The following is an 88,864-nucleotide window of genomic DNA, read 5'->3' as shown; positions in this document are numbered from 1 at the left end:
AGTGCCAAGGCGCGGGAAAGTCGCATAAAAAATCCGATGCTCAAAACAAGCATCGGATTTTCGTTTCAGCGCGCAGAAGGTCAAGCTGTAGCGCTTAACTGACTGGCATTATTCCGTGGGATGCCCTTTTCATTTTCCCCGGAGTGCATCCGGGCAACGGCGCTTGATTCCCCTGACTCAACCGCGCTGTGCGTTCTTGATCGAGATCTGAGTATTGAGCGTCCAGAAGTCATAGAGCACGCCGACCAGGAACAAACCGCCGGTGAACAGGTAGATGATCCCGGTGATCCACTTGCCCTGATACATGCGGTGCACGCCGAACACGCCGAGGAAGGTCAGCAGAATCCACGCCACGTTGTAATCGGTTTCACCTGCGGTAAAGCGCAGATCGGCCTCGCGATCCATCGCCGGAATCAGAAACAGGTCGATGATCCAGCCGATGAACAGCAGGCCGAGGGTGAAGAACCAGATGGTGCCGGTGACCGGCTTGCCATAGTAGAAGCGGTGGGAACCGAGAAAGCCGAAAATCCACAGCAGGTAGCCGATCAGCTTGCTGTGCGTATCCTGTCGTTGCATGGCGAACTCCTTGTGCGAGATACAGCTATGACGCTGCGCGCCGAGTGAAGGTTTCATTTGCAATGAGGCAGCACAACACAACGAATGGCTTGATAGCTGTACGACGCCCATATACTGTATAAAAAAACAGTACAGATATGGCCTGCCATGCAACTGATCGAAAAGCTCACCATCCTCGCCGACGCCGCCAAGTATGACGCCTCCTGCGCCAGCAGCGGCGCACCAAAACGCAGCTCCAAGGGCAAGGACGGCATCGGTTCGACCAATGGCATGGGCATCTGCCACAGCTATACACCGGACGGGCGCTGCGTGGCGCTGCTGAAGATCCTGCTGACCAACTTCTGCCTGTACGACTGCCAATACTGCATCAACCGTCGTTCCAGTGACGTACCTCGCGCGCGCTTTACCCCCGAGGAAGTGGTGACGCTGACCCTGGACTTCTACAAGCGCAACTGCATCAGCGGCCTGTTCCTCAGCTCCGGAATCATCCGCTCGGCCGACTACACCATGGAGCAGCTGATCCGCGTCGCCAAGCTGCTGCGTCAGGAGCACCAGTTCCGCGGCTACATTCACCTCAAGACCATTCCCGATGCCGCACCGGAGTTGATCGCCGAAGCCGGCCTGTACGCTGACCGCCTCAGCGTCAATATCGAGCTGCCCACCGAAACCAGCCTGGTGCGCCTGGCACCGGAAAAGAACGTCGGCAGCATCCACCAGGCCATGCACAAGATTCATCTCGGCGAGCGTGAGGCCAAGGAAGAACGCCGCGCGCCGCGCTTTGCCCCAGCCGGGCAGAGCACGCAGATGATCGTCGGTGCCGACGCCACCGATGACAGCACCATCCTGCACAACGCCCAGAGCCTGTATCACGACTACCGCCTGCGCCGCGTCTACTACTCGGCGTTCAGCCCGATTCCTCAGAGCCCGAAAACCGTGCCCTTCGAGGCGCCGCCACTGCTGCGCGAGCATCGCCTGTACCAGGCGGACTTCCTCATGCGCGGCTACGGTTTCAGCGCCACGGAGCTGCTCGCCGGTCCCGGCAACCTGGCGCTGGACATCGACCCCAAGCTGGCCTGGGCCCTGGCCAACCGCGAGCAGTTTCCCGTCGATCTCAACCGCGCCGACGAATCACTGATCGCCCGCGTGCCCGGGATCGGTGTGCTCAGCGCACGACGCCTGGGCGCGCTGCGGCGCGAACGGCGTATCCGCTACGAGGACCTGACCCGTCTGCGCTGCGTACTGGAAAAGGCCAAGCCGTTTATCGTCACTCAGGACTACCGGCCACCGCGCGCCGAACACGAATCCGTGGTGCTGCGTCAGCAACTGCGCGACACCCCGGCACAGATGGCCTTGTGGTGATGCATAGCCTGCGCTTCGACGGCAGCTTCGCCACCTGGCGCCAGGCCGCACGCCGCGCCTTGTTGCAAGGCCTGGCCCCGCACCAGTTGCAATGGCTGGACGAGGAGGCGCCGCCCAGCCTGTTCGACCAACCCGCCGAACGCGCGCCGGAGCCTAGCGGCCGCTTGCGCGTCTCCCCCGAACTGCTCGATCTGCTGGAAAGCGCTGCCCAGTACCGCGGCGATGAACGCTGGAGCCTGCTCTACCGTGTGCTGTGGCGTTTCGTGCAGGGCGAACGCAGCGCTGTGCTGGCCGGCGACCCCGATGGCAGCGAGCTGCATCGCCGGCTCAAGGCGGTGCGCCGCGAAGCCCATCATCTGCATGCCTTCGTACGTTTCCAGCCATGCAAAATCCCTGACGCGCCAGACTTCGTCGCCTGGTTCGAACCCGCGCATGACATTCTCGCCTCGGCCAGCGGGCACTTCGCCGAACGCCTGGGCAAGCACAGCTGGTTGATCGCCACGCCGCGCGACGGCGTGTACTGGGATGGCCAGCACCTGCAGCACGAACGCCGCTGCCCGGCGCAGTGGCAGGCCTGGGCACAACAGCCCGAGGATGACGGCCAGGCCCTGTGGCGCGCCTATTACGGCAGCACCTTCAACCCGGCACGCCTAAACCGCACGGTGATGCAGCAGCATCTGCCACTGAGGTTCTGGAAGCACCTGCCGGAAGGCCCACTGATTCCGCAACTGATGAGCGAAGCACGCGCCGGTGCGCAACGCGATGGCCAGGCGTTGGTGCTGGCCGGCAAGAAGGGCAAACGCATCCCCCAGATAAGCGAAGGGGACGCATCACGTCCCCCGTCTGGCAGCATCAGCGGAAGCGACGCCCCGGATCTTCCTCGCTGACCTCCAGCGCCAGGCCCTGGGCCATGCTGGTCAGGTGATCGCCATCGGTTTCCGAACCGAGCTTGATCATCAGGCGCAGGTCGTTGGCCGAGTCGGCGTAGAGCAGCGCATCTTCGTAGGTGATCTCGCCCTGAGTGTAGAGGTTGTACAGCGCCTGGTCGAAGGTCTGCATGCCCTGCTCGGTGGAGCGCTTCATCAGGCCCTTGAGCTCGTGCACTTCACCCTTGCGGATCAGGTCAGCGGCCAGCGGGGTGTTGATCAGCACCTCGATCACCGCGCGGCGACCTTTACCATCTGGGGTTGGAATCAGCTGCTGAGCGACAATGGCCTTGAGGTTGAGCGACAGGTCCATCCACACCTGGTTCTGCCGGTCGGCCGGGAAGAAGTTGATGATGCGGTCCAGCGCCTGGTTGGCGTTGTTGGCGTGCAGGGTGGCCAGACACAGGTGACCGGTTTCGGCGAAAGCCACGGCATGATCCATGGTCTCGCGGGTCCGCACCTCGCCGATGAGGATCACGTCCGGCGCCTGACGCAGCGTGTTCTTCAGGGCCACTTCAAACGACTCGGTGTCGATGCCCACTTCACGCTGAGTGACGATGCAGCTCTGGTGCTGGTGGATGTACTCGATCGGGTCTTCGATGGAGATGATATGACCACTGCTGTTCCTGTTGCGGTAGCCGATCATTGCCGCCAGCGAAGTGGACTTACCGGTACCGGTGGCACCGACGAACAGCACCAGGCCGCGCTTGGTCAGCGCCAGCTTCTTGAGAATTTCCGGCAGCTTGAGCTCGTCGATGGTCGGGATGGTGGTCTCGATGCGGCGCAGCACCATGCCCACCAGGTTGCGCTGGTAGAAAGCACTGGCACGGAAACGGCCGATGCCACGGGCGCTGATGGCGAAGTTGCATTCGTGCTTTTCGGCAAACTCGCGACGCTGTGCCTCGTTCATCACCCCCAGCACGGTTTCGCGGGTCATTTCCGGCGACATGGCGGTCTTGGTCACCGGCATAATCTTGCCATTGACCTTCATCGACGGCGGCACGCCAGCGGTGATGAACAGGTCGGAACCACCTTTTTCGACCATCAGGCGCAGTAATTTTTCGAATTCCATCGTCGTTCTCGCCGCTTCGTGTGCAATGCCCTTCGGCAGCCATCTGCCGAATCATGGGAGCGAGCTGTGCCCGCGAAAAGGGTGAAGCGAAAGCTTCGCGAGCAACGCTCGCTCCCACACCAGTTCCTAGAAGTTTTCCGGGCTCTTGGCCTTCTCGCGCGCACTGTCGCGGCTGACCAGGCCCTTGGATACCAGGGTCTTGAGGCACGCATCGAGGGTCTGCATGCCCAGCGCACCGCCGGTCTGGATCGCCGAATACATCTGCGCGACCTTGTCCTCGCGGATCAGGTTACGAATGGCAGGCGTACCGATCATGATTTCGTGCGCCGCCACACGACCGCCGCCGATTTTCTTCAGCAGGGTCTGCGAGATCACCGCCTGCAGCGACTCGGAGAGCATCGAACGCACCATCGACTTCTCTTCGGCCGGGAACACGTCGACCACGCGGTCGATGGTCTTGGCAGCGGAGGTGGTGTGCAGGGTGCCGAAAACCAGGTGACCGGTTTCCGCGGCGGTCAGCGCCAGGCGGATGGTTTCCAGGTCGCGCATCTCACCCACCAGGATGATGTCCGGGTCTTCACGCAGCGCCGAACGCAGCGCTTCGGAGAAGCCGTGAGTGTCGCGGTGCACCTCACGCTGGTTGACCAGGCACTTCTTCGACTCGTGAACGAATTCGATGGGGTCTTCGATGGTGAGGATATGGTGGTACTTGTTGCTGTTAAGGTAGTCGAGCATCGCCGCGAGGGTGGTCGACTTGCCCGAACCGGTGGGGCCGGTGACCAGCACCAGGCCGCGCGGCACGTCGGTGATCTTGCGGAAGACCTCGCCCATGCCCAGGTCTTCCATGGTCAGCACCTTGGACGGAATGGTACGGAACACAGCACCGGCGCCACGGTTCTGGTTGAAGGCGTTGACCCGGAAACGCGCCACACCCGGCACTTCGAAGGAGAAGTCGGTCTCGAGGAACTCTTCGAAGTCCTTGCGCTGCTTGTCATTCATGATGTCGTAGATCAGCGCGTGTACCTGCTTGTGATCCAGCGGCGGCAGGTTGATACGGCGCACATCGCCGTCGACGCGGATCATCGGCGGCAGTCCCGCCGAGAGGTGCAAATCCGACGCGCCTTGCTTGGCGCTGAAGGCGAGCAGCTCAGTGATATCCATGGGACTCCCCAATTACAAGCAAGCAGGTAGAATGCCGCGAACGCTTAACGAGCGGGCTTTGATAGAGCGCAGGTAATGTCCACGATAGCAGAGAATATTGCAAAGGTCGGTGCGCGTATCCGTGAGGCGGCGCAAGCCTCGCAGCGTAATTTCGCGGATATCGGCCTGCTCGCGGTGAGCAAGACCAAACCGGCAGACGCCATTCGTGAAGCCCACGCAGTCGGCGTGCGCGATTTCGGCGAAAACTACCTGCAAGAGGCTCTGGAGAAACAGGTCGAACTGGGTGATTTGCCCTTGATCTGGCACTTCATCGGCCCCATTCAGTCAAACAAGACCCGGCCCATCGCCGAGCATTTCGACTGGGTGCACTCCGTGGATCGTCTGAAAATTGCCCAACGCCTGTCGGATCAGCGCCCCGCCCACCTGCCACCGCTGAATATCTGCCTGCAGGTCAACGTCAGCGGCGAGGACAGCAAGTCCGGCTGCCGCCCCGATGAGCTAACGGCGCTGGCCCAGGCCGTCGTTGCCCTGCCAAACCTCAGGCTGCGCGGGCTGATGGCGATTCCCGAACCGACCGACGATGTCGCCGCACAACACGCCGCCTTCGCCCGCCTGCGCCAACTGCGTGATGAGCTGGCGCTGAACCTCGATACCTTGTCCATGGGCATGAGCCATGACCTGGAAGCCGCCATCGCCGAAGGCGCCACCTGGGTGCGCATCGGCACCGCCCTGTTCGGTGCCCGCGACTACGGCCAGCCCACTCACTGAATGAAGGATTTTCTGCAATGAGCAACCCGACCATCGCCTTCGTCGGCGCCGGCAACATGGCCGCCAGCCTGATTGGTGGTATGCGTGCGCAGGGCGTGGCAGCCAGCGCCATCCGCGCCAGCGAGCCTGGCAGCGAACAACGTACTCGTCTGCAGCAGGAACACGGCATCGCCACCTTCGCCGACAATGGCGAGGCCATCAAGGGTGCCGATCTGGTCGTACTGGCGGTCAAACCACAGATCATGAAAACGGTATGCCAGGATCTGGCGCCACACCTGGCTCCCAACCAGGTGATCATCTCCATCGCCGCCGGCATCAGTTGCGCCAGCCTGGAGAACTGGCTTGGCCAGCGCCCGGTAGTGCGCTGCATGCCCAATACCCCGGCGTTGCTGCGCCAGGGCGTATCCGGGCTGTTCGCCAATGCGCGCGTCAGCGCCGCGCAGAAGGCCCAGGCCGAAGAGGTGCTGAGCGCCGTGGGACTGGCCCTGTGGCTGGATGAAGAAGCCCAGCTCGACGCCGTTACCGCCGTGTCCGGCAGTGGCCCGGCCTATTTCTTCCTGCTGATCGAAGCGATGACGGCGGCCGGCGAGCAGCTCGGCCTGCCCCGCGAAACCGCCACACGCCTGAGCATCCACACCGCACTCGGCGCGGCGCGCATGGCCAGCGAGAGTGATGTCGACGCCGCCGAATTGCGTCGCCGTGTGACCTCGCCGAACGGAACCACCGAAGCGGCGATCAAAACCTTCCAGGCCGGCGGCTTCGAAGCGCTGGTACAACAGGCACTGAATGCCGCCGCCAATCGCTCGGCCGAGCTGGCCGAACAACTGGGTCAATAAAGGAAGCACACATGTCCGGACTCATCGAAGCCCTGATCTACATCATTCAGACCCTCGGCAGCCTGTATCTGCTGATCGTCCTGCTGCGTTTCATCCTGCAACTGGTACGTGCGGACTTCTACAACCCGCTGAGCCAGTTCATCGTCAAGGCCACGCAACCGCTGGTAACTCCACTGCGCCGGATCATTCCGGGCTTCGCCGGGCTGGACCTGGCTTCGCTGGTGCTGGCTATCCTGGTACAGCTGCTGCTGATGATCGTCACCCTGACCCTGATGGGCTACAACGTCGGCGGTTTCATTGCGCAGCTGCTGGTGTGGTCGGTAATCGGCGTGACCTCGCTGTTTCTCAAGGTGTTCTTCTTCGCCCTGATCATCAGCGTGATCCTTTCCTGGGTCGCCCCGGGCAGCTACAACCCCGGCGCGCAACTGGTCAACCAGATCTGCGAACCGCTGCTGGCGCCGTTCCGCAAGCTGCTGCCGAACCTGGGCGGCCTGGATATCTCGCCGATCTTCGCCTTCATCACCATCAATCTGATCGACCGCTTCGTGATCGGCGCTCTGGCAGCTTCCACCGGCCTGCCGCCGATGCTAAGCCCCTTCCTCTAAGGATGAGTTTCTTCCGCTGGGACGGCGAGGACCTGATCCTTGACTGCCACCTGCAGCCCAAGGCGAGCAAGGACGAGTTCGCCGGGCTGCATGGTGAGCGGCTGAAGATCCGCCTCACCGCCCCACCGGTCGACGGCAAGGCCAACGCCCATCTGCAGGCCTTCCTGGCCAAGGCCTTCGGCGTAGCCAAGAGCCAGGTGAGCCTGGAAAGCGGCGAACTCAATCGACAGAAACGCCTGCGCATTCGCGCCCCGCAGAGCCTGCCGCCGATTCCCGGCCTGCAGCGCCCCTGACGACCACTCAGCCGCCATTGCCGACCATAAGGCGGGACTGCTCAAGCAGCCAATTGACGGCGGCCCTGTACGCCGCATAATGCAAACTGTTCTCGCGAAACGCCGTGCGTCCTGGCGGCAAACCCAACCGAACCGTTACGCAGCCCCCGCAAGTGGATGATCTTGCCGAGAGGAGAGTCAGGATGAGCATGGAACGTCTCAGCCAGCAGGTTGACGCCTACGTCGCCTGGAAACGCGAACTGATGCGCGAGATCACGCGTTATCGCAGCTGGCTGGAGCACAACCGGCTCAACTCCGAGGCGGTTCAGGCCAAGCTCGAACGCGCGCTGAAGATCCTGCGTACCGACCATATCACCCTGGCTTTCGTCGGCGAGTTCTCGCGCGGCAAGACCGAGCTGATCAACAGCCTGTTCTTCTCCGAATACGGCCAGCGCATGCTACCTTCGCATGCCGGGCGCACCACCATGTGCCCCACCGAGCTGTTCTTCGATCCGCGCTCGGAGCGCCCCTACATTCGTCTGCTGCCGATCGAGACCCGCACGGCCTCGGCCAGTGTCGCGCAGTTCAAACGCATCCCCCGACACTGGGTGAACATTCCGCTGGATACCAGCGACCCGGCCAACATGGCGCTGGCTTTCAGCCAGGTGGCCAAGACCAAAGCCATGCCGGTGGAACAGGCGATCCAGCTCGGCTTCCACCCAGACATGCTCGAAGGCACCGGCAAACGCGGCCAAGTGCTGGTGCCTGCCTGGCGCCATGCGATGGTCAACTTCGATCATCCGCTGCTGCGCCAGGGCTTGCGTATTCTCGACACCCCCGGCCTAAACGCCTTGGGCAGTGAACCCGAGCTGACCCTGTCGATGCTGCCCAATGCCCAGGCGATCATCTTCCTGCTGTCCGCCGATACCGGCGTCACCGCCAGCGATATGCACATCTGGCAACAGCACATTCGTCAGCTCGACGAAGACACCCGAACCAGCCTGTTTGCCGTACTGAACAAGATCGACGTGCTATGGGACGACCTGGCAGGCGAGACTTTCGTGCAGAACGCCATCGGCCAGATCCAGAGCGCTACCGCCAAACAGCTGGGCATCGCCAAGCAGGACGTACTGCCGCTATCGGCCAAGCAGGCGCTGCTAGCCAAGGTGCGCAAGGACGAGGCGCTGCTGGCCCGCAGCCAGATGGCCAATCTGGAGACCCTGCTGTGCGAGCGTATCGTCGCGCAGAAGGAGCGCCTGATCGAAGATAGCGTGGTACGCCAGGTACTGGAGCTGCTCAACAACAGTCAACACGTGCTCAGCCTGCGCCTGGAGAAAGTCAGCGAACAGCTGGCCCTGCTCGGCAATCATCAGCAGGACAACGGCCAACTGCTGTTCGAACTCACCGCCAAGACCAAGGAAGACCACAGCCTGCACCACAAGCGCCTGCTCGGTCTGAAGACCAATCAGCGCCTGCTGCAACGCCAGGGCCAGTTGCTGCGCCATGCGGCACGCGCCGAGCGTCTGGAGCAACACCTGAACGAGGTGCGTCGCAACCTCACCGGCAGCTGGACCACCCTCGGCATCAACCAGGCCATCCTGCATTTCTTCCGCGCCGTCGAGCAGGACCTGCACAACCTGGAGCACGAAGCGGAGATGGCCAACAAGATGGTCGCCGCCATCTATCGCCGACACAACGAAGAAAGCCCGCTGGGCGGCGTCGATGCGCCGCAGTTCAAGATCCAGCGCTACCTGCGCGAGCTGAAAAAGCTGCAGGACAAGGGCGATCAGTTCCGCCTGCACGTGAAAACGTTGCTCACCGAACAACGCAGCCTGACCCGACGCTTCTTCGCCACTCTGGCTCAAGAAGTGATTGGCCTGCACCAGCGCCTGCGCCTGGACGCCGAACAGTGGGCCGCCGATGCACTGATGCCGCTGATGCAGCACACCCTGGAACACAAGCAGATGCTGGAAAGCCATATGCTGCGCCTCAAGGCGCTGGCCCAGGAAACCCAGCAAACGCGCAAGCGCAGCCTGCAACTTGCGCGCTACCAGGAAGAGCTGGAGCAACAGCTGGCCCAGGCCAGCGACATGCTCCGCGTGCTGCGCCGCCCGGCACCGGTGCAGCGCCAGGGCAAGGTGGTCAGCCTGCCGGTGGCGGCACGGCAACAAAGCCTGTAGCACAAGCGAACGCCCTGCTCGCTTGCCGCTACCGGCGGTGCTCTTTAGACTGGCGCCCTCCTCCGATTCATTAGCAGCGCCTCCATGCCCACTGCCTTTCCCGAAGATTCCGTCGGCCTGGTCAGCCCCCAGGTGTTCCGTTTCAGCGAGCCATTGGCGCTCGCCTGTGGGCGTAGCCTGGCCGAGTACGAACTGGTCGTCGAAGCCTATGGCGAGCTGAACGCCGCGCGCAGCAATGCCGTGCTGATCTGCCACGCCCTGTCCGGCCACCATCACGCCGCCGGCTACCACAGCCCGGATGATCGCAAACCCGGCTGGTGGGACAGCTGCATCGGCCCCGGCAAGCCGATCGACACCAACAAGTTCTTCGTCGTCAGCCTCAACAACCTCGGCGGCTGCAACGGCTCCACCGGCCCGAGCAGCACCAACCCGGCCACTGGCAAGCCCTACGGCGCCGATTTCCCGGTGATGACGGTCGAAGACTGGGTGCACAGCCAGGCGCGCCTGGCCGATGTGCTCGGCATCGAGCAATGGGCGGCGGTGATCGGCGGCAGCCTCGGCGGCATGCAGGCCATACAGTGGACCATCAGCTACCCAGAGCGCGTGCGTCACTGCCTGGCCATCGCCTCGGCGCCCAAACTGTCGGCGCAGAACATCGCCTTCAACGAAGTGGCGCGCCAGGCGATTCTCACCGACCCGGAATTCCATGGCGGACACTTCCAGGAACAGGGTGTGATCCCCAAGCGCGGCCTCATGCTTGCGCGCATGGTCGGGCACATCACCTACCTGTCCGATGACGCCATGGGCGAGAAATTCGGCCGTGGCCTGAAGAGTGAAAAGCTCAACTACGACTTCCACAGCGTCGAGTTCCAGGTGGAAAGCTACCTGCGCTACCAGGGTGAGGAATTCTCCGGCCGCTTCGACGCCAATACCTATCTGCTGATGACCAAGGCCCTGGATTACTTCGACCCGGCCGCCGCCAACGACGGTGACCTGGCCAAGACCCTGGCGGTGGCCAAGGCGGACTTCTGCCTGATGTCCTTCACCACCGACTGGCGCTTCTCCCCTGCCCGCTCGCGGGAGATCGTCGACGCGCTGACGGCGGCGAAGAAGAACGTCTGCTATCTGGAGATCGACGCACCACAGGGCCACGACGCCTTCCTCATGCCGATCCCGCGTTACCTGCAGGCGTTCGGCAGCTACATGAAGCGAATCGAGGTATGAGCATGCGAGCGGATCTGGACATCATCCAGGAATGGATCGCCCCGGGCAGCCGTGTGCTCGATCTGGGCTGCGGCGACGGCGAACTGCTCGCCTGGCTGCGTGATAATAAGCAGGTTTCCGGCTACGGCCTGGAAATCGACCCGGACAAGATCGCCCTGTGCATCGAGCGCGGCGTCAACGTCATCGAGCAGAACCTCGACCTGGGCCTGGGCAACTTCGCCAGCAACAGCTTCGACGTAGTGGTCATGACCCAGTCGCTGCAGGCGCTGCACTACCCGGACAAGGTGCTGGCCGAGATGCTGCGCGTCGGCAAGACCTGCATCATCACCTTCCCCAACTTCGGCCACTGGCGCTGCCGCTGGTATCTGACGACAAAAGGTCGCATGCCGGTGTCGGACTTCCTGCCCTATACCTGGTACAACACCCCGAACATCCACTTCTGCACCTTCGAGGACTTCGAGCGTCTCTGTCACGCCCAGGGTGCCCGCGTGGAAGAACGCCTGGCGGTGGACCGTGACCATCGCCACGGCATCGCCAGCCGCATCTGGCCCAACCTGCTGGGCGAGATCGGCATCTACCGCATCAGCGGCGCGGACCTCTCCGCCCACCGCGTCGCGGTCTGAACGAGGAGAACATCATGCGCCGCATCATTCCCTTCCTGATCGCCCTATGCCTGGCCCTGCCGGCCGCCGCCGAGCGCAAACAGAGCTTCGGCGATCTCGACGTGCACTACAGCGTGTTCAACTCCAGCTTCATCCAGCCGGATATCGCCAGCGCCGCCGGCCTGGTACGCAGCAAGACCCAAGGTGTGATCAACATTGCCGTGCTCAAAGCCGGCAAGCCCAGCACCGCCGTGGTCGGGGGCGAGGTGAAGGACCTGCTGGGCAAGAGCACTGCGCTAACGTTCCGCCAGGTCACCGAAGGCGAGGCCATCTATTACCTGGCGCAGTTCCCATTCAAGACCCGCGAAATGCTCAGCTTCACCCTGAACGTGCGCCAGGGTGATGAGGCACATCGCATCACCTTCAACCAGGAAATGTTCCCGGATGACTAAGCCAGTGAGTGGTTTAAAGGAGCTGGTCCTGGCCAGCCATAACGCCGGCAAGCTCAAGGAGCTGCAGGCCATGCTCGGCGACGCCGTGCGCGTGCGTTCGATCGGCGAATTCAGCCAGGTCGAGCCGGAAGAAACCGGTCTGTCGTTCGTCGAGAATGCCATCCTCAAGGCGCGCAACGCCGCGCGCATCTCCGGCTTGCCGGCACTGGCCGACGACTCCGGCCTGGCGGTGGACTTCCTCGGCGGCGCCCCCGGCATCTACTCGGCACGCTATGCCGATGGTCAGGGCGATGCGGCGAACAACGCCAAGCTGCTCAATGCTCTGAAAGACGTTCCGGACGCCCAGCGCGGCGCGCAGTTCGTCTGCGCCCTGGCGCTGGTTCGACATGCCGACGATCCGCTGCCGATCCTCTGCGAAGGCCTGTGGCACGGCAGCATCCTGCACGAAGCCCGCGGCGAACATGGCTTCGGCTACGACCCGCTGTTCTGGGTGCCGGAAACCCAGTGCTCCAGCGCCGAACTACCGGCCGAGCAGAAGAATCGCATCAGCCACCGCGCCCGCGCCATGGCCCTGCTCAAGCAGCGCCTGGGGCTGGCATGAGCGATTCCGCTGGCGGGAGTTTCCTGCTCCCGCCCCTGGCGCTCTACATCCACATCCCGTGGTGCGTGCGCAAATGCCCCTACTGCGACTTCAACTCCCACGCCGCCGGGCCGACGCTGCCTGAAGAAGAGTACGTCGACGCGCTGCTGGCCGACCTCGATATCGACCTGCAGCACGTCCATGGCCGGCAACTGACCTCGATCTTCTTCGGCGGCGGCACGCCCAGCCTGTTCTCCGACCGCGCCCTGGGCCGTTTGCTGGAAGGCGTAGAGCAACGTGTCGGCTTTGCGCCGGATATCGAAATCACCCTGGAGGCCAACCCTGGCACCTTCGAGCAAGCCAAGTTCAAGGGCTACAGGGCGCTGGGTATCAATCGCCTGTCTATCGGCGTGCAGAGTTTTCAGGAAGCCAAGCTCAAGGCACTGGGGCGCATCCACGATGGCGGCGAAGCCATCCGCGCTGCCGACATGGCCCGCGCCGCCGGCTTCGACAACTTCAACCTCGATCTGATGCACGGCCTGCCCGAGCAGAGCATCGAGGACGCCCTGTTCGACCTGCGCACCGCCATCAGCCAGGGCCCGACGCACCTGTCCTGGTACCAGCTGACCATGGAGCCGAACACGGTGTTCTGGAGCCAGCCGCCAACGCTTCCCGAGGACGATCTGCTGTGGGATATCCAGGAAGCCGGCCAGGCCCTGCTCGCGGCCGAAGGCTACGCGCAGTACGAAGTGTCCGCCTACGCCAAGCCTGGTAAGCAGGCACGACATAACCTCAACTACTGGACTTTTGGTGATTTCCTCGGCATCGGCGCTGGCGCCCACGCCAAGCTGAGCACACCTGCAGGGCGTATCCAGCGCACCTGGAAAACTCGCCTACCGAAGGACTACCTCGACCCAGCCAAGGCATTCCAGGCCGGCGAACGCCTGCTGGAAGCTGACGAGTTGCCCTTCGAGTTTCTGATGAACGTGCTGCGCCTGACCGAAGGTGCACCGGCCGAACTGTTCAGCCAGCGCACTGGCCTGCCTTTGCAGCAGCTCGAACAGGCGCGCCGCGAAGCCGAACGCCAGGGGCTGCTGCAGGCCGATCCAGCCCGCCTGGCAGCTACCACCAAGGGGCAACTGTTCCTCAACGATCTGCTGCAGCAGTTCCTGGCGTAGTTCACCCACAGAGCGGCATGAATCCGGTAGGCTAGCGCGCCTGATTCGCGCGGCCATTGCTCACGTCGCGCTGCACTGAAGGAGCCCGCATGGATCTGCTACTGGACCTGATCGTCACCCTTTCGCGCTGGAGCCGCAGCCACCTCAGCGATATTTCCCTGGCCATCATGGCCACTTTGCTGGTGCTGTTCGGCCCAGCCATCAACGCCTGGGTTCAACGCACCATCGGTAACCTCAATTTCGTCCTGCGCACCCTGCTGTTCGTGGTGTTCTGTGCGGTCGGCTACGGCCTGGCCATCGTCTTCCTCACGCCCTGGCTGGCCAAGGGCCTGGCGCACTTCAACAACTACACGCTGGCGCCAGTGCTGATTCTGATCTTCGCGGTCATCGGCATACTCGCCGACCGCAATTAGCCAGCCTGAAATGAGAAAGCCACCTCAAGGGTGGCTTTCTCGAACAACACGACTGACTCAATTACCTTCGCGGCGCAGCGCCTGCGGGGTGAAGTCACGCGGGCTCAACCTGGCGTTGAAGTCGTACATCTTCTCGTTGTTATCCAAACCGTCGGCGAAGTAGCGGCCGCCCTTGAGGTCGTAGATGGTCTCCAGGGTCGAGCCGAACATCGGCACGTCGTAGTAGCTGATCGGGTGAGCTTCCTGCAGGCCGATCAGGTTGCCATTACGGTCATACAGATCGACCGCGAGGATCTGCCAGCTGTCCTCGTCGAGATAGAAACGACGCTTGCCATACGGATGGCTGAAGCCGGTGCGCAGGTCCGCCTCCACCACCCAGACGCGGTGCAACTCGTAACGCAGCAATTCCGGATTGATGTGCTTGGCCTGCAGGATGTCGGCGTAGGGAATGCCCTTCTGGTGCACGGCATAGCTGTTGTAGGGCACCAGCATCTCGCGCTTGCCTAGCAGCTGCCATTCGTAGCGATCCGGTGCGCCATTGTAGGAGTCAACCTGGTCGGCAGTGGCCATGCCATTGGTGTCGGGTTGCAGGGTGTCGTAGGCAAGCATCGGCAGGCGGCGCACACGGCGCTCACCACGATTGAAGCGCCAGGCCTTGCGAATCGCCAGCACCTGGTCGAGGGTCTCCTGCACCACCAGCGCCGAGCCGGCCAGCTTGGCCGGCGCTACCACCTTGTACTTGTAATAGAACAGGGTGTTGTCCAGATCCTGCGGGGCAACGCCTTCGCGGCCATAGAGGAAGTAGATGTCGCGCTCGAGCTTGAGCAGGTTGTAGCTACCGTTGGCGAGCACCGCCGCCTGGTTGGTGGCCATGCTGATCTGGTCGCCGCGGTAACGCATGACGTGGTTCCAGATGGCCTCCTGGCCGGTCTGCGGCAGAGGGAACGGCACGCCGGCAGCTGCGCCCTGCACACCATTGCCACCGGAAATCAGCTCGGCATTCTGTGCATTGAAACGCGTGGCGTCATAGATACGCTGCGGCGCAGCAGCGCTGCGGCGGGTCGGGAAGACCCGCAGGTAGAAGCTGGGGTTTTCCTGCAGCAGGGTCTTGAGGCCGATCGGCAGTTGCGGTTCGTACTGCGCCAGGTTCTGGCTGTCGACGCGATACAGCAGTTTGTCGCCTGCGTATGGGTCCGGGTGGTGCATGCCGGGCTGGTAGCCGGCTGGCGGAGTCGCCAGGCCGCCCGTCCAGGCGGGAATGGTGCCGGCAGCATTACCTGCCCGCTCGCCACCCAGTGGTGTCAGGTCCTGACCCAGACGCGCGGCCTGGCTGGCATCGACCTTGGCCTGGGCCTGAAACGCCAGGGCAGTCAGCAGAAGAATGGAAACCGATCTCAACACAATGCTCTCCTCGCGGCGCCATGCAAGCGGTGCCGCTAATGTCTGCGCGCCTTGCAGGCGCACTTATCGTTGTTGTGTTCTGAGAGCCTGCTCACGGTCTCGCGAGCTAGAGCGATACAAGGCAAAAACAAGCGAGGAAGCGGAGTGTACTTTTGTACATGAGCATTCCGAGCTTGTTTTTAACGCAGTAGCGCCGACGCGCAGCAGATCGTGAGCAGGTTCTGAGGTGAGGCGCCGTCCTGGCCGTCGCTTTATCCCGATCTAATCGTGCATCCTGCCGGTTCTATATACGGGCGATCCCTACGGACAGGATCGCTCGGCAATCACTCCTGACGCTGAAACTTCAGATCCCATACACCGTGGCCAAGACGCTCGCCACGACGTTCGAACTTGGTCACCGGGCGCTCTTCGGGGCGCGGCACGTAAGTGCCATCGGCCGCCAGGTTGCGGTAGCCAGGCGCCGCGTTCATCACTTCAAGCATGTGCTCAGCATAGTTCTCCCAGTCGGTGGCCATGTGCAACACGCCGCCGACCTTCAGTTTGCTGCGCACCAGCTCGGCGAAAGCCGGCTGGACGATACGGCGCTTGTGGTGACGTGACTTGTGCCAGGGGTCGGGGAAGAACAGCAGCACGCGATCGAGGCTGGCGTCGGCCACGCAGTCACGCAGCACCTCCAGCGCATCACAGCTGTAGACCCGCAGGTTGCTGAGGTTTTGCGTCATCGCACCGTTGAGCAGCGCACCCACGCCAGGCTTGTGTACCTCGACACCGATGAAATCCTGTTCAGGCGCAGCAGCAGCCATCTCCAGGGTGGAGTGGCCCATGCCGAAGCCGATCTCGAAGGTGCGCGGCGCACTGCGACCAAACACCTGGTCGAAGTCGCGCAGACCGTCTTCCAGCTCAAGGCCGAACAGCGGCCAGCCCTTGTCGATGCCACGCTGCTGACCTTCGGTCATGCGCCCGGCACGCATCACGAAGCTCTTGATGGTACGGCGCTGGCGACCGTCTTCGGTCAGTTCGGGCTGTTGGGTATCGGTCATGCTGGACTCTTGTAGATTGCGTTACGACTGGCGCGCCGGCGGACCGGCACGCAGCCAATCGTCATCCTTAGTTGATCAGGCCAGTCAGCGGCGACGACGCACTGGCATAGAGTTTCTTCGGCATACGGCCGGCCAGGTAGGCCAGGCGACCGGCCTCGACGGCATGCTGCATGGCGCGCGCCATCAGCACCGGGTTCTGCGCTTCGGCGATGGCGCTGTTCATCAGCACCGCCTCGCAGCCCAGCTCCATGGCGATGGTGGCGTCGGAGGCAGTGCCCACGCCGGCGTCGACCAGCACCGGCACCTTCGATTCCTCGAGGATGATGCGCAGGTTGTACGGGTTGCAGATGCCCAGGCCGGAGCCGATCAAGCCGGCCAGCGGCATCACCGCGATGCAGCCGATCTCGGCCAATTGACGAGCGATGATCGGATCGTCGCTGGTGTACACCATCACATCGAAGCCATCCTTGACCAGCACTTCGGCGGCCTTGATGGTCTCGATGACGTTGGGGAACAGGGTTTTCTGGTCGGCCAGCACTTCCAGCTTGACCAGATTGTGACCATCGAGCAGCTCGCGGGCCAGGCGGCAGGTGCGCACGGCCTCGACAGCGTCATAGCAGCCGGCGGTATTGGGCAGGATGGTGTACTTGTCCGGGCTGATCACGTCGAGCAGGTTCGGCTCACCGGGATTCTGGCCGATGTTGGTGCGGCGCACCGCCACGGTGACGATCTCGGCGCCGGAAGCGGCGATGGCATCGCGGGTCTCGTCCATATCCTTGTACTTGCCGGTACCGACCAGCAGGCGCGACTGGAACGTACGACCGGCCAGGGTGAAGGGCTTGTCGCTGCGAACTTGGCTCATGGAATACTCCTCGAGGGGTCAACCGCCGCCGATGGCGTGCACCACTTCCACCTGGTCGCCTTCGGCGAGCTGGGTGCTGTCGTGCTGGCTGCGTGGAACGATGTCCTGATTGAGCTCGACCGCCACACGGCGTCCGGTCAGATCGAGGCGAACCAACAGGTCGGCGACGCTCTGGTTATCCGGCAGTTCGAAGGGTTCACCATTCAACTGGATACGCATGACGACTCGGTCACAACTGGAAAGAGGGCCGGCATTCTAGCCCGTTAACTGGCCACGACCAAGGCTAAAAGGCGCCATTCGTCCTCATTTCTGACGCCAGGGTCAGGTCAGCTTCCAGGCGCTCAGGCCCAGGCACAGCCAGCCAACGAGGAAGGCGACGCCACCGAAAGGCGTGATGATACCGAGCTTGCCGACGCCGCTGAGGGTCAGCAGATACAGACTGCCGGAGAACAGCAGGATACCCAGCGCGAAGGCGCCGCCAGCCAGGGTCACCAACCGTCCGGGCGCATGCATCGCCAGCAGGCCGACGCCGAACAGGGCCAGCGCGTGAATCAGCTGGTAATGCGTTCCGGTCTGAAACACCGCCAGATATTCGGGAGTCAGCCTGTGCTTCAGGCCATGGGCCGCGAACGCGCCCAGAGCGACACCGGTGAAACCGGTGAATGCGGACAACAGTAGCCAGAGACGGGCCATGGAAACTCCTGAATAAATCGACCTGTGCGCAGTTTAGCCATTGGGCCTGAAGACGAAATGGTTGTTATTGTCACACCTGCGCCCAACTCTGTGGTTCCGCAGCAACTGACTCGGCACTTTTTGTTGCCCGCCATCCCTGGCGTCAACCCTTCGGGCCGTCGCAAAGCGACGTCAAAAATCGCTCCCGGCGATTTTTTGTTTTAATAGCGCAACATCCGATCATTGCGAGACCCCATGCTCCGAGCCCTGACCCGCCGCCTGCTGAAACTGCTGCTCTGGCTGATCCTGGCCAGCGTACTGCTGGTGCTTGCTCTGCGCTGGGTGCCGCCGCCCGGTACGGCGCTGATGATCGAGCGCAAGATCGAATCCTGGGGCAGCGAACAGCCCATCGAACTGAAGCGCCAGTGGCGCCCCTGGAAAGAACTCCCGGATCACCTGAAGATGGCGGTGATCGCCGCTGAAGACCAGAAATTCGCCGAACACTGGGGGTTCGATGTCGGCGCGATTCAGGCGGCGCTGGCACATAACCAGAGCGGCGGCTCACTAAGAGGCGCCAGCACCCTCAGCCAGCAGGTGGCGAAGAACCTGTTTCTCTGGTCCGGGCGCAGTTGGCTGCGCAAAGGGCTGGAAGCCTGGTTCACCGCGCTGCTCGAAGTGCTCTGGTCGAAAGAACGCATCCTTGAGGTGTACCTCAATAGCGTCGAGTGGGGCGATGGCACCTTTGGCGCTGAAGCCGCGGCACAACACCATTTCGGTGTCGGCGCGCCTTATCTCAATCGCCAGCAGGCCAGCCAGCTGGCAGCGGTACTACCCAACCCGCTGCGCTGGAGTGCAGGCCGACCGGACGCCTACGTCAATCGCCGCGCCGCCTGGATTCGTCAGCAGATGACGCAGCTGGGTGGCAGCCACTACCTCAACCAGCTCAAGGCAGCGCGCCCCGACTGGTGGCCACGCTGGCTGTAGGCGAGGCTAGCTAGCGAGTCGCGCGAAAAGCCTGGCGCGGCACCGCATGCAGCAGCGCGACCTCATCGCCGCGCAGGTGCACGGTCAAACCCCATTGCGGATAGACCCAAGCCTGACCGTCGGCCAATCCCAAGGCCAGACGCGGCTGCCCGAGACTGGCGGCCAGGCGCTCGCTGGCCAGGGCTTGCGGGGCATTCAGATTGAGGCTGGCGATGGAAAAACCGGCCATCTGATCGACCAGTGATTGACCAAGGACCTGCTCGCTATCACCGGCCTTGAGGCCTTGCGCCGTCATCAGACTGTCGCGCTGCTCCGCGCTCAACTTCAGCTCGGCTTCGAGCGACCACTCAGCCTCCTCCCCTTCGAGTGGCGCACGATAGACAAGCCGTGCGCCGTCGAGGCGCGGCTCCAGCCATAGCTCGCCCGGCGCTGACGCCTGCACATCACGCAGCGTCAACTCCTCTTCGGCCAGCGGCTGCAACAGCACATCACGCCACTGCTGCAGATTGGCCACCGGCTCAACCTCGGTACTGCGCATCAGCCAGGCACCCCAGGCGAAGAACAGCGCGGCGACGAGCGCGAATATCAGCCAGTGCTGCGCTTTCAGTGGGGCTTTGTTCAAGGCAATTGCTCCAGACAGAAAAAAGCCGCACCAGGGTGCGGCTTTTCGGGGTAACGGCAGACTCAGGCGGCGATACAGCCTTTGAGCTTGTTCATCGCGTTCTTTTCAAGCTGACGAATACGCTCGGCCGACACGTTGTACTTGGCAGCCAGGTCGTGCAGCGTCGCCTTTTCCTCGGCCAGCCAGCGCTGGTAGAGGATGTCGCGGCTGCGCTCGTCCAGGCTTTCCAGCGCTTCGTGCAGGTTGCTGCTGGAACTGTCGCTCCAATCGGCATCCTCAAGCTGACGAGCCGGGTCGTAGCGATGGTCTTCCAGATAATGCGCGGGCGACTGGAAGGCGCTGTCGTCGTCGGCATCGGCTGCCGGGTCGAAGGCCATGTCCTGACCGGTCAGGCGACTTTCCATCTCGCGCACTTCGTGCGGCTCGACGCCCAGGCTGGCGGCCACGGCGGTCACTTCATCGTTGTTCAGCCAAGCCAGACGCTTCTTCTGGCTGCGCAGGTTGAAGAACAGTTTGCGCTGGGCCTTGGTGGTGGCCACTTTGACGATGCGCCAGTTCTTCAGAATGAACTCGTGGATTTCCGCGCGAATCCAGTGCACAGCGAAAGACACCAGGCGCACGCCCATTTCCGGGTTGAAGCGCTTGACCGCCTTCATCAGGCCGACGTTGCCTTCCTGGATCAGGTCGGCCTGGGCCAGACCATAACCGGAGTAGCTGCGGGCGATATGCACCACGAAACGCAGGTGGGCCAACACCATCTGGCGGGCGGCCTCGAGATCCTGCTGGTAAAAGAGATTTTCGGCCAGTTCACGCTCCTGCTCGGGTGTCAGCAGCGGGATGCTGTTGACGGCATGCACGTATGCTTCCAGGTTGGCGCCTGGAACCAGAGCATGAACAGGTTGCAAGGAAGTGGACATTCGAATCCTCCGATTCACAAAACTCATGCAGTGTAGCACTGCGCTATCTGATGCGGGGCCTGTGGATAAGTTCCCTGATAGATAGTCAATATCAACCAAAACAATGACTTGTCAGCTTGCGTTCAGCCTCGCCGAACAGCGCCCTAACGGGGTGCAAGTTCGTTCAGATGACGCGCCACCGCCAGCCAGGCACCAATATAGCCCAACAGCACGGCGCCGAGCAGCAGCGAAAGACCGTCGGAAGAAGGTACGCCACCCAGCGCGAAATCGCTACCGTAAAGGCCGGCCAAACGTACTACAGCATCGTTCAGCCAATCCAGCCCGAACGCCAGCAGCAGCCAGGCGAAGATACCTGCACCGAAGCCGTACAACGCGCCCATATAAAGGAAGGGACGTCGCACGTAGCCATCGGTTCCACCTACCAGCTTGATCACCTCGATTTCGGCGCGGCGGTTCTCGATGTGCAGGCGGATGGTATTACCGATCACCAGCAGCAGCGCCAGGATCAGCAGCAGACTGAGGCCGAAGACGAAGCGATCACCCAGCTTGAGGATCGCGGTCAGGCGCTCGACCCAGACCAGATCGAGCTGCGCCTGCTCCACCTTGGGCAGCTCCGCCAGGCGCTGGCGCAGGGCTTCGAGCTTGGCCTTGTCGACTTCCTTGGGCGTGACCAGGACCACGCCCGGCAGCGGGTTCTCCGGCAGCTCCTTCAGCGCCTGACCCAGACCCGACAACTGCTGGAACTCTTCCAGCGCCTGCTCGCGGCTGATCCACTCGGCATCGGAGACATCATCCATCGCTGCGATCTGCTCGCGCAACGCCTGGCCGTCGCGCTCACCGGCGGACATATCGAGGAACAGGGAAATCTGCGCCGCCCGCTGCCAGGAGCCACCAAGCTTCTCGACGTTGTCCAGCAGCAGCGACAGTCCCATGGGCAGGCTCAGCGCCACGGCCATCACCAGGCAGGTGAAGAAACTGCCAATGGGCTGGCGCGCCAGGCGGCGCAGGCTGTCGACCAGGCTGGCGCGGTGGCTTTCCAGCCAGGCATTGAGCAGAGTGCGAAAATCCGGCTCATCCGCCGGACCATCGACCACCTTGTTGCGCGGCGCCGCGCCGACACGTTCGGCCGGTTGCGGCGTGGGCATCTTCGATGCGCTCATCAGGCAGCCTCCCCATCACCGATCAGGCGACCGCGTTGCAGGGTGAGCATGCGCTGGCGCATACGCGCGATCAGCGCCAGGTCGTGGCTGGCGATCAGCACCGTGGTACCCAACTGGTTGATGTCTTCGAACACCCCCATGATCTCGGCGGCCAGGCGCGGGTCGAGGTTACCGGTGGGCTCGTCTGCCAGCAGCAGAGCGGGACGGTGAACGATGGCACGGGCGATACCGACGCGCTGTTGCTGACCGGTGGACAGATCGCCAGGCGACTGCGCCGCCTTGTCGCTGAGGCTGACGCGCTCCAGCGCCGCGCCGACGCGTTTGCCGATTTCCGGTTTGGACAGGCCGAGAATCTGCAGCGGCAGGGCGACGTTGTCGTAGACAGTGCGGTCGAACAGCAGTTGGTGATTCTGGAACACCACGCCGATCTGCCGACGCAGGAAAGGAATCTGCGCGTTGGTGATGGTGGAAAGATCCTGCCCGGCCAGCAGCAGCTTGCCGCTGGTGGGCCGTTCCATCGCCAGCAGCAGGCGCAGCAGCGTGCTCTTGCCGGCACCGGAGTGACCGGTGACGAAGAGAAATTCGCCGGGGCGAACGCGAAAACTCAGCTCGTGCAGCCCGACATGGCCATTAGGATAACGCTTGGCGACCTGCTCGAATCGGATCATGCCCGCTCGCGCTCCTCGAAGAGTGCCTGAACGAAAGCCTGCGCCTGGAAGGGCCGCAGGTCATCGATGCCTTCGCCCACGCCGATGTAGCGAATCGGCAGGCCGAACTGCTTGGCCAGGGCGAAGATGACGCCGCCCTTGGCGGTGCCGTCGAGTTTGGTCAGCGCCAGGCCGGTGAGGTTCACGGTCTGATTGAATTGCTTGGCCTGATTGATGGCGTTCTGGCCGGTGCCGGCGTCGAGCACCAGCAGCACTTCGTGCGGTGCGGTGTCGTCCAGCTTGCCGATCACCCGACGCACCTTCTTCAGCTCTTCCATCAGGTTGTCTTTGGTGTGCAGGCGCCCGGCGGTGTCAGCGATCAGCACGTCGATGCCGCGCGACTTGGCCGCCTGCACCGCATCGAAGATCACCGAAGCCGAGTCGGCGCCGGTGTGCTGGGCGATCACCGCGATGTTGTTGCGCTCACCCCAGACCTGCAACTGCTCCACCGCAGCGGCACGGAAGGTATCGCCGGCAGCGAGCATGACCTTCTTGCCTTCGAGTTGCAGCTTCTTGGCCAGCTTGCCGATGGTGGTGGTCTTGCCCACGCCGTTCACGCCCACGACGAGAATCACGTAAGGCTGTTTGGCAGTGTCGATGACCAGCGACTGCTCGACCGGCTTGAGCAAGGTCACCAGCTCTTCCTGCAGCGCCTTGTACAGCGCACCGCTGTCTGCCAGCTCCTTGCGTGCCACTCGCTTGGTCAAGTTGCCGATGATCGCGGTGGTCGCCTCGACGCCGACGTCGGCGGTCAGCAGGCGGGTTTCCAGATCATCGAGCAGGTCATCGTCGATGACCTTCTTGCCGAGGAACAGGCTGGCCATGCCCTCACCAAGGCTGGCGCTGGTCTTGGACAGGCCTTGCTTGAGGCGGGCGAAGAAACTCGGCTTTTCCTGAGTGACTGGCACAGCGACGGGAGCGGGCGCAACAACCTCGGGCAAGGCTTCGGCAACCGGCTCAGGCACGGGCGGCGGCTCAACGATAACAGGCGGGGCGACCGAGGGTTCGGCAACCAGCGGCTCAGCCTGTGGCACTGGAGCAGGCTCGGCCTCAGCCACTTCGGGCTCGAGTGCCGGCAAGGCTTCGGGCGCGCTCTCAGATGTCGACGGCTCGGCAGGTGGTTGAGCAGACTCGGGCTGCTCGACGGGCGCGGGCTGAGTCGGCTCAGCTGCGTTCTCAGCGGGCTTCTTGCGCCACCAACTGAACAGGGATTTCTTTTCTTCGGTCACAGGCGGAGTCTGCGCGCCAGCCTCGGCCGGCGACTTCTTGTCGTCATTGGAACCAAACATGGGTCGCTTGCATCTCAGGGGAGCGGACGCTAACAGGCTGCAAAGCCTTGCCGCGCCGCCCCGGAAAAGGATGGGGTATCCTAGCACCTCTTCGCCCGTCGGCGGTACGACCGCCCAGGCTATCCGACAGGTCTGACTTTCGATGAATGCCATTGCCCGCCGTTCCCTCGGCCTGCTGTTTGGCGCACTCTGCGTGCCACTCGCGGCCTTCGCTTCTCCCGCTCAACCCACCCACGAATTCAAACTGGACAATGGCCTCAAGGTCATCGTCCGCGAAGATCACCGCGCGCCGGTGGTGGTCAGCCAGCTTTGGTACAAGGTCGGCTCCAGCTACGAGACGCCCGGTTCCACCGGCCTGTCGCACGCACTGGAACACATGATGTTCAAGGGCAGCGGCAAGCTCGGCCCCGGCGAAGCCTCGCGCATCCTGCGGGAGCTGGGCGCCGAGGAAAACGCCTTTACCAGCGACGACTACACCGCCTATTACCAGGTGCTGGCCAGCGACCGCCTGGGCGTGGCGCTGGAGCTGGAAGCCGACCGCCTGGCCAGCCTGAAGCTCCCAGCCGACGAGTTCGCCAAGGAAATCGAAGTCATCAAGGAAGAGCGCCGCCTGCGCACCGACGACCGCCCGTCTTCGCTGGCCTACGAGCGCTTCAAGGCCATGGCTTACCCGGCCAGCGGTTACAGCATCCCCACCATCGGCTGGATGGCCGACCTCGACCGCATGCATATCGATGACCTGCGTGCCTGGCACCAGAAGTGGTACGCACCAAACAACGCTACCCTGGTGGTGGTCGGTGACGTCAGCGTGGATGAGGTCAAGAGCCAGGTGCAGCGCTACTTCGGCGACATCCCGCGCGGTGACGTGCCGACCGCCAAACTGCCGCTGGAGCTGGCCGCGCCGGGCGAACGCCGCACCACGCTGTACCTCAAGACGCAGTTGCCGAGCCTGATCATGGGCTTCAACGTGCCGGGCCTGGCCACCGCGGAAACGCCGCGCCAGGTCTATGCCCTGCGCCTGGCCGCCGCCCTGCTCGACGGCGGCTACAGCGCACGCCTGTCCACCCGCCTGGAACGCGGCGAAGAACTCGTTTCCGGCGCCAGCGCCTGGTACAACGCCTTCACCCGCGGCGACAGCCTGTTCGTTCTCTCGGCCACGCCCAACGTGCAGAAAGGCAAGACCCTGGAGCAGGCCGAAGCCGGCCTCTGGCGCGAGCTGGAAGAACTTAAAAAAGCCCCGCCGTCCACTGCCGAACTGGCCCGCGTACGCGCCCAGGTGATCGCCGGCCTGGTGTTCGAGCGCGACTCGATCACCAGCCAGGCCACCAGCATCGGTCAACTGGAAACCGTCGGCCTGTCCTGGCAACTGATCGACCAGGAGCTGGCCGAGCTGGAGGCCGTCACCCCGGCCGACATCCAGCAGGCCGCCCGCACCTTCTTCGTGCGTGACCGCCTCAGCGTCGCCCACGTACTGCCCGAAGAGTCCCGCAATGAGGAGTCCCACCCATGAAGCCTGAGCACCGCCGCCTGGGCCTGCTCGGCCTGATCCTGTCCAGCACCCTGATGCTGAGCGCCTGCGCCAACCTCTTTGACAAGGCCCCCACGGGCGATGCCGCCAAACTGCAATCCCTGGCGGCACTGGACGGCAAGGCGCCAACGCGCCGCACGCTGGATATCCAGACCTGGAGCACCGCGCAAGGCGCCAAGGTGCTGTTCGTCGAAGCCCGCGAACTGCCAATGTTCGACCTGCGCCTGACCTTCGCCGCCGGCAGCAGCCAGGACGACGGCGTACCCGGCCTGGCCACCCTGACCAATGCCATGCTCAACGAAGGTGTGCCGGGTAAGGACGTCGGCGCCATCGCCGCCGGTTTCGAGAGCCTCGGTGCCGAGTTCGGCAACGGCGCCTACCGCGACATGGCCGTAGCCAGCCTGCGCAGCCTGAGCGCACGCGAACAACGCGAACCGGCACTGGCGCTGTTCGCCGAGGTGCTGGGCAAACCCACCTTCCCCGCCGATTCGCTGGCGCGGATCAAGAACCAGCTGCTGGCCGGCTTCGAGTTCCAGAAACAGAACCCGGGCAAACTGGCCAGCCTCGAATTGTTCGAGCGCCTGTACGGCCAGCACCCCTACGCTCACCCGAGCGAAGGCACGGCGCAGTCGATCCCGGCCATCACCCGCCAGCAGTTGCAGGCGTTCCATGCCCGCGCCTACACGCCTGGCAATGCGGTGATCGCGCTGGTGGGTGATCTGTCGCGCAGCGAAGCCGAGGCCATCGCCAATCAGGTCTCCGCCGCCCTGCCGCCCGGCCCGGCGCTGCCCCAGATCGCCCAGCCGCAAACACCCAAGCCGGGCGCCAGCCATATCGAGTACCCGTCCAACCAGACCCACCTGATGATCGCCCAGCTCGGCATTGATCGTCGCGACCCGGACTATGCTGCGCTGTACCTGGGCAATCAGATCTTCGGCGGCGGCGGTTTCGGCACGCGCCTGATGAGCGAGGTGCGTGAGAAGCGTGGCCTGACCTACGGCGTCTACTCCGGATTCAGCGCCATGCAGGCGCGTGGCCCGTTCATGATCAACCTGCAGACCCGAGCTGACTTGAGCGAAGGCACCCTGGCGCTGGTCAAGCAACTGCTCGCCGACTACCTGCGTGACGGCCCCACCCAACAGGAGCTGGATAATGCCAAGCGTCAGCTGGCCGGCAGCTTCCCGCTGTCCACCGCGAGCAACGCTGCCATCGTCGGCCAACTGGCCTCGATGGGTTTCTACGACCTGCCACTGAGTTATCTGGACGACTTCATGCGTGACGTGCAGAGCCTCACCACCGAGCAGGTCAAGGCGGCGATGGCCAAACACCTCGACCCCGAGGCACTGGTGGTGGTCACCGCCGGCCCGACGGTGCCGCAGAAGGAACTGCCACCGCCCACTGAGCGCCCGGCCGAGCTACCCAGCACGGTGCCGCACTGATGCGCAGTCGCACACCGCAGAAACCCGAAGCGGGCAAGGCTCACGGCGGCCAGGGTCAGTTGCGCATCATCGGTGGCGAGTGGCGTTCGCGGCGCTTCGCCTTCCCCGACGGGCCGGGCCTGCGCCCGACCCCGGACCGGGTGCGCGAGACGCTGTTCAACTGGCTGGCGCCCTATGTCGAGGGTGCTCATGTGCTCGACCCCTTCGCCGGCAGCGGCGCACTGCTGCTCGAAGCGCTGTCGCGTGGTGCTGCCAGCGGTCTGGCCTGCGACCTCAACCCGGCCTCGGTGAGCGCCTTGCGCGGCCACCTGGCGACGCTGCAATGCAGCACGGGCGAGATTCATCTGGGCGATGCCCTGCAACTGTTGGCGCGTCCGGCGCCGCGTCGCTTCGATATCGCCCTGCTCGACCCGCCCTTCCACAAGAGCCTGCTGCAGGACGCCTGCACACTGCTGGAGACGCAGGGTTGGCTGGCCGATGACGCCTGGATCTACACCGAAAGCGAAACCGCGCCTTCGAGCCTGGGTCTGCCCGGCAACTGGCGTCTGCACCGCGAGAAGCACACCGGCCAGGTGCATTACGCGCTGTGGCAAAGAAGTTCGTCGCAGGTGCCAACGTAGCCCGGATGCAATCCGGGAGCGCTGCCCCTGGATTTCATCCAGGCTACGTTTTGGATAGACCATACCCATGACACCATTCCAACCCGCCTGGTGGCTCCCCGGCCCGCATCTGCAAACGCTGTGGAACCCCTTCTGCCGCAAGCCGCCGCAACTGGAACGGCAGCGTGAGCGGCTGTGGCTGGACGATGGTGATTTTCTCGACCTCGACTGGCACGGCCCGCATGACGCCCATGCGCCGCTGGTGCTGGTGCTGCATGGCCTGACCGGCAGCTCCAACTCGCTCTACGTGCTGGGGCTGCAACAGGCGCTGGCCGCGCGCGGCTGGGCCAGCGTGGCGCTGAACTGGCGCGGCTGCTCCGGCGAGCCCAACCTGTTGCCGCGTGGCTATCACTCCGGCGCCAGCGAGGATCTGGCATCGGTTGTGGCCCACCTGCGCGCGCAACGGCCGATGGCGCCGCTGTACGCAGTCGGCTATTCCCTGGGCGGCAACGTGCTGCTCAAGTATCTGGGGGAGAGTGGCGAGCAGAGCCAACTGCAAGGCGCAGTGGCGGTCTCGGTGCCGTTTCGTCTGGATCAATGCGCCGACCGCATCGGCCTGGGCTTCTCGCGGGTGTACCAGGCGCATTTCATGCGTGAGATGGTCGCCTACGTCAGCAACAAGCAGCGCCTGTTCGCCGAGAGTGGCCAGGGCGAACGCCTGTCGGTGCTGGAGCGCCTCGGGCCGCTGGATGGCATGCGCACCTTCTGGGACTTCGACGGGCGCATCACCGCACCGCTACACGGCTTCGCCGATGCCCACGATTACTACCGGCGCGCCTCCAGCCGCTTCTACCTGGGCGACATTCGCACGCGCACGCTGATCATCCAGGCCGAGGACGATCCCTTCATCTTCCGCCACAGCCTACCCGACGCCAGCGAACTGGCCCCCGGCACCGAGTTCGAGCTGCATGCCAAGGGCGGGCATGTCGGCTTCGTCGAGGGTACTCCGCGCCGGCCAGGTTATTACCTTGAACGGCGTATTCCGCAGTGGTTGGCAAGCCTCGGATAATCGCGGCTAAAGCCGCTCAAGGACTGCAAGAACCGTAGCCCAGATGAAATCCGAGAAGACGCGACAAAGGCCTTTCCGGATTGCAACCGGGCACGGCAGTCGCAGCGGATTGCGGGAGGCGCTTCAGCGGCGAGAAGTTCGCGGCTAAAGCCCCTCCAACGAATGCCGTGCGTGTGAGGCAATCACCCCAGCACCTGCTCAAGCGGCACATGCAGGCGCTCATACAGCGCCTCGACCGCCGCGCGCGCGGAAGGCGTGAGGTAACCGTCCTCCAGCGCCAGCACCTGATAGATGCCGCGGCGCAGCATGTCCTGGCTGAGGTTGTCCGGGCTGGCGCCAGCGGTACAGAGAAAGCGCACCCAGGAGGTCATGATGATCCAGGCGTTGAGCGTCAGCGCCTCGATCTGTGCCGGAGTCATCGACAGGATGCCGGCCTCGACGAAGCCCTGATAAACCGACTGCGCGCCCACCAGGCAACGGCGGGCGAAGGTGCGGTAACGCCCGGCCAGCTCAACGTCGGATTCCAGCAGATGCTCCAGGTCACGATGCAGGAAGCGGTAGTGCCACATCGCTGCCAGCAGCGCCTCCAGATAGAAGGTCTTGTCCGCCACCGTCAGCGCTCGCCCTTCGGGTGGCCGCAGGAAGCTGTCGACCTGCGCTTCGTACTGGGCGAACAGCTCGGCGATGATCATCTGCTTGTTGCGGAAGTGGTAATAGAGGTTACCCGGCGAAATGCCCAGGTGCGCGGCGATATGGTTGGTAGTGACGTTGCGCTCGCCCTGGGCGTTGAACAGCTCCAGGCTGGCTTGAACGATGCGCTCGCGGGTCTTGGGTGGCGCCATAACGCAGCTCGATCTCGACTTCAAAAGTGGCAAAGGTACAGGCGAAACAGCCGCCGCGTTAGCCCCCGATCAAGCCACATGCACGCTGACCGGGATACGTCTCGCCCGGACAGGCGACACCTCGCTTGACACATTAGAGTAATTGCTCTAAAAATCCAGCTTAGCCTAATCGCGGCTTATAGCCGCCTCCAGCAGGCTGTTTAAAAACGTCGGCGACGACTGCATGGATGCAGGAGTTAGAGCGAAGCAGGAAGCCCGAGCCGAGGCAGTCAGCGCAAGGCAAAAACAGGCGAAAAACGGTCGGAGTCGCGCTCGACTTTACAAGTTGTAAATGAGCATTTTGATCGGACTCGCGCACGAGCCTGTTTTTAACGCAGCGATGACAACGCAGATAGTTTTTCAACAGCCTGCCCGCTGGAACGTCGAGGAGAAACCCATGGTCGCCGACATCGCCTACCTGCAGCAGAGCCAACAGCAGATCAACCAGCTAGACGCCACCTTCGCTCTGCAGCGCGCGGCTTTCGCCGCCAACCCGATGCCCTCGGCCGAACAACGCATCCAGTGGCTGAAATCCCTCAGCGAGCTGCTGACCGAGCAGCAGGATGCGCTGATCGCGGCGATCTCTGCCGACTTCAGCAATCGCTCGGCCGACGAGACCCTACTCGCCGAGCTGATGCCCAGCCTGCATGGCATCCATTACGCGTCCAAACGCATCAGAAAGTGGATGAAGCCTTCGCGGCGCAGCGTCGGCCTGCAGTTCATGCCCGCCTCGGCCAAGGTCATCTACCAGCCGCTGGGCGTCGTCGGCATCATCGTGCCGTGGAACTACCCGCTGTTTCTCGCCATCGGCCCGCTGACCGGGGCGCTGGCCGCCGGCAACCGGGTGATGATCAAGATGAGCGAGTCCACCCCGGTCACCTCGCAGTTGGTCAAGGATCTGCTGGCGCGCATTTTCCCCGAGGATCTGGTCAGCGTCGCCCTGGGTGAAGCGGAAGTCGGCATAGCCTTCTCCAAACTGCCGTTCGACCACCTGCTGTTCACCGGCGCCACCAGCATCGGCAAGCACGTGATGCGCGCTGCCGCCGAAAACCTGACTCCAGTGACCCTCGAACTGGGCGGCAAGTCACCCGCCATCGTCAGCGCCGACGTACCACTGGCCGACGCTGCCGAGCGCATCGCCTTCGGCAAGACCCTCAATGCCGGGCAGACCTGCGTGGCGCCTGACTATGTGCTGGTGCCGCGCGATCGCGTCGACGGTTTCGTCGCCGCCTACCGCGAGGTGGTGCAGCGCTTCTACCCGCAGCTCAAGGACAACCCCGACTACACCGCGATCATCAACGAGCGCCAGCTGGCCCGCCTGACCGGCTACCTGCAGGACGCCCAGGCCAAGGGCGCGCGCGTTATCCCGCTCTACCCCGAGGCCCAGGGCCGGCGCCTGCCGCAGAGCCTGGTGCTGGACGTCAACGACGACATGAAGCTGATGCAGGACGAGATCTTTGGCCCGCTGCTGCCGGTGGTGCCCTACGACCGTATTGAAGATGCCTTCGCCTACGTCAACGCGCGGCCACGTCCGCTGGCGCTGTACTACTTCGGCTACGACAGGCGCGAGCAGCAGCGCGTGCTGCACGAGACCCATTCCGGCGGCGTGTGCCTGAACGACACCCTGCTGCACGTGGCCCAGGACGACATGCCGTTCGGCGGCATCGGCCCCTCCGGCATGGGCCATTACCACGGTCACGAAGGCTTCCTGACCTTCAGCAAGGCCAAGGGCGTGTTCATCAAGCAGCGCTTCAACGCCGCGCGGCTGATCTACCCGCCCTATGGCAAGGCGATCCAGAAGCTGGTCTACAAGCTGTTCGTACGCTGAACAACGCGGGCAGCGCCCGTTTTACGCCTGGTGACAACAACAATGAACGACACCCCCCTGAACACGCCGCAGCTTTCGCGGCGCAATCTGCTCAAGGTCGGCCTGCTGGGCACGGCGCTGCTCGGCACTGCCGGGCTGACCGCTACCTTAAGCGGCTGCTCGGCCAGCACGCCGGCCAGCGGCTACCTGATCCTGCGCAGCAGCGACCTGCCATTTCTGCGCGCGCTGATCCCGGTGATGCTCGACGGCGCCGTCAGCGCCGAGCAGATGCCGCAGGCCATCGACGGCACACTCAAGAGCCTCGACACCAGCCTGGCGCACCTGTCGCCGGCGATGCTGAAACTGACCGTGCAACTGTTCGATGTGCTGGCCCTGCCCATCAGCCGTGGCCCGCTGACCGGGGTATGGGGCAGTTGGGACAACGCCAGCGCCGACGACGTGCGCAACTTCCTCACGCGCTGGCAGAACAGCAGCCTGAGCTTGCTGCGCATGGGCCACGCCTCGCTGCTGCAGCTGGTGATGATGGCCTGGTACAGCCGCCAGGAGGCCTGGGCCCATTGCGGCTATCCCGGGCCGCCCACCGTATAGCGGCTAGCTTCAGCCCACCAACAGCGACCGGCCTTGGTGGGCTGAAGCCCACCCTACAGCTGCTCCCACAGGATGTGAGCCGCTTGTGTAGGAGCGGATTTATCCGCGATCCAGGCGAGCACCAAACTCGTGACTACAGACGGCCCTGCTACAAGAAGAGAAAGTCAAATGCCCGTACCTGATTTGTTCAAACAAGGCCTGGCCAGGGGTTGGAAGACCCACGACGGTTCACGCCTGGAAAATGACCTGACGCTGGAGGCCGACGTCGCCATCGTCGGCAGCGGCGCCGGTGGCGGCACCACAGCGGAAATCCTCAGCGCTGCCGGCTACAAGGTGCTGCTGATCGAGGAAGGCCCGCTGAAGACCAGCGACGACTTCAAGATGCAGGAAGCCGAGGCCTACCCAACCCTCTACCAGGAGGGTATCGGTCGCATGAGCAAGGACGGCGCCATCACCATCCTCCAGGGCCGCGCGGTCGGTGGCACCACCCTGATCAACTGGACCAGCAGCTTCCGCACGCCGCCACAGACCCTGGCGCATTGGGCCGAGGTCCACGGCGTGAAGGGCCATGACGTCGAGTCCATGGCACCCTGGTTCGAGCAGATGGAACAGCGCCTGGGCGTGGCGCCCTGGGCGGTACCACCGAATGCCAACAACGAGGTGATCCGCACTGGCTGCGACAAGCTCGGCTATCACTGGGCAGTGATCCCGCGCAACGTGCGTGGCTGCTGGAACCTCGGCTACTGCGGTATGGGCTGCCCGACCAACGCCAAGCAGTCGATGCTGGTCACCACCATCCCCGCGACCCTGGATGCCGGCGGCGAGCTGCTCTACCTGGCCCGCGCCGACAAGCTGGTGATCGAGGGCGACAAGGTGGTCGGTATCGACTGCCTGGGCATGGACGAGCGCTGCGTAGCGCCCACCGGCAAGCGCATCCGGGTCAAGGCGCGGCATTACGTGCTGGCCGGCGGCGGCATCAACACCCCCGGCATCCTGCTGCGCTCCGAGGTGCCCGACCCGCACAAACGCGTCGGCCGGCGCACCTACCTGCACCTGGTGAACTTCTCCGCGGCGCAGTTCGAGCAGGTGATCAATCCCTTCTACGGCGCGCCGCAGTCGCTCTACTCCGATCATTTCCAATGGGACGACGGCACCAGCGGGCGGCTCTCCTACAAGCTGGAAGTACCTCCGCTGCAACCGGCGCTGACCGCCACCCTGCTCGGAGAGTTCGGCCGCGAGAACGCCCTGCGCATGGAACAGTTGCCGCATACCAACGTGATGCTCGCCCTGCTGCGCGACGGCTTCCATCCGGACAGCGCCGAAGGCCGTGTGGAACTGCGCGGCGACGGCAGCCCGGTGCTCGACTACCAGATGACCGACTACACCTGGGACGGCGTACGCCGCGCCTTCCTGACCATGGCCGAAATCCAGTTCGCGGCCGGGGCCAAGGCGGTGATGCCGATGCATGCCGATGCCGGCTACGTGAGAACGTGGAAGGAGGCCAAAGAACTGATCGAACAGCTCGATCTCGCGCTATACCGCACCCGCCTCGGCAGCGCCCACGTCATGGGCGGTTGCGCAATGGGCGAAGACCCGCAGCAAGCAGTGGTCGACAGCCTGGGCCGCCACCATCAGCTCGATAACCTGTCGATCCACGACGGTTCGCTGTTCCCCACCAGTATCGGCGCCAACCCGCAGCTGTCGATCTACGGGCTGACCTCGAAACTGGCCACCTTGCTGGCCGAACGGCTGAGGGCCTGAGATAAGCAAACTGATCACCTTTTTCCTGCTGGTAGCCGGGGTCATCCACCTGCTGCCAGTGGTCGGCGTGCTCGGCGGTGAGCGCCTCAATGCGCTGTATGGCATCGCTCTGGATGAGCCCAACCTGCAGATCCTCATGCGCCATCGAGCAGTGCTGTTCAGCCTGCTCGGCGCCCTACTGATAGCAGCGGCGTTCGTTCCGGCGCTACGCAGCGCGGCCCTGACCGGCGGACTGATCAGCGTGCTCGCATTCCTCCTGCTGGCGTGGAGCGCGCCCGTCTACAACGAGGCTTTGCGCCGCGTGGTGATCGCCGACTGGATCGCCCTCGCCTGCCTGATACCGGCACTGCTGCTGCACCTACGCAGCCACTGAGCTTTCGTCACGCTTGGCCGCAAGGGAAACGCTGCGCTACCATCCGCGACTCTTGCCGCCTCGAACAGGACGAAGCGATGAATCGAGTGTTGTACCCGGGTACCTTCGACCCCATCACCAAAGGCCATGGCGATCTGGTCGAGCGCGCCTCGCGGCTGTTCGATCACGTCATCATCGCTGTCGCCGCCAGCCCCAAGAAGAACCCGCTGTTCCCGCTGGAACAACGTGTCGAGCTGGCCCGTGAGGTGACCAAGCATCTGCCGAATGTCGAAGTGGTGGGTTTTTCCTCGCTGCTGGCGCACTTCGTCAAGGAACAGAACGCCAATGTCTTCTTGCGCGGCCTGCGTGCGGTGTCGGACTTCGAGTACGAATTCCAGCTGGCCAACATGAACCGCCAACTGGCGCCGGACGTCGAGAGCCTGTTCCTCACCCCGTCGGAGAAGTACTCCTTCATCTCCTCGACCCTGGTGCGCGAGATCGCCGCCCTGGGTGGTGACATCACCAAGTTCGTTCACCCCGCCGTGGCCGACGCGCTGAACGAGCGCTTCCGCAAGCATTAAAAGCAGGGCGGGAGAGGGTAAAAGCGGCGCCACGATTCATTACCCCTCCCCCGCCCCTCTCCCGTAAACGGGAGAGGGGAGCAAAGCGCTTAACTGACCAGGCTAATAGCACAAGGCTCGCCAATCCGGCACAATTCGCAGCATCGTTGCCCGTAAAGTGTCGAAGCCAGCGCCTCGACAGGAGTTGCCCCATGTCCCTGATCATCACCGACGATTGCATCAACTGCGACGTCTGCGAACCCGAGTGCCCCAACGGTGCCATTTCCCAGGGTGAGGAGATCTACGTGATCGACCCCAACCTATGCACCGAATGCGTCGGCCACTATGACGAGCCGCAATGCCAGCAGGTGTGCCCGGTGGACTGCATCCCGCTCGACGAGAACAACGTCGAGAGCAAGGATGAACTGATGCAGAAATACCGCATCATCACCGGCAAGGCCTGATCCACCCCGGGAGGCTCCAGGCCTCCCGCTTCCTCCGCGCCGTTCTGCCCTCCTCTGAGCAAGGCTGTTAAGCTTCCAGCCTCCCTCAGCCGCCCCTGGTAGATCGCATGTTGCGCAAACTCCTGCTATCGACCCTGCTGCTCGGCGCCAGCCTTCTCGCCCAGGCCGCTCCGCAGCAACCCGCCATTGCCACCGCTCACCCAGCGGCGACCGCTGCAGCGCAGCAGATGCTCGATGCCGGCGGCAACGCCTTCGATGCCGCCGTGGCAGCCAGCGCCGCACTCGCCGTGGTCGAACCCTATGGCTCAGGGCTTGGTGGCGGCGGTTTCTTCCTGCTACGTACTGCCGGCGAAACGCCTGGCTACGACTTCCTCGATGCCCGCGAACGCGCGCCCCTGGAGGCCAAGCCGGACCTCTATGTCCGCGATGGCAAGGTACAGCGTGAGCTGTCGCTCAACGGTGCGCTGGCCGCTGCCATTCCGGGGCTACCGGCGGCGTTGGTCGAACTGGCCGAAAAGCACGGCCGCCTGCCGCTGAAAACCAGTCTGGCTCCGGCAATCCGTCTAGCCAGTGAAGGCTTCGCGGTCGACCGTGTCTACCGCGAGCGCGCAACCTGGCGCCTGGCCGTGCTGCGTGACGATGCCGAAAGTGCCAAGCTATTTCTCGACCAGGGCGAAATTCCCGCCGAGGGCCATCTGCTGCGTCAGGCGGATCTGGCTGCCACTCTGCAAGCGCTGGCCGAACATGGCCGGGAGGGCTTCTATACCGGCCCGATAGCCGAGCGCCTGGTCAGAGGCGTGCGCCATGCCGGCGGCATCTGGTCCGAGGATGACCTGCGTGAGTACCGTATTGCCCGCCGAGCGCCACTGCGCTTCCCCCTGGAAGATGGCCGCGAGCTGATCAGCGCACCGCCACCCTCGGCTGGCGGCATAGCCCTGGCGCAAAGCTTGGCGATACTCGAACAACTGCCCTGGCGCGACGCCGAGCCCGTACAGCGCGTGCATTACGTGGTCGAGGCGCTGCGCCGCGCTTATCGTGACCGCGGCCTGCTGGGCGACCCCGACTTCATCAAGAATCCCGTAGAGCAGTTGCTGTCGCCAGGGCATCTGGCCGTGCTCGCCGGCAGCATCAACCCCGAGCAGGCGACCCCCAGCTCGAGTCTGCCGCCTGCCGGCACCTGGCACGAAGGCGACCACACCACTCACTTTGCCGTACTCGATGCCGAGGGCAATGCTGTCGCTGCAACGCTGTCGATCAACCTGCCGTTCGGCGCCGCCTTCACCGTGCCCGGCACTGGCGTGCTGCTCAACGACGAGATGGACGACTTCGCCGCAGACGTCCAGGGCGCCAACGCCTATGGCCTGGCCGGCAGCCAGGCCAATACCATCGCGGGCGGCAAACGCCCGCTGTCATCCATGAGCCCGAGCTTCATCGAAAGCAGCGACGAATTCACCGCCTTCGGCACCCCCGGCGGTAGCCGTATTCCAAGCATGGTGCTGCTGTCGATGCTCGAATACCTGGACGAGAAGCCCATCGAGCGCTGGCCCGCGGTGGCGCGCTACCACCACCAGTTCATGCCCGATGTGATCGAGCATGAGCCGGATACCTTCAGCGATGAACAAGTCGCCGAGCTGCAGCAGCGCGGCTACGAACTCAAACGCCTGGATCGGCAGTACGGCAACCAGCAGGTGCTGTTCTGGGACAAGGTCAGCGGCGAGGTACAGGCGGCGAGCGATCCACGCGGGATAGGCTCCTCTGTTCCAGAAACAACGAGCGAAGGAGCAGAATGAATGATCGAATCAGGAGAACCTGATCAGACTCTCCTGTTCGTCACCGAACTTGCGCAGCTCCCGGAACAAGGCCTGCTCGCTGCCCAGCATCAGCACGTTGCGCAGGCTCTGGAAGATGCGACTGACGTAGCCCAGGTCATTCATCAGCGAGCTGGTCTGCAGGCCGTCGAGATGGCCGTAGCGTACCTCAGCGAACAGCCGTTGGCGGAACTGCGCATCAAAGCTCGCCGCCTGCTCATCCAACCACCGCAGGCGTGACTGCCACATTTCGTCAGGCATGTCCGAGCGTGCCAGCTCGCGCACCTCGTGCAGAGTCGTCAACAGATGACGACGCAACTCCACATAGGCATCGCGCGCCGCCGACGGTGGCGCATCGAGGTAATGGCCAAGGTTCTTCTGCAGGTGCTTGGCATCCTTGACCGCATCTACCAGTTGCAGCGCCGCCAGCTGGCAGCTGACCCAGAACTGCTGGTGCGCTTCATCCATGGGCAAGTCCATGCGCCCCATGAAGCTCAACAGATCGCCATACACACCCTTGATGTGAAACTGATACAGGTGCTCGGCATCGAGGCCACCCGGTGCGGGCTTGGCCTGCAACACCCGCTCATCCCCTTTGGCCTGCGCCAGTTGATCGACCGGCAGATACAGGGCATGGCAGATCACCTCCAGGCTCAAGCGGCCAAGATGCCCCAGCTCCTGCACCACCGCGCCGGATGCTGCATCGACCGAATCCAGAGCGCGCTCGTTCAGATAGCGGGCGCGGGTACGCTCGGGCTCGGTCACCTGCTCGGACGCCAGTTCGGTAATCAATACCTGCGGCTCGACTCTGTCCGGCAGCCAACGAATCAAGTACTGAGCCAGGCGCCTCTGAAGTGGCCAGAACAGCGCCACGCCCATGGCATTGAACAGGGTGTGGAACATCGCCAGCTGAATCAGGCTGTTCTCGCCAAGGCCCAATGGCTCGGCCAAGACATGCACCAGCCAGGTCAGCGGACCGAGCAGACAGAAGGCGATAACGCCGGTGGTGATGTTGAACAGCACATGGGCCAGCGCCAGGCGCTGGCCGTTGCGGTTACCGCCGAGCGAGCCGACGAAAGCGGTGGTCACGCTGCTGCCGATATTCGAGCCAATGGCGATGGCCAGGCTCTGACCGAGCTCCAGCTGGCCGCTGGCCAGCGCGGCAAGAGTCAGCATCAGCGTGGCGTGGCTCGATTGCAGCACCACGGTAATAGCCATGCCGATGGCGGTGAACAGCAGCGCCCCACGCAGCCCGCCTTCCTGCAGGCCGGTCATGTCCAGACCATCGCCAAAACTGGCGAAACCTTCCTTGATCTGGTCGATGCCGAGAAAGATGAAAGCGATACCCAGCACGATACGTCCGGCAGCCTTGCTCTTGGGCCCGAAGAAACCGGCCAGCACACCGAACACCAGCAGCGGCAGGGCCAGCGGACTCAGGCTGAGATTCTGCCCGGCGAGTGCCAACAACCAAATGCCGCTGGTGGCGCCGAGATTGGCACCGAACAGAATGGCGATACCGCCGGCCAGCTGGATCAGGCCGGTACTGATAAAGGCGATGGTCAGCAGCGATACCAGGGTGCTGGACTGCAGCAACAGGGTGCCGCCGACGCCGAACAACAGGCTCTTGAAGGGCGTGGACGTACTGCGCCCGAGTATCTGCTCCAGCTTGCTGCCTGCCAGCTGACGCAGACCGTCTTCCAGGCACTGCATGCCAAACAGGAAGATCGCCAGCCCGGCGCAGAGTTGCAACCAGCCCTGGCTGAACCAGAACGAGGCGATCAGCCCCGACACCACCAGCAACAGCATCACCCAGCGCAGGGACTTCATTACCACCGCTTCTTCCTTTTCTCGGCGTTCAAACGTAAACAGCCCCTGGCTCGTTACCGAGCCAGGGGCTGCCAGAACTGCATTTTAATTATTGGCGCTGGTTGTAACCATCCCCAGTACAACCCAGGCAGCGTACGAACGCTGCTTTCCCTGGCTCGACAACCAGAGCCTTGCCAGCCGCACCAATACCCCCGCCCATTGCGGAGAAAGGCAAGGAAACCACAAATAGTCCAGCGCCAAGGACTGTTGCACCGATCAACAGAGGACGAGCAATCACCAAATCAGCTGCCATGGAAAAAGCACCAGGTGCTTCAACTGTATATAGCGGGTCACCACTGACGTTTTGTTGTGCCTGCGCCGGCAATGCCAACAAGCCCATAAGCAGCGACATGGCGGCTGCGGTCATGCGGAACGGGTTCATAGTGCAGTCCTTCAAATTATTCGGGAAAGTGCCATTAACTATAACAGCGCATTGGTAATTGTCAGCGTGACGGACGTCAATCGCCGTGAAAGGCGTATTCCGGCTTTTTCGGTACATAAGGACGAAAGAACACCAGCATCGTGGCCAGATCGGCCTTCTCGTCACCTGTTGGCTGAAAAGTCGGGCCGATCACCACGCGACGGTTCTGGTAGTCCAGCGCCCCGAGCACGATGGGCACGCCTGCGCCCAGAGCTATATGGTAGAAGCCCATCTTCCAGCGCTCGACCTTCTTGCGTGTGCCCTCGGGCGAGAGCACCAGAATGAACTCGTCATGCTCACGAAAGGCCTGAATGGCCTGTTCGACGGTATTCAACTGACGATCCCGACGAATCGCGATACCGCCCCAACTGCGCATCAAGCCACCGAAAGGCCAGCGGAAGATGCTGTGCTTGCCGAACCAGCGGGCGTTGAGGCGCAGCACGAATTTCAGCGCGATGAAGATCACAAAGTCCCAATTGGATGTGTGGTGGGCGCCGATGGCGACGAACTTGTCGAGCTTGGGCAACTCGCCCTCGATACGCCAGCCCATCAGTTTCAGCACGCTGCGCCCCAGCCATTCGGCGGCCGGATTGGGCGGCAAGTAGTTACCGGACATCGATCAACCTCGGTATTTCTTGTTCTTGTATCGGTGTAGGGCGGGTGCAACCCGCCATTGGCATTGCGGCGGGTTGCACCCGCCCTACGGTTTGATCAGGCGCGGGCTCGCTCAGCGTTGGCACTTGGGACAGTACACACTCGCGCGCTGGCCCAGCTTGACCTCACGCAGCGTGCTGCCACAGACCTTGCAGAACTCGCCGCCGCGACCATAGGCGAACAATTCCTGCTGGAAGTATCCGGGCTGACCATCGCCACCGACGAAGTCGCGCAGCGTGGTACCACCACGCTCGATGGCATGGGCGAGGATGCGTTTGATCTCCTCGGCCAGGCGCAGGTAACGCGCACGCGAGACTGAGCCAGCCTCGCGGCGTGGATCGATGCCGGCAGCGAACAGCGCTTCGGTGGCGTAGATGTTGCCCACGCCCACCACCACGGCGTTATCCATGATGAACGGTTTGACCGCCATGCTGCGCCCACGCGACATCTGGAACAGACGCTCACCGTCGAACAACCCGCCCAACGGCTCCGGCCCGAGTTTGCTGAGCAATACGTGAGTCAGCGGGTCCTCACTCCACAGCAGTGCACCGAAACGCCGCGGATCGGTGTAACGCAGCGCCAGGCCCGATTCCAGTTCGATGTCCACATGCTCATGCTTGGCCGCAGCCAGGCCACATTCGACCAGGCGCAGACTGCCGGACATGCCCAAGTGACTGATCAGACTGCCGACTTCGGCCTTGATCAGCAGGTACTTGGCACGCCGCTCGACGCACTCGATTCGCTGGCGGGACAAACGCACGTCCAGGTCTTCGGGGATCGGCCAACGCAGGCGGCGCTCACGCACGATCACGCGGCTGACGCGTTGGCCCTCCAGATATGGGGCGATACCGCGGCGGGTAGTTTCGACTTCGGGTAATTCAGGCATGGCTATACGGCAGCAAAACGGCGGTGCGCCACCTTAGCAGGAGCGACCCGCAAAGCGGTAGAGCGCCGCCGCGCGAACGCTGGCACAGCGCGAGGACTCAGAGCACGGCTAGATCGCGGATGCTCTCTCGCAGGTTTTCGAAGTCGTACTCCGAGAGCCCCACATACTCCAGGATCGGCTGCGAAATGTACTGCCACTCCATGTCGACGGCCTGCCCCCCCAGCACACGATGGCTTTCGCAGATATGCTCGGCCATCTTCAGGATGCCCAGCAGCGTCTTGAGCTGCGCTTCGCGTCCGGAGTCATCGCTGAAGATCGACAGGGCGTTGTGGTGGTTGGCGATGACCTCGCACAGGTGCCCCGGCAACCGCCAGGAACGCGCGGTGAAGTAACCCACTACCGCGTGGTTGGTGGTCAGCAGACGGTTCTCGGTATCGACCACACGACGCTCGTCGCTGGCACTGGCGTAGGCTTCCTCCAGCACCTGCATGTAATTGGGGAAGCGCTTGAGCATCAGCGGAATGCCGCAGTCGTGGAACAGCCCCAGGCTGTAGGCCTCGTCAGGCGAGTGATAACCGAGGCGCTTGGCCAGGGTCAGGCAGGTCATTGCCACATCCTGGGCGCTGTCCCAGAAACGGTTCAGCACCAGGATCGCCTCGTCGGTCAGCTCACCTTTGATCGACTGCGCGTTGATCAAGTTGATCACGGTGTTGCAACCCAGCAGGTTGACCGCCTGCTGGATCGACGCGATGCGATTGGCCAGGCCGAAATGCGGGGAGTTGACGATTTTCAGCAACGCGCCGGACAACCCCGGGTCCTGGCTGATCAGCTTGGCGATGCTACGCAGATCCGGACTGGGCATGATCTGCTCCATCTGCAGGTCGACCATGATCTGCGGTTGCGGCGGTACGCTGATCCCCTGCAGGACTTGCTGGATCTGTTCGGCGGTGAGTTCGTAGGTCATGGAAAGGGGATCGTGCAGGATGAGAAGTAGAGCACAGTCTAGCCAAAGCACCGACCTGCTCGCAGCCGACTTTTGTAAACGCCGGCCCGGCGCGCAAACCGCTATAATCCCGCTCTTTTCCCCGCGGAGCCCGAACTCATGTCTTCCCTGCCCAGTCTGCGCCTGAAAGCCAACGCCGACCGACGCCTGCGCGCCGGCCACCTGTGGGTATACAGCAACGAGATCGATGTCGCTGCCACCCCGCTGCATGGTTTCGCTGCGGGCGACCAGGCCGTCCTGGAAGCGGCCGGCGGCAAGCCGCTGGGCATCGTCGCCATGAGTCCGAACAACCTGATCTGCGCCCGCCTGTTGTCGCGCGACGTCAAGCACGTGCTGGACAAGTCCCTGCTGGTGCATCGCCTCAACGTCGCCCTGAGCCTGCGCGAGCGCCTGTTCGACCAGCCCTGCTACCGCCTGGTGTACGGCGACTCCGACCTGCTGCCGGGGCTGGTGGTCGACCGTTTCTTCGACATCCTCGTGGTCCAACTGGCTTCCGCCACCATGGAGGCGCACAAGGATGACGTGCTCGCCGCGCTGATCCAGGTGTGCAAGCCCAGCGGCATCCTGTTCAAGAACGACTCCGCCGCGCGTGACGCCGAAGGCCTCGAGCGCTACGTCGACACCGCCTTCGGCGTGGTGCCGGAGTGGGTAGCGCTGGAAGAGAACGGCGTTAAGTTCGAAGCCCCGGTGATCGAAGGACAGAAGACCGGCTGGTTCTACGATCACCGCATGAACCGCGCGCGTCTGGCGCCCTACGTCAAAGGCAAGCGCGTGCTCGACCTGTTCAGCTACATCGGCGGCTGGGGCGTGCAGGCCGCGGCGTTCGGCGCCAGCGAAGTGTTCTGCGTGGACGCCTCGGCCTTCGCCCTCGACGGCGTGGAACGTAATGCCACGCTCAACGGTTTCGCCGAGAAGGTCACCTGCGTCGAAGGTGATGTGTTCGCCGCGCTACGCGAACTGAAATCCGCAGAAGAGCGCTTCGATGTGGTGATCGCCGACCCGCCCGCGTTCATCAAGCGCAAGAAGGACATCAAGAACGGCGAAGCGGCCTATCGTCGTCTTAACGAAACCGCCATGCGCCTACTGAGCAAGGACGGCATCCTGGTCAGCGCCAGCTGCTCCATGCACCTGGAGGAAGACAACCTGCAGAACATCCTGCTGACCAGCGCTCGCCACCTGGACCGCAACATCCAGTTGCTCGAGCGCGGCGCCCAGGGCCCGGATCACCCGGTACACCCGGCCATCAATGAGACCCGCTACATCAAGAGCCTGACCGTTCGCCTGCTGCCCAACAGTTGAGCAGCCTGCACCTGCCGAGTGCGTTTCGGCAGGTGCCCCCTCTCTTCCCGCGCTGTTACCTCCTCCCACACCCCGCCTCGCATCTCGCCCAGCATGGACTAGGCTTGAGCATGCATAGCAGAGCGCTATCAGGCAGTCAGCCGTAATCTGGCTTGCTTATTGCTTTTGCCTATCGCCATAACGATCGCCTCCCACGAAGGGGGTGAATCGACTCAGAAGTTGGAGCCTTGGCCACGAGCTGACTCCACATTGCGGATAGCGGGGAGGACTATGACTGCGCAGGCTGGGAACGACGCGTTCCTGCGATTCACCAACGTCAAGAAGACCTACGATCACAAGACCCTGGTGGTCAAGGACTTCAACCTCAATGTGGCCAAGGGCGAGTTCATCACCCTGCTCGGCCCCTCCGGTTCCGGCAAGACCACCTGCCTGATGATGCTAGCCGGCTTCGAGGACGTGACCAGCGGCGAGATCCTGATCAACGGCCGCAACGTCACCAGCATCGCCCCCTATGATCGCAACATCGGCATGGTCTTCCAGCAGTACGCGCTGTTCCCGCACATGACCATCCGCGAGAACCTGGCCTACCCGCTGAAGATCCGCAAACTACCCAAGGACGAGATTCGCGCCAAGGTCGAGGAGTACCTCGCCTTGGTCGAACTGCAGGCCTTTGGCGGTCGCTACCCCGGCCAGCTCTCCGGTGGCCAGCGCCAGCGCGTGGCCCTGGCCCGCGCGCTGATCTTCGCCCCGGACATCGTGCTGATGGACGAGCCCCTCGGCGCGCTGGACAAGAAGCTGCGCGAGCAGATGCAGTTCGAGATCAAGCGCCTGCACGAGCAACTCGGTTTCACTGTGATCTATGTGACCCACGACCAGACCGAAGCGCTGACCATGAGTGACCGCATCGCCGTGTTCAACAACGGCGTGGTGCAGCAATGCGCGCCGCCCCACGTACTTTACGAGCGCCCGGCCAACATGTTCGTCGCCGACTTCATCGGTGAAAGCAACAAGCTGCCCGGCGTGATCGAGAGCGTTGGCGAAGAGCGCGTCGAAGTGCGCCTGCAGGATGGCGGCCTGGTCAGCACCCTGAAGGCCACCTGCACGGAAATCGGTCAACCCACCACCGTCTCGGTGCGCCCGGAAAAACTCAACTTCACCGACCGCCTTGGCGCCGCCGGCAATCAGGTCAAGGCCCGCTTCGTCACCCGCCACTACGTCGGTGAATACATCCGCTACCACTTCGAAACCGCCAGCGGCAGCGAGCTGGTGGTGAAGAACCTGAACGACAGTTCAGCCCCGCAACTCAGCACTCAGGAAGAGGTCGCCCTGGCCTGGCTGCCGGAAGACAGCCAGGCCCTGGATCGATCGGAAGTCCCCACCCACAACTAGTAGAAGCAAATGGAGCACAGCAATGGCTAGATCACTGACTACCAGCGTTTCCACCTTCGCCCTGGTGGCGGCACTGGGACTGGCAACGGGCAGCGCCACCGCCCAGGACAGCCTTACCGTGGTTTCCTGGGGCGGTTCATACGGCGCCGCGCAGAAGAAACACGTCATCGACCCGTACCAGGCGGAATCCGGCGTCAAGGTACTGTTCGAGGACTACTCGGGTGGCGTTGCCGAGATCAAGGCTCAGGTCGAATCCGGCAACATCCAGTGGGACGTGGTTGACTTCGAAGTGATCGACCTCGAGCGCGCCTGCTCCGAAGGCTTGCTGGAAACCCTCGACCACAGCGTGTTGCCGGCCGGCATCGACGGCACCGCAGCAGCACAGGACTTCATTCCCGAAGCACTGGCAAGTGAGTGCGCGGTGGGCAACATCGTCTGGTCGGTGGTGTTCGCCTTCAACGACAACACCATCGGCGGCACCAAGGCCACCAGCATTGGCGACTTCTTCGACACCACCAAGATCCCTGGCAAGCGCGCCATGCGCAAACGCCCGCAGGTGAACATGGAGTGGGCGCTGATGGCCGATGGCGTTGCGCCTGAGGAAGTCTACGAAGTACTGGCCACGCCGGAAGGCCAACAACGCGCCTTCGACAAGCTGGCCAGCATCAAGAAAGACATCGTCTGGTTCGACTCTTGGTCGCAAGCGCCGCAACTGCTCAACGACGGTGGCGCGGTACTGGTGCAATCGGCCAACGGCCGCTTCTACGACGCCATCGTGCAGGAGAAGAAACCCTTCGAAATCGTCTGGGACGGCCACGTCTACGACCTCGACGCCTGGGCCATCGTCAAAGGCTCGAAGAAGAAAGACCTGGCTATGGAATTCATCAAGTACGCCACTGGCTCCAAGCCGCTGGCCGGCATGCCGGACGTCGCCTACGGCCCGACCCGCAAGTCGTCCATGCCACTGGCTGACCAGAACGCTGCGCCGCACCTGCCGACCGCCCACCTGGACAAAGGCATCCAGGCCGGCTCCGAGTTCTGGGCTGACTATGGCGAGTCGCTGGGCGAGAAGTTCAACGAGTGGCTGTTGAAGTAAAGGCCATCAGCTCCCCTCTCCCACAAGTGGGAGAGGGAGCTACTGATCGACACTTGCTGTGCGCCCTGTTTTACGGAGTAACACCTTGTCATCCCTGACCACCAGCGAAGCCGGCCAAGCCGCCAGCGCCCGTCGCAAGAAACGCCTCGCCGCCTTTCTCTTCGTGGTGCCGCTGCTGCTGTTCATCATCGTCACCTTCGTCGCCCCCATCGGTACCATGCTGTGGCGCAGCGTGTATCACCCGACCGTGGCCGAACTGATTCCGCAGACCCTGGCCGAGCTCGAACGCTGGGACGATCACAAGCAACTGCCGGACGAGAAGACCCTGCAGGTATTCGTCAGCGAACTGCACGCGCTCAACGAGCAACGCCTGTCAGGCAAGCTGTCCGAGGAGTTCAACCGCGCCTATACGGGCATGTCCAGCGTGGTCAAATCCACTGCACGGCGCATTGGCCGGATGGATGCCGAAGCGCTTTCCTCCGAGGGCGTCGAAGCCCTGCTCGCCAGCCATCGCAACTGGAGCAAACCCGAGCTGTGGTACGCCATCGAGCGTTCCGGCAAGGTCTACACCTACGACTACTACCTGACGGCTCTGGATCTGGAACTGCACCCCGACGATGGCATTCAGGTGCGCCAGGACACGCAGATCTACCTGCAGCTGTATACCAAGACCCTGAACATGGCGCTGGTCATCACCCTGCTCTGCGCCCTGCTCGGCTACCCGCTGGCCTACTACCTCGCCGGCCTGCCGTCGAACCGCGCCAACCTGCTGCTGGTGCTGGTGCTGCTGCCGTTCTGGACCTCGCTGCTGGTGCGCACCACTTCATGGATCGCGCTGCTGCAGACCAACGGCGTGATCAACTCCTTCCTCATGGGCATCGGCCTGATCAGTCAGCCCTTCGAGATGCTCTACACCTCGTTCGCCACCGTGGTGGCGATGACCCACATCTTGTTGCCGTTCATGATCCTGCCGCTGTACAGCGTGATGCGCGGCATCGACCCCAGCTATATGCGCGCCGCGCTCAGCCTGGGCGAAAAACCGATCCCTGCGTTCGCCCGCATCTACTTCCCGATGACCTTGCCAGGGCTCAGCGCCGGGGCGTTGCTGGTGTTCATCATCTCGGTCGGCTACTACATCACGCCGGCATTGGTCGGTGGCACCGACGGGCAGATGATCAGCAACATCATCGCCTTCCACATGCAGCGCTCGAACAACTGGGAGCTGGCCGCCGCGCTGGGCTCGCTGCTGCTCGGGCTGATCCTGCTGCTGTACTGGGTGTACGACCGTTTCGTCGGCGCCAGCAACATAAAGTTGGGATGATGAGACGATGAAGATCCCCGCCTACTACGGTTTCTGGCACCACCTCGGACACTGGCTACTCAAGGCCAGCTCCTGGCTGGTGTTGCTGTTTCTGATCCTGCCGATCCTGGTGATCGTGCCGCTGTCGTTCAACGCCGAGCCGTTCTTCAGCTTCACCGAAGGCATGCTCACCCTCGATCCCGAGGCCTATTCGCTGCGCTGGTACCGGGAGATATTCAACGATCCGAAATGGATACTGGCGATCAAGAACAGCTTTTTCATCGGCATCCTCTCGACCATCCTCGCCACCATTCTGGGCACCTGCGCCGCTATAGGCCTGGCCCGCGATGAGATGCCGTTTCGCCGCTTCATCACCGCCCTGCTGCTGTCGCCGATGATCGTGCCGCTAATCATCACCGCCGCCGGGATGTTCTTCTTCTACTCCAACCTGGGCCTGGCTGGCGGCTATCTGGGTGTGATCCTGGCGCATGCGGCGCTGGGCACGCCCTTCGTCATCATCACCGTCACCGCCACCCTCACCGGCTTCGACTACAGCCTGGCACGCGCAGCGCTGAACCTCGGCGCCACGCCGATTCGCGTGTTCTTCGACGTGATCATGCCGCTGATTCGCCCCGGCGTGATTTCCGGCGCACTGTTCGCCTTCATCACCTCGTTCGATGAAGTGGTGGTGATCCTGTTCATGGCCGGGCCACAGCAACGCACCATTCCGCGGCAGATGTTTTCGGGCCTGCGCGAGCAGATCAACCCGAGCATCCTGGCCATCGCCACCCTGCTGATTCTGGTGTCCATCGCCCTGCTGGTTACCATCGAACTGTTGCGCCGCCGCGCGGAGCGCATGCGCGGGATCGAAATACCGCACTGAGACGCCGCCACGACTGCGAGCGACCGGCAGCCTTTCCCCGCCCGCCTCGGCGGGCGTAGAATCAGCGCATTCCTCGCCAGAAATCCTCCGGCGGGCCTGTGAGCCCCGGCCGTACGAACGGTGATCCCGTTTCGTCATGCAGCCTCCTGACACCGCGGCGATCTGCCGCTCGACGACGCTCACCGCACACACAACCGAATTAGTCGCAGGAATACCGTCATGCCCGATTACCGCTCGAAGACCTCCACCCACGGCCGCAACATGGCCGGCGCCCGCGCCCTGTGGCGCGCCACAGGGATGAAGGACGAAGACTTCAAGAAACCGATCATCGCCATCGCCAACTCCTTCACCCAGTTCGTGCCCGGCCACGTGCACCTGAAGGACCTGGGTCAGCTGGTCGCCCGCGAGATCGAGAAAGCCGGCGGCGTGGCCAAGGAATTCAACACCATCGCCGTCGACGACGGCATCGCCATGGGCCACGACGGCATGCTCTATTCGCTGCCGAGCCGCGAGATCATCGCCGACTCCGTTGAGTACATGGTCAATGCCCACTGCGCCGACGCCATCGTCTGCATCAGCAACTGCGACAAGATCACCCCCGGCATGCTGATGGCCGCCCTGCGCCTGAACATCCCGGTAGTGTTCGTTTCCGGCGGGCCGATGGAAGCGGGTAAAACCAAGCTGGCCAGCCATGGCCTGGATCTGGTCGATGCCATGGTCATCGCCGCCGACTCCAGCGCCTCCGACGAAAAGGTCGCCGAGTACGAGCGCAGCGCCTGCCCGACCTGCGGCAGCTGCTCCGGCATGTTCACCGCCAACTCGATGAACTGCCTGACCGAAGCACTGGGCCTGTCCCTGCCGGGCAACGGTTCGACCCTGGCCACCCACAGCGACCGCGAGCAGCTGTTCCTGCGCGCCGGCCGCCTGGCTGTCGAACTCTGCCAGCGCTATTACGGCGAGAACGACGAGTCGGTGCTGCCGCGCAACATCGCCAACTTCAAGGCGTTCGAGAACGCCATGATGCTCGACATCGCCATGGGCGGTTCGACCAACACCATCCTGCACCTGCTGGCCGCCGCCCAGGAAGGTGAAGTCGCCTTCGACCTGCGCGACATCGACCGCCTGTCGCGCAAGGTGCCGCAGCTGTGCAAAGTCGCACCGAACATCCAGAAGTACCACATGGAAGACGTGCACCGCGCTGGCGGCATCTTCTCCATCCTCGGCGAACTGGCCCGTGGCGGCCTGCTGCACACCGATGTAGCCACCGTCCATAGCCCGAACATGGCTGAGGCCATCGCCCAGTGGGACATCACCCAGACCAACGACGAAGCGGTTCACCACTTCTTCAAGGCAGGTCCAGCCGGTATCCCCACCCAGACCGCGTTCAGCCAGAGCACCCGCTGGGACAGCCTGGATGATGACCGCGAGAATGGTTGTATTCGCAGCGTCGAGCACGCTTATTCCCAAGAGGGTGGACTTGCGGTGCTGTACGGCAACATCGCCCTCGATGGCTGTGTGGTGAAAACCGCTGGCGTGGACGAATCCATCCACGTCTTCGAAGGCTCCGCCAAGGTCTTTGAAAGTCAGGACAGCGCGGTGCGCGGCATCCTCAATGACGAAGTGAAGGAAGGTGACATCGTCATCATCCGCTACGAAGGTCCGAAAGGCGGCCCGGGCATGCAGGAAATGCTCTATCCGACCAGCTACCTGAAGTCCAAAGGACTGGGCAAGGCCTGCGCCCTGCTCACCGACGGGCGTTTCTCCGGCGGCACCAGCGGCCTTTCCATCGGCCACGCCTCGCCGGAAGCGGCAGCAGGCGGCGCCATCGGCCTGGTGCAGGACGGTGACAAGGTACTGATCGACATCCCCAACCGCAGCATCAACCTGCTGGTCAGCGACGAAGAACTGGCCACCCGCCGTGCCGAGCAGGACAAGAAAGGCTGGAAACCTGCCGCACCGCGTACCCGCAAGGTGACAACGGCACTCAAGGCCTACGCCCTGCTCGCCACCAGCGCCGACAAGGGTGCGGTGCGCAACAAGGCCATGCTGGACGGCTGATACTCATCCCGCCCCAGCCTAACCCAAGCCCGGCCATGTGCCGGGCTTGGTCGTTTTATCGATAGCCACTACCATTTGCCCTCCGTCAGGTTGCCAGAGCCCCGTTCTTATGCCCAAGTCACCCGTCGCATTTGAAGCCTTGCCGTATCACTTGCAATCGGTGCTGTTCAACCTGGCGCCCTGTGTCATGGGGCAGAACAAAACCGCATTGCTCAAACACCTGCGCGCGCTCAACGTGCGCCTCTCCAGCTCACGGCAGCTTGATCACACCTGCTTCGGCGAGGTGGCCAAGGAGCTCATCGCAACCGGCTGGCTCACCCAGGAGCAAAGCGACAGGCAAACCTTGTTTGGCATCACGCCGAATCTACGCAACGAAGTACTGCTGCGCCTGTTCGAGTCAGGGGATCGCGTCGCATTGCTCAAGGCACATGTGCAACAGCTAACCCCACTCGACACCTGGTCATCACCGTCCAGCAAGCGGCTCATGGAGGAAGTCTGGCTGGCGATCATCGCCGACGATGCCGATTACCTGGCGCAGGCGCTGGAGCAACTGGACGATGTTGTCCCCATCAAGCAATCGCTGGAGCTGCACCCAATCCAGCAGATGCTTGAGGACGAAGCCGGACAGACCCTCTTGGCCAAACTGTCCCTGCCGGTTCGCCAGCTACTGCTCGACGATCAACTGCAACTGGCCGCAATACTGTGCATACCGGTCGAGCAGAGCTATCGAATGGCCCTGCAGAGCCTGCAGCAGCACAACGATCCGGGGCTTGGCTTGCAGGTACTGCTACATGCCCTGTGGCGCGGCGACCAAGCAACCCTCGGGCAGATGGCCCTTGAGACGCGCAGCCTGATGCATGTGGTCATCAACCTGTTCGCCAAGGGCGCCTTGCGCGACATGCTGACCGTGCTGCGTGAGTGGATGGCCGATCTGCGCAAGCAGACCAAAAAGCGCAAGATCGACCTCCCGCCGATACTCAACGCCCTGTACTGCCTGGCACTGATTCAGGAAAACGATCCAAAACAACTGCCGGCGCTCAAGCAAGCCCTGCAACTGGGCAGCAAACAGGGTTATGGCATCGCCTATCAGCTGCTGCTGAGTTTTCTCGACCTGCGCCAAGGCAGTCGACCGCCGCAGTTGCACAAACTGCCGCCATTGGCGCCGGGCCTGGATGGGTTGCTGCTCGGCCTGGCGCTGTACTGGCTGGATGAGCCGCTGGCCAGGCAAAAAGCCTGGCGCAACGCCCTGCATCAGCAGGCGCAGCAGCTACGTGAAAATGGCTATCGTTGGCTCGCCGATGAATACGAAGCGCTGATCAGCCGCCAATTTGGCACCAATGCGCCACTGCCTGATGGTGCGCTGCCCCTGGTAGACCTGTATCAGCGTCAGGAAAGCTGGCAACTGGCACTCAACGCGCTGAGCCTGATCCGCTCACCGGCCAACCCGGTCAAGAGCGCCGAACAACACACGCGCCTGGCCTGGCTGCTCCACATGGACCGCTACAGCGGTCTGATGCTCGAGCCCCGCGAGCAAAAACGCAACGCCAAGGGGCAATGGAGCAAGGGCCGCCCGGTTGCCCTCAAGCGTCTGCTCGAGGACGTCGGCAGCCTGGACTTTCTCTGCGATCAGGACCGTGAGGCCAGCCGCCTGATCCAGGTCGAGAACAGCTATTACGGTGGTCGCCAGTACAGCCTGCCGGCTGCCATTGCACTGCAGCGCCTGGTGGGCCATCCCCATCTGTTCTGGCAGGACGCACCGGAGGTAAGAGTCGACGTCAGCCTGGGCGAGCCCGGCCTGCAACTCAAGGAAGACAAAGGCCATATCAGCCTGCGGCTTCAGCCCGAGGGCATCGCCGACGGTGAGCTGCTGCTGGAGAAGGAAACCCCCACGCGGCTGAAGATCTACCCGGCCAGCAAGGAGCTGCGGCAGATCGCCGATATCATCGGTGACGGCCTCAAGGTGCCGCTGTCGGCCAAGGCGCAACTGGTCGAAGCCATTAGCAGTATCGCCCCGTTGCTGCCCATCCACTCGGATATCCCGGAGCTGACCGCGCACGTCGAAGAGATAACCGCCGATACCCGCCTCTACGCTCATCTGCTGCCGTTGGCCGAGGGGCTGCGCTTGCAATTGCTGGTGCGGCCTCTGGCTGAAGGTGGCTGGTTCCGACCTGGGCATGGCAGCGAGCGCCTGCTGGGTGAGCGCGACGGTAAAACCGTGCAAGTGGCGCGTAATCTCAAGCACGAACGCCAAGCCCTGCAACAGATCCTCGACGCCTGCCCAGCCCTGGCCAATGCCGACAGCGACGGTCAGGAGTGGCAACTGGAAAACCCGCAGGACGCCCTCCAAGTGCTCAGCGAGCTGCAGGCCATCGACGGCCAGCTACTCGAATGCGTATGGCCGGAAGGCGAGCGCATGCGCATCAAGGGCCGCAGCGAGATCCAGCAACTCAAGCTCGGCCTCAAGCAGCAAGGCGACTGGTTCCAGCTTCAAGGCGAGCTGACCCTGGATGACGGCCGAGTGCTGCAGCTACGCCAATTGCTGGAGCTGCTCAAGGCCAGCCCTGGCCGCTTCATCACACTGGGCAGCAATGACTGGCTGGCCATCGGCAACAGCCTGCGCAAGCGCCTGGACGAACTGAGCCACCTGGCCGAACGGATCAACGACGATGGCCTGCGCCTGAGCCCGCTGACCACCCCGCTGCTCGCCGAACTGGCCGAAGAAGCCGGCGAATTCAAGGCCAGTCAGGACTGGCAGACCCACCTACAACGCCTGCAGTCCCTGCGGGATTATCAGCCAGCGGTGCCAAGCACCTTGCAGGCCGAACTGCGTGATTACCAGCAAGAAGGCTTTGCCTGGCTGGCACGCCTGGCACAGTGGGGCGTGGGCGCCTGCCTGGCCGACGACATGGGCCTGGGTAAAACCGTACAAACCCTGGCCCTGCTGCTGTTGCGCGCCGCACAAGGCCCACAGTTGGTCGTGGCACCGACCTCGGTGACGCTCAACTGGCAGGCCGAAAGCAATCGCTTCGCCCCTACCCTCAACATCCGCGACTACCAACGCACGCGCACCCTGGACGGTCTAGGCCCACGGGATCTGGTCATCGTCAGCTACGGCCTGCTGCAACAGGATGCCGACGCATTCAGCAAACAGCCTTGGGTCAGCGTGGTGCTCGATGAGGCGCAGGCGATCAAGAACGCCCAGACCAAACGTTCGCAGGCCGCCATGGCCCTGCAGGCCGACTTCCGCCTGATCGCCACCGGCACCCCACTGGAAAACCACCTGGGCGAATTGTGGAACCTGTTCCGCTTCATCAACCCCAGCTTGCTCGGCAGCCAGGACAGCTTTGGCCAACGCTTCGCCACCCCCATCGAACAGGGCGATGCCTCGGCGCGGCGCGCCCTGAAGAACCTGATCCAACCCTTCATCCTGCGTCGCCTGAAAAGCCAGGTGCTCGATGAGCTGCCCGCGCGCACCGAAATCACCTACAAGGTGCCGCTGTCCGAGGCCGAAGCCCATCAGTACGAAGCCCTGCGCCAGCAGGCCGTAGACAACCTCAGCGCCCCCGACGAAGAGCGCAGCCCGCTTCAGGTGCTGACCGAGATCACCCGCCTGCGCCGCTTCTGCTGCCATCCCTCACTGGTAATTCCGGGTAGCCCCCTGAGCAGCAGCAAACTCCAGGCCTTCGCGGAAATCGTCGAAGAGCTGCTGGACAACCGTCACAAGGCGCTGGTCTTCAGCCAATTCGTCGACCACCTGGACATCGTTCGCGCCTGGCTGGATAAGCGCGGCATCCACTATCAGTACCTCGACGGAGCCACCCCAGCTAAGGAGCGCCAGAAGCGGGTCAACGCCTTCCAGGCCGGCGAAGGCGAGATATTCCTGATCAGCCTCAAGGCCGGTGGCAGCGGCCTCAACCTGACCGCCGCCGACTACGTCATCCACCTCGACCCCTGGTGGAACCCGGCAGTGGAAGACCAGGCCAGCGACCGCGCTCACCGCATGGGCCAAAAACGCCCGGTGACCATCTACCGACTGGTTACGGAAAACACCATCGAGGAACAAATCGTCAGCCTGCACGCCCGCAAACGCGACCTGGCCAGCAGCCTGCTCGAAGGCGGCGAGATGAGCGGCAAGCTCGATGCCGATGCCTTGCTGGCACTGCTCAAGGGGCAGTGATGCGCATCGGCCTGATCGCCGACACCCACAACCTGCTGCGCCCCGAGGCACTGGCGGCGCTGCAAGGCGTCGATCACCTGATCCATGCCGGCGATATCGGCGGGCCGCACATTCTGGCCGAGCTGCAGCGCATCGCGCCGCTGTCGGTGGTGCGGGGCAACAACGATCAGGACGCCTGGGCCGACACCATCCCCAAGCGTCTGAGGCTGACGTTTGGCGGCGTCACGCTGCATGTGCTGCACGACCTCAAGCAACTGGATATCGACCCGGCTGAGCAGGGCATCGACGTGGTGATCGCCGGCCATTCGCACAAGCCACTGCACGAAGAGCGCAACGGCGTGCTCTACCTCAACCCCGGCAGCGCCGGGCCACGGCGCTTCAAGCTGCCCATCGGCGTGGGCATCCTGCATATCGAGGATGGGCGGGTACAGGCGGAGCTGATCACGCTGCCGGTCTGATGACCATCGCGGACGACGCTTCACCCGTCCACCGCCCCGCCAACCTTCGCGCTGACACGGACCGGAAGAGCCCTAGGCGGCAGTCCGTTTCATCCGCGATGCTTCGCGCCCTCAAGCCAATCGCGGCTGAAGCCGCTCCTACAAACGCCCCGGCATCGCTGCCTGATCAAGGTCACGCCCTTGAAAAACGTGGCCACCGCGTCCATATAGGTAGATACAGCCTTTTCCCGCCTGATGGAGAACCCCATGACCCTCGACGAGCTCAACGCCATCCCCGGCGTGACCGCCAAGCCCGACGTTGCCACCGCCGACTTCGTCTACAACCACACCATGATCCGCGTGAAGGATCTGACCAAATCGCTGGATTTCTACACCCGCGTGCTGGGCTTCACCCTGCTGGAGAAGAAGGACTTCCCTGACGCCGAGTTCAGCCTGTACTTCCTCGCCCTGATCAACGACAAGTCGCAGATCCCGGCTGACCCGGCTGCTCGCCATCAATGGCGCAAGTCGATCCCCGGCGTGCTGGAGCTGACCTACAACTACGGTACCGAGAAAGACCCGGAATTTTCCTACCACAGCGGCAACAGCGACCCACGTGGCTTCGGCCACCTGTGCGTGTCGGTGCCGGACATCAAGGCGGCCTGCCAGCGCTTCGAAGACCTCGGAGTGGATTTCCAGAAACGTCTGACCGACGGCCGCATGCGCGATATCGCCTTCATCAAGGACCCGGACGGCTACTGGGTGGAGATCATCCAGTTCACTGAAGTGATCTGATTCTCGCCTCCGCGAAAAACGAAACTACGAGGGGCTGTCTCCAGCGAGGCAGCCCCTCGTTCGTTGATGCGTTCAACTAACGCCGACGTAGCGATCCGCCCGGTGATTGATCGCCAGCACCAGATTGAGCATCACCGCCCCCAGCACCGACAGCAGCACCTTGTCTGGCGACACCACGAAGATCGCCGCCAGCACGATGCTCGCGTCGATGGCCATCTGCACGGCACCCGCACGGAAACCGAAGCGCTCCTGAATATACAGCGCGAGAATGTTCACCCCACCCAGGCTGGCGCGGTGGCGGAATAGCATGAGCAAACCCAGCCCCATCGCAGCGCCACCGAACAGCGCGGCATAGATCGAACTGAGGTGGGCGAAGGCGACCCAGTGCGGCGTCAGCTCGGCCAGTAGCGAAACCAGCATCACCGCGCAGCCCGTGCGCAAGGTGAAAGCCCAGCCCATGCGCCAGATACCGAGCAGGTAGAACGGCAGGTTGACCAGGCAGAACACCAGACCGAACGACCAGCCGGCCTGGTAGTTGGCTAGGAAGGCGATGCCGACAGTGCCACCGGTGAGCAGACCAGCATGCTTGTAGAAGGCGATGCCCAGCGCCACCAGCGCGGTGCCGAACAGCAGGGCCAGCGCATCTTCCCAGAGTGGATGGCGTACGAAGAGTGCAGCGACAGCGCTCGGGCGCTCATCGATGGGCGTTTGCTCAGACATGTAAAAACCTGCATCAGGATGCACGAAAGAAAGTTACGGCAGAGGCAAGGCAATGACCATCACGCCGCACAGGGGAATCTGGCGGCAGAGATGGCCGGAAAGCTCGGCAGGATTATGCGCCGCGGCGCTCCCACACTTCGAAGGCGTAGAACGGTGTCTCGGCCGAAGCCGGGTGCTCGACGCTGGAGGTCATGCGCCATATGGCCTCGTCGACCTCGGGAAAGAAGGCATCACCTTCGGGATCGAGGCCGACACGCGTCAGGTACAGACGATCGGCCTGGGCCAGGCCCAGCTCATAAAGCTGCGCGCCGCCGATCAGCATCAACTCCTCGGCATTCTCTTCACGCGCCCAGGCGTCGGCTCGTTCGATGGCCGCTTCCAGCGTCGTGAATACCTCGGCACCTTCCAGGGCCAGACCTGGCTGGCGGCTGACCACGATATTGAGCCGCCCCGGCAACGGCCGACCGAGCGAATCCCAGGTCTTGCGCCCCATGATGATCGGCTTGCCGAGCGTCAGCGCCTTGAAGTGCTTGAGGTCCGCCGGCAGGTGCCAGGGCAGTTGGTTGTCGCGGCCAATCACGCGGTTGTGCGCGAGCGCGGCGATCAGAGAAAGAGGTAGAGTCGTTTTCATGGCCGCGAGCATAACAGAGCCCTCAGCGGCCTCGCAGCCCATCAGTGGCTGCAGCAGCGCTGTCGTCGTATCGTCACATTCGCCGTAGCAGGCTAAGGGCTGATTCTACGAGCAAGGAGCCAGCATCATGTCGACATCACTCTCTGCCTGGGTATTGGGCGTCACTCTGCTGCCACTGACGGTCTTCGCCAGCCCGACTCCGGATAACATCCAGGCCGCCATCGACTGGGCCCAGCAGCAGCCCAGTGCAGGGCAACCCCAGACCTGGGACAGCAAGGCGCCACTGGTGATCGCCCACCGGGGCGCCAGCGGTTACGCGCCCGAGCACACACTGGCGGCATACGCGCTGGCAGCCTTTCAAGGCGCCGACTACATCGAGCCCGACTTGGTGATGACTCGCGATGGCCAGTTGGTCGCCCGCCACGACAACGAACTGGGGCTGACCACCGACGTGGCGCAGCGCCCCGAATTCGCTGACCGCAAACGCACCCAGAGCGTCGACGGGCGCAGCCTGGAAGGCTGGTTCAGTGAGGACTTCACCCTGGCCGAGCTGAAAACCCTGCGCGCGATCGAACGTATCCCGCAGCAGCGGCCGGACAATACCCGTTTCGATGGCCAGTTCGAGATTCCCACGCTGCAGGAGATCATCGATCTGGTGAAACGCCTGGAAGCCCTTCAGCAACGAACCCTGGGTTTGTACCCGGAAACCAAGCACCCCACCCACTTCCAGCAACTCGAACTGGCCATGGAGAAACCGCTGCTGGCGGTGCTCGAACGCAACGGCTACGACAGCGCCGACGCGCCCGTTTTCATCCAGTCCTTCGAAGTGGCAAACCTCAAGACGCTGAGCACGCTGACACCAATCCGCCTGGTGCAGCTGCTGTGGGTAGAAGGCCGACCCTACGATCAGCAGGTACTGGGCAGTGACCTTGGCTATCAACAGATGATCACGCCAGAAGGCCTGAAAAACATCGCGAGTTACGCCGCCGGCATCGGTCCGGAGAAAGGCATGATCATCCCGCGCGATGGCGCCGGCAACTTGGGCGTACCGACCGGCCTGGTACGTGACGCCCATGCCGCCGGGCTCAAGGTGCACCCCTATACCTTCCGCGCGGAGAACGCTTTCCTGCCCACCAGCCTGCGCCGTGGCAGCGACCCGAGCGAACGTGGCGACATCGACGCTGAGCTACGCGCCTTCCTCGCCACCGGCATCGATGGCCTGTTCATCGACCAGCCGGATATCGCCGTGCGCTTACGCCAACAGCGCTGATTCGCACCGAAGCGGATCAGGGGTTATTCTCAACCCCTGATCCGAATGACGAGACGCCGCGTGACAGACGCCTCCTCCCCTACCCCCTTCCAACGCCTCTGGCTCAGCGAAACCATTCGCCTACGCGAGGACCATGCCGGCCCGCTCGAAGACAGCGAGGCCAATCGCCTGGCTCGTGCCGAGCAGGTTGAACTGGCCGAGCGCATCCAGCATCGCGCCCTGCACCTGGCCCGCCGTGATGGTCAGTGGCAGGCGTTGCTGCACTGGCTGCAAGGTGCACGCCTGGCCGGTGGGCTGCTAGCGCTGCTGGCCCTGCTCAGCGGCTTCGGCCTGGCCTTCGCAGCGCTGGCTGACGGGCGCCAACCGGTCAATGTGTTCTGGGCGCTGGGCAGCCTGCTTGGGCTCAACCTGCTGATGCTGCTCGGCTGGCTGCTGGGCCTGCTGTTGACCCGTGATCACCCTGGCGCGCTAGGTCGCCTGTGGCTGTGGCTCAGTGAAAAACTGGCACGCGACGCCAGCGCCGCGCAGTTGGCCCCGGCCCTGCTGCTGATGCTGCAACGCCAGCGCCTGACCCGCTGGGGCCTGGGCCTGATGGTCAACGGCTTGTGGACGCTGGCCATGTTCGCGGCATTGACCACCCTGCTGTTGCTGCTCGCCACCCGCCGCTACGGCTTCGTCTGGGAAACCACCATTCTTGGTGGCGACACCTTCATCGCCCTGACCCAGGCCATCGGCGCCCTGCCCGCGCTGCTCGGCTTCAGCCTGCCGGACATCGACGTCATTCGCGCCAGTGGCGATGCCGCCATCGCCAGCGAAGCAGCCCGGCAGAGCTGGGCCGGCTGGCTGGTCGGCGTGGTGCTAGTCTACGGCCTGCTGCCGCGCCTGCTGCTGATGTTGCTGTGCCTATGGCGCTGGCAGTCCGGCAAAGGCGCGCTGCGCCTGGATCTCGACCTGCCCGGCTATGGCCTGCTGCGCCAGCGCTTGCAGCCGGACAGCGAACGCCTGGGCATCTGCGACCTGGCCCCCGCCGCTCTGCACCAACCGCAAGGCGGCGCCAGCGCGCAACCTGGCAGCGGCGCACTGCTGCTCGGCATCGAACTGGACGAGCGCCGCCCCTGGCCGCCTGCGTCGCTGCCCAAGGGCGTGGCCGATGCTGGCGTGATCGACAGCCGCGAACAGCGCCGTCAGTTACTCGAACAGCTGACCCGCTTCCCGCCCGAACGCCTGGCCATCGCCTGCGACCCGCGCCGCTCACCGGATCGTGGCACCCTGGCGCTGATCGGCGAACTGGCGCGCTCGGCCTCGGCCACGCGCATCTGGCTGCTGCCGCCGACACCCGGTGAGAGCCTGGACAGCGCGCGCCTGACGGACTGGCACCAGGCAATCGCCAGCCTGGGGCTGCAGCATGGCGATACGGCACCGCTGAACTGGCTGGAGAGCGGACATGACTGAGCCACTGAAACTCGCCCTGGTCGGCCACACCAACGTCGGCAAGACCTCGCTGTTGCGCACCCTGACCCGCGACATCGACTTCGGCGAAGTCTCGCCCCGCGCCAGCACCACCCGCCATGTCGAAGGTGCGCGCCTGTCGGTGGATGGTCAGGCGCTGCTGGAGCTGTACGACACCCCCGGCCTGGAAGACGCTATCGCCCTGCTCGACTACCTGGAACGTCTCGACCGCCCCGGCGAGCGGCTGGACGGCCCGGCACGTCTGGCGCGTTTTCTCGAAGGCAGCGAAGCACGCCAGCGCTACGAACAGGAAGCCAAGGTACTGCACCAGTTGCAGGCCTCCGATGCTGGCCTCTACGTCATCGACGTGCGCGAGCCGGTGCTGGCCAAGTACCGCGACGAGCTGGCGATACTGACCATGTGCGGCCGGCCGCTGCTGCCGGTGCTGAACTTCGTCGCCAGCGCCAGCCACCGCGAAGCAGAGTGGCGCGAAGCCCTGGCCCGCCTCGGCCTGCATGCCCTGGTGGCGTTCGACAGCGTGGCACCACCTGCAGACGGTGAACGACGTCTGTACGAAAGCCTGGCCCTGCTACTGGAGCGTTCGCGCCCGCAGCTGCAACGACTGATCGAGGATCACGAAGCCCAGCGCCAGGCCCGGCGCCAGGCCGGCAACCGTCTGATCGCCGAGCTGCTGATCGACTGCGCCGCGTGCCGCCGCAGCGTCGCCGCCCAACCCGTGCTGGAACAGGGCGCCATCAGCGAGCTGCGCACGGCCATTCGCCAGCGCGAGCAGCGTTGCGTCGAGGCCCTGCTACGCCTGTACGCTTTCCGCAGCAGTGACGCCAAAGCGGCTGACCTGCCGCTGCTCGACGGCCGCTGGGGCGACGACCTGTTCAACCCGGAAACGCTGAAGCAGCTGGGCATCAAGGTCGGTGGCGGCATGGCGGCCGGCGCCGCCACGGGCGTCGGCGTCGATCTGCTGGTCGGCGGCCTCACCATGGGCGCAGCTGCCGCATTGGGCGCAGTGATCGGCGGCAGCGCGCAGACCCTGCGTAACTACGGGGAGCGCTTGAAGGGAAAACTCAAGGGCCAGCGCGAACTGACCGTCGACGACGCCGTGCTGCGCCTGCTCGCCCTGCGTCAGCAGCAATTGCTGGCCGCACTGGACGTGCGCGGACACGCCGCGATGGACGCCATCAGCCTCAACGCCCCGCAGGAAACCCTGTGGCGTCAGGGCAAGCTGCCCGCACCACTGAACGTGGCGCGCGCTCACCCGCAATGGTCGTCACTGAATCCAGGCGCACGCCTGGAAGAGGCCGAACGCGCCGAACAGGTAGAGCGCCTGCGCAGCGACCTTTCCATGCAACCGGTGGGCTGAAGCGGAAAAACGCCCAGCCCCCGCTTGCCTACACTGCCACCGGCGCCTTGATATGCGGGTGCGCTTCGTAACCCACCAGCTCGAAGTCCTCGAATTTGAAGGCCAGCAGGTCCTTCACCTCGGGGTTGAGCTTCATGGTCGGCAGCGGCAGCGGCTGGCGGGTCAGCTGCAGGTCGGTCTGCTCGATATGGTTGGCGTACAGGTGGCAGTCGCCGCCGGTCCAAATGAACTCACCCGGCTGCAAGCCGCAGACCTGCGCCACCATCAGCGTCAGCAGCGCATAACTGGCGATGTTGAAGGGCACGCCGAGGAAGATGTCGGCCGAACGCTGATAGAGCTGACAGCTGAGCTTGCCGTCGGCGACGTAGAACTGGAACAGCGCGTGGCACGGTGGCAGCGCCATCTGCTCGACCAGCGCGGGGTTCCAGGCCGAGACGATCAGGCGACGCGAATCCGGGTTCTTCTTGATCATCTCGATCAGCTTTGCGATCTGATCGATGGACTCGCCGTTAGGCGCCGGCCAGCTGCGCCACTGGTAACCGTAGACGGGGCCAAGGTTGCCATTCTCGTCGGCCCACTCATCCCAGATGCTGACGCCGTTGTCCTTGAGGTACTTGATGTTGGTGTCACCCTGCAGGAACCACAGCAGCTCGTGGATGATCGAGCGCAGGTGGCACTTCTTGGTGGTGACGATGGGGAAGCCGTCAGCCAGGTCGAAGCGCATCTGGTAGCCGAACACGCTGTAGGTGCCGGTGCCGGTGCGGTCTTCCTTGAAGGTACCGTGCTCGCGCACGTGGCGCATCAGGTCGAGGTACTGTTTCATCAGACGGCTCCTTGTACGGGCTGGCGCTTGTAGGCGTAGGCAATCAGGCCGATACCGCCGAGGATCATTGGCAGGCAGAGAATCTGACCCATGGTCAGCCAGCCCCACGCCAGGTAGCCGAGCTGGGCATCCGGCACGCGGACGAACTCGACGATGAAGCGGAACACCCCGTAGCAGGCGGCGAACATGCCGGAAACGGCCATGGTCGGGCGCGGCTTGCGCGAGTAGAACCAGAGGATGGTGAACAACGCCACGCCTTCCAGGGCGAACTGATACAGCTGCGACGGATGACGCGCCAACTGCTGCGGGTCGGTAGGGAAGATCATCGCCCAAGGCACGTCACTGGCCTTGCCCCACAACTCGGCGTTGATGAAGTTACCGATGCGCCCGGCACCCAGACCGATCGGCACCAGCGGTGCGATGAAGTCCATCAGCTCGAAGAAGCTCTTGCCGTTGCGCTTGCCGAACCACCAGGTCGCCAGCATCACCCCGATCAGGCCGCCATGGAAGGACATACCGCCCTCCCAAACCCGCAGGATCTTCGCCGGTTCGGCGATATAGGCGGCAAAATCATAGAAAAATACATAGCCCAGACGCCCACCGAGAATCACCCCCATGGCCACCCAGAACACCAGGTCGGACAGCTTGTCCTTGGTCCAGGTCGCATCGAAACGCTCCAGCCGGCGCGATGCCAGTAGCCAGGCACCACCGATGCCGACCAGGTACATCAGGCCGTACCAATGGATTTTCAGGGGACCGAGGGCGATGGCCACCGGGTCGATCTGCGGATAAGGCAGCATCCAGGACTCCTTAAATGAAAAAACTCAGGCCCACGCTGAACAGCAGCAGGGCGAACAGACGCTTGAGCAACAGTGGCGACAGGCGATGAGCCAGGCGCGCACCAAAACGGGCAAAGAACATGCTGGTCACGGCGATGCCCAGCAATGCCGGGAGATACACGAAACCGACGCTCCATGGCGGCAGATGCGCATTCCCCCAGCCGGTAAACATGAAACTCAGCGCACCGGCAATGGCGATCGGCAAGCCACAGGCCGCCGAGGTCGCTACCGCCTGCTGGATCGGCACGCTGCGCCAGACCAGAAAGGGCACGGTCAGCGAACCACCGCCAATGCCGAAGATCGCCGACGCCCAACCGATCACCCCGCCGGCTACCGTCAACGTCGGCTTGCCTGGGACACCGCGACTGGCCTTGGGTTTCAGGTCCAGCGCCATCTGCGCGGCAACGATGATGGCGAACGTACCGATGATCTTCTGCAGCAACGGCCCCTGGATCAACGCCGCCGTCATGGCCCCCAGCGCAGCACCGAGCAGAATGCCAATGGTCAACCAGCGAAACAGCGGCCAGCGCACCGCGCCCTTGCGATGATGTTCGAGCAACGAGTTGATCGAGGTGAAGACGATGGTCGCCAGGGACGTGCCCACTGCCAGGTGAGTGAGGATTTCCGTTGCCATACCCTGGGCGGTGAAGCTCAGCACCAGCACCGGCACGATGATCAGACCACCGCCCACGCCGAACAGGCCAGCCAGCACACCGGCAGCCGAACCCAGTACCAGGTAGAGCAGCAGCTCCATCGACACCCCCAAAAACAAAGCGGCATGGTAGCGGAAATGCCCACTCAACGGCATACGGGTCGACGGAACGGTTGCCGCCCCTGGCTGAGCTCGCTAGCCTGCCAGACTCCGCCACCGGAGGAATCCGCATGTGCCTGATCGTCTTTGCCTGGCAGCCCGAAAACCAGACGGTGCTGCGCCTTGCAGCCAATCGCGACGAGTTCTACGAGCGCCCCAGCGCCGCACTGGGTGAATGGCAGGACGCCCCTGGCGTATTCGCCGGCCGCGACCTGCAGGCCGGCGGCACCTGGCTCGGCGTTACTGCGCAAGGTCGCTTCGCGGCGCTGACCAACATCCGCGACCCCTGGCAAAAAGCCGGGCCGCGCTCACGCGGCGCGCTGACGGCTGACTACCTGCTGGGCCACGAGTCGGCACCGGCCTATCTCGACAGAATCATGCGCGACTCGGCAGCCCATGCCGGGTTCAACCTGCTGGTTGGCGACCGCCACCAGCTCTGGCACTTCAACTCTGCGGAAGGCCGGCCCCGGCAACTGCAGAGCGGCATCTACGGCATGTCCAATGCCAATCTCGACACGCCCTGGCCGAAGCTGCTGCGTGCCAAGAATGCCTTGAGCGATCAAGTCGAGAGCGAGGATGAAGCACTACTGGGGCTGCTGAGCGACAGTAGCCAGCCGGACGATCAGCTGCTGCCGGATACGGGCGTGGGGTTGGCCACGGAGCGCCTGCTGTCGAGCGTCTTCATCGCGAGCGCCGCCTATGGCACTCGCGCCAGCACGGTGCTGAGCCTTGAGCGCAATGGCGGCTGGAGCATCATCGAGCGCAGTTTCGGCCAGCATGGCGCCGTGCTAGGCGAGGTCGCCTTAAGCGGGTAAGCCGCGCGGCGGGAGCGAGCCCTGCTCGCGAATCCTGGGGCACAAAAGCTTCGCGAGCAGAGCTCGCTCCTACAGACGAATCAGGCCTGGATATTGGACGCCGGATTGATCACCCGGCCCAGGCCGAGATTGCGCAACGCCAGGTGCAGGGTGCTGTAGATCAGGTGCGGGTTGTCCATGCTCATCACCTGGCCCAACAGTTCCTTGGCCTTGCTCTGGGTGACCTGCCGCAGTAGCCATTTCACCTTGGGCAGGTTGGTGGCGTTCATCGACAGCGAATCGAAGCCCATGGCCAGCAGCAGCACGGCCGCCGCCGGATCCCCCGCCATCTCGCCGCAGATGCTCACCGGCTTGCCTTCGAGATGCGCGTCGTTGACCACCTTCTGCAGCGCCTGCAGCACCGCCGGATGGAGGAAGTCGTAGAGATCGGCCACACGCGGGTTGTTACGATCCACCGCCAACAGGTACTGGGTCAGGTCATTGGAACCCACCGAGAGGAAATCCACCTGCCGCGCCAGCTCGCGGGTCTGGTACACCGCTGCGGGAATTTCAATCATAAGGCCGATGGGCGGCAGCGGTACATCGGTGCCTTCGTCACGCACCTCGCCCCAGGCTCTGTGGATCAGGTGCAACGCCTCTTCCAACTCCTGAATGCCGGAAATCATCGGCAGCAGGATGCGCAGATTATTCAGCCCCTCGCTGGCCTTGAGCATGGCGCGGGTCTGCACCAGAAAGATTTCCGGATGGTCGAGCGTGACGCGGATACCGCGCCAGCCGAGGAAGGGGTTCTCTTCCTTGATCGGGAAATAGGACAGCGCCTTGTCACCACCGATATCCAGGGTGCGCATGGTCACCGGCAGCGGGTGGAAGGCCTGCAACTGTTCGCGGTAGGTAGCAAGCTGCTCCTTCTCGCTGGGGAAGCGCTCGTTGATCATGAACGGCACTTCGGTGCGATACAGGCCGACACCCTCGGCACCACGCTGCTGGGCACGGGCCACGTCGGCGAGCAGGCCGGTGTTGACCCACAGAGGCATGCGATGGCCATCGAGCGTTTCGCAGGGTAACGCACGCAGGGCGTCGAGGCCCTCGGTGAGCTGGCGCTCCTCCTCGACCACATCGGCGTACTGCTTGCTCAGCAGCTCGCTGGGGTTGGTGAAGACTTCGCCGTGGTAGCCGTCGACAATCAGTTTGATGCCGTCGATCTTCGAATACGGCAGGTCGACCACGCCCATCACCGTGGGAATACCCATGGCGCGGGCGAAGATCGCCACATGGGAGTTGCCCGAACCGGTTACCGAGATCAGACCGACCAGCTTGCCTTCCGGGACTTCGCCAAGCATCGCCGGCGAAAGCTCCTCACTGACCAGAATGGTGTTGTCGGGATAGACCAGCGAGGTCTTGCGCTCTTCCTGCAGGTAGGCCAGCAGGCGGCGGCCCAAGTCGCGCACATCGCTGGCGCGCTCGCGCAGGTAGGCATCATCCATCAGCTCGAAGCGCTTGACGTGGTCGAGCACCACCTGGCGCAAGGCGCCCTGCGCCCACTGGCCGGTGCGGATGATCTTGCGCACCTCGTTACCCAGTGCGGCGTCCTCGAGCATCATCAGGTAAACGTCGAATAGCGCGCGCTCTTCCTTGCGCAGTTGGGTGGCGAGCTTCTCGGACAGCTCCTGCATGTCCTCGCGCACCCAACCCAGCGCCTTGTCGAACAGTTCCAGTTCGGCGGCGATGTCATCGACGCTTCGGTCTGGAACTACATTGAGATCGGCCGGGGGCAGCACCACGACAGCGGTTCCGACCGCTGCCCCCGGCGCACCCGGCACGCCGACGAACTTGGCCTCCTGCACGCCTTTGCCCTGGCGCCCCAGGCCGCGAATCGAACCGGTCGCCTCGGCATGGGCGATGACCCCGGCGAGCTGCGCGCTCATGGTGACCAGGAAGGCTTCTTCGCCCTCGTCGAACTGGCGGCGCTCCTTCTGCTGCACGACGAGCACGCCCATCACGCGGCGGTGGTGGATGATCGGTGCACCGAGGAAGGATGCATAGCGCTCCTCGCCGGTCTCGGCGAAGTAGCGATAGCGCGGGTGGCCTGCGGCATCTTCGAGGTTCAGGGGTTCCTCGCGGCTACCGACCAGGCCGACCAGACCCTCGCTGGGCGCCATGCTGACCTTGCCGATGGAGCGCTTGTTGAGGCCGTCGGTGGCCATCAATACGAAACGGTTACTTTCCGGATCGAGCAGGTAGACCGAGCAGACCTGACTGCCCATCGCCTCCTTCACCCGTTGCACAATGATCGTCAATGCCGCCTTGAGATCCTTGGCGGCATTCACTTCCTGGACGATCTTGCGCAGCGTATTGAGCATGCTCGATTGGGGTCCGTATCAGTCGCGCACTATCAGGCGCGGGGCGAGTTCCTTGAGCGCACGGCGATACACCTCGCGCTTGAATGTGACCACCTGACCCAGCGGGTACCAGTAACTGACCCAGCGCCAACCATCGAATTCGGGCTTGCCGGTCAGGTCCATGCGTACGCGGTCTTCAGCTCCGGTCAGACGCAGCAGAAACCACTTCTGCTTCTGTCCGATGCACAGCGGCTGGCTGTGCGTGCGCACCAGACGCTGCGGCAAACGATAACGCAACCAACCTCGGGTGCAGGCGAGGATATTCACATCCTGCTCTTCGAGCCCGACCTCTTCATTCAGTTCACGGTAAAGCGCCTCTTCCGGCGATTCACGATCATTAATGCCGCCCTGGGGAAACTGCCACGCATCCTGGTTGATACGCCTGGCCCAGAGCACCTGGCCGAAATCATTGGTCAGGATGATGCCGACATTCGGGCGGAAACCATCAGAATCGATCACGGCAAGCAACCTCGTACACGCAAGTTCCGGCATTGTTCCACAAAGCCGGCGACAGCAGCAACGCGGGTTTAGGTGCAGTTTGAAACCCCCGGCAAAGCGGCTATTCTGGCGCGCCTCCCCTTTCCACAGAACAGGTAACGAACCGTGCGCTTGGCCCTTTTCGATCTCGACAACACCCTGCTGGCTGGCGACAGCGACCACAGCTGGGGCGAATTTGTCTGCCAGCGCGGCCTGGTCGACGCAGCCGAGTACCTCGCGCGCAACGATGCCTTCTATGCCGATTACTGTGCCGGCAAACTGGATGTGGTGGCCTATCAGAATTTCAGCCAGGCCATTCTCGGCCGCCACGACATGGCGCAACTGGCGCAGTGGCATAGCGAGTTCATGGCCGAGGTGATCGAGCCGATCATTCTTGCCAAGGGCGAGGCACTGCTGGCCGAGCACCGCGCCGCAGGTGACAAGCTGGTGATCATCACTGCCACCAACCGTTTCGTCACCGCGCCCATCGCCGAACGCCTGGGCGTGGACACGCTGATCGCTACCGAATGCGGCATGCAGGACGGCCGCTATACCGGACAGATCACCGGCACGCCGTGCTACCAGGGCGGCAAGGTGACGCGACTGAACGAGTGGCTGACAGAGACGGGGTACAACCTCGACGGGGCCTACTTCTATAGCGACTCACGCAATGACCTGCCGCTGCTCGAAGCGGTGGCCAACCCCGTGGCAGTCGACCCGGATGACGTGCTGCGCGCCACCGCCGTCGAGCGCGGCTGGCCGGTGATCTCGCTGCGCTGAGCGCCACAGCCAAACGTAGGGTGCGCCGTGCGCACCGCAAGCTCCAGCGTCAGCCGCCGGTGCGCACAGCGCACCCTACCGGGCAGTTTCATCGAGCCACAAGCCCTCTCCCGCCCTTCGGGCACCCTCTCCCGGTGGGAGAGGGTCATCAGAAGCCGCTCTGCGGCTGCTTTAAGTGGGCTTGGCGCCCATCAGCGCCATGATGACGATCAGTAACAGCAGAATCAGCCCGGCATAGATCAGGCACAGACGCTTCAACGTTGTTGGCGCTGGCGCATCACCCAGCGCGCGCCAAACGGCCAGGCGACCGGCCAGCAGCAAACCCAGCAGCATCATCAGTGCATAGAGAATGCTGCCCAGCAGCAGCCAGGTCTGCCCCAGCGGCCAGCCGGCGGTGTCCACCAGCCAGTAGCCAGTGACCGGCAGGCTCAGCGCCAGCACGGCGAACGCCGGAAAGCTGAACAGCAGGGTCACGCGCAGTTTGCGCGCCAGCACGGCGGCATCGCCACCGCGCTGCGCCTTGAACAGCATGAATCCGTGGGCGATCAGGCCCAGCAGCAACAACACGCCTGGGGCGCTGTGGAGAATACGAACCAGCAAATAGTGTTCCATCGAGACTTCCTTTTTAGGTAGGGCGGGTGTAACCCGCCAACGCGCTCTGGCGGGTTACACCCGCCCTACGAGCTCGAAGGCATCAGCCCAGAAACAGCTTGTAGGCCGGATTCTCGCTTTCATCCCAGTAGGGATAACCGATGGCGTCCAGCGCCGCCGGCACCAGATGGCGTTCGTCCGCTGGCACCTGCAGGGCGGCCAGCACGCGGCCATCGGCAGCGCCGTGGTTGCGGTAGTGGAACATCGAGATGTTCCAGCGCCCACCCAGCTTCTGCAGGAAGTTGAACAGTGCACCCGGCCGCTCGGGGAATTCGAAGCGCAGCACCATCTCGTCATCGACGCCAGCAGCATGGCCACCGACCATGTGGCGGATATGCAGCTTGGCCAGTTCGTTATCGGTCAGGTCCAACACCGGGAAGCCCTGCGCACGCAGGCCTTCGACCAGCGCCTGGCGCGGGTCATTCTCCGGATGGGTCTGCACACCGACGAAGATGTGCGCTTCGCGATCAGTGTGATAGCGGTAGTTGAATTCGGTGATCTGGCGCTTGCCAACCGCCTCGCAGAAGGCCTTGAAACTGCCCGGCTGCTCGGGGATGGTCACGGCGATGATCGCCTCGCGCTTCTCGCCCAGCTCGGCGCGCTCGGCCACATGGCGCAGGCGGTCGAAGTTGACGTTGGCGCCGGAATCGATGCCCACTAGCACTTCGCCTTTGGCGCCCTGGCGCTCGACGTATTTCTTGATCCCGGCCACGGCCAGCGCGCCAGCAGGCTCGGTGATCGAGCGGGTGTCGTCGTAGATATCCTTGATCGCCGCACAGATCTCGTCGGTGCTGACGGTGATCACCTCATCGACGTGATGTTTGCAGATATCGAAGGTGTGCTGGCCGATCTGCGCCACTGCCACGCCATCGGCGAACAACCCGACCGTCGGCAGCACCACACGTTCGCCAGCCGCCATCGCCTGCTGCAGGCAGTTGGAGTCGTCCGGCTCGACGCCAATCACCTTGATCTCCGGGCGCAGGTATTTCACGTACGCAGCGATGCCGGCGATCAGGCCGCCGCCGCCGACCGGGACGAAGATGGCGTCGACGTGCCCCTGATGCTGGCGCAGCACTTCCATGGCCACCGTGCCCTGCCCGGCGATCACCAGCGGATCGTCGTACGGGTGGATATAGGTGTAGCCCTTCTCTTCCACCAGCTTCAGTGAATGCGCCAGCGCCTCAGGGAAGGCATCGCCGTGCAGCACCACCTTGCCGCCGCGCGAGCGCACGCCCTGCACCTTCAGCTCCGGCGTGGTGCGCGGCATGACGATGGTCGCTTTCACGCCCAGGTGCTTGGCCGCCAGGGCCAGGCCCTGCGCATGATTGCCAGCCGAGGCAGTGACAACGCCACGCGCCAGCTCTTCGGCGGACAGTTGCGCCAGCTTGTTGTAGGCGCCGCGAATCTTGAACGAGTACACCGGCTGCAGATCTTCGCGCTTGAGCAAAATCTGGCTACCCAGCCGCTCACTGAGCTGACGGGCGGGTTGCAGCGGGGTTTCCACCGCGACGTCATAAACGCGCGAGGTGAGGATCTTCTTCACGTACTGTTCGAGCATGGCGATTTCGCAGGCGTTCGGGCTTTGAGAGGACTGCCGAGTCTACCCCAGCGCCGCGCCGGACGACCATACGAAAGGCGCGGGTTCTGCCCCGTCAGCACACCACTTGCGGCTATAATTCGCGGCTTAACTCTCTACCTTCCCAGGCATTCCCCCGCGATGAACCAGGATCAGTTGAAACAGGCCGTGGCCCAGGCCGCCGTCGACCACATTCTCCCGCGCCTCGACAGCAAGAGCATCGTCGGCGTAGGCACCGGCTCCACCGCCAACTTCTTCATCGACGCGCTGGCCAAGCACAAGATGGACTTCGATGGCGCCGTCGCCAGCTCCGAAGCCACCACCGCGCGCCTGAAGGGTCATGGCATCCCGGTCTACGACCTCAACAGCACCGCCGAACTGGAGTTCTATGTCGACGGCGCCGACGAGAGCGACGAGCGTCTGCACCTGATCAAGGGCGGCGGCGCAGCGCTGACCCGCGAAAAGATCGTCGCCGCCGTGGCCAAGACCTTCATCTGCATCGCCGACGCCAGCAAGCTCGTGCCGGTGCTGGGCAACTTCCCGCTGCCGGTCGAAGTCATTCCCATGGCCCGCAGTCATGTGGCCCGCGAGCTGGTGAAACTGGGCGGTGATCCGGTCTACCGCGAAGGCGTGCTGACCGACAACGGCAACGTCATCCTCGACGTGCACAACCTGTCGATCACCGACCCGGTCAAGCTGGAGGCGGACATCAACGCCATCGTCGGCGTGGTCACCAATGGCCTGTTCGCCGCCCGCCCGGCCGATCTGCTGCTGCTCGGCACCGCCGAAGGCGTGAAGACGCTCAAGCGCTGAATCGGTGGGAGGCGCTTCAGCGGCGATTGTCGCGGCTGAAGCCCCTCCCACAGAGTCCTTTGTTCCACCCAACCTGATTTGCGCAGTCGGTAGCCCGAATGCAATCCGAGCCTGCTGCGATTCGCCATGCGCACCGGAAACGGGCTACGGGTCGGGTGTTCACTTGCGCAACAAGCGCAAGCCGTTGAACACCACCATCAGGCTCACGCCCATATCGGCGAACACGGCCATCCACATGGTCGCCTCGCCCGTCAACGTCATGGCCAGGAAAATAGCCTTGATCCCCAGCGCCAGGACGATGTTCTGCACCAGGATGGCGTGGGTCTGCCGCGACAGGCGCACGAAGGCCGGAATCTTGCGCAAATCATCGTCCATCAGTGCCACGTCGGCGGTCTCGATGGCGGTATCGGTGCCGGCGGCGCCCATGGCGAAGCCGATCTCGGCCTTGGCCAGCGCCGGGGCATCGTTGATGCCATCGCCGACCATGCCGACGACCTTGCCCTGCGCCTGCCGCGCCTCGACCCAGGCCAGCTTGTCCGCCGGCAGCAGGTCGCCGCGCGCCTCATCGACGCCGACCTGCTCGGCGATGGCCGCCGCGGTGTGGGCGTTGTCACCGGTGAGCATGCAGGTGCGCACACCCAGTTCGTGCAGTTCGGCGACTGCCTCGCGGCTGGTCTGGCGCACGGTGTCAGCAACAGCGAAGAGCATCAATGCGCGCTGCTCGTCGCACAGCACCACCACGCTCTTGCCCTGACGCTCCAGTGCCTCCAGACGCTCTTCCAACTGCGCGGAGCAGAGTCCGAGGTCTTCGACCAGGCGATGGTTGCCTATATAGAGCAGCTTGCCATCGACCTTGCCCTTGGTACCGCGCCCAGGTAACGCCTCGAAGTCTGCCACATCGCGCAATGTCAGGCCCTGTTCCTCGGCATGCAGGGCCAAGGCTCTGGAAACCGGATGGTCGGAACGCGCGGCCAGGCTTGCAGCCCAGATGGCAGGTGACGGCTCATCGGTATCCAGCAGATCGAGGCTGTCGGTCTGCACCGGTTTGCCATGGGTCAGGGTGCCGGTCTTGTCCAGCGCCAGCAGCGCCAGATGCCGGCCGTTCTCCAGGTACACGCCGCCCTTGATCAGGATGCCCTTGCGCGCCGCCGCCGCCAGGCCACTGACGATGGTCACCGGCGTGGAGATCACCAGGGCACAGGGGCACGCCACCACCAGCAGCACCAGGGCGCGGTAGACCCAGTCGAGCCAGGCGCCGCCCATCAGCAGCGGTGGCAGCACGGCGACCGCCAGAGCGAATGCGAACACCGCCGGGGTATAGATGCGCGAGAACTGATCGACGAAACGCTGGGTCGGTGCACGCGAACCCTGTGCCTCCTCGACCGCATGGATGATGCGCGCCAGGGTGGTATCGCGTGCCGCCGCGGTTACGCGGAACTCCAGCGAGCCGGCCTCGTTGATGGTGCCCGCGAACACCGGATCGCCAACGCCCTTCTCCACCGGCAGGCTTTCCCCGGTGATCGGCGCCTGGTTGACCGTCGACGAGCCGCCGACTACCTCACCGTCGAGGCTGATGCGCTCACCGGGACGCACACGCACCACGGCGCCCAGGCCGATCAATTGCACATCGACCTCCTGCCAAGCGCCATCGGCCTGCTGCACCGTCGCACGTGGTGGTGCCAGATCCATCAGCCCGCGAATCGCATTGCGCGCCCGATCCAGCGAGCGCGCCTCGATCAGTTCGGCCAGGGTAAACAGCACCATCACCATCGCGGCTTCCGGCCACTGGCCAATCAGCACGGCGCCGGTCACGGCGATGCTCATCAGCGCATTGATGTTGAGGTTGCGATTCTTCAGGGCGATCCAGCCCTTCTTGTAGGTGTTCAGCCCGCACATCAGGATAGCGGTCACCGCCAGCAGGGCTACCAGCCAGTCCGGGCCGAGCTCGGCGAAGTGCACGACTTCGGAAGCGGTTGCCACCACACCAGCCAGCGCCAGCGGCCACCACGGTTTTTGCACGGGTGCGGCGACCGGCTGCTGAGCCGTGTTTTCATCCTCCACCTGCGGCGTGAACCCCAGGGCCTGGATGGCAGCCAGCACCTGGGCCAGCGTCCCCTCGTCGTGGCTGACGGTAAGCACGCGCTGCAACAGGTTGAACTGCAGGCCCGCCACGCCCGGCAGACGGCCCAGTGCATCACGGATCAGGCGCTCCTCCGTGGGGCAGTCCATCTGTTCGATGCGAATGCGGGTATTGCGCTCCCCCGTCAGCGGCTCATCCCCAGGTGACTGCTGAGCCGGGTCATGATCATGCCCGGCGTGGCCGTGATCATGCTCGTGGCGAGCAGGTGGCGATTGGTGCGAATGGTCGCAGCAGCGGCTCATGGCAAGTCTCCGTCAGGTATCTGTTGCCGAGTACACACCCTGTAGTCACTATAGGGTCAAGCACTCAGGAAGGAGATCCCATGAAAATCGGAGAATTGGCGAAGAAGGCCGGCTGCCAGGTCGAAACTGTCCGTTACTACGAGCGCGAAGGATTGCTCCCGGCGCCCGCGCGCACCGAAGGCAACTACCGTCTGTATGGCAGCCTGCATCTGGAACGCCTGGTGTTCATCCGCAATTGCCGCACGCTGGACATGACCCTGGAAGAGATTCAGCGTCTGCTGGCCCTGCGCGACCTACCCCAGGAAAGCTGCGCCGGGATCAACAGCCTGGTGGACGAACACATCGAGCACGTCGAGGCACGCATCAACAGCCTGCTGGCGTTGCGCGACCAACTCACCGAACTGCGCGACCGTTGCAACGGCCCGCAGGAAGCAGAGGACTGCGGCATCCTGCGCCAGCTCAACGTCAGCGGTGGCGTGCAACCGCTGCCGGACGATGGCCATACCCATGTCGGCAAGAGCCACTCGCATTTATGAACTACGCTTGCTGGGCACCGCTCCGGTATCTCACCGGACGCTCAGGGAGAAACGAAAATGGCTGGAAAATTCGAACTGAAGAAGGCCAAAGACGGCCAGTTCCACTTCAACCTACTGGCGAGCAATGGCCAGGTCATCCTCAGCAGTGAGATGTACAAGGCCAAGGATTCAGCGCTCAACGGCATCGAATCGGTGAAGAAGAACTCACAACGCGACGGCGCCTTCGAGAGCAAAACCTCGAGCAACGACAAACACTACTTCCTGCTCATGGCCACCAACGGCCAAGTGGTCGGGCAAAGTCAGATGTATGCCAGTGCCGCCAGTTGCAAGAATGGCATCGAGTCGGTGCAAAACAATGCACCGGGCGCGCCGACCGACGACCAGACGAATTAGTCGCCCTGCTTCTTGAACACGTAGAACAGATTCGGCTCGCTGATCAGGTACAGGTTGCCATCGTCGTCCGTTGCCACGCCCTCGGCCTGCGGCACACTGCGCTGCAGGCCATGTTGCCCACGCAGCAGCGACAGGGTGCTGACAGGCTTGCCGTCGGCGTTCAGCTCGATCACCAAGCGTGATTCGTCCGACAGCGCCAGCATGTGGCCCGTTGCCGCATCGAAATCAAGGCTGGAAAGATCGCGCACGAACAAGCGGGCATCACGCTTCGGGTCGGTATTGACCTGCAGCGCCAACGGCTTGCTCTCATCGACGTGGGGGAAACCAAGCACCTCGAAGATACGTACCGGATCGCGCTCCTTGGCCACCAGCAGACGCTGATTCTTCGCATCGTAGGCCAAACCCTCGAAACCCTTGTTGCCGTTGCGGCCGATCCCCAGGGAAAGCTGCTGGAAGTCAGCGGCATCGATCACTCGCGTGGCGTCGTCTATGCGTACCTTGACCAGACGCTGCTCGCGCTCGTCGGCGATCACGTAGACACCGGGCGCCACGTACTCGATAGCCTCAGGATCACCAAAACCCTCAAGGTCGATAGCGCGCTTGAGCTCACCGTCCAGGCTCATCTCGATCACCTTGGCCGGCTTATTGGTGACACTGAACAGGCTGAGCCGATCCGGATCGTAGGTCAGCGCCGAGACATCACTGATATCGGCAATAGGCTTGGCCTCGATCACCACGCGGTAGTCGCCTAGCCACAGTGACTGCTCGCGCCACTGCGCACCGTGCTGCCACTCTTGCACGGAGAACCAGGCTCGCTCGAACAATCGATACTGCTGGCCCAGCACGGCTCCAATCAACAGCACGAACAACAGCAGATAAAGCCAGGGGTTGATGGAGAGCAGACGATGCATGATGAGTTTCTCTGACTACCACGGAAAAGCCCGCCACGGGCTTAACGTGGCGGGCGGGCGGGATATCGCGATCAGTTGATCAGTTCGACGCGATCGACATCGATCTCATGACTATTGAGGTCCTTGTCAACTTCACCGGTCAGGCGCACCTTGGCGGTTTCAGAAACTTTCTGGCCCGGCCAATCTTCGTCGTCGATTTCCACCTGGATGGTGCCAGTAGCGTCCTTGAACTCGTAGAGCTCATCTTGCAGACGCTTGACGATCTGACCTTCCAGCACAACATGGGTGTCGTCAGCAGCTTCCAGCGCGGCAGCCACGGTAGTGATCTGCGGGGTGGCGCCAGGGCCGGTGTAACCAGTGGCGAAAGCGGCGGTGCTGAGCAGTGGCAGAACCATCAGAGCGAGAGCAGTACGTTTCATGGTGTGAACCTCGTTGTTCGTAAGTGACGGGGTCAGATTAGTGCCGCTAGCTGAAGCCAGACTGAATCGACGCTTAATCGAAACTGAATCCGTCACGGGCGCTCATCCGGCATCCGGCGCCGGTTTACTGAAGACATAGAACAGGTTGGGCTCGGCGACGATATAGATGTTGCCCTCTTCATCCATAGCTACCCCCTCGGCCTGCTTGATGCCTTGCTCCAGACCATTGAAACCCGCATTGAGACTGAGGAAGCTGACCGGCTGACCAGCGCGATCGATCTCCAGCAACATGCGCGACTCATCGGAGAGCACCAGCACGTGGCCCGTGCGCTCATCGACGCTCAATGAGGAAATGTCGCGCAGGCCGAGGTTACCGGATGCCAACGGGTGCAAGCCCCCAACGTCATCGTCAGCTCCCGGGAACGGCATGCTGAACAACCTCAGCGGACTGCGCTCCTTGCCAAGCAGCAGGCTATGGCTACGTGAGTCCCAGCCCAGCCCTTCGAAACCCTTGTTGCCTGACTCGGCGAAGCCCAGGTCGAAGCCGGGGAAATCGGCCGCATTCAATTCGAGATCATCGTCGCCCAGGGTGAATGTGGTGAGCTGACGACGCCGCTCATCGACGATGGCCATCCGACCGTTGTCCATCATCTCCACGCCTTCCGGGTCGGCGAAACCCTTGAGCTCGATGCGCCGCAGGACTTCACCCTCACGCGACAGCTCCACCAGCAGGGGATTCTTGCCGGTGACGGTGAACAAGGTGCCGGTCTGCGGGTTATAGGTCAGCCCTGAGGTCTCGTCCTTTTCCAGGCCGGCCAGCGCCTTGGCCTGGATCACCGCGCGGTAACCCGGCAACCAGACACTGGCCAGGCGATCAACCAATGGCGTCGAGCGTTCCTGCAGCCATAACTGGGCGCGGTCATCCCAGTGCTGGGTCTGCGTCAGCGCACCCAAGGCGACGACTGCCAGGCCTGAAAGCCAGTAGCGGGGGCGGCGAATCTTACGAAGGAGAGCGGACATCGGCTACGGCTCGGCTGCATGATGGCAATCCGACATCCGCTGTCGAGAGGAGTTCCGCCGTCCAGAGAGGAGGACGGCGACTGGCTTCAGCGCTCAGGCGCTGAGCGCGTCTTATAGCACGCGGCTGATGAAGCGACTGTGACCGACCAGCTCCAACACCAGCTCGTCGCCCTTGTTCAACGCACCCACGCCTACCGGCGTACCGGTGAGGATGACGTCGCCCGGCTGCAGGGCAAAGTGCCCGGCCATGTGCTGGATCATCGACACGATGGGGTTGAGCATGTCGCGGCTATTGCCGTCCTGGCGGGTTTCACCGTTGATCACCAGGCGAATGCCGATGTCAGCCAGATCCTCGATGGCATCGCCCGGCACGAAAGGCGCCAGCACGCAGGCACCGTCGAAACTCTTGGCGATTTCCCAGGGATAGCCCTTCTCCTTGAGCTTGGCCTGCACGTCGCGCAGGGTCAGATCCAGCGCGGGGGCGAAGCCGCTGATGGCGTCTCGCACTTCCTCGGCGTCCGGCGTCTTCGACAACGGCTTACCGATCAGCACGGCAATTTCCGCCTCGTAATGCACCGAACCGCGATCATCGGGAATGGCGAAACCGCCATCGAGCGGCACCACACAGGAGCCCGGTTTGATGAACAGCAAGGGTTCGCTGGGCACCGGGTTATTCAGTTCCTTGGCGTGCTCGGCGTAGTTGCGGCCGATGCACACGACCTTGCCAAGGGGAAAGTGGACGGTGGTTCCGTCGACGTACTGGTGCTGATAGCTCATCACCGACTCCTGTGTTGTTTATATTGTGGGCATGGCGGCTTGTGGCCGGTGCCGTACCTTAACCGACGCGGGGCCGGATACGAAAACGCCCGCTGTCAGGCGGGCGTCTGCGATCAGGCGAAGATCTTGCCGGGGTTCATGATCCCGTTGGGATCGAACACCGCCTTGATCGCCTTCATATAAGCAATTTCGGCAGCCGAGCGGCTGTATTGCAGGTAATCGCGCTTGGTCATGCCAACACCGTGTTCGGCGCTGATCGAGCCGTTGTATTTCTCGACGATCTCGAACACCCACTTGTTGACCACCGCGCACTTGGCGAAGAAGTCTTCCTTGGGCAGCGCTTCGGGCTTGAGGATGTTCAGGTGCAGGTTGCCGTCACCGATATGGCCGTACCAGAGCACGTCGAAATCCGGGTAGTTGGCCGAAACGATATCGTCGATGTCCTTGAGGAAGGCCGGTACCTGGCCGACGGTGACGGAGATGTCGTTCTTGTAAGGAACCCAGTGGCTGATGGTCTCGGAGATGTATTCGCGCAGCTTCCACAGGTTCTGCAGTTGCTGCTCACTCTGGCTCATCACGCCGTCGAGCACCCAGCCCTGCTCGACGCAGTGCTCGAAGGTCGCCAGTGCTTCGTTGGCCACATCCTCGTTCAGCGCCTCGAACTCCAGCAGGGCATAGAACGGCGTGCGGCTCTCGAACGGCGCCGGCACGTCACCACGGCCGAGGATTTTCTCCAGGCAGCGGTCGGAGAAGAACTCGAAGGCGGTCAGGTCGAGCTTGCCCTGGAAGGCGTGCAGCACCGGCATGATCGAATCGAAATCCGGCGTGCCGAGCACCATCGCGGTGAGGTTCTTCGGCGCACGCTCCAGGCGCATGGTGGCCTCGACGACGAAGCCCAGCGTGCCTTCGGCGCCGATGAACAGCTGGCGCAGGTCGTAGCCGGTGGCGTTCTTGATCAGGTCGCGGTTCAGCTCAAGCAGTTCGCCAGTGCCGGTGACCACTTTCAGGCCGGCGACCCAGTTACGGGTCATGCCATAGCGAATCACCTTGATCCCACCGGCATTAGTGCCGATGTTGCCACCAATCTGGCTGGAACCGCTTGAGGCGAAATCCACCGGGTAATAAAGGCCCTTCTCTTCAGCGAACAGTTGCAGCTGCTTGGTCACCACGCCCGGCTGGCAAACGACGGTGCGGTCGTACTCGTTGAACTCCACGATGCGGTTCATGTAGTCGAACGACACCACCACCTCGCCATTGGCGGCCACCGCAGCGGCGGATAGCCCCGTGCGACCGCCCGACGGCACCAGGGCGATCTTGTGCTGATTGGCCCAGCGCACGATGGCCTGTACCTGCTCGGTGGTCTTGGGGAAGACGATGGCCGAAGGTGCCGGAGCGAACTGCTTGGTCCAATCCTTGCCGTAGGTTTCCAGGGAATCGGCGTCGGTCAGTACCTTGCCGGGTTCAACCAGGGTCTTCAGCTCTTCGATCTGGGCAGGGGTGGTCATCTACTGAACTCTCAAAGGATTCATGGTCGCCCTGAGAACCATTCAGGTCGCAACCGAGCATTGAAAAAGGCGAACATGCTAGCATACGCACCCCGTGAATCGAGCTATGCGGTGATCTACGGGCGCTGGCTGAGCTTCTCAGCCCTTCCCTGAAAACATCCCTGGGACAACAGGTACTCCGATGAGCAAGACCTCTCTCGACAAGAGCAAGATCAAGTTCCTTCTTCTCGAAGGCGTCCACCAGAATGCCGTGGACACTCTGAAGGCCGCCGGCTATAGCAACATCGAGTACCTCAAGGGCGCGCTGTCAGGCGAAGAGCTGAAAGAAAAGATCGCCGATGCGCACTTCATCGGTATTCGCTCACGCACCCAGCTGACCGCCGAGGTCTTCGACTGTGCGAAGAAGCTGGTCGCTGTCGGTTGCTTCTGCATCGGTACCAACCAGGTCGACCTGGACGCTGCCCGCGAGCGCGGTATCGCCGTATTCAACGCGCCCTACTCCAACACCCGATCGGTGGCCGAGCTGGTACTGGCCCAGGCCATCCTGCTGCTGCGCGGCATTCCCGAGAAGAACGCCTCCTGCCACCGTGGTGGCTGGATCAAGTCGGCGGCCAACTCCTTCGAAATCCGCGGCAAGAAGCTGGGCATCGTCGGCTACGGCTCGATCGGCACCCAGCTCTCGGTACTGGCCGAGGCTCTCGGCATGCAGGTGTTCTTCTACGACACCGTGACCAAGCTGCCGCTGGGCAACGCTACACAGATCGGCGATCTGTATGAGCTGCTGGGTCTGTGCGACATCGTCTCCCTGCACGTACCTGAGCTGCCATCCACCCAGTGGATGATCGGCGAGAAGGAAATCCGTGCGATGAAGAAGGGCGGCATCCTGATCAACGCCGCACGCGGCACCGTGGTCGAGCTGGACCACCTGGCCAATGCGATCAAGGACGAACACCTGATCGGCGCGGCCATCGACGTGTTCCCGGTCGAGCCCAAGTCCAACGACGAAGAGTTCGAAAGCCCGCTGCGTGGCCTGGATCGCGTGATCCTGACCCCGCACATCGGTGGTTCCACCGCCGAAGCTCAGGCCAACATCGGCCTGGAAGTAGCCGAGAAGCTGGTCAAGTACAGCGATAACGGCACCTCGGTGTCCTCGGTCAACTTCCCGGAAGTGGCCCTGCCGGCGCACCCGGGCAAGCACCGCCTGCTGCACATCCACAAAAACGTTCCGGGCGTGATGAGCGAGATCAACAAGGTGTTCGCCGACAACGGCATCAACATCTCCGGCCAGTTCCTGCAGACCAACGACAAGGTCGGCTACGTGGTGATCGACGTCGACGCCGAGTACTCCGACCTGGCTCTGGAGAAGCTGCAGCACGTCAACGGCACGATCCGCAGCCGCGTTCTGTTCTAAACCGGAGCTGCTGCGCGTCGGCGGTATGCAGAAATGAACAAAGGGAGGCTTCGGCCCAAGGCGTTGGCTTAATCTGTTGATGCAGATCGCTAACGTCATGATCTGAAAGCCAAAAAGCAAAAGTCCCCAGCAGAAAATATCTCGGCTGGGAATTTTTGCTTATAGGGCCCGTAACCGCAGGCCATCGGGGAATCTTTCAACAGATTTCCCCAACGGCTAGCCTTCGGCCTCCCTTTTCTTTATCTGCAACACGTCAGCGGGCAGACCTGCAGGAGCGAGCTCTGCTCGCGAAGTGGACCATGTTCGCGAACAGAGCTCGCTCCTACGACTCTAAAGCGCCGCCTTGTTCCAAACGCGTCAACTCGGCGGCCGCTTCGTGCAACTGCATTTCGTTGTACACCTTCACCCCAGCTCGTTTCAGCAGGGCTGCTGTCACACCCTCGCCCGGCACCCGCACACCACTGAAGCTGCCGTCGTAGTTTTCAAGATTGCCGCACGAAGGGCTGCGCGCCTTGAGCAGGGCAAGCTGGATGCCGTGTTCACGTACCAGCGCCAGCGCCTGTTCGGCGCCATCGACGAACGCAGCCGTGACATCCTCGCCCTCGATCGTCAGTACTGGCAGCCGACCATCCAACACCGCACTGCCCTGACCACCGCTTACCTCCGCAGGTGCACGTGGCGTCGGCAGGCCGCCCGCCACCTCCGGGCACAGCGCCACTACGCGCCCCTCGTCCAGCCACTGCTGAAGCTGATCGAAGGGACCATGTGCACCACCGTCGTAACGCACCCGATGCCCAAGCAGGCAGCGGCTGACCAGTATCTTCTGCATCGACGTCCTCCCGCGCGCTCAGAGCACGTCGGTGCCGCGGCGCCTGAACCAGCCAGTCAGCGAGCGGCGCTCGCGGGTGGCCGGCAGCACTTCATGGGGCATATCGCCGGAGAGGAACAGCGCCAACGTGCCGGCCTGCGGCAATACGTCATGCTCACGCCCATCACTCAGATACAGGCGCAAGGCGCCACCCTGGTCGGCCTGCCAGCTTTCATTCAGATAAAGCACGGCCGAGACCGTGCGCCGATCGTCATCGCGGAAACGGTCGAGATGGCGCAGGTAGAAGGCGCCCGGCTCGTAGGAGGCGAAATGGCACTCGAAATCCTCGAGCCCCAGAAATAGCTCGCGATTGAGGGCCAGGCGCAAATCATCCATCAGTTGCAGATAGCGGTCACAGGCCTCGCTCTGGCCCGCCTCCAGCCATTGGATGCGATCACCACGAATGCCCTCCTGCACCTGCTGCGCGCTGCCACGACCAACGCTGGCAGCACTTAGCTCGCCGCTGCGCTCACGCTTACGGCACTCGGCGGCCAGTTCGCGGGTCAGAACCTCTGGGGCGAATAGCTCCAGAAACGACCAACGCTGGCTGGCAAGGTCGTCGATAAGGTTGGCAAAGCTGTGTTGCAGGTCAGTGTCGTTCATGGCGCGATTGTACAGCGGCGGAAGGCCCACTAGACATAGCTCGACAAGCCCCTTTCAGCCACCGAAAATAGCGGGCCGCAGCACCCTGCGGCCGGCCAGGAAAGTTTGCCAAGGAGTTCTCGATGCGCGTTCTGTTTGCCCTGTTGCTGATTGGCCTGACCTTGCCGGCCCTGGCAGACGATCACCTGCGCCTGTATCAGGCTGCCGGTTGGCCGCAACAGCGCGAACATTTCAACCAGGCACTCGACGCCGCCCAGCAGCGCTACCGCAGCACCCTGCCACCGGCGGTGTTCCAGGCCCTGGTAGATAACAGCAATCGCCGCTTCGCCGCTGCCGCCATCGACCAACGCGCGCAGCACAGCCTGGGCATGGAACTGGCCGACCCGCAGCCGGCGCTAGCCTTCTTCGAATCCGAACTGGGACGCAAGATCGTCGCCGCCGAAACGCTGGCCACGCGTCGCGATCAGTTGGCCAAGTACGAGAATGGCCTGCCGCGCACCGACGCGGATGCCACCCGGCGCCTGCTGATTCGCCATCTGGCGCAGGCACTGCCAGCCAAGGAAGCCGGCGCCGAAGTCAGCCTGGCGCTGGCCGGCGTGGCGGCCGACAGTCTCAGCCAGATGCTTCCCGGCCTGCTCGGTGGCGGCCAGGCCCAGGGGCTGCTCAATGGCCAGCGCGAACGCCTGATGACGCAGATCGAACAAGACCTCGACAACACCCTGCTGCATGTCTATCGCGAATTGAGCGACCCCGAGCTGGAGCAGTTCGTCGAATTCGCCCAGTCGGATGCGGGCAAAGCCTATTACCAGGCCGCCCTGCAGGCGCTGCGGGCCGGCCTTGCCGTGGGCATGAGCACCAACGAACTTGAGCCGGCGCCACAGGGCATCTAAGCCAGGCGCTCGCGCAGGAAATCGAAGTACCGCTGGCGCAGCCCCTCGTTCTCATTGGCCAGATGGTGACGTGCCTCTGTCAGGCGCAGGATCTGCGGCTGATTGAACTTGCTCTGCAGCACCTCGAGGTTGTAGCGCCAGTCCACCGTCATGTCCGCCTCCCCCTGAATGATCAGCGGGCTGTGCGTGCTGCGCCTGGCCGCCTCGATATGCGGCACCCACTTGGCCAACGCCCCCACCCAGGCCGTGGGCAAACTGCGTGGCTGCAGGGGGTCGAGGTTGTGTACGAAATCGATGAAAGTGGCATCGCTGGAGTTATCGCTGAAGCGCCGTGGAATTTCCCGGACGAACCGACTGAGCACCCGATAGCTGAGCTTCGACCAGCCCCAGGCACGCGGTCGCACCAGCGGCGCCAGGAGAATGCTCTGCCCCAGCTCCGGACGCTTGCCGTCCGCGAGCAGATAATCCAGCAGGATCGCCCCGCCTGTACTCTGCCCGCACAGGTGCCAGGGCTGCGGCAGCCCCAGCTCGCTGGCCTGCTCGAACAAGCCGCCCAGCACCTGCTGATATTCGGCAAAGTCACCGATGCTGGCGCGCGCGCCGCTTGACAGTCCGTGCCCCGGCAGGTCGCAGGCGAGCACGGCGAAGTTCATGCTCAGCGCCCAGTCGACCACATGCCGGTACAAGCCCATGTGGTCGTAATAGCCATGCAACAACAGCAACGTGCCGCGCGGCTCGGCTGGCGCCCACAGCTGCACGGCGATCTGGTAGCCGGCGGCATTGAAGCTGCCGAGGCGGTTATCCAACCCGGCAAAACGCGCAGCCAGGTCGAAACCGTAGAAGCTGCGATACGCCTGCAGCGCCGGCAAGTCCAGACGCGCTGCGGCCAAGGGTCGCAGCAGGGGGCGCAATTGATCGGGCTGAAACGGCTCTGACATAGGGCTTTCCATAAGTTGCGCGAGGCGCGCGGTCGATACCGACGCCATCGTCTCGAATGCTGCGATATTCAGCTGCCCGACGCATCGTGGCAAGCTACACGCCCTTTTTACCCCCGGCCCGCGCCATGCCCCGCCTATCACGCAAGAACCTGCTCATCACCCTGCTCGCCCTGGCCTGGCTGGCCGGCATGGTGCTGGCCTACCGCTGGTTCGAAACGCGTTACCTGCGCACCTTCGACGAACGCGCGGCGGTGTTCTCCGGCGCCGAACTGCAATTGCCCGACGAGCTGAGCGGCCCCGGTGCGATCCGCCTGGTGCATTTCTGGGACCCGGCCTGTCCATGCAATGTCGGCAACCAGCAGCACCTGGCCGAGCTCATCGAACACTACACGCCACAAGGCGTGCAATTTCACGTCGTCCAGAAGCCCGGCAGCCAGGGCCGCCTGCCCGCCGAACTGGCCGCGCTACAGGCCATTGACGAGCTGCCCGGCAGCGCCAACCTGCCAGCCAGCCCCGCCGTGGCGATCTGGGACAAACAGGGCCAGCTGGCCTACTTCGGCCCCTATAGCGAAGGCCTGGTCTGCAACTCGAGCAACAGCTTCATCGAACCCATACTCGAAGCGCTGGCGGCCGGGCGCAAGGTGAATGCCAGCAATACCCTGGCAGTTGGGTGCTTCTGCGAATGGGCCAAGCCGAGCAACGACTGACGAGCCCCGAGCAACGCAGGGTGGGTTAGCCGCCTGTCGCGCTTACCGGACGATTAGCCCTGTTTGAGGCGTCGTAACCCACCATCGGCGCAATACGAGCTACCGCCTGGTGGGTTACGCGACGCACCACCTCCGCGGCGTCCTCCAGCGTCGCTAACCCACGAACGCGCCTCAACCGCCAGTCGAGCCGTGGCGCGATACCAGACCACGTGGCGTGCCGCCCTGCCAGCGGCGAAACGCCCGATAGAACGGCGACAGTTCGGCAAAGCCGCAGGCCCGTGCCACTTCGCGCACACCAAGCCCCTGATCCAGTAGGCGCAACGCACGCAGACGCCGCACTTCGTCGTGCAATGCACGAAAACTGCTGCCCTGCTCGCTCAGGGCGCGCTGCAATGCACCGCGATTGCTGCCCAGAGCGAGCGCACAGGCCTCGAGGCTACAGGTAGCAGTGCCCAGGTTGACCTCCAGCCAATAGCGCACCCGCACCAGCAACTGGTTTTCCACCAAACCGGCCAACTGCTTCTCGGCTTCCTCACTGAGCACTTCGAACAGTCGCGGGCTGGCACTGCGCGAGGGCCGCGAGAGCAGCGCCCGGGGCAGGATCAGCACGTCGTGCGGCCGCGAGAAAAGCGGCTCGACACCGAGCAGGCGACGATGCTCGGCAAGTTTGCGCGGCGCGCGATGGCGAAACTCCACTCCCAACAGCGGAATCTCGCCGCCTGCGGACGCCAGCATCTTGCTCAGCAGCACGGCCAGACATTCCATCTGCTGACGCAACGAGCCAACCTCGCGGTAGTTGAGGTCGATCACCAGCCGCGCTTCATCGCCCTGCTCCTCCAGCCGTGCGGCAAAACCGCCTGAGAGGATGTGCTGGAAGCGCACGAAAGCCTGCAGGCCCTGGCGCAGATCACGCGCCGCCAACAGCAGGTAGCTGACCACATCCATCGGCCGTGGCTGCATCACCTCACCCAGGTGCAGGCCAATGTCGACATCCCCGCTGATACCCTCCAGCGCCTGCCAGAAGCGCGGCGCGTTGTCGTGCTCCTCTCGCGCCTCCAGCAGCGGTGCCGCCAGCGCCACGCCGGCGTAGGCGCGGCGGTAGGTGTCGGTCGGGTCGAACCCCAACGCGGCCAACGCCTCGTAGAGCAGGCGGCGCAAGGTCGAGGAGTGCGTGAGGGCGACGAAGGCGTTATCGGGCATGGGGATTCCAGCGATCTTTGACCATAGACTTTAAGCATCGAGGCATATGGTCAATGCCGACGCCAGGGCGCCCGCGCAAAATGCTCGCACGCTTGCCCCACAACAATAAGGATAGCTGGATGAAACGCTCCCTGACCGCCCTTGCCCTGCTGGTTGCCGCCGCAGCAGGCGGCCTGACCTGGTACCTGCACGACAAGCAACCGCAGCGCGATGGCGAATTGGTACTCGCCGCCCTGCAGGCGCCGGTCACGGTCGACTACGACGAACGCGGCGTGCCGCACATCCGCGCCGAGAGCGAGGCGGACATGTACCGCGCTCTGGGTTTCGTGCACGCCCAGGATCGTCTGTTCCAGATGGAGCTGCTGCGGCGTCTGGCGCGCGGTGAACTGGCCGAAGTGCTCGGCGAAAAGCTGGTGCCCACTGACCGTCTGTTCCGTACCCTGGAAATCGGCCGCCATGCCGATGCCTATGCCGCTCGGCTGGATCCCAACAGCCCGTCCACCCAGGCGCTGAAGCACTATCTGGAAGGGGTCAACCAGTACCAGGCCAGCCGCCCACGGCCACTGGAGTTCGACCTGCTGGGCATCGAGCCACGCCCGTTCACCGCAGCCGATACGCTCAGCGTCGCTGGTTACATGGCCTACAGCTTCGCCGCAGCCCTGCGCACCGAACCGCTGATGACCCATATTCGTGACGAGCTGGGCGCGGACTATCTCAAACTGTTCGACCTCGACTGGCATCCGCAGGGCGTGCTTGGCACCTCCCTGGCCGCCGGCGACTGGCAGGATCTTTCCGCCCTCGCCCAACTCAGCAACAGCGCTCTGGAGGGCACCGGCCTGCCGCAGTTCGAAGGTAGTAACGCCTGGGTGGTATCCGGCAGCCGCACCGCCAGCGGCAAACCGCTGCTGGCAGGCGACCCGCACATTCGCTTCTCGCTGCCGGCCGTCTGGTACGAAGCGCACCTGCAGGCGCCTGGTTACGAGCTGTATGGCTACCACCACGCACTGATTCCCAGCGCCATGCTTGGCCACAATCGTGACTTCGCCTGGAGCCTGACCATGTTCCAGAACGACGATCTCGACCTGATCGCCGAGCGCATCAACCCGGACAACCCCAACCAGGTCTGGTACCAGGGCAACTGGGTCGACCTCGAACAACGTACGGAGAGCATCAAGGTCAAGGGCGCCGAGCCGGTTCAGATCACCCTGCGCCGCTCGCCGCACGGGCCGATCATCAACGATGCCCTGGGCCAGACCAGCGGCAGCACGCCGATCGCCATGTGGTGGGCCTTCCTCGAAACCGATAACCCGATGCTCGACGCCTTCTACCAGTTGGGCCGCGCCGACAGCCTGGACAAGGCCCGCGCCGCCGTCGAGAAGATCGAGGCCCCCGGCCTCAACGTGCTCTGGGCCGGCGCCAGCGGAGACATCGCCTGGTGGGCCGCAGCCAAGCTGCCGCTGCGCCCGGATGGCGTCAACCCGACCTTTATCCTCGATGGCGCGAGCGCTGAAGCGGACAAACTCGGCTATCACCCTTTCAGCGACAACCCGCAGGAAGAGAACCCAGAGCGCGGCTATATCCTCTCGGCCAACTATCAGCCGGTACCGGCCAGCGGCATCGAGATTCCCGGCTACTACAACCTGCCCGATCGCGGTCAGCGCCTCAACCAGCGCCTGAGCGATGCCTCGGTGAAATGGAACACGCAAAACAGCCAGGCGCTGCAGCTGGACACCGGTACCGGCTATGGTCCGCGCTTGCTGGCGCCGATCCTCGACGAGCTGCGCGCAGCGGCGGCGAACGATGAGGAGCGCGCGCTGGTGGAGCAACTGGCCAAGTGGAATGGCGACCACGAGCTCGACTCCGTGGCCGCCACCTTGTTCAACCAGCTGACCTATCAGCTTGCCCACGAAGCCATGGCCGACGAGCTGGGCGAGGTGTTCTTCGACAGCCTGCTGCAGACCCGCGTGCTCGACACGGCCCTGCCGCGCCTGACCGCCAATGCCGATTCACCCTGGTGGAATCGTCAGGGTAGCGAGCAACGCGAGAGCCGCGCGCAGATCGTCGCAGAGGCCTGGCGTGCCAGCCTGGACCACCTGCGCAGCGTACTCGGTAATGATCCCGCCGCCTGGACCTGGGGCCGTGGTCATACCCTCACCCATAGTCACCCGCTTGGCCAACAGCAGCCGCTGGCCTGGCTGCTGAACGTTGGCCCGATGGCCGCTCCGGGCGGCCATGAGACGCCGAACAACCTGTCGCACAAGGTAGGGCCAGCGCCCTGGCCGGTGGTTTACGGCCCCTCGACCCGGCGTCTGGTCGATCTGGGTGACGCCGACAAGGCCCTGGGTGGTATTCCTGTTGGCCAGAGCGGCGTGCCGTTCGATGCCCACTATGGCGATCAGGCGACCGCCCACGTGGCGGGCGAATATCAGCGGCAGCACCTGAGCGACGCCGACGTCAAAGCCAACAGCCAGGGCACCCTGCAGCTACTGCCGCGCTAACAGCGGGAACACAGCGTGGTGCGCCAACGGTGCATCACGCTGCACGCTGGTGCACAGCGGCGCTGAAAATGGCGCCGCAGGCCCTCGCCCGATGGCCTCAACCCCGAAAAACCGCGACTTGCAGCGCTGGTAATAAAACTGGCACACGCCCTGCATAGGCTAAGGCAATCCCAGTTTCGGGGACCTTGGTACAGGCAGGCCGGGGAATCCCCTTCTTTATTCGACGCCACCGCGCGTCCTGTGTAACGCGCCATTGCTCGGCCAACGAGCACGGCGCCACCCGTTTCGGGGACCTTGGTACAGGCAGGCCGGGGAATCCCCTTCTTTATTTGGGACGCAGTGCCAGTCGTGCACGCCAACGTCCATCCTCTTGCGCACCGCGCCACTCCCCGTCCAGCGGACGGGGCGATACCAGCACCAGCAGCAGATCCCGCCCGTCGCGCTCCACCCGCCAGTTCACCAGGCCCAGCGGCAGTTTCAACTGCCCCTCGCGCACTTTCCCGTAGGCATCTTCGTAGCGATACACCAGAGCGCCGTCGACATGCTCGGCCTGGGCTTGCGGCTCACGGTTGAACCAGAGCTGCAACCCCTGCTCCCAAGCCTCGACGTCCTCAATACGCAGACGCGGCGGATCGAATACCCGGCCGATCATCATGCCGACGAGAAAGGCGATCAGCATCACCGATGCCATGAAACGCCAGCGCAAACGAGGCCGTGGATCTTCAGGCGGCGTAGAATGGCGCTCGTCCCAGCGCTCGGAGTGTTGCATGTTCCACGTCATCCTCTTTCAACCGGAAATTCCGCCCAATACCGGCAACATTATCAGGCTGTGCGCCAACAGCGGCTGCCAGCTGCATTTGATCGAGCCACTGGGCTTCGAGCTGGATGACAAACGGCTACGCCGCGCCGGCCTGGATTATCACGAATACGCCACGCTCAAGCGTCACCCGGACCTGCAGAGCTGCCTCGAAAGCCTCGACCACCCGCGCCTGTTCGCCTTCACCACCAAGGGTTCGCAACCGTTCCACGAGATCGCCTACCAGCCCGGCGACGCCTTCCTGTTCGGCCCGGAAAGCCGTGGCCTGCCAGAAGAGGTGCGCAACGCCCTGCCACCCGAGCAGCGCGTACGCCTGCCCATGCGCGCTGGTTGCCGCAGCCTGAACCTATCCAATACCGTGGCCGTCACCGTTTACGAGGCCTGGCGACAGAACGGCTTCGCTGGTGCCGACTAAGGCCGCGAGCGGACACAAAAAAGCGCCCCGAGCAGACTGTGTGAAAACGTTCTGAACTGAACCGGTTCAATACAAACGCCTCGATTGATTCGGGGCGTTTGTGTTTTTACTGGTGCAATGATGCAAAGTGCAGCGCTCAGGTC

Annotated in this window: 86 protein-coding genes; 47 read left to right on the top strand and 39 right to left on the bottom strand. The window is 63.4% G+C overall.

Translation table 11 applies throughout. From position 1 onward, the window contains the following. Positions 1 to 177: 177 nt before the first annotated feature. Positions 178 to 576, bottom strand: a complete 399-nt coding sequence (locus ACNFCJ_RS16855; RefSeq protein WP_179574707.1) for an NINE protein — start codon at positions 574 to 576, stop codon at positions 178 to 180. Positions 577 to 723: 147 nt separating this feature from the next. Here ACNFCJ_RS16855 and ACNFCJ_RS16850 point away from each other — a divergent pair, with 147 nt between their 5' ends. Together ACNFCJ_RS16850 and ACNFCJ_RS16845 are read left to right on the top strand one after the other, a co-directional pair. Then, entirely contained in the window at positions 724 to 1,935 is a 1,212-nt protein-coding gene (locus ACNFCJ_RS16850) for a putative DNA modification/repair radical SAM protein (RefSeq protein WP_179574708.1), read from the top strand. Beyond that, the gene (locus ACNFCJ_RS16845) at positions 1,935 to 2,822 is read left to right on the top strand and encodes a TIGR03915 family putative DNA repair protein (RefSeq protein ID WP_416772546.1); all 888 of its coding nucleotides are present in this window, start codon (positions 1,935 to 1,937) and stop codon (positions 2,820 to 2,822) included. Before ACNFCJ_RS16850 ends, ACNFCJ_RS16845 begins: the two co-directional genes overlap by 1 nt. On the opposite strand, the gene ACNFCJ_RS16840 is transcribed toward ACNFCJ_RS16845, so the two are convergent. Both ACNFCJ_RS16840 and pilT read right to left on the bottom strand, forming a co-directional pair. Beyond that, positions 2,788 to 3,933 (bottom strand): PilT/PilU family type 4a pilus ATPase, encoded by a 1,146-nt coding sequence (locus tag ACNFCJ_RS16840; protein ID WP_416772544.1) that lies wholly within the window; start codon positions 3,931 to 3,933, stop codon positions 2,788 to 2,790. The two genes, ACNFCJ_RS16845 and ACNFCJ_RS16840, sit on opposite strands and share 35 nt — an antisense overlap. A gap of 126 nt (positions 3,934 to 4,059) precedes the next feature. Beyond that, positions 4,060 to 5,094 carry a type IV pilus twitching motility protein PilT gene (gene pilT, locus ACNFCJ_RS16835; RefSeq protein ID WP_003463935.1) on the bottom strand — a complete coding sequence of 345 codons (1,035 nt, stop codon included), beginning with the start codon at positions 5,092 to 5,094 and terminating at the stop codon, positions 4,060 to 4,062. A 75-nt stretch (positions 5,095 to 5,169) separates the two neighbouring features. Here pilT and ACNFCJ_RS16830 point away from each other — a divergent pair, with 75 nt between their 5' ends. The 11 genes from ACNFCJ_RS16830 to ACNFCJ_RS16780 all read left to right on the top strand — a co-directional run bounded on the left by ACNFCJ_RS16830 (position 5,170) and on the right by ACNFCJ_RS16780 (position 14,204). Further along, positions 5,170 to 5,862: a YggS family pyridoxal phosphate-dependent enzyme gene (locus ACNFCJ_RS16830; RefSeq protein ID WP_106733310.1), complete on the top strand. Its 693-nt coding sequence runs from the start codon at positions 5,170 to 5,172 to the stop codon at positions 5,860 to 5,862. A gap of 17 nt (positions 5,863 to 5,879) precedes the next feature. Continuing rightward, positions 5,880 to 6,698 carry a pyrroline-5-carboxylate reductase gene (gene proC / locus ACNFCJ_RS16825; RefSeq protein WP_416772541.1) on the top strand — a complete coding sequence of 273 codons (819 nt, stop codon included), beginning with the start codon at positions 5,880 to 5,882 and terminating at the stop codon, positions 6,696 to 6,698. An 11-nt stretch (positions 6,699 to 6,709) separates the two neighbouring features. Continuing rightward, positions 6,710 to 7,303 (top strand): YggT family protein, encoded by a 594-nt coding sequence (locus ACNFCJ_RS16820; protein WP_416772540.1) that lies wholly within the window; start codon positions 6,710 to 6,712, stop codon positions 7,301 to 7,303. A gap of 2 nt (positions 7,304 to 7,305) precedes the next feature. After that, positions 7,306 to 7,596, top strand: coding sequence for a DUF167 domain-containing protein (locus tag ACNFCJ_RS16815; protein ID WP_296233702.1), 291 nt, complete (start codon positions 7,306 to 7,308; stop codon positions 7,594 to 7,596). 182 nt (positions 7,597 to 7,778) lie between these two features. Continuing rightward, positions 7,779 to 9,755 (top strand): dynamin family protein, encoded by a 1,977-nt coding sequence (locus ACNFCJ_RS16810; RefSeq protein WP_416772538.1) that lies wholly within the window; start codon positions 7,779 to 7,781, stop codon positions 9,753 to 9,755. An 84-nt stretch (positions 9,756 to 9,839) separates the two neighbouring features. Further along, positions 9,840 to 10,979 (top strand): homoserine O-succinyltransferase MetX, encoded by a 1,140-nt coding sequence (gene metX / locus ACNFCJ_RS16805; protein WP_416772536.1) that lies wholly within the window; start codon positions 9,840 to 9,842, stop codon positions 10,977 to 10,979. A 2-nt stretch (positions 10,980 to 10,981) separates the two neighbouring features. Beyond that, on the top strand, positions 10,982 to 11,602 hold the full coding sequence (gene metW / locus ACNFCJ_RS16800) for a methionine biosynthesis protein MetW (RefSeq protein WP_024309842.1): 621 nt from the start codon (positions 10,982 to 10,984) through the stop codon (positions 11,600 to 11,602). 14 nt (positions 11,603 to 11,616) lie between these two features. Beyond that, the gene (locus tag ACNFCJ_RS16795) at positions 11,617 to 12,033 is read left to right on the top strand and encodes a DUF4426 domain-containing protein (RefSeq protein ID WP_416772534.1); all 417 of its coding nucleotides are present in this window, start codon (positions 11,617 to 11,619) and stop codon (positions 12,031 to 12,033) included. Next, positions 12,026 to 12,634: an RdgB/HAM1 family non-canonical purine NTP pyrophosphatase gene (gene rdgB / locus ACNFCJ_RS16790; protein WP_416772533.1), complete on the top strand. Its 609-nt coding sequence runs from the start codon at positions 12,026 to 12,028 to the stop codon at positions 12,632 to 12,634. The genes ACNFCJ_RS16795 and rdgB overlap by 8 nt, the downstream gene beginning before the upstream one ends. Beyond that, positions 12,631 to 13,791, top strand: a complete 1,161-nt coding sequence (gene hemW / locus ACNFCJ_RS16785) for a radical SAM family heme chaperone HemW (protein ID WP_125879707.1) — start codon at positions 12,631 to 12,633, stop codon at positions 13,789 to 13,791. Before rdgB ends, hemW begins: the two co-directional genes overlap by 4 nt. 89 nt (positions 13,792 to 13,880) lie before the next feature. After that, complete coding sequence (locus ACNFCJ_RS16780; protein ID WP_099525941.1) at positions 13,881 to 14,204, top strand: DUF3392 domain-containing protein; 324 nt, start codon at positions 13,881 to 13,883, stop codon at positions 14,202 to 14,204. Between the two features lie 57 nt (positions 14,205 to 14,261). Here the strand turns inward: ACNFCJ_RS16780 and ACNFCJ_RS16775 are convergent, their stop codons facing one another. The 5 genes from ACNFCJ_RS16775 to ACNFCJ_RS16755 form a co-directional block, all read right to left on the bottom strand. Then, a complete protein-coding gene (locus tag ACNFCJ_RS16775; RefSeq protein ID WP_416772532.1) occupies positions 14,262 to 15,605 on the bottom strand; it encodes a DUF1329 domain-containing protein in 1,344 nt (447 codons plus the stop codon). 323 nt (positions 15,606 to 15,928) lie between these two features. Next, a complete protein-coding gene (trmB, locus tag ACNFCJ_RS16770; RefSeq protein ID WP_099525944.1) occupies positions 15,929 to 16,645 on the bottom strand; it encodes a tRNA (guanosine(46)-N7)-methyltransferase TrmB in 717 nt (238 codons plus the stop codon). A 67-nt stretch (positions 16,646 to 16,712) separates the two neighbouring features. Then, positions 16,713 to 17,507: a thiazole synthase gene (locus ACNFCJ_RS16765; RefSeq protein ID WP_017363115.1), complete on the bottom strand. Its 795-nt coding sequence runs from the start codon at positions 17,505 to 17,507 to the stop codon at positions 16,713 to 16,715. An 18-nt stretch (positions 17,508 to 17,525) separates the two neighbouring features. Continuing rightward, on the bottom strand, positions 17,526 to 17,726 hold the full coding sequence (thiS, locus tag ACNFCJ_RS16760; RefSeq protein WP_061240208.1) for a sulfur carrier protein ThiS: 201 nt from the start codon (positions 17,724 to 17,726) through the stop codon (positions 17,526 to 17,528). Positions 17,727 to 17,828: 102 nt separating this feature from the next. After that, a complete protein-coding gene (locus tag ACNFCJ_RS16755) occupies positions 17,829 to 18,200 on the bottom strand; it encodes a DUF423 domain-containing protein (protein ID WP_416772531.1) in 372 nt (123 codons plus the stop codon). Positions 18,201 to 18,434: 234 nt separating this feature from the next. On the opposite strand from ACNFCJ_RS16755, the gene mtgA reads away from it, so the two are divergent. Beyond that, positions 18,435 to 19,163, top strand: a complete 729-nt coding sequence (mtgA, locus tag ACNFCJ_RS16750; RefSeq protein ID WP_416772530.1) for a monofunctional biosynthetic peptidoglycan transglycosylase — start codon at positions 18,435 to 18,437, stop codon at positions 19,161 to 19,163. 10 nt (positions 19,164 to 19,173) lie between these two features. Here mtgA and ACNFCJ_RS16745 read toward each other — a convergent pair whose 3' ends face one another. From ACNFCJ_RS16745 to ftsY, 5 genes are all read right to left on the bottom strand, one after another. Continuing rightward, entirely contained in the window at positions 19,174 to 19,785 is a 612-nt protein-coding gene (locus ACNFCJ_RS16745; RefSeq protein WP_416772529.1) for a hypothetical protein, read from the bottom strand. Positions 19,786 to 19,847: 62 nt separating this feature from the next. After that, positions 19,848 to 20,702, bottom strand: a complete 855-nt coding sequence (gene rpoH, locus ACNFCJ_RS16740) for an RNA polymerase sigma factor RpoH (RefSeq protein WP_017675856.1) — start codon at positions 20,700 to 20,702, stop codon at positions 19,848 to 19,850. A gap of 143 nt (positions 20,703 to 20,845) precedes the next feature. After that, positions 20,846 to 21,862 (bottom strand): permease-like cell division protein FtsX, encoded by a 1,017-nt coding sequence (gene ftsX / locus ACNFCJ_RS16735; protein ID WP_416772526.1) that lies wholly within the window; start codon positions 21,860 to 21,862, stop codon positions 20,846 to 20,848. Beyond that, entirely contained in the window at positions 21,862 to 22,530 is a 669-nt protein-coding gene (gene ftsE, locus ACNFCJ_RS16730) for a cell division ATP-binding protein FtsE (RefSeq protein ID WP_017675858.1), read from the bottom strand. The genes ftsX and ftsE overlap by 1 nt, the downstream gene beginning before the upstream one ends. After that, on the bottom strand, positions 22,527 to 23,858 hold the full coding sequence (gene ftsY / locus ACNFCJ_RS16725; RefSeq protein WP_416772525.1) for a signal recognition particle-docking protein FtsY: 1,332 nt from the start codon (positions 23,856 to 23,858) through the stop codon (positions 22,527 to 22,529). Before ftsY ends, ftsE begins: the two co-directional genes overlap by 4 nt. 142 nt (positions 23,859 to 24,000) lie before the next feature. On the opposite strand from ftsY, the gene ACNFCJ_RS16720 reads away from it, so the two are divergent. The 4 genes from ACNFCJ_RS16720 (at position 24,001) to ACNFCJ_RS16705 (ending at position 28,493) form a co-directional block, all read left to right on the top strand. After that, a complete protein-coding gene (locus ACNFCJ_RS16720; RefSeq protein ID WP_416772524.1) occupies positions 24,001 to 25,368 on the top strand; it encodes a M16 family metallopeptidase in 1,368 nt (455 codons plus the stop codon). Next, positions 25,365 to 26,825: a M16 family metallopeptidase gene (locus ACNFCJ_RS16715; RefSeq protein WP_092378261.1), complete on the top strand. Its 1,461-nt coding sequence runs from the start codon at positions 25,365 to 25,367 to the stop codon at positions 26,823 to 26,825. Before ACNFCJ_RS16720 ends, ACNFCJ_RS16715 begins: the two co-directional genes overlap by 4 nt. Further along, the gene (gene rsmD, locus ACNFCJ_RS16710; protein WP_416772522.1) at positions 26,825 to 27,445 is read left to right on the top strand and encodes a 16S rRNA (guanine(966)-N(2))-methyltransferase RsmD; all 621 of its coding nucleotides are present in this window, start codon (positions 26,825 to 26,827) and stop codon (positions 27,443 to 27,445) included. Before ACNFCJ_RS16715 ends, rsmD begins: the two co-directional genes overlap by 1 nt. Before the next feature lie 67 nt (positions 27,446 to 27,512). Continuing rightward, positions 27,513 to 28,493 carry a hydrolase gene (locus ACNFCJ_RS16705; RefSeq protein ID WP_003464002.1) on the top strand — a complete coding sequence of 327 codons (981 nt, stop codon included), beginning with the start codon at positions 27,513 to 27,515 and terminating at the stop codon, positions 28,491 to 28,493. Positions 28,494 to 28,675: 182 nt separating this feature from the next. On the opposite strand, the gene ACNFCJ_RS16700 is transcribed toward ACNFCJ_RS16705, so the two are convergent. Continuing rightward, positions 28,676 to 29,335, bottom strand: a complete 660-nt coding sequence (locus ACNFCJ_RS16700; RefSeq protein ID WP_147811582.1) for a TetR/AcrR family transcriptional regulator — start codon at positions 29,333 to 29,335, stop codon at positions 28,676 to 28,678. A gap of 436 nt (positions 29,336 to 29,771) precedes the next feature. On the opposite strand from ACNFCJ_RS16700, the gene ACNFCJ_RS16695 reads away from it, so the two are divergent. From ACNFCJ_RS16695 to ggt, 7 genes are all read left to right on the top strand, one after another. Continuing rightward, positions 29,772 to 31,202: a coniferyl aldehyde dehydrogenase gene (locus tag ACNFCJ_RS16695; RefSeq protein ID WP_416772520.1), complete on the top strand. Its 1,431-nt coding sequence runs from the start codon at positions 29,772 to 29,774 to the stop codon at positions 31,200 to 31,202. Between the two features lie 42 nt (positions 31,203 to 31,244). After that, complete coding sequence (locus tag ACNFCJ_RS16690; RefSeq protein ID WP_416772518.1) at positions 31,245 to 31,790, top strand: twin-arginine translocation pathway signal protein; 546 nt, start codon at positions 31,245 to 31,247, stop codon at positions 31,788 to 31,790. 168 nt (positions 31,791 to 31,958) lie between these two features. Then, complete coding sequence (locus ACNFCJ_RS16685; RefSeq protein WP_416772517.1) at positions 31,959 to 33,551, top strand: GMC family oxidoreductase N-terminal domain-containing protein; 1,593 nt, start codon at positions 31,959 to 31,961, stop codon at positions 33,549 to 33,551. 67 nt (positions 33,552 to 33,618) lie between these two features. Beyond that, positions 33,619 to 33,924, top strand: coding sequence for a phosphopantetheine adenylyltransferase (locus ACNFCJ_RS16680; protein WP_416772516.1), 306 nt, complete (start codon positions 33,619 to 33,621; stop codon positions 33,922 to 33,924). 77 nt (positions 33,925 to 34,001) lie between these two features. Further along, positions 34,002 to 34,484 (top strand): pantetheine-phosphate adenylyltransferase, encoded by a 483-nt coding sequence (coaD, locus tag ACNFCJ_RS16675; RefSeq protein WP_416772514.1) that lies wholly within the window; start codon positions 34,002 to 34,004, stop codon positions 34,482 to 34,484. A 191-nt stretch (positions 34,485 to 34,675) separates the two neighbouring features. Then, complete coding sequence (locus ACNFCJ_RS16670) at positions 34,676 to 34,927, top strand: YfhL family 4Fe-4S dicluster ferredoxin (RefSeq protein ID WP_004373873.1); 252 nt, start codon at positions 34,676 to 34,678, stop codon at positions 34,925 to 34,927. 107 nt (positions 34,928 to 35,034) lie between these two features. Further along, entirely contained in the window at positions 35,035 to 36,717 is a 1,683-nt protein-coding gene (gene ggt / locus ACNFCJ_RS16665; protein ID WP_416772513.1) for a gamma-glutamyltransferase, read from the top strand. Between the two features lie 9 nt (positions 36,718 to 36,726). Here the strand turns inward: ggt and ACNFCJ_RS16660 are convergent, their stop codons facing one another. The 5 genes from ACNFCJ_RS16660 to ACNFCJ_RS16640 all read right to left on the bottom strand — a co-directional run bounded on the left by ACNFCJ_RS16660 (position 36,727) and on the right by ACNFCJ_RS16640 (position 41,526). Further along, complete coding sequence (locus ACNFCJ_RS16660; RefSeq protein ID WP_416772512.1) at positions 36,727 to 38,562, bottom strand: Na/Pi cotransporter family protein; 1,836 nt, start codon at positions 38,560 to 38,562, stop codon at positions 36,727 to 36,729. Between the two features lie 88 nt (positions 38,563 to 38,650). Further along, the gene (locus ACNFCJ_RS16655) at positions 38,651 to 38,983 is read right to left on the bottom strand and encodes a multidrug transporter (RefSeq protein WP_179574732.1); all 333 of its coding nucleotides are present in this window, start codon (positions 38,981 to 38,983) and stop codon (positions 38,651 to 38,653) included. A gap of 76 nt (positions 38,984 to 39,059) precedes the next feature. Continuing rightward, positions 39,060 to 39,638 carry a lysophospholipid acyltransferase family protein gene (locus tag ACNFCJ_RS16650; protein WP_416772510.1) on the bottom strand — a complete coding sequence of 193 codons (579 nt, stop codon included), beginning with the start codon at positions 39,636 to 39,638 and terminating at the stop codon, positions 39,060 to 39,062. A gap of 111 nt (positions 39,639 to 39,749) precedes the next feature. Further along, positions 39,750 to 40,562 carry a bifunctional DNA-formamidopyrimidine glycosylase/DNA-(apurinic or apyrimidinic site) lyase gene (gene mutM / locus ACNFCJ_RS16645; RefSeq protein WP_416772509.1) on the bottom strand — a complete coding sequence of 271 codons (813 nt, stop codon included), beginning with the start codon at positions 40,560 to 40,562 and terminating at the stop codon, positions 39,750 to 39,752. Positions 40,563 to 40,659: 97 nt separating this feature from the next. Further along, positions 40,660 to 41,526, bottom strand: coding sequence for an HDOD domain-containing protein (locus ACNFCJ_RS16640; protein WP_416772507.1), 867 nt, complete (start codon positions 41,524 to 41,526; stop codon positions 40,660 to 40,662). Positions 41,527 to 41,664: 138 nt separating this feature from the next. On the opposite strand from ACNFCJ_RS16640, the gene ACNFCJ_RS16635 reads away from it, so the two are divergent. From ACNFCJ_RS16635 to gloA, 9 genes are all read left to right on the top strand, one after another. Continuing rightward, positions 41,665 to 42,864, top strand: a complete 1,200-nt coding sequence (locus tag ACNFCJ_RS16635) for a class I SAM-dependent rRNA methyltransferase (protein WP_143505181.1) — start codon at positions 41,665 to 41,667, stop codon at positions 42,862 to 42,864. Between the two features lie 270 nt (positions 42,865 to 43,134). Further along, a complete protein-coding gene (locus tag ACNFCJ_RS16630) occupies positions 43,135 to 44,253 on the top strand; it encodes an ABC transporter ATP-binding protein (RefSeq protein WP_416772506.1) in 1,119 nt (372 codons plus the stop codon). A gap of 22 nt (positions 44,254 to 44,275) precedes the next feature. Continuing rightward, entirely contained in the window at positions 44,276 to 45,349 is a 1,074-nt protein-coding gene (locus ACNFCJ_RS16625) for an ABC transporter substrate-binding protein (protein ID WP_143505183.1), read from the top strand. A gap of 85 nt (positions 45,350 to 45,434) precedes the next feature. Then, complete coding sequence (locus ACNFCJ_RS16620; RefSeq protein ID WP_256835361.1) at positions 45,435 to 46,670, top strand: ABC transporter permease; 1,236 nt, start codon at positions 45,435 to 45,437, stop codon at positions 46,668 to 46,670. A 7-nt stretch (positions 46,671 to 46,677) separates the two neighbouring features. Next, positions 46,678 to 47,532 carry an ABC transporter permease gene (locus ACNFCJ_RS16615; protein ID WP_143505185.1) on the top strand — a complete coding sequence of 285 codons (855 nt, stop codon included), beginning with the start codon at positions 46,678 to 46,680 and terminating at the stop codon, positions 47,530 to 47,532. 219 nt (positions 47,533 to 47,751) lie between these two features. Further along, the gene (ilvD, locus tag ACNFCJ_RS16610; protein WP_416772504.1) at positions 47,752 to 49,590 is read left to right on the top strand and encodes a dihydroxy-acid dehydratase; all 1,839 of its coding nucleotides are present in this window, start codon (positions 47,752 to 47,754) and stop codon (positions 49,588 to 49,590) included. A 109-nt stretch (positions 49,591 to 49,699) separates the two neighbouring features. After that, positions 49,700 to 53,767, top strand: coding sequence for a DEAD/DEAH box helicase (locus tag ACNFCJ_RS16605; RefSeq protein WP_416772502.1), 4,068 nt, complete (start codon positions 49,700 to 49,702; stop codon positions 53,765 to 53,767). Beyond that, the gene (locus tag ACNFCJ_RS16600) at positions 53,767 to 54,225 is read left to right on the top strand and encodes a metallophosphoesterase family protein (protein ID WP_256835356.1); all 459 of its coding nucleotides are present in this window, start codon (positions 53,767 to 53,769) and stop codon (positions 54,223 to 54,225) included. The genes ACNFCJ_RS16605 and ACNFCJ_RS16600 overlap by 1 nt, the downstream gene beginning before the upstream one ends. Positions 54,226 to 54,471: 246 nt before the next feature. Then, complete coding sequence (gloA, locus tag ACNFCJ_RS16595) at positions 54,472 to 54,999, top strand: lactoylglutathione lyase (RefSeq protein ID WP_003464054.1); 528 nt, start codon at positions 54,472 to 54,474, stop codon at positions 54,997 to 54,999. Between the two features lie 72 nt (positions 55,000 to 55,071). Here the strand turns inward: gloA and ACNFCJ_RS16590 are convergent, their stop codons facing one another. Together ACNFCJ_RS16590 and ACNFCJ_RS16585 are read right to left on the bottom strand one after the other, a co-directional pair. Then, a complete protein-coding gene (locus tag ACNFCJ_RS16590) occupies positions 55,072 to 55,719 on the bottom strand; it encodes a YitT family protein (protein WP_416772500.1) in 648 nt (215 codons plus the stop codon). A gap of 112 nt (positions 55,720 to 55,831) precedes the next feature. Further along, complete coding sequence (locus tag ACNFCJ_RS16585; RefSeq protein ID WP_416772498.1) at positions 55,832 to 56,362, bottom strand: dihydrofolate reductase; 531 nt, start codon at positions 56,360 to 56,362, stop codon at positions 55,832 to 55,834. Positions 56,363 to 56,477: 115 nt separating this feature from the next. Between ACNFCJ_RS16585 and ACNFCJ_RS16580 the strand changes: the two genes are divergently transcribed. The 3 genes from ACNFCJ_RS16580 to ACNFCJ_RS16570 are packed head-to-tail and all read left to right on the top strand — an operon-like array spanning position 56,478 to position 60,447. Then, on the top strand, positions 56,478 to 57,620 hold the full coding sequence (locus ACNFCJ_RS16580) for a glycerophosphodiester phosphodiesterase (RefSeq protein ID WP_416772496.1): 1,143 nt from the start codon (positions 56,478 to 56,480) through the stop codon (positions 57,618 to 57,620). Between the two features lie 45 nt (positions 57,621 to 57,665). Continuing rightward, complete coding sequence (locus ACNFCJ_RS16575; protein WP_416772495.1) at positions 57,666 to 59,072, top strand: DUF2868 domain-containing protein; 1,407 nt, start codon at positions 57,666 to 57,668, stop codon at positions 59,070 to 59,072. Next, on the top strand, positions 59,065 to 60,447 hold the full coding sequence (locus tag ACNFCJ_RS16570; protein ID WP_416772494.1) for a GTPase/DUF3482 domain-containing protein: 1,383 nt from the start codon (positions 59,065 to 59,067) through the stop codon (positions 60,445 to 60,447). Before ACNFCJ_RS16575 ends, ACNFCJ_RS16570 begins: the two co-directional genes overlap by 8 nt. A gap of 28 nt (positions 60,448 to 60,475) precedes the next feature. Here the strand turns inward: ACNFCJ_RS16570 and ACNFCJ_RS16565 are convergent, their stop codons facing one another. From ACNFCJ_RS16565 to ACNFCJ_RS16555, 3 genes are read right to left on the bottom strand one after another with little or no spacing between them, the layout of a single operon-like run. Then, the gene (locus ACNFCJ_RS16565; RefSeq protein ID WP_037001239.1) at positions 60,476 to 61,270 is read right to left on the bottom strand and encodes a thymidylate synthase; all 795 of its coding nucleotides are present in this window, start codon (positions 61,268 to 61,270) and stop codon (positions 60,476 to 60,478) included. Next, positions 61,270 to 62,070, bottom strand: a complete 801-nt coding sequence (gene lgt / locus ACNFCJ_RS16560; RefSeq protein WP_099525990.1) for a prolipoprotein diacylglyceryl transferase — start codon at positions 62,068 to 62,070, stop codon at positions 61,270 to 61,272. Before lgt ends, ACNFCJ_RS16565 begins: the two co-directional genes overlap by 1 nt. Before the next feature lie 10 nt (positions 62,071 to 62,080). Continuing rightward, positions 62,081 to 62,863: a sulfite exporter TauE/SafE family protein gene (locus tag ACNFCJ_RS16555; RefSeq protein ID WP_416772491.1), complete on the bottom strand. Its 783-nt coding sequence runs from the start codon at positions 62,861 to 62,863 to the stop codon at positions 62,081 to 62,083. A gap of 128 nt (positions 62,864 to 62,991) precedes the next feature. Here ACNFCJ_RS16555 and ACNFCJ_RS16550 point away from each other — a divergent pair, with 128 nt between their 5' ends. Beyond that, positions 62,992 to 63,735, top strand: coding sequence for an NRDE family protein (locus tag ACNFCJ_RS16550; RefSeq protein ID WP_416772489.1), 744 nt, complete (start codon positions 62,992 to 62,994; stop codon positions 63,733 to 63,735). Positions 63,736 to 63,815: 80 nt separating this feature from the next. Here ACNFCJ_RS16550 and ptsP read toward each other — a convergent pair whose 3' ends face one another. Both ptsP and ACNFCJ_RS16540 read right to left on the bottom strand, forming a co-directional pair. After that, positions 63,816 to 66,095 (bottom strand): phosphoenolpyruvate--protein phosphotransferase, encoded by a 2,280-nt coding sequence (ptsP, locus tag ACNFCJ_RS16545; protein ID WP_143505198.1) that lies wholly within the window; start codon positions 66,093 to 66,095, stop codon positions 63,816 to 63,818. A gap of 18 nt (positions 66,096 to 66,113) precedes the next feature. Next, on the bottom strand, positions 66,114 to 66,593 hold the full coding sequence (locus ACNFCJ_RS16540) for an RNA pyrophosphohydrolase (RefSeq protein ID WP_099525994.1): 480 nt from the start codon (positions 66,591 to 66,593) through the stop codon (positions 66,114 to 66,116). A 144-nt stretch (positions 66,594 to 66,737) separates the two neighbouring features. Here ACNFCJ_RS16540 and ACNFCJ_RS16535 point away from each other — a divergent pair, with 144 nt between their 5' ends. Beyond that, a complete protein-coding gene (locus tag ACNFCJ_RS16535) occupies positions 66,738 to 67,391 on the top strand; it encodes an HAD family hydrolase (RefSeq protein ID WP_416772487.1) in 654 nt (217 codons plus the stop codon). A 171-nt stretch (positions 67,392 to 67,562) separates the two neighbouring features. Here ACNFCJ_RS16535 and ACNFCJ_RS16530 read toward each other — a convergent pair whose 3' ends face one another. Then, complete coding sequence (locus ACNFCJ_RS16530; RefSeq protein WP_416772485.1) at positions 67,563 to 68,003, bottom strand: DUF2269 family protein; 441 nt, start codon at positions 68,001 to 68,003, stop codon at positions 67,563 to 67,565. A gap of 82 nt (positions 68,004 to 68,085) precedes the next feature. Then, a complete protein-coding gene (gene ilvA / locus ACNFCJ_RS16525) occupies positions 68,086 to 69,600 on the bottom strand; it encodes a threonine ammonia-lyase, biosynthetic (RefSeq protein ID WP_179574754.1) in 1,515 nt (504 codons plus the stop codon). A gap of 159 nt (positions 69,601 to 69,759) precedes the next feature. Between ilvA and rpiA the strand changes: the two genes are divergently transcribed. Then, the gene (rpiA, locus tag ACNFCJ_RS16520; RefSeq protein ID WP_416772483.1) at positions 69,760 to 70,431 is read left to right on the top strand and encodes a ribose-5-phosphate isomerase RpiA; all 672 of its coding nucleotides are present in this window, start codon (positions 69,760 to 69,762) and stop codon (positions 70,429 to 70,431) included. 159 nt (positions 70,432 to 70,590) lie between these two features. On the opposite strand, the gene ACNFCJ_RS16515 is transcribed toward rpiA, so the two are convergent. Continuing rightward, positions 70,591 to 72,813, bottom strand: a complete 2,223-nt coding sequence (locus tag ACNFCJ_RS16515; protein ID WP_416772481.1) for a heavy metal translocating P-type ATPase — start codon at positions 72,811 to 72,813, stop codon at positions 70,591 to 70,593. An 80-nt stretch (positions 72,814 to 72,893) separates the two neighbouring features. Between ACNFCJ_RS16515 and cadR the strand changes: the two genes are divergently transcribed. Both cadR and ACNFCJ_RS16505 read left to right on the top strand, forming a co-directional pair. Then, positions 72,894 to 73,349, top strand: a complete 456-nt coding sequence (cadR, locus tag ACNFCJ_RS16510; RefSeq protein WP_416772479.1) for a Cd(II)/Pb(II)-responsive transcriptional regulator — start codon at positions 72,894 to 72,896, stop codon at positions 73,347 to 73,349. 57 nt (positions 73,350 to 73,406) lie between these two features. Beyond that, on the top strand, positions 73,407 to 73,742 hold the full coding sequence (locus tag ACNFCJ_RS16505) for a YegP family protein (protein WP_099526001.1): 336 nt from the start codon (positions 73,407 to 73,409) through the stop codon (positions 73,740 to 73,742). On the opposite strand, the gene ACNFCJ_RS16500 is transcribed toward ACNFCJ_RS16505, so the two are convergent. From ACNFCJ_RS16500 to ACNFCJ_RS16480, 5 genes are all read right to left on the bottom strand, one after another. Beyond that, the gene (locus ACNFCJ_RS16500; protein WP_416772477.1) at positions 73,739 to 74,653 is read right to left on the bottom strand and encodes an SdiA-regulated domain-containing protein; all 915 of its coding nucleotides are present in this window, start codon (positions 74,651 to 74,653) and stop codon (positions 73,739 to 73,741) included. The genes ACNFCJ_RS16505 and ACNFCJ_RS16500 overlap by 4 nt on opposite strands. A 71-nt stretch (positions 74,654 to 74,724) precedes the next feature. After that, complete coding sequence (locus tag ACNFCJ_RS16495) at positions 74,725 to 75,072, bottom strand: NirD/YgiW/YdeI family stress tolerance protein (RefSeq protein ID WP_179574759.1); 348 nt, start codon at positions 75,070 to 75,072, stop codon at positions 74,725 to 74,727. A 102-nt stretch (positions 75,073 to 75,174) separates the two neighbouring features. Next, the gene (locus ACNFCJ_RS16490; protein ID WP_416772475.1) at positions 75,175 to 76,092 is read right to left on the bottom strand and encodes an SdiA-regulated domain-containing protein; all 918 of its coding nucleotides are present in this window, start codon (positions 76,090 to 76,092) and stop codon (positions 75,175 to 75,177) included. A gap of 111 nt (positions 76,093 to 76,203) precedes the next feature. After that, positions 76,204 to 76,869, bottom strand: coding sequence for a fumarylacetoacetate hydrolase family protein (locus ACNFCJ_RS16485; protein ID WP_416772473.1), 666 nt, complete (start codon positions 76,867 to 76,869; stop codon positions 76,204 to 76,206). 113 nt (positions 76,870 to 76,982) lie between these two features. Further along, positions 76,983 to 78,374, bottom strand: a complete 1,392-nt coding sequence (locus tag ACNFCJ_RS16480; RefSeq protein ID WP_416772471.1) for an FAD-binding oxidoreductase — start codon at positions 78,372 to 78,374, stop codon at positions 76,983 to 76,985. Positions 78,375 to 78,555: 181 nt separating this feature from the next. On the opposite strand from ACNFCJ_RS16480, the gene serA reads away from it, so the two are divergent. Continuing rightward, on the top strand, positions 78,556 to 79,785 hold the full coding sequence (gene serA / locus ACNFCJ_RS16475) for a phosphoglycerate dehydrogenase (protein ID WP_106733365.1): 1,230 nt from the start codon (positions 78,556 to 78,558) through the stop codon (positions 79,783 to 79,785). A gap of 322 nt (positions 79,786 to 80,107) precedes the next feature. Here serA and ACNFCJ_RS16470 read toward each other — a convergent pair whose 3' ends face one another. Continuing rightward, positions 80,108 to 80,614, bottom strand: a complete 507-nt coding sequence (locus ACNFCJ_RS16470) for a DUF523 domain-containing protein (protein WP_125874369.1) — start codon at positions 80,612 to 80,614, stop codon at positions 80,108 to 80,110. A gap of 18 nt (positions 80,615 to 80,632) precedes the next feature. Further along, a complete protein-coding gene (locus ACNFCJ_RS16465; protein ID WP_125874370.1) occupies positions 80,633 to 81,256 on the bottom strand; it encodes a 2OG-Fe(II) oxygenase in 624 nt (207 codons plus the stop codon). Positions 81,257 to 81,378: 122 nt separating this feature from the next. Between ACNFCJ_RS16465 and ACNFCJ_RS16460 the strand changes: the two genes are divergently transcribed. Next, positions 81,379 to 82,146 (top strand): hypothetical protein, encoded by a 768-nt coding sequence (locus ACNFCJ_RS16460; protein WP_125874371.1) that lies wholly within the window; start codon positions 81,379 to 81,381, stop codon positions 82,144 to 82,146. Here the strand turns inward: ACNFCJ_RS16460 and ACNFCJ_RS16455 are convergent. Continuing rightward, a complete protein-coding gene (locus tag ACNFCJ_RS16455; protein WP_125874372.1) occupies positions 82,143 to 83,084 on the bottom strand; it encodes an alpha/beta hydrolase in 942 nt (313 codons plus the stop codon). The two genes, ACNFCJ_RS16460 and ACNFCJ_RS16455, sit on opposite strands and share 4 nt — an antisense overlap. Positions 83,085 to 83,209: 125 nt before the next feature. Between ACNFCJ_RS16455 and ACNFCJ_RS16450 the strand changes: the two genes are divergently transcribed. Beyond that, a complete protein-coding gene (locus ACNFCJ_RS16450) occupies positions 83,210 to 83,791 on the top strand; it encodes a DUF6436 domain-containing protein (RefSeq protein ID WP_125874373.1) in 582 nt (193 codons plus the stop codon). A gap of 171 nt (positions 83,792 to 83,962) precedes the next feature. Here the strand turns inward: ACNFCJ_RS16450 and ACNFCJ_RS16445 are convergent, their stop codons facing one another. After that, complete coding sequence (locus ACNFCJ_RS16445; protein WP_125874374.1) at positions 83,963 to 84,991, bottom strand: AraC family transcriptional regulator; 1,029 nt, start codon at positions 84,989 to 84,991, stop codon at positions 83,963 to 83,965. Positions 84,992 to 85,110: 119 nt separating this feature from the next. On the opposite strand from ACNFCJ_RS16445, the gene ACNFCJ_RS16440 reads away from it, so the two are divergent. Further along, the gene (locus tag ACNFCJ_RS16440) at positions 85,111 to 87,489 is read left to right on the top strand and encodes a penicillin acylase family protein (protein ID WP_416772467.1); all 2,379 of its coding nucleotides are present in this window, start codon (positions 85,111 to 85,113) and stop codon (positions 87,487 to 87,489) included. Positions 87,490 to 87,814: 325 nt separating this feature from the next. Here ACNFCJ_RS16440 and ACNFCJ_RS16435 read toward each other — a convergent pair whose 3' ends face one another. After that, positions 87,815 to 88,258, bottom strand: coding sequence for a hypothetical protein (locus tag ACNFCJ_RS16435; RefSeq protein WP_416772465.1), 444 nt, complete (start codon positions 88,256 to 88,258; stop codon positions 87,815 to 87,817). On the opposite strand from ACNFCJ_RS16435, the gene trmL reads away from it, so the two are divergent. Next, the gene (gene trmL / locus ACNFCJ_RS16430; RefSeq protein WP_106733373.1) at positions 88,257 to 88,721 is read left to right on the top strand and encodes a tRNA (uridine(34)/cytosine(34)/5-carboxymethylaminomethyluridine(34)-2'-O)-methyltransferase TrmL; all 465 of its coding nucleotides are present in this window, start codon (positions 88,257 to 88,259) and stop codon (positions 88,719 to 88,721) included. The genes ACNFCJ_RS16435 and trmL overlap by 2 nt on opposite strands. The last annotated feature ends 143 nt before the right edge of the window (positions 88,722 to 88,864 follow it).

The sequence above is a fragment of the Pseudomonas sp. NY15364 genome (assembly GCF_048068235.1).
Classification (GTDB): Bacteria; Pseudomonadota; Gammaproteobacteria; order Pseudomonadales; family Pseudomonadaceae; genus Aquipseudomonas; species Aquipseudomonas mendocina_D.
This window is presented reverse-complemented; position numbering and strand designations above follow the sequence as displayed.

Excerpts from the sequence above, each read along its gene's own strand:
- ACNFCJ_RS16855 (WP_179574707.1), bottom strand. The coding sequence starts at position 576 with ATGCAACGACAGGATACGCACAGCAAGCTGATCGGCTACCTGCTGTGG.
- ACNFCJ_RS16850 (WP_179574708.1), top strand. The coding sequence starts at position 724 with ATGCAACTGATCGAAAAGCTCACCATCCTCGCCGACGCCGCCAAGTAT.
- ACNFCJ_RS16845 (WP_416772546.1), top strand. The coding sequence starts at position 1,935 with ATGCATAGCCTGCGCTTCGACGGCAGCTTCGCCACCTGGCGCCAGGCC.
- ACNFCJ_RS16840 (WP_416772544.1), bottom strand. The coding sequence starts at position 3,933 with ATGGAATTCGAAAAATTACTGCGCCTGATGGTCGAAAAAGGTGGTTCC.
- pilT (WP_003463935.1), bottom strand. The coding sequence starts at position 5,094 with ATGGATATCACTGAGCTGCTCGCCTTCAGCGCCAAGCAAGGCGCGTCG.
- ACNFCJ_RS16830 (WP_106733310.1), top strand. The coding sequence starts at position 5,170 with ATGTCCACGATAGCAGAGAATATTGCAAAGGTCGGTGCGCGTATCCGT.
- proC (WP_416772541.1), top strand. The coding sequence starts at position 5,880 with ATGAGCAACCCGACCATCGCCTTCGTCGGCGCCGGCAACATGGCCGCC.
- ACNFCJ_RS16820 (WP_416772540.1), top strand. The coding sequence starts at position 6,710 with ATGTCCGGACTCATCGAAGCCCTGATCTACATCATTCAGACCCTCGGC.
- ACNFCJ_RS16815 (WP_296233702.1), top strand. The coding sequence starts at position 7,306 with ATGAGTTTCTTCCGCTGGGACGGCGAGGACCTGATCCTTGACTGCCAC.
- ACNFCJ_RS16810 (WP_416772538.1), top strand. The coding sequence starts at position 7,779 with ATGAGCATGGAACGTCTCAGCCAGCAGGTTGACGCCTACGTCGCCTGG.
- metX (WP_416772536.1), top strand. The coding sequence starts at position 9,840 with ATGCCCACTGCCTTTCCCGAAGATTCCGTCGGCCTGGTCAGCCCCCAG.
- metW (WP_024309842.1), top strand. The coding sequence starts at position 10,982 with ATGCGAGCGGATCTGGACATCATCCAGGAATGGATCGCCCCGGGCAGC.
- ACNFCJ_RS16795 (WP_416772534.1), top strand. The coding sequence starts at position 11,617 with ATGCGCCGCATCATTCCCTTCCTGATCGCCCTATGCCTGGCCCTGCCG.
- rdgB (WP_416772533.1), top strand. The coding sequence starts at position 12,026 with ATGACTAAGCCAGTGAGTGGTTTAAAGGAGCTGGTCCTGGCCAGCCAT.
- hemW (WP_125879707.1), top strand. The coding sequence starts at position 12,631 with ATGAGCGATTCCGCTGGCGGGAGTTTCCTGCTCCCGCCCCTGGCGCTC.
- ACNFCJ_RS16780 (WP_099525941.1), top strand. The coding sequence starts at position 13,881 with ATGGATCTGCTACTGGACCTGATCGTCACCCTTTCGCGCTGGAGCCGC.
- trmB (WP_099525944.1), bottom strand. The coding sequence starts at position 16,645 with ATGACCGATACCCAACAGCCCGAACTGACCGAAGACGGTCGCCAGCGC.
- ACNFCJ_RS16765 (WP_017363115.1), bottom strand. The coding sequence starts at position 17,507 with ATGAGCCAAGTTCGCAGCGACAAGCCCTTCACCCTGGCCGGTCGTACG.
- thiS (WP_061240208.1), bottom strand. The coding sequence starts at position 17,726 with ATGCGTATCCAGTTGAATGGTGAACCCTTCGAACTGCCGGATAACCAG.
- ACNFCJ_RS16755 (WP_416772531.1), bottom strand. The coding sequence starts at position 18,200 with ATGGCCCGTCTCTGGCTACTGTTGTCCGCATTCACCGGTTTCACCGGT.
- mtgA (WP_416772530.1), top strand. The coding sequence starts at position 18,435 with ATGCTCCGAGCCCTGACCCGCCGCCTGCTGAAACTGCTGCTCTGGCTG.
- rpoH (WP_017675856.1), bottom strand. The coding sequence starts at position 20,702 with ATGTCCACTTCCTTGCAACCTGTTCATGCTCTGGTTCCAGGCGCCAAC.
- ftsX (WP_416772526.1), bottom strand. The coding sequence starts at position 21,862 with ATGAGCGCATCGAAGATGCCCACGCCGCAACCGGCCGAACGTGTCGGC.
- ftsE (WP_017675858.1), bottom strand. The coding sequence starts at position 22,530 with ATGATCCGATTCGAGCAGGTCGCCAAGCGTTATCCTAATGGCCATGTC.
- ftsY (WP_416772525.1), bottom strand. The coding sequence starts at position 23,858 with ATGTTTGGTTCCAATGACGACAAGAAGTCGCCGGCCGAGGCTGGCGCG.
- ACNFCJ_RS16720 (WP_416772524.1), top strand. The coding sequence starts at position 24,001 with ATGAATGCCATTGCCCGCCGTTCCCTCGGCCTGCTGTTTGGCGCACTC.
- ACNFCJ_RS16715 (WP_092378261.1), top strand. The coding sequence starts at position 25,365 with ATGAAGCCTGAGCACCGCCGCCTGGGCCTGCTCGGCCTGATCCTGTCC.
- rsmD (WP_416772522.1), top strand. The coding sequence starts at position 26,825 with ATGCGCAGTCGCACACCGCAGAAACCCGAAGCGGGCAAGGCTCACGGC.
- ACNFCJ_RS16705 (WP_003464002.1), top strand. The coding sequence starts at position 27,513 with ATGACACCATTCCAACCCGCCTGGTGGCTCCCCGGCCCGCATCTGCAA.
- ACNFCJ_RS16700 (WP_147811582.1), bottom strand. The coding sequence starts at position 29,335 with ATGGCGCCACCCAAGACCCGCGAGCGCATCGTTCAAGCCAGCCTGGAG.
- ACNFCJ_RS16695 (WP_416772520.1), top strand. The coding sequence starts at position 29,772 with ATGGTCGCCGACATCGCCTACCTGCAGCAGAGCCAACAGCAGATCAAC.
- ACNFCJ_RS16690 (WP_416772518.1), top strand. The coding sequence starts at position 31,245 with ATGAACGACACCCCCCTGAACACGCCGCAGCTTTCGCGGCGCAATCTG.
- ACNFCJ_RS16685 (WP_416772517.1), top strand. The coding sequence starts at position 31,959 with ATGCCCGTACCTGATTTGTTCAAACAAGGCCTGGCCAGGGGTTGGAAG.
- coaD (WP_416772514.1), top strand. The coding sequence starts at position 34,002 with ATGAATCGAGTGTTGTACCCGGGTACCTTCGACCCCATCACCAAAGGC.
- ACNFCJ_RS16670 (WP_004373873.1), top strand. The coding sequence starts at position 34,676 with ATGTCCCTGATCATCACCGACGATTGCATCAACTGCGACGTCTGCGAA.
- ggt (WP_416772513.1), top strand. The coding sequence starts at position 35,035 with ATGTTGCGCAAACTCCTGCTATCGACCCTGCTGCTCGGCGCCAGCCTT.
- ACNFCJ_RS16660 (WP_416772512.1), bottom strand. The coding sequence starts at position 38,562 with ATGAAGTCCCTGCGCTGGGTGATGCTGTTGCTGGTGGTGTCGGGGCTG.
- ACNFCJ_RS16655 (WP_179574732.1), bottom strand. The coding sequence starts at position 38,983 with ATGAACCCGTTCCGCATGACCGCAGCCGCCATGTCGCTGCTTATGGGC.
- ACNFCJ_RS16650 (WP_416772510.1), bottom strand. The coding sequence starts at position 39,638 with ATGTCCGGTAACTACTTGCCGCCCAATCCGGCCGCCGAATGGCTGGGG.
- mutM (WP_416772509.1), bottom strand. The coding sequence starts at position 40,562 with ATGCCTGAATTACCCGAAGTCGAAACTACCCGCCGCGGTATCGCCCCA.
- ACNFCJ_RS16640 (WP_416772507.1), bottom strand. The coding sequence starts at position 41,526 with ATGACCTACGAACTCACCGCCGAACAGATCCAGCAAGTCCTGCAGGGG.
- ACNFCJ_RS16635 (WP_143505181.1), top strand. The coding sequence starts at position 41,665 with ATGTCTTCCCTGCCCAGTCTGCGCCTGAAAGCCAACGCCGACCGACGC.
- ACNFCJ_RS16630 (WP_416772506.1), top strand. The coding sequence starts at position 43,135 with ATGACTGCGCAGGCTGGGAACGACGCGTTCCTGCGATTCACCAACGTC.
- ACNFCJ_RS16625 (WP_143505183.1), top strand. The coding sequence starts at position 44,276 with ATGGCTAGATCACTGACTACCAGCGTTTCCACCTTCGCCCTGGTGGCG.
- ACNFCJ_RS16615 (WP_143505185.1), top strand. The coding sequence starts at position 46,678 with ATGAAGATCCCCGCCTACTACGGTTTCTGGCACCACCTCGGACACTGG.
- ilvD (WP_416772504.1), top strand. The coding sequence starts at position 47,752 with ATGCCCGATTACCGCTCGAAGACCTCCACCCACGGCCGCAACATGGCC.
- ACNFCJ_RS16605 (WP_416772502.1), top strand. The coding sequence starts at position 49,700 with ATGCCCAAGTCACCCGTCGCATTTGAAGCCTTGCCGTATCACTTGCAA.
- ACNFCJ_RS16600 (WP_256835356.1), top strand. The coding sequence starts at position 53,767 with ATGCGCATCGGCCTGATCGCCGACACCCACAACCTGCTGCGCCCCGAG.
- gloA (WP_003464054.1), top strand. The coding sequence starts at position 54,472 with ATGACCCTCGACGAGCTCAACGCCATCCCCGGCGTGACCGCCAAGCCC.
- ACNFCJ_RS16590 (WP_416772500.1), bottom strand. The coding sequence starts at position 55,719 with ATGTCTGAGCAAACGCCCATCGATGAGCGCCCGAGCGCTGTCGCTGCA.
- ACNFCJ_RS16585 (WP_416772498.1), bottom strand. The coding sequence starts at position 56,362 with ATGCTCGCGGCCATGAAAACGACTCTACCTCTTTCTCTGATCGCCGCG.
- ACNFCJ_RS16580 (WP_416772496.1), top strand. The coding sequence starts at position 56,478 with ATGTCGACATCACTCTCTGCCTGGGTATTGGGCGTCACTCTGCTGCCA.
- ACNFCJ_RS16575 (WP_416772495.1), top strand. The coding sequence starts at position 57,666 with ATGACGAGACGCCGCGTGACAGACGCCTCCTCCCCTACCCCCTTCCAA.
- ACNFCJ_RS16570 (WP_416772494.1), top strand. The coding sequence starts at position 59,065 with ATGACTGAGCCACTGAAACTCGCCCTGGTCGGCCACACCAACGTCGGC.
- ACNFCJ_RS16565 (WP_037001239.1), bottom strand. The coding sequence starts at position 61,270 with ATGAAACAGTACCTCGACCTGATGCGCCACGTGCGCGAGCACGGTACC.
- lgt (WP_099525990.1), bottom strand. The coding sequence starts at position 62,070 with ATGCTGCCTTATCCGCAGATCGACCCGGTGGCCATCGCCCTCGGTCCC.
- ACNFCJ_RS16555 (WP_416772491.1), bottom strand. The coding sequence starts at position 62,863 with ATGGAGCTGCTGCTCTACCTGGTACTGGGTTCGGCTGCCGGTGTGCTG.
- ACNFCJ_RS16550 (WP_416772489.1), top strand. The coding sequence starts at position 62,992 with ATGTGCCTGATCGTCTTTGCCTGGCAGCCCGAAAACCAGACGGTGCTG.
- ptsP (WP_143505198.1), bottom strand. The coding sequence starts at position 66,095 with ATGCTCAATACGCTGCGCAAGATCGTCCAGGAAGTGAATGCCGCCAAG.
- ACNFCJ_RS16530 (WP_416772485.1), bottom strand. The coding sequence starts at position 68,003 with ATGGAACACTATTTGCTGGTTCGTATTCTCCACAGCGCCCCAGGCGTG.
- ilvA (WP_179574754.1), bottom strand. The coding sequence starts at position 69,600 with ATGCTCGAACAGTACGTGAAGAAGATCCTCACCTCGCGCGTTTATGAC.
- rpiA (WP_416772483.1), top strand. The coding sequence starts at position 69,760 with ATGAACCAGGATCAGTTGAAACAGGCCGTGGCCCAGGCCGCCGTCGAC.
- ACNFCJ_RS16515 (WP_416772481.1), bottom strand. The coding sequence starts at position 72,813 with ATGAGCCGCTGCTGCGACCATTCGCACCAATCGCCACCTGCTCGCCAC.
- cadR (WP_416772479.1), top strand. The coding sequence starts at position 72,894 with ATGAAAATCGGAGAATTGGCGAAGAAGGCCGGCTGCCAGGTCGAAACT.
- ACNFCJ_RS16505 (WP_099526001.1), top strand. The coding sequence starts at position 73,407 with ATGGCTGGAAAATTCGAACTGAAGAAGGCCAAAGACGGCCAGTTCCAC.
- ACNFCJ_RS16500 (WP_416772477.1), bottom strand. The coding sequence starts at position 74,653 with ATGCATCGTCTGCTCTCCATCAACCCCTGGCTTTATCTGCTGTTGTTC.
- ACNFCJ_RS16495 (WP_179574759.1), bottom strand. The coding sequence starts at position 75,072 with ATGAAACGTACTGCTCTCGCTCTGATGGTTCTGCCACTGCTCAGCACC.
- ACNFCJ_RS16490 (WP_416772475.1), bottom strand. The coding sequence starts at position 76,092 with ATGTCCGCTCTCCTTCGTAAGATTCGCCGCCCCCGCTACTGGCTTTCA.
- ACNFCJ_RS16485 (WP_416772473.1), bottom strand. The coding sequence starts at position 76,869 with ATGAGCTATCAGCACCAGTACGTCGACGGAACCACCGTCCACTTTCCC.
- ACNFCJ_RS16480 (WP_416772471.1), bottom strand. The coding sequence starts at position 78,374 with ATGACCACCCCTGCCCAGATCGAAGAGCTGAAGACCCTGGTTGAACCC.
- serA (WP_106733365.1), top strand. The coding sequence starts at position 78,556 with ATGAGCAAGACCTCTCTCGACAAGAGCAAGATCAAGTTCCTTCTTCTC.
- ACNFCJ_RS16470 (WP_125874369.1), bottom strand. The coding sequence starts at position 80,614 with ATGCAGAAGATACTGGTCAGCCGCTGCCTGCTTGGGCATCGGGTGCGT.
- ACNFCJ_RS16465 (WP_125874370.1), bottom strand. The coding sequence starts at position 81,256 with ATGAACGACACTGACCTGCAACACAGCTTTGCCAACCTTATCGACGAC.
- ACNFCJ_RS16460 (WP_125874371.1), top strand. The coding sequence starts at position 81,379 with ATGCGCGTTCTGTTTGCCCTGTTGCTGATTGGCCTGACCTTGCCGGCC.
- ACNFCJ_RS16455 (WP_125874372.1), bottom strand. The coding sequence starts at position 83,084 with ATGTCAGAGCCGTTTCAGCCCGATCAATTGCGCCCCCTGCTGCGACCC.
- ACNFCJ_RS16450 (WP_125874373.1), top strand. The coding sequence starts at position 83,210 with ATGCCCCGCCTATCACGCAAGAACCTGCTCATCACCCTGCTCGCCCTG.
- ACNFCJ_RS16445 (WP_125874374.1), bottom strand. The coding sequence starts at position 84,991 with ATGCCCGATAACGCCTTCGTCGCCCTCACGCACTCCTCGACCTTGCGC.
- ACNFCJ_RS16440 (WP_416772467.1), top strand. The coding sequence starts at position 85,111 with ATGAAACGCTCCCTGACCGCCCTTGCCCTGCTGGTTGCCGCCGCAGCA.
- trmL (WP_106733373.1), top strand. The coding sequence starts at position 88,257 with ATGTTCCACGTCATCCTCTTTCAACCGGAAATTCCGCCCAATACCGGC.
- ACNFCJ_RS16435 (WP_416772465.1), bottom strand. The coding sequence starts at position 88,258 with ATGCAACACTCCGAGCGCTGGGACGAGCGCCATTCTACGCCGCCTGAA.